Raw genomic sequence first — 112,493 nt, 5'->3', positions numbered from 1 at the left:
GATGAACTGGAATATCAATATACTGAAGGCATGATTGCTATTTGCAAAAGGAAAAAGAACTATGTTCATAAGTATCGAAATTGGGATAAGAAAAAGAAGAAATAACCTTGTTATCAGGGCTAAATAATAGGATAATATTTACAAACACATATAAAGCCTGGCGGGAAAACCGAGGGCACTAATCAAATCAGCATTTGAGCTGTTAAGATTGGTGTCCTCTTTTTTTATTCTGGAAAGGGGGAGGTCCATTTTGAAGACTATACAAGATGAATTGACTAAATGGACTAATAAAAATATGCCCGAAAAGAAGATAATTAAACCTAGACCAAAGACTCAATCGAAGAAGCCAAAGAAGAAAAAGGAAGAGAAAATTGATTGGGCAGATTTAATGGGGATGAGAAGGCCAACTTATAGACGTAATCGCGGTGCCATGAGACAAAAATAAGTTTAAATGGAGGAACCAATTATGGGAAAGCAATTAAATTTTAACTTGCCTGAAATTGACCGGGAAGCCACTAGAGATGCCGTTGAAGGAGCATTAGAGAGATATCGTATGTTTCTATTGATGGAACCTGAAGAAAGATTGCCTAAAGTGACTCAAACGTTCACCCTGGTTCCTCCATCGAACACAAATGGTTTTCACTCGTCTACTGAAGACGCAGCTGTTCATAATGTTGACCAAGAGTTGTCCATGCAAAAACACATTAAACGAATTCAAAAGGCAGTTAATCGTTTAAGTTACCAAGAGAGAGGGATAATACTAAAACGTTATATGCTAGAAGACGATGTGTTTGATTATGAAGTTTACAATGAGTTAGGCATGAGCGAGAGAAAATATTATCGAGTAAAGGGTAAAGCATTTTATAAACTTGCTTTTATGCTCAAGATCGAAGTAATGATTGAAAATGAAAAGGTTTCATAAGTGGCAGAAAAAATGCAGGATTTTGGCAGGATAACGGCAGGGAATTTCCTGTTTAATCGTTTATTATGGTAATAGATAAAATTTTAAGACGTTCGCAAAAGCGAGCGTTTTATATTTCACTCCAAACCTGCTGTAGATCTGGTATTGGTAGAATTACGGATCTCCTTCATAAACCTTGTGACCCTAGCAAGTAAGGTTTGGATCAGGGGCGCTTTCCCTTCGCGTTAGTAAGAGAGGGAGCCATTCCTTGTCTGTGGAGTCTCGTAAGACTTAATAATCCGGGCCATAACAAAGTGCAATACATTTTTCTAAGGTCGTTAGTACTTAATACCGGTAGACGTAAATGGATCCTTGGTGAGCACTGGCTGTAGCAGACGTGCCGATATTATGCAGGGACGCCACAGAGAGGGAATGCAAGAAAAGGAGGTGCAGCTGATGAACTTTGTTCAACCGATTCGTGATCCGGACAAGATTAGTGCGATTAAGCATTTCTTTAAGTCCAGAAGCGAAAGAGATTATATGATGTTTTTAGTTGGCATTAATACCGGACTTCGAATATCGGATATTCTTCAGTTAAAGGTCGGTGATCTAAGAGGGCAGCACATCCGATTGAGAGAAACTAAGACCAGGAAGCAAAAGATGATCAGAATAACTCCTGAGCTTGGCAGAGAGCTAAAAAGATATCTTGGAGATAAAGAAGACCATGAATATATCTTTCAAAGCAGAGTGGGCGAAAACAAGCCGATAGGAAGAAGCAGAGCGTATAAGATACTAAGGGAAGCTGCAGATGCTTACAACCTTGTTGATATAGGTACTCACACGTTAAGAAAAACGTTTGGGTACCATTTTTATTTGCAGACAAAAGATGTAGCTATGCTGCAAGAATTATTCAATCATAGCTCTCCTCATATTACATTAAGATACATTGGAATCAACCAGGATTCTATGGATAAAGCAATGTCTAAATTTAAGATTTAGCTTATAAGTAACCATTATTTTTAGAGTGTCCACTTCATTTTTAGAAGTTAGCTAAGACTAGTGATAGTAATGGGTTCAGAGTTTTATCTAAGTACACAAAATATAAGATATGGTTACTTCATATAGATACTTGCAGGAATATGTCTCCTTTTGTGGAATTATTTGGTGAAAGGAGGCTGAGGTGAATGACACTATCTGCTGAAAAGAAAAAAGAAATCAAAAGTGTTTTGATGGAAAAAGGAGCAAATCTTCCGTGTGGGAGATGTGGTTCTGATTCATTGTTTATTGAAGATTATTATGGTGTAGATGTATTTCAAGATGATCCGAACGCTCTTAACTTAAATGGAGAGAAGGTTCCTACAGTTGTAGTTGTTTGTAAAAAATGCGGGAACTTATATCATCATGCTGCTAAATTTTTATTACCTAACGATTTTTAAAAGAAAGAGAGCATCCTTCGGGGTGCTTTTCATTTTATGAAACAAATATTTCCTCTATTCGTATATAATGGAAACGGAAAGGGGATAGGGATATGAAAAAACTATTGTCATTATTATTGCTTGTTTTTGTTATTGCCGGTTGTTCTAGTGAGCCTGAAACACTCGAAGGTAAGGTTGATAAGTTTATCGAGGATAATACACTCGCATCTTTAAAGAGTGTGAAGGAAATCGATGGAGGCTTGCAGGTTTGGGTTGTAAGAGACATTAAAAAGTATGATGATGTGGATACATACACATTAAACAGTCTGGCAGCACAGGTGATCGAGAAGTACTCAAAGGATTATAATAATGTACAGGTACTTATCGATGATAAATACAATGACACTAAAGGTAATGAGAAAGAGGCTACTGTTATTAAAGCAGGAATGGACAAAGAAACAGCAGCGTCGATTAACTGGGAGAACTTTGATCCTAACAACTTAAGCAAGGTAGGTAACTACTGGAAACATAAAGAGCTATATTAAACTTAGTCACCTTATCAGGTGGCTTTTCTTTTTGGAGTGATCCAGTTGGAATTAAAAAGAATCAAACAGTTAATCAGAGAAGATAAGCTTGTTAAGTTCTATCAATGTAAAGAGTGGAGAAAACTTAGACTCAAGATACTTAAGCGTGATAACTACGAATGCCAGACCTGTAAAAGGAATGGGAAGGTAGGTAAGGCAGAGAACGTTCACCATATCAAAGAGGTTAAGAAGTATCCTGAGCTTGCTCTTGTGGAAGACAACTTAGAATGCATCTGCATTCCTTGTCACAATGAAGAGCACGATCGATTAAAAGAAATACATAAGCCTAAGTTTATGAATGAGGAACGGTGGTGAGGGTATTGTTCGGTATTTTTAGACGAAAGAGAGAGAAGTATCCATTGTTTTGGTGTGCACATTGTAATAAAAAGTCTTTTGAGAGCATGTGTTGTACTCATTGTAACTTGATGCCTAAAGGATACATCGAAGAAGAGCCAGGAAACTTTAGTAAACCTAGTTTAAAAGCGTATATCGATTATCATAGGAGCAAATAACATCCCCCCATCAAAAAAATCGCCAAATTTTTGGGACCTCTTGAAACGGGGGGAGGTTGTCGGAGAAAATATTTTTTGATTTTACGCGCATGAGAGGGGGGAGGGGTAGATGGCAAAGCCAAGTAGAAAAGCTCAAGACGAATTAATTCAAAAAGAAATCGACCGTATCAATTCCATTTTTATAAATCTACCTGAGAATAAAAGAGAAGTGGCAAAAGAATTAATTGAACGGATAGCATTTATGACGATCCAACTTGAGATTTTAGAGGAAACGATTAAAACCAAAGGTCCAACTTATCTGTTTAAACAGGGTAATCAAAAGATGCTCATTGAAAATCCAGCTCAAAAATCCTATAACACAACGATGAATCGATATACGTCTGCTTACGATAAGTTGTTCACTCTTATTGATAAACTGAATGAGAAGAACAGTGATGAAGATGAAACCGAGGACATATAAATACCACCCGTATATCGATGAATACATGTGGATGATTGAGGATGGAACTATTCAGTCTTGCAAAGAACAAAAACTGTTAGTTGAATTCCTAAGATGGAAACTGGATCAGCCTGGCGTTGTAATTGATGCTGAGGCAATCGAAAACTCTGTTGAAAAACCCAGAAAGTATTTCCCGTTCGAGCTGTTTGCCTGGCAAAGGTTCTGTAATGCTTTTATTTATGGAGTAAGGTATGAAGACGGAAGGTTAATGTTCAACAAATTTCTTATAGAGATAGGCCGGGGAGCTGGAAAAAATGGTTATATCTCTTATAACAGTTTCTATATGATGTCTGGCCACCACGGTATTAAAAACTATGACATCGATATTGTGGCCACATCAGAGAAGCAAGCAAAAACCTCATTCGAAGATGTCTATAACGTATTGGATGATCCTAACCATGTTGAGAAAATGAAAAAGGTTTTCTATTATTCCAAAATGTTAATCCAACATCGAGGGACAAAATCCAAAATGGAATACAACACTTCCAATGCCAGGACAAAAGACGGTAAGAGGAGCGGCGTTGTCATCTTTGATGAGATCCATGAATATGAGGATTACAGCAACGTAAAAGTATTTACATCAGGTCTGGGAAAGAAGAAAGATCCCCGGACCTTTTTTATTACAACTGATGGCTATGTTCGTGGAGGAGTCCTGGATGACTTAAAAGAGGAAGCTGAAATGGTACTCAATAAGGAACTTCCACGTTCAACGCTCTTCCCGTTTATCTGTAAACTTGATGATGAAGACGAAGTGAACGATGAAGCGATGTGGGAGAAAGCAAATCCATCTTACCGTTTCAATAAGGATCTACAAATTGAGATGCAACAAGAATTCTACGACATGCAGCGGAACGCTTCGTTACGGATAGAATTCATGACCAAACGGATGAACATGCCGGTTGAAGATACAAGGAGAGAGGTAGCGACTTATGAAGACCGGCTAGCTACTGACCAGGAGATCCCAGACTTTAAAGGTTACGAAGTGGTAGGCGGAGTGGACTATGCTCAGATACGTGACTTTTGTAGTGTTGGGATTCTTGCAAAGGCTAATGGTAAGCGCTATTGGCTGCACCATACCTTTATGCATCACACAGCGCCAAAACTCCAGGATATCAATCCAGAGATTATAGAATTAGCAAAAGAAAAGGGGCTGTTAACCGTTGTGTACGATAAAGCAATTGGTGCAAGCCACGTAGTGGAATGGTTCGTTAAGATGGCCAAAACCTATCACATCAGGAAGGTATGCATGGATTTACACCGTGCAGCAATTTTGAAGCAAGCGTTTGAAGAAGCCGGCTTTGAAGTGGAAATAGTGCGCAGAGGTTTAATCACCCACAGTAAATTGTCCCCGTTAGTAGACGAGATGTTCATCAACCACACATTAGTGTTTGGTGACGATCCATTAATGCGCTGGTATGTGGGGAATGTTTACAAGGAAGAAAAAGATAACGGAAACATTGAATATAAAAAGATTGATAAAGAGAAGCGAAAAACGGATGGTTTTTTCGCTTTTTTACATGCCTTAAATCTTGATTCGGAGCTGAAAGAACATATCCCGATAACAAAAGAAAACGTTGGTCGAATCTTTAAATCATTCAGCTATTGAGGGAGGTGAGAGATTGGGAACACTGGTGGATTGGTTCAATACTTTTTTAAGAGGAAAAGAGTTTGTAAAGTTAGATGAGATTAACTTTTACACACTCAATGCGAAAGCTTTTTACAAGAAACTTGCTATTGAAACCTGTACTGATTTGATAGCAAATGCTTTGATAAGGTGTGAATTCAAAACCTTTGAAAACGGGAAGGAAAAACGGGGAGAAAACCATTATCTTCTTAACGTGCAACCTAACCAAAACCAGAACGCATCACAATTCATTCATAGTTTGGTGACACACCTTATCTCAGATAACGAATGCCTTGTATTAATGCAGGACAATCAGCTTTACATTGCTGAAGAGTTTGAAAGAGTCCCTTTTGCATTCAAAGAAAACATTTATAAAGAAATTAGCGTCAAGGGGCTAAAGCTAAAAAAAGTCTTTAAGGAATCAGAAGTTCTTTACTTTCAGCTTAATGACAAAAATATAATGAATGTCATTAACAGCCTTTATGAGGATTATGGAAAACTGATCGTTTCTGGAATGAACTATTACAAACGAAAGAATAACAAGCGGTACCTCATAAAAGGGGATTTCTTAAGAGCTCAAAACAATGAAGAGCAACAAGCCATTGATCAAATGTTTGAAAGTCAAATGAAGAACTGGTTTGACCCAGACAAAGAAGGCGCGGCCTTCCAGTTGCAAAATTCCTATGAAATGGACGATCTTAGTGATGGAACAAAAAGTTCTTCCGGTAACAATGGGACTAGCCGAGATATTCGGGCCCTCGTCGATGATGTCATCGATTTTGTGGCAACCAGCCTTCATGTTCCCCGGGGGTTAATCAAAGGGGATGTGGCTGATGTTGAAAAGCAGGTGGATAGCTTTCTAATGTTTTGCATTATCCCATTAGTTAAATTGATCACTACTGAATTCAACAGGAAGATGTACAAGAAAGAGGATTACAAGAAACGAACGTATCTAAAGATCGATTACTCTCAAATTAAGATTGTGGACATTGTTCAGCTGGCAAATGCGGTTGATAAGCTGTTCGCAGTTGGAGGGCTGAACATCGATGACATTCAAGTCTTGCTGGGCAAAGAGCCTCTGAATACTGAATGGTCTCAAAAACGATATGTCACAAAGAACTATCAAGAAGCTGATAGCTTGGAAGGGGGTGAATAGAGTTGAAAATCAGACGGTTTAAAAACGAGAAATATAATAAGCTGGCCACCGTGGAGAATGTGTTCAAAGCCGAAAAATCTGATGATGATAGCCATAAGATTACGATCTATGGTGACATAGGTGAATCATGGTGGGGAGAATCCACATCAGCAAAAGACATTGAGGACGTCCTAAATAAAATCACTTCCGGGACCATCAATCTCCATTTGAACAGTCCAGGCGGTGATGTGTTTGATGGCATTGCTATTTACAATCAATTGAAAAACCATGCATCAAAAGTAATCGTTCATGTGGACGGATTAGCTGCATCAGCGGCATCAATCATCGCAATGGCAGCCGACGAACTTATCATGAACACTGGCTCCATGATGATGATCCATGAAGCTTCAACTTTCGCCTGGGGCAATAAAGCAGATTTCCAAAAAGCGTTAAATGCACTTGAGGGAATCGATAAGTCCATTGTTGATATTTACATGACAAGGTTCCAGGGAGAACGGTCTGAAATTGAAACTATGCTGCAGGGGGAAACCTGGTTCACTTCAGATGAAGCTGTAGATGTTGGTCTAGCAGACAGAGTAAATCAAACTGTCGAAGAAGATGACGATGATGACGTGGATCCGGAAGAGTTTAAAAACAGCGTTCTTAATCGAATTAGAGCAAACAAAGGACAGCAGCCAAAGCAACCAGATTCAACACAACAATCAAATACTATTTTAAATCGATTTAAACGCCAGGCAAACTAGGCGTTTTTATTATGACTAATTTCTGGAGGGAATAAAATGAAAGTAGAAAACAAAAAGCCTTACCTGCCATTAAACCTGCAATTTTTCAATGGCATAAAAAACCTTGATGAGCCTGTAATTGTAAATAAGGAAGAACAAGTTAAAGCGATGCAGGAAGCTTTTGAGAGTGGAGATGCAAATGAAGTAGCAAGCAAAATCGTTGCTAACTTTGAAAACAACATGGTTCACATTCAAGACATGATGAACACTGTAATGAAGGAAGCAAAACAAGCAGATGCTGAAAACTGGGATGCTCAGGTGTTAGCTTCTCGTGGTGTTCGTGTACTGACTACAGAAGAAAAGAAATTTTATAATGCTGCAATTGAAGCAAACTCTTTTGATGAAGTTATTAAATTAATGCCACCGACGGTTTTTGAGCGCGTTTTTGAAGACCTGGAAAAAGAGCACCCATTATTATCTGCAGTCAACTTTCAGCAAACTGGAGCCACAACTGCTTGGGTATTAAGAAAACCAGGTGAGCCAGTTGCCTTCTGGGGAGATGTAACTGCTGCCATTCAAGAAATGCTTGATGAAGGATTCCGTACAATTGAGCAAGGAATGTTCAAGCTTAGTGGGTTCTTGGTTGTCTCTAAAGCGATGTTCGAGCTTGGTCCTGAATGGCTTGATAAATACGTCCGTACATTCATGAAGGAAGTTGTGGCGGATGAGCTGGAAAACGTAATTGTAAATGGAGACGGGAACAAAAAACCAATTGGAATGACTCGTGATTTGGAAGGGTCTGTTACAAATGGAGTCTATCCTTTGAAAGCAGCGAAGGCTCTTGCCGATTTCACTCCTAAAACGATTGGTGAGGAAATCCTGGCACCTACTACAAAGAATGGAACTCGTCGCTATACAGGTGTAACGTTAATCGTTAACCCATTTGATTATGCAACAAAATTCTTTGCTATTGGAGCTAAGCAAAAAGATGATGGTACATGGACTTATGATAATTTCTCTGTACCAGGGCTTACGATGATCCAATCACCGGCCGTACCATTAAACCGGATGATTGCCGGAAAAGCGAAGGATTACTTCATGGGCGTTGCAGCGCAACAGAAACTTGAAACAACAGACGTATTGAGAATGATTGAGGACCAGCGTCTGTACCTTGTTCGCCAGCTGGCAAACGGCCGTCCTCTTGATGCCGATTCGTTTACTGTTTTTGATATCTCAGCAGTAGGAGAGCCTACTCCATAAGAGTGGGCTTTTTATTCTGGAAAATAAATAAGGAGGTAGAGAAGTAATGGCATATAAAGTTGTAAATCGATTTGTGGAAACGCAACACAATAGTGAACTTTACGAAGCAGGGGACACTTATCCGAAGGAAGGATATAAAGCGGATCCTGAAAGAGTGGCTTTTCTGCAAACAAGTAATAACAAATACAGTCGGGTATTCCTGGGAGAAGAAGTTGATCAGCAGGATGATGAATCTCCTGAAAATAAAGGTTCGGAAGAAGAAATTGATCTTGCCCAGCTATCAGCTGCTGAACTGAAAAAAGTAACAAACGACGACCTTAGAGCCTATCTTGATAAAAATAAAATTAATTACGATTCTGATGATATTAAGGAAGATCTTATTAAACGTGTAATGAACAATAAGTAGGCGATCTCATGGATGAAACTTTATTAACATCTCTCAGAGACGAATTAAAAGAGCGTCTTAGGATAACATGGCCTGAAGAAGATGGATCTTTAAAAAATATAATCAAAAGATCCGAGGCGTACTTGTCTAATTTAGCTGGTGCGTCTTTTGATTTTTCTACAGAAGAGTGGCCGAAAGATCTTCTCCTAGAAAGATGCCGTTATGCTTATAACAACGCACAAGATGAATTTGAGAAAAACTTTAAACATGAGTTATCTCGGTTTATCTTGAATGCGTCGTTAGGGAAGATCGGAGTCATTGTGGAATCTCCTACAAATGTTACAGCATCAGCCGTAACTGATACAACATTGACATTGAATTGGGATGAAGTCTCTTATCACTGGGGCATCTCAAAATACGAGGTATTCCGTGATGGAGTATCAATAGGTGAAGTAACAGAGACTCGTTATGAGGACACTGGCTTGTCACCTTCCACAGAGTACACATATCAGGTCAAAGCTGTATCAACAAACGGTATTGAGTCTAAACTTTCTAGTGGTTTAACTGTAACCACAAGCGCAGGTGTTTAGATGAAATCCTATCGCGAAACTTTCAATGACGGGTTTCTCCAGTATGGCCACAATTCAGTGCAGCGTTCTGCAAATGGAAAACGGATAGGGGAAAGTTTTCTGGCAGAAGGGAAACTTGCCTTCAAAGAAATGTCTGCCCGGGAAAGTGATTTTGAACTTGCTGGCACCATGGGTTCTAGTTTGGATTTGAAAGTTAAAACGCGCTTCCCACCGTCTTTTCGTAATATTAAAAAGAGCGGGCTTAAAGTTGTTATAGAGAGTGTGGAGTACGATGTGATAAAAGCCGATGTTGATCGTAACAATAATTATCTCTATTTTTATCTGCAAGAAGTAGGTGATATAACTTGAATGAAAAACCTAAAGCGTTGATCAATAAGCAAAATCAAGAGATTTACAACAACCTAAAAGAAACATTTAATCTTCCAGTTTTTCAGGACGATGTGTCAGAGTCAGAACGACCGGATAAATTGAATCTCTTTTTGATTATTTACGGAGATTTAGTTCAAGGTGAAAATACGGGGAACATGGTTCAAGACGTTTATATCACCTATCTTGCAGAAGATAGCGACACGATTGAAACGGACTCACTCGATATCGTATCTTCAATAACAAAAATCCGTGCGATTCAATTTGTCAGAAGTGAACGCGACCGGGTGCAGAAGTTGAATACGGATGAATATGTAGATCGTATAAACTTCATTTTCAGAAGGGGCATTCGTTATGAGTGCCAGGTTTGAAATTGATTATGAAGACGTTAAACAGCTGCAAGAAAAGTTTGCTAAGATCCCCGGTAAAGTGGAGGAGCACATAAATACAATACTCCATAATTTTGGGGTGAAAACAGTTCAGGATACTATCATCACTCGAATTCCTGTCTCGAAGAAAAAAGGGAAAGTTGAAAAGAAACATGCAAAGAATTCACGGCCGTTAAGAAGTATTACATTCAATCTTGGATTTGAAACGAAGCCTAAGAAACCTTACAGGTACCTGGTATTCCCGGATAAGGGGTTAGGAACCTCAGTTCATAATAGTCCGGATGAATTTATGATTGAAGGAATGAATAGCAGTACACCACGTATTATGCAAGAAATTAATAAAAAGGTAGACCAACTAATTAAGGAGGAATTTTAATGGCTACAGTTGTAGAGACATTTGATTCAACAAAGATTACAAATGCAAGCGTTCAATTTTTTGATGAAACAGGAACACAACAGGCAGGGCAGGAATTCAGCTGTATTGGTTCCATCGAGGGCGAAACTACCATGAAAGAATTGATTAAGAAGTGTGAGGGTGTGGAAGTGGCTAAGCGCACTAAACCAGAAAAGCATGATTTAACTGTTTCTGCTCATGTACCAGTTCAAATTGTGCGTGATTTATTCGGTTTATCAAATACTGATCTAAAGCCTGGAATCTATAAATACTCTCAAAACTCAAAAGGTAAGAAGTTCGTATTAACTGCAGATGTGATCGACGAATTTGAAGAAGTGACAAAGCTGATCGCTTTTCCTAACTGTGTATCTTCCACAGGGTTTAAGTTTGCTATCGAAAATGGAGCGGATGAAGTAGCAGAGATGGAAGTGGAGCTTGCAGCATATCCGGACGATAAACAAAACCTTTACTATGAAGCATTTGTCTCTGAGTTGGAAGATACTACGATCAAAGACACCTGGCACACTACGTTTGATTACACTCTAGTTGAATTGGTTGCCACACCTTAAGGCTGACAATATAACGTCAGCCTTTTTATTTTGGAGGGATGAAAATTGGGTATTAAAATTAGCTCGATTGAATTGAAAGACGTGGAAATTATCGAACTGGAAAACGGTGAATTTGAAAAACGATACATCAATCCGAAAAGATATCCTGCATTTTTAACAAACCGAGCCCTAGCAACCGGCAAACGCCTAGGAATCACAAAGTCATCTCTTTTCGCTGAGATTGTTAAATTGAGTGATGTTATTGGTGATGAAGACGAGATCAATTCTGATGATTTAACACCTGAACAAGCAGAAGTGATTGACGCTGATAAATATTTACCTGTGATCTATCTAGCGGTCATCGGTGCCAACAAAACTCTTGAATTATCTTATGAGGAATTCCTTGATAAGTATCAGGGAGATATTGAAGAGATCGTTAATGATTATATGGAACTAGTTCTGCCCTACCTGCAGCAAGATCCGAATGAGTTTAAGAAAGGGCTGGAAAAAAGTACTTCAAAAAAGTAGAGAAAGGCGTAAAGAAGGCCAAACCACCAGAACTAAATATCAAAAGTGTGGAGGATTTGTACACTCTTTACGTCCTTGTATATGGCATTGACCCTGAAACATTTTGGGATTCACCAATCGCTGATGTAGATAGAATCTTTGAAAACAAACAGGCGTGGGATGCCTGGTCTAATAACCCTAATTAAAAGGAGGTGAACTAGTGGCTAAAAACCCTGAAACGAAAGTTAAGTTTAGTGTTTTTAATAAAGAATTCAACGATGGTTTGAAAGAAATGGGCAAGCAATCTTCAAGCCTTCGAAAAGAGTTCAAACTTCAGGAAGAGCAGCTGAAGGAAAACGGAACGCAAACAGAAAAGTATGAAGTAAAGTTGGATCACCTTAAAAAGCAGCATACACTAGCTGAACAAAAAGTGAAGGCGACTGCAGAACAGCTCGCAAAAGCAAAAACAGTTTACGGTGAAAACTCAGACGAAGTAAGAAAATTATCAGATCAACTGCTCGGTTTTCAAACGAATCAACAAAAACTGGCCAATCAAATTAACGCTACTACTAAAGAACAGGACCAATATAAAAAGTCGCTTACAGATCTCGGAAAACTGTTTAACACCACAAACACTAAAGTAGATGATTTTGCAGAAGCGCTTGGTCCTGATTTGGTTTCTAGTATAAAAAAGGGCACAGCCTCAACTAAACAGTTAGAAAAAGCCTTTAACAAAGTATCCCAAGAAGCTCTCGGTTCCAGAACAGATATTCAAAAGGTTAAGAAAGCCCTGTCAGAGTTAGATGATGGACAGTCCATTAAATCTGTCCGTAAAGATTTAGGCAAGCTTGCGAAAAAAGCAGATGACACAAAAGGATCCATTAAAGACTTGGGCTCTGAGATTGGTGGTCTTGCAGGCGGTCTTGCTGCTGGTGGCGGTATTGCAGGAGCTACAGGTTTAGCGCTTGATGCAGACGCATTAAGAACAAGAATCGCTATCACGTTTGATGTATCGGAAGAATCAAAACAAACCGTGTTTGAAACTGTCCGTTCGATCGAAACTTACGGCGTTGATGCAGGTGCTGCATTAGAGGGTGTTAGAAGGCAATGGGCCCTTAACAAAGATGCTACTGAAGAAGCTAATCTTGCTGTTGTTAAAGGTGCTGCAGTGGTAGCAAGTTCTTATGAGGGTTTGGACTTCACAGAATTAATCCAGGAAACAAACGAAATTGGTTCAGCTTTAAACATATCAAATGAAGAAGCAGTAGGCCTAGTTCAATCCCTTCTAAAAACGGGTTTTCCTCCTGATCAGATTGACATCGTTTCCGAATATGGCACCCAGCTAAGTCTTGCCGGGTATTCAGCTGAAGAAATTCAGAATATCTTTGCAGCTGGTGTAGATACGAAATCTTGGAACATCGATAATCTGATGGACGGCCTAAAAGAAGGGCGAGTTAAGCTCGCTGAGTTTGGGAACGAAGTCCCTAAAGCTTTGGCTGAGGTTATCGAGGGAACAGACATCTCTGAACAGAAAATTAAGGGATGGGGACAAGCTGTTGCTGAAGGTGGCCAAAAAGGTAAAACGGCGATGTTTGAAGCGGCTAAGGCGCTTGCCGGAGTAGAGGACAGCACGAAAAGAAACGAAATTGGAGTCCAAATGTTCGGCACCATGTGGGAAGATCAGGGCAGCAAGATAGTTGACACCCTCCTCAATGCAAAGAATGGTACCGCCAACCTGAAGCAAGGTATGGAAGGTGTAAATGAAGCTACAGCCAAATTGGACGCCTCGCCAACTGTTCAACTTAAACAAGCTTTACAGAACCTAAAAACTTCCCTTACTCCTTTATTGGTCACCATTTCTAATTTCATAACAAAAATTGCAACATGGGTGTCTCAAAATCCAAAATTAGCAGCAACTATCACTGCCGTTGTAACAGTCTTGGGAATTTTAGTAGGTTTATGTATGGCGCTTGCTCCCGTCTTAACCATACTTTCAGGACTTGCTGCGGCTTTAGGTATTGGCCTCTTACCTCTGATTGGAATTATAGCAGGGGTAATTGCAGTTATTGCTGGACTGATAGCAGCAGGAATAGCGATATGGAAAAACTGGGATACGATAAAAGCAAAGGCATCTCAACTCGGTTCCTTCCTTTCCTCTAAATTTAACGAGACCAAGGACCGGGTGAGTGGGAAAATATCGGAGATGAAACAAAAGGCCACTCAAAATATTGAGCAAATGAAGTCTTCCATCCAACAAAAAGCAGAGTCCATCCGATCTGGTGTGCAAAATAAAATCCAATCCTTAAAAGACGGCGTCACAAATCGAATCCAGAGCATGAAAGATAGGACACTTGGAGCCGTAGAAAACTTACGTTCAGGTTTTTCGAACAAAGTCCAATCGCTGAAAGACGGGGTTCAAAACCGTATCCAGGGGATGAAGGACCGAACACTTGGAACCATAGAAAATTTACGGTCAGGATTTTCTTCAAAAGTTGAGTCCATACGGTCGACGGTTTCTTCGAAATTTGAGTCAGCGAAAAACGCAATCATCAGTCCTATTGAAACGGCCAAGAGTAGAGTTTTGGGAATGATCGAAACGATAAAAGGTGCTTTCAGTCGAATGCGAATTTCTATCCCTAAATTCAAAATTCCTTCGATTGGTGTACGTGTTGCCTGGGGAGGGCCAGGAGATAAAATACCATATCCAAAATTCAGCGTGAATTGGCATAAGATAGGCGGTGTGTTTAAAAAGCCAGTCGTAGCCGGTAATGCAGGTTTTGGTGATGTGGAAGAAGGTATCGTTCCGTTTGAAGGATCTCATGCAATGAAAATAGCAAAATTAATCGCTGCTGCTCAAACGAAACTAAAGAATGCTTCTGAAGGATTAGTTGACAAAGCAAATGAAAGCATTATCTATGTTAATGTTTCACCGGCAAATGTCGTTATGGATTCTAAGAAAGTAGGAAAGGTCATCTGGAAACCTGTGAAAGCTGAAACGAATAATAACAGAAATCTGGGGAGGAGAGGTTTATGAAGAGTGAGTTAAACTTCCACATAAAATATCAAAACGGCTCCGTTGTGGACATGCACGACGATTTAGGACTGTGGGTCAACTCGTTTCGTATTTCCTCTCCTGACGCCAAAAGAACTTTCAAGGAAGTTCCTGGCATGGATGGTGCATACCTTTCTAACTCAAAGATGGGTGTTCGTAAGGTAACCATATCCTTTGAGGTTGAAACGGACTCTGTTATAGAGCTGGATGACTTGAAGCATACCATTTTTGGTGTCTTTTACTCGAAGGAACCGTATCGAATTATCCGGGATATTAAGCCTGATTGGGAGATATATGCGGTACAAGATGGAGAATACGATTTTGACATCATTACGAGCTCTGACGGAGAGTTTACCATCGAGCTATCGATGCCGGATCCCTACATTTACAGTGTTGAAAAGACTCAGATCATCGATACTGCAGGTGTTAGTTCAGTTACTTTACCTTCCGTGTTCTCAGAACAAATGATGGCAAATGCAACTAACACCGATTCGCCATTCATGGCAGAAATCACTTTTAAAGCTGCAGCAAGTGAATATGTACTTAAGCATGTGCAATCGGGCAAATATATCCGGTTGCTTTTTGATTTTGCTGTTAACGATAAAGTGACGATCTACTCTAATTGGAAGAATGAGAACGGCCAGAAAGTAAGAAAGATTCTATTGAATGGTAACAGAAAAATGACCATGTTAGATATCCCAAACAGTGACTTTTTCTACCTGCAGCCAGGAGAAAACGCCTTTGAAGTTCCGCCAATTGACCAGGTAGAAACAAAATTAATCTTTAGAGAGAGGTGGATTTAATGACTTATAAATTACCTAGTGATGGTAATCTAGTCAGGTTTTTTGGCAAAAAGACACCAGACGGCCAAGAAGCATATATGCCGGCACAGATTGTTGGTCTGGATGGGAAGACTCCTATTAGCTCAAGCAACCCTTTAAACATTACTGGTGATGTCTCGCTAAAGGGGAGTAATGTTAAAGTACCTGTAGATATACAAGCACAACAAACAAAAGTTTTACAGATAGTCACCAATGACGACACTAACATTACCGCCAACCAAACACACACGTACTACGATAAAGACGGGAAACAAACATGGTCTTATGACAGGGGAAATACTTTAGATGTTTCAAATTATAAAGAGTTATTCTTAACGGTTGTAAATAATTATGACGTTGCGGTTAAATTTAATGTCTTTTTAGTAGACTTTTGGGGAAACATCCATTACCTAATTAATGCCCATTCAGTTAATTCGAATAGCAAAGTTTTTCTATCCTCAAAGGACTATCCGATTTTGAATAAGCCAATCTATAACATTATGGTAAGAGTGACAACTGACATTATCCCTACAACTGGAACCATCTCCTTTTCTGTAGAAGGACAGTAAAATGAATATAGCAAAAATCGTAATAACAATCGATGACGGTCACGACAATGTTTATACAAACGCTTTGCCTATAATGGAGAAGTACGGATTGGTCGGAACAGCTTGTATTATTACTTCTTCTGTTGGATCTACAGGGAAGGTTACTACAAATCAATTATCAGAAATGCAGAATAAGGGTTGGGAGATAGCAAGTCATTCAGTCACACACCCTCTAATGACTACCTTATCGGAGGCAGAGCAGAGAATTGAATTGGCTGACTCTAAAACATTCCTTGAACAAAATGGAATAACAGTAAACACTTTTGCCCCGCCTTCAAGAGATTGGAATGATATTTCGTCAGTCTATGCAGAAGAAGAAGGGTACAAGGCTGTTAGAGCATTAGATATTACAAGCACACCAACAGAACCGTATCCTATAAGCAACAAACTATATGTGCGACATGGCTCTACCTCAATAAATAGTGCGGCTCATTCTCCTATAGATGTATTTAATTGGATAGAAACCGCTATAAGCGAGGGTTCGTTGTTAACGTTGCTTTTTCATCATATTCGAGATGTATCGGATAACTACTCAACTAGTTTAAGCGACTTTGAGGCGATTTGCGCATACTTAAAGAAAAGAAGTTTGGACGGTGAGATTTTGGTTGATACGTTCTACAATTCGTTAAATGCAACATTAAAAAAATTAGAAAATGAACCATCCGAAAGAATTTTGCTATCAGATCGAAATATAACTATCTAACAAACGAAGGGCGTTAGCTATACATTAACAAATACAAATAAATAGTAATGTATATAAATATGGGTTGATATTTACATCGAACTAGCCGACAATTATTTCCAAGGGAGGGAATTTTGTTGGCAGTAAAAACCGTGAATATCACAGTTGATCCAGATGATTTAGAAGAGTTCTATCGTCTAGCATCCAAGAAAGGCATCAAGTTTTCCACCTGGGTACAAGTCAAAATGAAAGAGTTTATCGAAGAAGAAAAGATGATCGAAGAATGGAGAAGGGAGCGCTCATAATTTTGAGTGCTTTTTTCTTTCGAAAATTATCTAACTATCGGATATTGGTTACTGTTTGGAAGTAGTCAAAAACCCTTAAAAACGTTGATATATCAAGGTTTATAGCCGATTATGAGAATACAATATGAACGAAGGGCGATAGTTCGATTACGAAAAAGCAATTTCTTCCTGGCTGAATGTTTAATTGTTTTCATGTATAGTGAAAATAAATAACATTTTTTTACTGTAGGGGGAAACGGCTATGTTTGTTGAACACCCAATATTTGTCGAACCAGAAAATCCTAAAAGTAAGGTTTGGCGATACATGGACTTTACCAAATTTGTAAGTCTGTTGGATTCTAGTTCCTTGTTTTTTACGAGGTCTGATAAATTTGAAGATCCGTTTGAAGGATTAAACTCATCAGCTAATGAAAAATTAAGGAATGATGTTTATGGAGAGAAAATTCCTCAAGAAGCATTCTTTAAATTCGATGAAATTAGGAAGAAGGTCAGACCATACACTCATATTAATTGTTGGCACATGAATGAATTTGAATCTGCTGCCATGTGGAAACTGTATCTTAAAAGCAATGAAGGAATAGCTATCCAGACTACTTTTGGAAACTTGTGTAATAGTTTCTCAGAATATAATGATCAAGTGTTTATTGGTAGAGTGAATTATATTGACTATGACAGTGAATGGATGCCAGAGGGGAATATGCTTTATCCTTTTGTCCACAAAAGAAAAAGTTTCGAGTATGAAAATGAAGTTAGAGCTGTCATTCAAAAGTTGCCTTTATCTAAAACCGAGGCAAAAGTTGACTGGAATGTTCCGCCAGAACCTTACGGAGTAAACGTTAAAATAAACCTCGATGTTTTGATTGAAAAAATCTATATAGCACCAACCGCGCCCATTTGGTTTAAAGAGTTGGTTTACTCGGTGACAAAAAAGTATGAATTGGATAAAACGGTTCATCAGTCCACCTTATATGATAATCCTTACTAGGAGGAATAAATATGTACATTCAAAAGCCTGAACAACCCAAGTTAGACGATGTTTGGTACGATAAAGATTCAGGTTATCTATTTAGGTTCAATGGAGAGTATTGGATTAAATTTGTTGAAAATAATCTAACAGGAAACGGTAAATCTTACATTCAATGAGCATCACTTTTTGAGAAGCTAACTTAAAGCTAGAAAGGCGTTAGCCTAAACTAGACATTTACCAGGGTGTTTTTCCTCTTTAAAAATTAGCTTCTCTATCCGATAATAGTAGAGTAAGGAAGTGATGCGACAATGATTAGCATAAAATTACTGTGGCATAAGTTTTTCCTGAAATACAATTTGATCCTTTTTCAAGATTGTTTGGATAGCGATATTAAGAAGAAGTTTTGGAATAAAGTTGAGTATCATGAACAGAAAATCCAGCTTTTGAATAAATGGCCTCAATGAACCCCCTTTCAGTTATGTTATAATTTAACTAATACATAACAAGTGGGGGTTCCATGAACAAGAAGAATAAAAGGAAAACAGGTCCGAGGAGTGGCATTAGTTATCTTACAGCAAAGCAAAGAAAAGCTGTTGAATGGTATAAGGCCAAGAGAGAAGAAATTAAAACATGTGCAAAAAAGACCCAATCTGATTAGTCAGAAGGGTCTTTTTCTAATTCTAATATTTCTCCTGGAGTTACATTTAAGTACTCGCATAGCCGTTCCAATAATTCCTTTGGAAATTTTTTAGTTTCATCATTGTACAACTGTCTAACCGATTCAAATCGGTAGTCAATCTCTCTGGCCACTTCTCTTATAGATAGCCCTCGGCTCTCAAGAATAGGCTTTAAATTACTTTTTATAGTTGCCATAATCCACCTCCTAATACCCTAATTATAAACGACACAAAAAAAGTGTCAATTAGGTATTGACTCAAAATGTGTGTCAATGTAATATAATAATCAAATGACACAAAATTCGAGTCAAAGGGAGAGGATTTTACGTGAATCTATCAGAACTGTGGTCACTATACGAATATGACAAGCGAATTGAAGGTTATTCTAAGCACACTTTAAAGGCTTACCAAATTCAGACGAATCTGTTAGTCAGGCACTTTGGAGAAAAGGATGTTGAAGAAATTACTTTTGTCGATTTAAAACAGTACCTGGCAAAGGATGCTGACAGGTTAAAACCTTCCAGCCTTGGCCATCGGGTGCGCTACATTCGCTCACTGTTTAAATGGGCACACAGCGAGGGATACATTCCTTCTAATCCTTCTCATAAACTTAAGGAACCTAAACAGGGGAAGAGAGTACCCAAATTTATTATGGAAGAGGATTTAGAGGTATTGAGGGAATCCTGTAAGGGTGCCAGGGAGAAAGCTCTAATTTCTTTATTGTATTCCACAGGCTGCCGTATTGGAGAAGTTCATCTTATGGACAAGCAACATATCAATTGGGATAACAAATCTATAATCGTTCTGGGTAAAGGTGACAAAGAGCGAGAAGTATATTTCGACACGAAAACCAATCTTTGGCTGAGAGAATACTTGAATCAAAGAGACGACGAAATACCGTCGCTTTTCATAACAGAACGAAATCCCAAAAAGAGATCTTCCATTGCTCAGCTAAGATATACAGTTAAAAGGATAGCAAAACGATCCAATGTGAATGTAAATATCTATCCTCACCGATTCCGTCACTCTTATTGTACACACCTTATGGATCGGGGAGCTCCACTTGAAGTTATAAGCAATCTTGCCGGTCACGCTAAAATAGAGACCACTCGTATATATGCCCAGTTAAGCGGAGAGAAAAGAAGGGAACTGTACCGAAAATACTTTTAAAGGAGTGGGTCCGGTGTACGATGAAAGTGAAGGAAACATTTTTATCGGTATGTTCTGGGGCACCGCCATAAGTATTCCACTGTGGATTTCATTTTTCGGATGGATAAAACTCATATTGCATTTTGTTTAAGACGGAGGTGAACATATGAAAGAACCTATTTATATATTCGACCCTGCTGACAATCTTTTAGCGGTTACGACAAACTATATAGAAGCGCCTTTTGAAGAGACAGTTAATGAAGCTGTCTCTTTTGAATTTGTTCTGCCTGGTGACGATGAGGATGCAGCGTTTGTTGTGGGTGGTAACCAGGTGGCATTTAGAGATTTAGAAGGCCGTTTTCGCTTATTCGTAATTCGTGAACCAGAGGATGAGGATGGAGAAGGAGGTCCTGTAAAAAGAGCCCTCTGTTTGCCGGCTATGGATGAACTAAACGATTCTCTTGTAGAAGATATCCGTCCACAAGACAAAACAGCTGCCTATACTCTGCCACTGATTTTAGCCGGCACTCGTTATCAAGCTGGGAATATAGCTGATCTTGGTGTTCAGTCCACAAATTTTTATTACATCTCAACAATGGAATCTCTCAGTAAGATGATAAAGGTGTGGGGCGGTGAAGTAGTTGACAGGGTAGAATTCAACGAAAATGGCATTACTGGAAGGTTCATTGACTTCGTTACTCGCCGAGGGATGGATACGGGCAAACGGTGGGAAATTGATAAGGACATCGAAAACATTAGGCGTTCTGTTCGCTATTATCCAAAAACGGCCTTGTATGGTAAAGGAAAATCTTTGGAAACTGAAGCTGGAGGCTACACAAGAAAGATTACTTTTGCTGATGTGCAAAGAAGTATTGCCAATGGTGATCTATTTGACAAACCATTAGGCCAGGAATGGGTTGGTGATCCGGAAGCATTACAAGAACATGGATTACCAGCTGCTGATGGTTCTGTTAATCATCGATTTGGAATGTATGAAGACAGCGAAGAAGAAGACCCTGAAAAATTACTTGACAGTACCTGGGCATCATTACAAGATGCTAAAAATCCGATTGCCGAATATGAAATGAGTGTTAGCACTTTTGAAGGAATATCAGGGCAAGAACACGAGCTCGCTCGAATAGGAGATACTGGTACAGCCATTGATAAGAACCTTAATCCGGCGATTGTAATTGAAGCTCGCGTTATGAAAATGAAGTATGATATCGGAGATCCTTCTGATGGAGAAATCACACTAGGGAATTACATCGATTTGTTTGAAGATGATAAACGGCTTGATTGGGTTGTAAACAAGGTTAACGATCGTGGAGGATTATGGGACCAGGGTGGTGGGCCAATTACCGATAGTGATTTTGAAAACATTACACCAGGTATTCCACAGAAGGTAGATGCGACCGGCGGATTTAAAAACATCATGTTGATGTGGGAATTCATCAGTGCTTCATATATCGCTCATTATGAAGTGTACGGCTCAGAAGTGGCAGGATTTGCTCCTGATCCTTCTAATCTTCTGTGGAGAGGTAAGACCAGTGGGTTTGTTCATGAAGCAGGGAATGCGAAAAAATGGTACTACAGAGTAAGAGCTGTAAACTACCATGGAGTTGCAAGTGATTATAGTCCAGAAGTTAGCGCTCAAACAGCAAGGGTTTTAACGGATGAAATTCTATTCGGAGCTGTTACCGCGGAAAAAATAGCTGATCTAGCCGTGGAAGCAGAGAAATTAGCTGACAGTGCAGTTACTGCTACAAAAATAGCTAATCTGGCAGTAGGAACAGCTGCCATTGCAAACTTAGCTGTAACAAATGCAAAGCTTGGATTGTTAGCTGTTAAGGAAGGAAACATTGAAGATGCAGCAATTACCAGGGCTAAGATTGGCGACCTGGCTGTTGATGATGCAAAGATAGCTAACCTGGATGCTGCAAAATTAAAAGCTCACACAGTTATCGCAAATGACATTACTTTTACAGGGGCGCTTTCTGGTGCCACCGGTACATTTGCAGGGACTGTTTCTGCAAGAGAATTACATGTCGGAAGTGGAAGTAACCAGGATGCAAGCATCGCACTGCAAACCCGGGATCCTTCTGGCTTAGGTTATGCGAAAATCCATAACACAACCGGAACAAACAATGTTGGACAAGTTGTAGCTGGAGATGTAACTATTGGTTACTCAACTGACATATCTTTAAAACCGACAAAAAACCTTTTGAACTTTGACGTGTTAGCTTCTAATGCAAGTTTCAGTGGGAAGCTGGTTGCAAAAGGCGAGTTCCAATCCAAGGGGCCCGCCTTTTTGGACAGTACTACTTATATATCTGGAAACACTACTATCTACCGTGATGGTGAAGCATTAAGAATTCAGGGAGGAAGTACAGGAAATGCTTATGCACGTTTTGCTAAAGGGTCAAAAAATATAGGATACGTTGGATCTCCTACTACTGGCAACGATGATTTATATCTTTATGCTTATAACTCTATAGTTCAGTTAGCAGGCGGTTGTAAAATTGATACTGGTGGTAATGATGCCCGATGGCAAGCAAACCTTTATGACTATATCTATCAACAAGACGCTGACGGTCGTATTTATTTTTATATGGGAGGAAATGTTAAACACTCCTTTAATGCAGATGGTTCGAAGTCTGGGGGATCCATCGAGGTAGAAGGGCAAAGCTATGGTATGTCACCAATTGATTCTCCACAAGTATTGCTTGAGTATATTGAATTTGATATTCCCCTTACACCAGAAGGAACAAAAGTATTCATTGATTCTCTTTGGCTGAAAACGGTAGAAAACTATGCTGTTTTTCCAAATAAGGGAGAAGTGATCGAGGAAGGATCAGATTATTTTATCATTGCCGGAGAAGAAGGGAAGTATGCCGATTGTCGCATTATCGGTGAACGTATTGGCTATGCTGGTGTGTGGTATGACGATATGGATGCCAAAGTTGATAATAAGGAGGCGGCTGCTTGAAAAAGTTGAGCAATCCAAACAAGAATAAGTACGAAAGACATGGTGATCACTTTGAAAGAAGCACTCCTGAAGTAATTGAAATAGTATCAAATGGGAAGAAACAAGTCGTTTTCAAGAGAAAACCAATAAACCCTATAAGGAGGAATGAACATGGAAAACAACCAAGAACAAATGATTGATATTGAACCGCGTTTAAAACAGGCTTTATCGGATCTTCACTATAAAAATATTGTCTTAAGTGCTCAATTGGATTCTTTAACCCAGGAGAATACCGAGCTCAGAAAAAAGATTGATGAACTGTCAGTTGGAAAATCACCAAAAGAAGAGAGCGCCAAAAAGTAGTCCATACCAGGACTGCTTTATTTTATTAAGGGGGAAGAAGATGAACATATCATCTATATTTAATATCAAGCATTTATTTACTGTGGACTTTGGAGTAGCTGCTAGTTTAAGTGGAGTGGCCGGAGTGTTATTTTCAAAACTATACGGAGGTGCTCCATTGAACTTTGCGCTGTTTATCATCCTTGTGTGGGTAACTATTATGGATTGGATTGGCGGTACTTCAGCTGCTAAAAAGGATGAATCATACGGAAGCGAATATGGTAAAGAAGGAATTGCCAGGACTACGGTTGTTTTTATGCTGCCAGCACTAGGTAACATGATTGATATTGCTTTGAATTCACCTGGCGTCACTTATTTTGCGATCACCGGCGCTTTAATTTATCACACGGTTATGAGTATGACCGCGAACTTTGCCAGGGCTGGTTGGGAGAAATGGATCCCTAATAGAATGCTTGAATCTGTTGCCTCTGAAATACAAGCAAAATCACAACGGTCAGCTGACAGAAAAGCAAAAATACAAGGTGAAGAGAAAGACATTAGTTAACAGCTGCCACTAAGGTGGCTGTTTTCATTTTAAGGAGGAATAGCAATGGCCGTGAAATCAAGTGGAAGTGTTTTTTTAATTACACAGGATTATATTAATGTTGATCGTCATGGATCAAGAAGTGGTTTGTCGATTGGCAAGGTTCTTTTTTTAGTTGCGCATGATACCGGCAATCCTGGAAGCACAGCATACGGCAACCGAAAGTATTTTAATGATCATCAACCTTCTGCTGGAGCCCATACTTTTATTGATGATCAGTATATTCTAGAGATCATTCCTTTATGGGAAAAAGCCTGGCATGTGCAGTATCAAAAAACAAAGGATAATGAGCTCTTTGGTGAGGATGCCAATGATGCAGCAATCGGGGTTGAATTGTGTTGGGGTGGTTCCATAGATTTTGATAAAGCGTATGAGCGTTACTGCTGGTACTTCGCTTACTTGTGCCATAAGTTTGGTTTGCACCCTAGAAAGCATATTGTCGCTCATAGTACGCTTGATCCTTCCAGACGTTCAGATCCAGAAAACGCCCTGAAGCGTTACGGCAAGTCATGGGATTCTTTTATTGATAATGTTATGCATTATTATAATGGTAAAGAAAAAGGCTATCTTGAATCAGGAGATAGTGGTAACGAAGTGAAAAGACTGCAGCAAGATTTAATCACAGCAGGCTTCGGAAAGCATTTAGAACCTTACGGTGCAGATGGGGACTATGGAGAATGTACTGAAAACGCAGTAAAAGCTTTCCAAAAAGCTACAGGCTTAGTTGTGGACGGAATTGCTGGCCAGAATACATTAGCAAAGATCAAAGCTATTATAGATAATCTGAACAAAATTAAAGTGAAAATCGCGAAGGAGGAAGAAGAAATGTTAGACAAAGCAATTGTCATTAATGCATTTGCTGACTTTCCGCTTGCTGAACCATTAGCCATGAGAATTAAAGCGCCGATCTACATTAGAGCAGCATTGCCACAGGGGAAAATTGCGAAGAATCTTTATGTTGTTGGTGGTACACAAGAAGGACTGAAAGCGGACAATATTACATTATTAAGTGGTCATGATCGTTTTGATGTTGCAAGAGCAGTGGAAGATTTCTTATCTAAATAAATATTTTCCTTTTTAAGGAAGGGAAAAGTGGATTTAAATGGAATTGTAGTATTGATGGAGGGGATAAACGTTGAAGTTCTTTCTAGAAATACTTTTTTTACCGTTTAAAATCACATTGAAGGCGATGCTCTCTATACTATCCTGGGGAGTCAAAGTTACAAAGAAATAAAAAAAAGATGAAAAGCCCTGCTCCATTAATAGGAGTAGGGCTTTTTTATGTTCCTGGTTTTCCGCCTGGGTCCTTCATTCCCTTCTTCCACCTTTCTATCTGTTCTCTTTGCCTCAAATACTCGTTTCTCTCTTTATTGTGTTCTCCTAATACTGACGGATAACACTTTGGGCAATATTCCCTTGGATACTTATCATCCGGAAGCTTTCTTAGATTCTTCGCTTTTCCAGTCCTTCCACAGTAAGTGCAGGTGCCTAGTTCTTCATTCATGAGAATCTTAATCCTCCTCATATAACTCTTCAATCCTACAACCTATAATTGTACACAATTTGTAAGCTTTATCAATCCGCGGATAAACCCGTCCGTTTGACCAGTCACTGATCAGCTGCTGAGATACTCCCATTTGTTCTGCTACCCATTTTTGTTTTAATCCTTTGGCATCCATTAATTCCTTTATCCGCGGTTTCATCCACAGCTCTCCTTTTGTATTGACGTCACTAATGATTTCACCGCGTCCAGGCATTTTCCTCTATAAGGATTACCATTAAAAAGTACGATATTTTCGGTATTAACTAAGGAGTGACGTCATAGTATTTAACAAAGAAAGGAGGAAATGATTTTATGTACAGACCAACTGTTAGATATGGTGACGTCTACCGAGATTTTGTGAAGGAGCTGCAGCAAGTAACTTCATTAGATGCAAACCAGATAATACGTCTGGCATTATTCGCCGCACCGTTCAATCGTTTGTTCAGAGCACAGGTTAAAGAAAGACTGAAGAGTGACGTCCCTCTCCCCTCCCCTGCCTGGGAGGCTATTGAACATGGATATTGGCTGGAACAGTCCTATAAACCGGAAGAAGAGAAGGGGGATGACGTCAATGTTGAATTGGCACGAAGAGGACCAGGTGAAAGAATTATTGAGATTGTTGAATCCCGATCAGCCCAGGAAGATAAATCTCGATGTGTCGAACAGATCCCGAGACGAGAGTGGAAGGTTCCTTCCGGAGAACAAAATAGAACAGTCCTCAAAAATCAGAACGGAATCAAATTTAACTTCAATTGATTGGGAACCGATAAACCGCAACGTTTATTTCCGGACCAAGAAATTAACAGATGGAGAGAAAGATTCTATGATCCTGATTGGCGTCATGGTTATAATGGCGATTATATTTTAAAACACTTTAGTTAAATAAAGGTCGTCAAAATGTCGTCAAAGGGCTAATGTCGGCAGGTTGTCGGCAAAAGAGAAAATAAAAAGAACCCTTACATATCAAGGGTCCGTGGCTTATTATGTATGGTGACCCGTACTGGGCTCGAACCAGTGACCTCTACCCTGTCAAGGTAGCGCTCTCCCAACTGAGCTAACGGATCATAAGGACAATATTAAATATAGCTAATCAAAAGAGAGATGTCAATCGTTTTCTGTTATAAGGTAAAACCCCTCAAGGAGTGAGGGGTTTAAGATTCATCTGAGAATTCTCCATGTTCTCTCTGGGGATGGCTGACCCTTTTGGCTTTTTCAACAACCTGGCGCGCTTTGTCGGCTTTTTGTTGGTCACGCTTTGCTTTCTCTTCAATTTGCCTGATCTGTTCCGGTGACTTATCCATTTTGAACCACTCCTTAACGAATACTACTTTTAGCTATACCCTTGTTCAGTTCTATAAACTCATAAAATTGGAGAAGTGACGTAAAACCTTACATATGTACCATTTCCAATCATACATTGATAGAAAGGTTGGAAAGGGGCGAATGCAGTGGTCGCGGTTATCATTTCATTAATAGGCTTTTTTCTTTTTATGGCATTGTTCATGGTGGCTGTTCGAAGGGCAATGCATGCCGACAGCATGAAATTGGACCGGGAATATCTCTGGGAGAACTTTGACCAAAATCTCGATTATAATGACCATAACAAATAGTGTGGATTACTGGGAAAAAACACGTGGACGGAGTACCCTTAAAAAGGGTGCTCTTTTTAATTGAAACTGACTTCTTTTTCCATTGTATATTGCTGCTGGTTCGTGATCTGGTACTTTTCAATCAAACGGTCCAATTCCTGGCTGCAGGTTATTGTTTTGGCGGAAGACAATCCATGCTTCTTTCCTAGTTCGATCATTTGTTTTCGTTTTTCTTCAATCATTAACATAAGCATCGAAACTCAACCAACTTTCTATGATAATCACTCTAGTATTATTAAACAAAAATAAAGAATTATAAACGATTTCGATTAAACTTCTAACATTTCGACATGAACATTCACCATTTATAAAAGTTTCCGGCAAATATTTTGAGGGAATTGAAAACAAGAGGAGTGAGTTTATGGGGAAATATAAAAAAAATAACCGAAAGAAAAAGGAAGGCCTTCCTCCCGGGTCCCTGATTTATATTGGAAAAGAACCAGTACAGGAAGTAACCGTTGATGTGTTTGAGTACAACGACCAATTTGTTGAAGAAAGAAGGCTGGATGAAGTACTGGATGTTGGCAAATATTTAGATAAGGAAACGGTAACCTGGATAAATATAAATGGTGTACATAATGTGAATATGGTAGACAGCATCGGACGCCAATTCGGCCTGCATCCGTTAACGATTGAAGATATTTTAAACACTGAGCATCGACCAAAGATCGATTTTTTTGAGGACCATCTGATTGTAATTGTAAAGATGCTGGATTTGCAAAAGACTGACTTTCTTGTTGGGGTAGAACAGGTATCCTTTTTACTGTTTGAAAATGTCGTCCTTACATTTCAGGAAAGGGTAGGAGATCTGTTTGAGCCGATAAGAACCCAACTGAGGGAAAATATCGGAAGGATAAGGAAACAGGGGGCGGACTATTTATTGTATTCCTTGATGGATACCATCTTTGACCAATATTTAATTGTGGCAGATGATATGGATGATAGGCTTGATGCGATGGAGGAAATCATTATTACAGATCCGCCGGATGATGCTTTGCAGGAAATCAACTCCTATAAAAATTCCATAGGAGCGCTAAAAAAAATGGTTTGGCCTGCAAGAGAGGTAATAAATAAATTGTTGAACAGAGATGTTCCTTTAATAAAATCATCAACCTATTTATATTTCCGTGATATTCAAGACCATGTCATCCATACCAATGATATGATCGACACGATGAGAAGCAAGCTTTACGGCATGCTTGAAGTCTATTATTCCAGCTTGAGCAACAAAATGAATGAAATCATGAAACTGTTGACAATGGTCTCTACCGTTTTCATTCCGCTTACTTTCATCGCTGGAGTGTATGGCATGAACTTTACATATATGCCAGAGTTAAATGAGAGGACCGCCTACCCGATCGTATGGATTGTGATGGTAGCCATTTCTATCGTCATGCTTATTTATTTTAAAAAGAAAAAATGGTTTTAAAAGATCGTCTTGAAAGGAGCCTATACATGGATAATGTTAAAAGAGTTGTAATCGTAACGGGCGCGGGACACGGGATAGGGAGAAGCATTGCGATTTTCTATGCAAACAAAGATTACGAAGTTGTACTAGTAGATAAAAACACGGAAACATTAAAAGAGACAAAATCATTTATTGAAAAACAGGGCAAGGAATGCTGGGTATATCATGCTGATGTTCGGAAACCGGACCAGATCGAGAAACTGATGGAAAGTGTGGAAGAAAGGTATGGACGGATTGATGTGGTAGTCAATAATGCGGGTGTATCCGAGTTTAAACCAGTCTATGAACTAACGGTAGAAGACTGGGATGATGTGATCAATACAAATTTAAGAAGTGTTTTCCTCTGTTCAAGGGAGGCGGCGAAGGTAATGAGGAAAAATAACGGCGGGGCAATTGTGAACATGGCTTCGACCAGAGCGTTTATGTCGGAGCCCAACAGTGAAGCTTATGCTGCTTCTAAAGGAGGAATCGTTGCTCTGACACATGCCCTGGCACTATCCCTTTCAGAAGATAGAATAAGGGTCAACTCCATCAGCCCCGGGTGGATAGAAGTCAATCATTATGGAGAATTAAGAGATGTGGACCACGAGCAACATCCTTCCAAACGTGTCGGAAAACCGGAAGACATTGCAAGAGCATGCTTTTTTTTAACAAATGATGAAAATGACTTTATCACTGGAGAAAATTTAGTTATAGATGGAGGAATGACGAGAAAAATGATCTATGAACATTAAATTTTGATGGAACAATTAACGGACAAGAACCATTCATGTTACTATAGTAAAGGAAAGAAAATAAGCATTACACTACCGTTGGGGAAATTCACATGAGAGGAAGTAAATTTTCATGGGAAAGAAACTTGAGACGTATAATTTGTATGAGAAGGGGATAGAAGATCTAATTATTTCTGCGGATAAAGTGGCCCATGTACAGTTGAATAATCCGCTTGAACATGCGATGTTAATCTTAATAAAATCAGGATATTCTTCCATTCCTGTATTAGATAGCGAGTTTAAGCTGCAGGGACTAATAAGCCAGCCGCTGATTCTTGATTCCATACTGGGCATCGAGAGAATCGAGTTCGAGAAGCTCGGCCAATATGTTGTGAAAGATGTTATGAATAGAGAAATTCCTTTTATAAATGAAAATGAAGGCTTTTTTAAAGCATTAAAGCTAGCGATTGATAATCCTTTTTTGTGCGTGGTTGACGACGCCCATACTTTCAAGGGCATTTTAACAAGGCGAACATTACTGAAATTTGTAAACCGTTATCTGCATGAAACGAGTAAAGAATCTGTTGGCCCTTCTTGATAGGCCAGCAGATTTTTCTTTCAGACTATTTATTGCGAGATCATCAGAACTAATATGAATGATAATGGAATTTATTTGATGGAGATGACGGAGTATGAAATCATTAAATGATCAAATTGCGATCAGTATTCGCGAAAAAAAGACCCATCGACCGTTTGTTCTGGCTGCGATTGTAATTGGAATGTTTATGGCAGCAATAGAAGGAACGATTGTTTCCACCGCAATGCCTGGTATTGTTGCGGATCTGGGTGGATTTTCAAAATTCAGCTGGGTTTTCTCTGCTTATTTGCTTATGTCGGCTGTAACAGTACTCATTTATGGAAAGCTCTCTGACCTATTCGGCAGAAAACCGATCTTTGTGTTCGGTGTTTTTGTGTTTTTAATAGGCTCTATCCTTTGCGGTTTTGCAGAGTCGATGGAATTACTGATTGTCTACCGATTGATTCAGGGGTTGGGAGCAGGAGCAGTACAGCCTATTGCCACAACGATTGTGGGAGACATGTATACGATGGAGGAACGGGCTAAAATTCAGGGATACCTTGCAAGTGTCTGGGGGATTTCAGCTGTACTCGGCCCCGCACTTGGCGGTGTCTTTGTTCAGTACCTCGATTGGGCGTGGGTATTCTGGATGAATGTTCCGCTTGGTATATTGTCTGTTATTGGTGTTATCCTGTTTTTGCATGAAGAAATCGAAAAACGTGAACGCCGAATCGATTATGTTGGGGCTGGATTGCTGCTAATTTCAATTTCTTCGCTGATGGTTGTTTTAATAGAGGGCGGTGTAGCATGGGCATGGACATCTCTTCCGGCAATCAGTCTGCTCGGGGTATTTGGAATTGGGCTTGTTTTGTTTATTTTTTATGAATCAAAAGTGGAAGAGCCTGTTATGCCGTTGTCGCTATGGAAAGATCCACTGATTGCCCTGTCCAACAGTGCAACGTTTACAACAGGAATAATACTGATAGGTGTTTCCAGTTTCTTGCCTACATTTGTTCAGGGTGTAATGGAGGAACCGCCGATTGTCGCAGGGTTTACGTTAACGACAATGTCAATCGGGTGGCCGATCGCTTCTACGATTGCCGGACGTTTGATTTTAACGATTGGCTTCAGGGCAACATCACTTATCGGGGGAGTCTCCTTAATACTCGGTGCCATTTTTTATATTTTGATGAACCCATCCCTTGGACCGATATGGGCAGGAGCAGGATCGTTCTTGATAGGTGTTGGAATGGGGCTTACAGCAACGACGTTCATTGTTTCTATACAAAATAGCGTGGATTGGAAGAAAAGGGGAATAGCGACGGCATCCAACATGTTTATGCGAACATTGGGGAGTGCTGTCGGGGCGGCCCTGCTTGGTGGGATCCTAAACACCAGGCTGAAGGATTTTCTTTCATCGAATCAGGAAAAGGCAGGACAGGCACTGTCTATTGATACAGCGAACAGCCTGTTGGATGAAGAAAAAAGGCAGAGTTTGTCTCCGGACGTTTTATCAGTGTTGCAGGATGGCCTTACATTTTCTTTAAAGAGTGTTTATATCGGATTGTTGTTACTCGCAATAGCGAGCTTTATACTGGTCTTTTTCCTGCCAAAGCCTCAAAAAAGTAAAGTGATAAAAAAATAAAGGCAGCATCCTCATATAGAGGTGTTGCCTTTTTCTTTTGATTACGATGCTATCTCGAGAAATTCGATCCTGTTATTGAACGGATCAAAGAAAGAGAAACGCTTCATTCCCGGTACCTGTATTTCTTCTTTAATCTTAATTTGGTTTTGCTGGAGATATTCTCTTACTTCATCTAACTGACTTATTTGAAATGCCGGGTGGCGTTTACTGTTTTCAGTTTCTGGCTCTGTGCCGATATGGAGTTCCACATCACCGACCCTGTACCAGAGACCACCGTTTTTCTTTAACGCATCAGGCTTTTCAATTTCTTCAAAGCCTAAAATGCCGGTATAAAAATCCCTAGCCTCTGATTCCTTTCCTGTAGGTATGCAAACTTGAACATGATGCAGGCGGGTTACATCGATTTTCATTTGATTTCCTCCTTATAATTGGTTGAAGAAGCGATAGGTGAGTTGGATCACGAGTGTAAAGGTGATGATCCTGAGAATCCATTTCACATGTATAGTAGATAGCTTTGCAGCTAATCTAACTCCGATTTGAGCTCCTGTGATTGATCCTAATGCAAGTGGAATTGCTACCGACCAGACCATATGGCCGCTTAGAATATACGTGACCATCGCTCCGATACAGCTTAAGAAAGTATTGAATCTGGTAAGTGCTATGGAACACAAATAATCCATATTATAATGGCGGAACAGATGGAGCTGGAAGGTCGCCTGTCCAGGACCAAACATACCATCGTACCAGCCGATTCCCGTCAGAAAAGGCAGCCCTTTAGCAGGGAACTCGCGTTTGGATAATGAGTGAACAGCTTCCTTCTTAACGAAGGTTATGATAAGGGCTCCGATTAAAAGGAATATCGCTATAATAAGCATCGATTGTTCTTCGATATGAGAGGCGAAAATCCCTCCTCCAATTCCTCCGATTAAGGAAAACGGTCCGGTTTTTAAAGCGAGTCTAAGCGGAATCTTCTTTTGAAGGAACAAGGTGAAGAAACTGGAAAACGAACTCAATGTGTTGGAGAATTTATTCGCTGCGATGGTAGAATGGACTGGAACGCCTAACAATAACATTGCAGGGAAATTGATCAATCCGCCGCTTCCTGCCAGTGTACCTAGCATCGTTGCAAATAACCCTACCAAAAATAAAACTGAAATCATACTTAACACCAGCCTTACTTCCTGATAATTTTATTTTACAGGGTTTTCCATGATAATTAAATTAGATTATAATAATATTAATCCATAAGAAAAACTTATAAAAGGAAGAAGTGAGGGAGGGAAGGCGATGAATTTATCTGAATTTCGTATCTTATCCGTTCTTGCCGAAGAATGTAATATGAGAAGAGCGTCAGAAAAACTATATGTTTCTCAACCAGCTTTGAGCCAGCGCCTCCAAAATATTGAAAAAGCGTGGGGAGTCCAAATTTTCCTTCGTTCCCAAAAAGGGTTAACGGTTACACCTGAAGGCGAAAGAATCATTGAATTTGTTATGGATACTTTAAAGCGGGAGGAAAAAGTGAGGGATGAACTTACATCGTTGAGTTCAGAAGTCCATGGGACATTAAAGCTCGCTGTCGCATCCATTATCGGGCAATACTGGCTTCCAAAAGCACTGAAAAAATTTGTTGATAACTATCCCTATGTAAAGGTTTCGTTGATTACGGGCTGGAGTAGTGAAATATTAAAGCATCTTTATGAAGATGAGATTCATATTGGCATAATCAGGGGAAACCCGGAATGGAAGGGGAAAAAGGAATACCTTTTATCAGATGAACTTTATCTGGTCGATACAACGATTCAATCGATCGAAGAAATCCAAACAACAACGAAGCCATTTATTCAGTTTAAAAGCGATTCGACATATTACCAGGAAATCCAGGAATGGTGGCAAAGCCAATTCCTTGTTCCCCCGAGCAAAACAATTGTTGTAGACCAAATTGAAACTTGTAAACAGATGGCGTTAAACGGAATTGGATTTGCGATTTTGCCTTCCATCAGCTTGACTGACAGCGATACGAACTTTTATAAAATTCCTTTAAAAGACCAGTCCGGCGGTACGATTAAACGAGACACATGGCTGTTGTCGAATGAAACGGCTTCTGAGTTAAAACAGGTAAGCAAGTTTATCGAATTAATTAAAGAAGTATAATACGGATGAATGGACTTCACGAATCGAATTAGATACGATAAAATTATGTTTTGAAGCTTTGTTACACTAAACTAATAAAAACATGGAGGTTGAAAGAAATGAAAATGATGGATGCAAATGAAATTATTAGCTTCATTCAAAATAGTGAAAAATCTACACCTGTAAAAGTACATATCAAAGGTGAACTCGAAGGTATTGACTTTGGCCAAAATACAAAATCCTTTCTAACAGGAAATACAGGAGTCCTTTTCGGTGAATGGAAGGAAATCAAACAAGCTTTAGAAGACAACGAAGGGAAAATTGAAGACTATGTTGTAGAAAACGACCGACGAAATTCTGCTATTCCTTTATTAGATTTAAAAGGAGTACAGGCAAGAATTGAACCGGGTGCGATCATCCGCGACCAGGTGGAAATTGGCAAAAATGCTGTCATTATGATGGGTGCAAGCATCAATATAGGATCTGTAGTCGGCGAAGGAACGATGATCGACATGAACGTTGTACTGGGCGGCCGTGCGACTGTAGGGAAGAACTGCCATATTGGAGCGGGAGCTGTGTTAGCTGGCGTTATTGAACCGCCATCAGCAAAACCAGTAGTGATTGAAGATGATGTAGTCGTTGGTGCGAATGCTGTAATACTGGAAGGCGTGACAGTTGGAAAAGGGTCCGTAGTGGCTGCCGGAGCAATCGTGACAGAGGATGTCGAACCGAATACGGTTGTCGCGGGAACCCCTGCAAGAGTGATCAAGAAAATCGACGATAAAACTCGTTCTAAGACAGAAATCAAACAAGAGCTACGCCAGTTAAAAGAAGATTAATATTAAAGGATACAGACTAAAATGATCGATTTTTCGGAACTAGTAACCGTCCGCAGACATCTACATCAGATTCCTGAGCTGGGGTTTGAAGAATTTAAGACACAGCAATTTTTACTTGATTATATAAGTAAGCTTCCACAGGAGCACTTAGCCATAAAAACCTGGAAAACAGGAATTTTAGTAAAGGTCAATGGAAGCGACCCTGAAAAAACTTTCGGCTATCGGGCAGACATAGATGGCCTTCCGATTGAAGAAGAAACGGGTTATGAGTTTTCTTCAAATCATAAAGGGAAAATGCACGCATGTGGGCATGATTTTCATATGACGATTGCGCTCGGTCTTGTCACACACTTTTCCAAAAATCCCGGTAAAGAAAATGTACTGTTTATTTTCCAGCCTGCTGAAGAAGGACCGGGCGGAGCTCTCCCAATGCTGGAAAGTGAGGAATTTAATGAATGGCGTCCCGATGTTATAGTGGGACTTCACATCGCACCAGAATACCCGGTGGGGACAATAGCGACGAAGGAAGGCTTGCTTTTCGCCAATACTTCTGAGCTTTTTATCGATCTGAAAGGCAGGGGTGGGCATGCAGCGTATCCACATCAGGCGAATGATATGGTCGTTGCTGCCAGCCATTTTGTGACTCAGCTGCAAAGTATCGTATCAAGAAACGTGGATCCGCTTGATTCTGCAGTCATTACCGTCGGAAAAATTGAAGGTGGAACAAAGCAAAATATCATTGCAGAAACGGCGAGGATCGAAGGAACAATCAGGACCCTTTCATCTGTGTCAATGAACAAGGTGAAAAAGAGGCTTGAAGCGATTCTTGATGGTGTCAAGACTGGATTTGAATGTGAAGCTGCCCTCGATTATGGCGCAAACTACTATCAGGTATTTAACGATTCCGCTTTAACAAAGGAATTTATGGAATTTGCTGAAATGCAGCCAGAGGTTTCAATCGTGAATTGCAAAGAGGCGATGACGGGAGAAGACTTTGGCTATTTCCTAAAAGAAATACCGGGCTTCATGTTCTGGTTAGGCGTTCATTCTAAGAGCGGTCTTCATTCATCCAGATTGATGCCGGATGAAAATGCTCTTCAAACTGCTGTAAACTTGCTTAAGAATTATTTCACATGGAAGATAAACGAATGATAAAGAAGACTGTTGCATTTGCAGCAGTCTTTTTAGCTTTAATCGGTTTTTTTATGAAAGAATAAGATTTCGCCTCTTTGGTTACCTTATATTTGAAAAGTTTTATCATGCGAAAAAGACAGAGAAAAAGGAGTGGAACATATGCCGAGAATCGGAGTAGAAGAGTCATTAAGTGATGTGGTACAGGCTCTGCAGGATAAGGGATATGATGTTGTTGCGTTAAGACAGGAACAGGATGCGAATGGCTGTGATTGTTGTGTGATTACGGGTCAAGACCAGGACATCATGGGGATTTCTGATGTAGCGACGAAAGGTCCGGTCATTAGTGCCCAGGGAATGACCGCTGATGAAATTTGCCAGCAAGTAGAAAGCCGTTTAAAATAACCGGATGTGTCCTCAAAGTATTCCTGGGGACAGATAAAAAATTTCCATAATAAAGGGATGGCTCATAAAGGTCTGACTTCCTCCGTTTAGCACAAAGTCCAGAAAAACATTGGAACAAGTTTTTCTAGAAATAGTGTTGGAGGGGTCTGACACCTGTTTTTTGAGCCACCCCTTTTCACATTGTTGAAATTTTTAATAGTGGAGAAAATGGATAAAGCCATTCCAGCTGTTCGCTATTAATCTTCTCCTTCTCGTTTTACCCAATCGCCGTCATCATTCTTAGTATATTCATTTTCTACAGCACTCCAGGCAACTTTAAATGCCGTATCTTCCTGGTCATATTGTTCCTCGGCAGAATTAAACGCCTCCTGGAATATTTCCTGTGCATGATGTGGAAGGTTATCCTTCACTCGATCTGGCAAATCTTCTAATTTTTCGTATGGCATGTTATTCACTCCCTTGTAGCTTTTGTTGAGAGTTTTCCCGTGCTGTTTGGTTTTTAAACAGAATCCTGTTTTTTCTCAATGTATACTTGATGGGGATATGGAATCTCAATGCCGTTTGTATCAAGCGCTTCCTTGATCGCTTTTCTTAACTGCCGTTCGACGCCCCATTGTTCCATGTTTCGGGTTTTACAAAGTACACGGATAACGACATCCGAAGAACCAAGAGATTGCACTCCGAGTACATTTGGGCCATCAACTATGGCGTCGTTTAAACCAGCGATTTGATCACACGTATTCTGGATTACTTCGATGGCTTTGTCAATGTTATCATCATAGGAAATGCCGATATCGACAAGTGCACGCATATTCCCACGGGAATGGTTGCTGATACTGCCCACTTCTCGATTTGGGATATAATTTAAAGTCCCGTCAAATCCTCGAATCTGAGTGGTGCGAAGACCCACTTCTTCCACGATACCATCGTATCCTGCAGCTGTAACGTAATCGCCAACATCCATTTGCTTCTCTAGAAGAATGAAGAAACCCGTTACGATATCGCTCACAAGGCCCTGTGCGCCAAAGCCGATTGCAAGGCCGACAATCCCTGCGCCGGCAATCAATGTACCGATGTTTAATCCGAGCGTACTGAAAATGATGCCAACTACAATAAATATCAATGTATAAGAGAACAAGCTTAATGATAGTTTCATTAATGTGTTTGCTCTTCCAGCCGACATGTTTTCTCTTTGTTCCACTTTTGCAAAAGTTCTTTCAATAAATCGTTTTCCGATCGATTTTACGATTAAATAAACGATCAGAATAGCGATTAACTTCAAAATTATAATTCCGAGGCCAAGAAAAATACCGGCCCAATCCACATTTTCCAACCAATCGTTCAACGGATTTGTCCCCCTTTTTATGTTGATTAACAGTCTATGTACTCCGTTAAAGCACAACTTAAAGTATATCGGAATATTAATTGCCATTTCAAGTTGAGCAGCACATACGATTCTATTTCATACATGCGTTATACTAATAATGCGTTTAGTTTGTTCCCTTAGTGGTTATATTATAAAAGGGCTTTGACGGCCGGTTAAATTAAATTAATTATAATTTAATATTGACTAAAAAGTAGAGGTTGTTTATAATAACAATCGAGGGCGTAAGCCGATGAATTTTCTTAGGAGGGATTTACATATGGTAGAACGTATGGTAGGAAAACAAGCACCAAGATTTGAAATGGACGCAGTAATGCCAAATAAAGAATTTGGAAAAGTAAGTCTCGAAGAAAATATGAAAAATGACAAATGGACAGTTCTTTTCTTCTATCCAATGGACTTCACGTTTGTTTGCCCAACTGAAATCACAGCACTAAGCGACCGTTATGACGAGTTTGACGATTTAGATGCAGAAGTAGTTGGTGTATCTACTGATACAATCCACACTCACCTTGCATGGATCAATACTTCTCGCGATGAAAATGGTCTAGGTGAACTACAATATGCTTTAGCAGCTGATACGAACCATAAAGTTTCAAAAGAGTATGGCGTATTCATTGAAGAAGAGGGAGTTGCCCTTCGCGGTCTGTTCATCATCAATCCAGAAGGTGAACTAATGTATTCTGTTGTAAACCACAATAATATTGGCCGTGATGTGGATGAAACACTACGTGTGCTTCAAGCTCTTCAAACTGGTGGACTTTGCCCGGCAAACTGGAAGCCAGGACAAGAAACACTAAACGTATAATACGTTGGTTAACGAAAGTAAAGGGAGCCTGTCCAACCTGGACAGGCTCCCTTTTATGTTTCAGTAGGAATTTGGAACAGGGTGGTTTTCTGAGTAAAAAAGTCCGAATTATGCGTTTTTTCAGAGAATATTCCATTAATAAAAAGTTTCAAAAAATTAGGCCGAATCTCTGGTCATTTATTTCGTAATCCGATATATTATGTATATTGTCACTAAAAATACAAAAAATTGAGTCAGAAAAAGGTGGTGGAGAAGTGGATACGTTTAAACGGTTAAAACAGTTTTATTGGCCTTATAAAAACTACTTTTTGTGGTCGGTGTTTTCTCTTATATTCGTTTCCGGAATCACAGTAATATACCCGATGGTACTTCAGTTCACGATTGACGATGTTATATTGAAACAAGATTACCAGTGGGTACCATACTTAGCGATCGGCTTTATTATCGTAATGGCAGTAAAAGGGACTGCAACGTTTTTTCATCAATACCTGGGTGATTTATTTGGTGTAACAGCAGTTTATAAGTTAAGAGAAGCCCTTTATGAAAAGCTGCAGTTTCTTCCCTTTCGTTATTATGATAATGCGAAGACCGGGGATTTGATGTCAAGATTAACAGCTGACGTAGAGGGCTTTCGTTTCTTTTTATCCTTTGGGTTTGCCCAGATCATTAACTTTTTGCTTTTAGTTTCATTCAGTCTTGCTGTTATGTTTTACTATTCAGTACCACTTGCATTCGTAACGCTCGGTATGCTGCCGTTTCTTGCAGTAGCCGTTTATCGGTTTGACAAAAGGGTTCACCCTGCTTTTAGGGGAATCCGAAAGTCAATGGGAAGATTAAATACAAAAGTACAGGAAAATATAAGCGGTATCAATACGGTTAAGTCACTTTCCAGAGAGGATTTTGAAATTGGAAAGTTCGTAAACAACAATAAAGATTATCGCGATAACTATTTGACTACTTCGGATATCTGGGCAAGATACTTTCCTTTAATGGAATTGATCGGAAACATTTGTGTTGTTCTGCTGCTTTCATACGGTGGGTTCCTCGTACTTAACGGGAATTTGAATCCGGGAGAGCTTGTAGCTTTCTTCAGTCTTGTCTGGTATATTATCTGGCCGATTATGAACCTTGGTTTCGTAATAAACACATTCTCCCAATCAAAAGCTTCTGGTGAACGCCTTCTGGAGATACTTGATGAACCGGAAGATATTCAAAATGTGGGAAATCCATTAGAGGTAGAAAGAATCAAAGGACACGTTACCTTTAAGAATGTGACACACAAGTATGCAAGCGAAGACGATCTCGCTCTTAAAAATGTCTCGTTCGACGCACCGCAGGGAACGACGATCGGTTTACTGGGTGCCACTGGTTCAGGGAAAACGACTATCACCCAGTTGATTTCGAGGTTCTATGAGCCGCAGAAGGGCGAAATTTTAGTTGATGGAAGAGATATTAAAGACTACTCAATAAAGTCATTGAGGAAAAATGTCGGTGTAGTATTACAGGAAACTTTTTTATTCTCCTCATCGATCAGAGATAATATCGCTTACGGAGATCCAGATGTGGAATTTGACAAAATTGTTGAGGCGGCGAAAAGAGCGCAGGCCCATGACTTTATCATGGAGCTACCTGATGGATACGAAACGGTTCTAGGGGAAAGAGGAATGGGCCTCTCTGGGGGGCAAAAACAGCGTATCGCAATTGCGAGAGCCATTTTAACAGATCCGAGCATCTTGATATTGGATGATGCAACGAGCGCGGTAGATATGGAAACCGAGTTTAAGATCCAAAAGGCGTTCAACGAGGTTATGAAAGGCAGAACGACTTTTATCATTGCACATCGTATTTCTTCTTTAAAACATGCCGATGAGATCCTTGTTCTCGAAGATGGTGAAATTGCAGAGCGAGGAACCCATGAAGAATTGATTAACAAAAATGAAGGTCTGTATAGAAGAGTGTACGATATCCAGTATCAAGATAAAGAAAAAATTTTACAAAGGCAAACAGGATAAGTGAGGTGAAACAATGAGTAAAAGATCACAACAAAGATTTCATTATTCACAGGATCAAGCGATTGAAAAACAGTTCAACTGGAAACAAATGCTCCGCCTGTTGGGATATATGAAACCTTATAGTAAAACATTGCTGCCAAAAGCGATCATCACAATGCTTGTGTCGACCGCAGTACGCCTTGTCGTTCCAATATTTATTGGGGTTCTATTATTTGACCATGCCATTAAGCAGCGTGACGAGTCACTTTTAATCCAATTAATAATCGGAATAGCCAGTTTATATATCCTTTCTTGGATCGCTAACACATTCCGCATTAAATGGACTAACCAGCTGGGACAATACATCATTTATGATATTCGGCAGGGATTATTCAAACACATCCAGAGGCTTTCACACCGTTTCTTTGATAATCGTTCTGCAGGTTCTATCCTTGTTCGAATTATTAATGATGTCAACTCACTGCAGGAGCTGTTTACAAACGGGGTAATAAATCTTTTGATGGACGTTCTCCTCCTGTTAGGAATCCTGGTAGTCATGTTCGTACTCAGCCCTCCGCTGACACTTGCCATAATGGTTATTTTGCCTATTATGTTCTTTATTTCAACGAAGTTAAGAAGGAAGATAAGGCGTTCTTGGCAAATGGTACGGATTAAACAGGCTAAGCTTAACTCCCACTTGAATGAAAGTATTCAGGGAATTCGTGTTACTCAGTCTTACACACAGGAAAAAGAAAATATGGGCTTTTTTGAAGGTGTAAACGGGGAAACGTTTGAAAGCTGGAGAGATGCAACCCAGAAGAGTGCTATTTTCCGTCCTTTTGTTGAAATGTCAAATGCGATCGGGACTGCTATCTTGATCTGGTTTGGTGTATATCTTATCCAGAATGGAATGGATTATGGAGTTTTCGTTACATTCGCTTTTTACCTTGGCATGTTCTGGGAACCGATCTCAAGAATGGGTCAGGTATACAACCAGCTGCTTGTTGCGATGGCATCTTCTGAGAGGATTTTTGAATTCTTAGATGAAAAGCCAAATGTATCAGAAAAGAGCAACGCAATTGAACTGGAAGAGATGGATGGTAAAGTTGAATTTGAAAATGTTGATTTTGCATATGACAGCAAGCGCAAGGCCCTTGATAACATAAGCTTGACGATGGAAGCGGGCCAAACAGTCGCACTTGTTGGCCACACGGGATCTGGTAAGTCTACGATCGCCAACTTGATCAGCAGATTCTATGATCCAACCGATGGTTCTGTAAAAATTGATGGTATCGACTTGAAAGATATTAAACTAGACAGCCTTCGCCAAAAGGTTAGTGTTGTGTTGCAGGATACATTTATTTTTTCCGGAACGATCATGGAAAACATCCGTTTTGGAAGGCCGGGAGCAAGTGATGAAGAAGTAAAAGAAGCTGCAGAAGCAGTCGGGGCAGACCTGTTTATTAAAAGGCTAAAAAATGGGTATGAAACAGAAGTAGAAGAAAGAGGGAATGTCCTGTCAGTCGGCGAAAGGCAACTTCTTTCCTTTGCAAGGGCGCTTCTGGCTGATCCGAGAATCTTAATTCTTGATGAAGCTACTGCAAGTATCGACACGGAAACAGAAGTCAAGATTCAAAAAGCGTTGCAGATTGTACTGAAAGGCCGAACTGCAGTTATGATTGCCCATCGATTATCCACGATCCGGGAGGCTGATAAGATTATCGTTCTTGATCATGGTAAAATTATTGAGCAGGGGACTCATGACCAGCTTATGGCCAAAGGAGATACCTACTATGAATTGGTTAAGTCACAATTTAATATGCTAGATGCAGTTTAAATCAAAAGTCTCCACAATTGTGGAGGCTTTTATTATTTTACTTTATTTATGCAGAAAGTGAGATTTTTATTGGAGTGTCAGTTATAATAGTCTTAAGGTTATTTGTGATATAATTCACAAAGTTTATAGGGGTTATTATTGGTAAGAAAAACATTCCTTAGGACTGTGTTGTTTTTTGTAGGAGCAATAAGGGTATGAAACGACTGATATACTCAATTTTAGTAGTAAATTTTTCCAAGGGGGTTAATGTAGATGGAACTGGATTCTGCTATGCTCAGCAGGCTGCTGACAAGTCTTACCCTGGGATTCCATATCATTTTTGCGACCCTGGGCGTCGGGATTCCTTTAATGGTAAGCATTGCTGAATGGATTGGAATAAAGAGAAACGATCCTCACTATTTATTGCTGGCGAGGCGATGGACAAGAGGCTTTGTCGTAACAGTGGCAATAGGGGTTGTTACCGGTACAGCGATAGGGCTGCAATTGTCATTACTATGGCCGGGATTTATGCAACTGGCAGGGCAGGTTATCGGCTTACCGCTGTTCATGGAAACATTTGCGTTTTTCTTTGAAGCTATATTTCTTGGAATCTACTTATATACATGGGATCGGTTTAAAAAGCCTATTTATCACTGGATTCTTTCCATTCCAGTTGTGATCGGTTCCTCGGCCTCAGCGTTTTTTATATCGACGGTAAATGCTTTTATGAATGCACCTCAAGGGTTTACGCTTAAAGAAGGTGTTATTACTGATATTCAGCCGCTTGCAGCTATGTTTAATCCGGCTACACCAACAAAAGCATCCCATGTTTTGTCATCAGCTTATTTAACTTCTGCATTTGTACTTGCAGCAATTACTGCTTTTTCGATTCTCAAAGGAAAAGACAGTATCTATTATAAGAAAGCTTTGAGGTTTACCATGGTAGCAAGCTTTGTTTTTGCTGTTTCGACAGCTGTGATCGGAGATTTTTCTGGTAAGTTTTTAGCTGAGTACCAGCCTGAAAAACTGGCGGCGGCCGAATGGCACTTTGAAACATCCGAAGGGGCAGATTTAATACTTGGTGGAACGCTTAGTGAGAATAACGAAGTTAAATATGGCCTTCGATTGCCTAATTTCTTGAGTATTCTTGCTCATGGAAACCCTGCTGCAGAGGTGATGGGCCTTGATCAAGTTCCTGAAGATGAGATTCCGCCGTTATTTATTCATTATCTTTTCGATTTAATGGTTGGGATTGGTATGTTCCTTGCTGGTATCTCTTTTTTATATGTGTTGATGGCAAGGTTTAAAAATTTTAACGAGAATAATAATATGATTCTCCGGCTTATTGTTATCGGTGGTCCGCTATCTGTCTTTGCGATTGAGTTCGGATGGATTTTTTCAGAAGTGGGAAGACAACCATGGATTCTTTGGGATATTATGAGAACAGGACACGCAGCCACTACTGCGGATAATGTCGGTCTGATGTTTATCCTATTTACGCTTCTGTATTTATTGCTTGGCACAATTTGTATTGTTGTCTTGAAGAAGATGTTCAAAAACAATCCTGCAGAAAATGAACTAGAACAGCTTAGCGAATAGTGTTAAGGAAAGGAGCGCAACGATGGACGTACAATTAATCGGAATTACAGTATTATGGGTTTTTCTATACGGATATTTAGTAACTGCATCGATCGATTTTGGTGCTGGTTTCTTTGCTTATTATGGAAAATTGACAAAAAAAGAACATATTACTAGTAAAATAATCAGTCGTTATTTGTCACCCGTTTGGGAAGTCACAAACGTATTCTTCGTATTCTTTTTTGTTGGTTTGGTCGGCTTTTTTCCTGATACTGCTTACTATTATGGCACGGCATTGCTAGTCCCGGGCAGCATCGCGATCATTTTGCTTGCGATCAGGGGTTCTTTCTATGCTTTTGCGAACTACGGTGCAAGAAAAAGCCATTTTTATTCGTTTTTGTATGGGGTAACTGGCCTATTGATACCCGCCTCTCTTTCAACGGCCCTAACAATATCTGAAGGTGGATTTATAGAGGAGCAGGGAGGAGAGATCGTATTACTAACGCAAAATCTATTCACATCCTTTTATTCATGGTCCGTTGTCTTTTTGGCGCTCGTTTCTGTTCTTTTTATCAGCGCTTCTTTTCTAACATTTTATGCCAGTCGTGCAGAAGACCAGCCAGCATTAGAATTGCTCAGAAAATATGCCCTTTTTTGGAGCTTTCCGACAATTGCGGCCAGTCTGCTTGTTTTTATCTCTCTTCAGCAGCATAATCCGGAACATTTTTATAAAACGCTTGATTATGCCTGGATGTTTATTGGTTCGTTGTTTTGCTTTTTAATCGCGATCTATTTGATTTTTTATGGAAAACGGTACGGAGTTGCGTTTATTTTTGTAATGCTCCAATTTTTCTTTGCATTTTTTGGGTACGGCGCATCGCATTTACCGTGGATCCTATATGACCATGTCACCATTTATTCCGCATACACAAATGAAACGATGGGGATAGCGTTGATTGTAGCTTTTATGGCAGGACTCAGCTTATTAATACCTTCATTGGTTTTGTTAATGCGGTTGTTTTTATTTGATGCAGAATATGTTAAAGGAGAAAGAAAAGAATAAAGAATAATTGACAGTGTGCCCTTTCGTGATACCATAAAAACAGGTAGAATCGGATTGTACATTACATGCAGGCCAACTTCGAACGGGTATACAGATTACATAAATAATAATATTCCAGAAAATATATTGGGGGAATAGACGTGAAAAAGCAGTTCGCAGTAATTGGCCTCGGGCGTTTTGGAGGCAGTATTTGCAGAGCTTTAAGCCAGCAGGGAATGGAAGTTCTGGCGATCGATCTTGATGAGGATCGTGTGAATGAATTTGCTTCGATCGCAACACATGCAGTTATAGCAGACACCACAGATGAAACCGTGTTAAAGAATCTAGGGATTAGAAATTTTGACCATGTTATTGTTGCGATCGGCGATAACCTTCAGGCAAGCATTCTTACAACCCTTATGCTAAAAGAACTAGGTGTAAAGCATATTACCGTTAAAGCTCAAAACGATTATCATGAAAAAGTGCTGAATAAGATTGGAGCTGACAAAGTCGTCCATCCAGAGCGGGACATGGGCTTGCGGATTGCACATAATATCGTCTCTAACAGTGTACTGGACTATCTTGAACTGTCGGATGAACACAGCATCGTGGAATTGATGGCTAATTCTAAAATGGGTGGAAAAACACTTGCAGAGCTCGATGTCCGTGCGAAATACGGAGCAAATATCGTAGCGATTAAGCAAGGGGAGGACATTATCGTTTCCCCGATGGCCAGTCAACAAATTAACAAAGGGGACATTCTTATCGTGATCGGTTCCGATAAAGACATTAATCGGCTTGAACGCCATATATTGGATACAGAATAAGCGAGTTTTCCGGCTTGAAAATAAACAATGTCAATTTATTTTATTAATATATGAAAAGGCGACCTATCCTGATGGAAGGTCGCCTTTTCGATATAAATTTTTATATTTCCATGATGATCGGAAGGATCATTGGACGGCGTTTTGTTTTATCATATAAGAACGGAGCAAGAGTATCTGTGATCTCATTCTTGATTTCAGACCATTGTGATGTTCTTTTTTCCATTACGCCACTTAAATGCTTGTTTAGTAAATCCTGGGCATCATTGATCAGGTCGCCGGATTCTCTCATATAAACAAAGCCTCTGGAAATGATGTCAGGACCGGAAAGTATTTTAAATTCTTTCATGTTGATTGCAACTACAACGATAACAAGTCCTTCTTCAGAAAGGATTTTTCGGTCTCTAAGTACAATGTTTCCAATATCGCCGATTCCGCTTCCATCAACATAAACAGAGCCGGAAGGGATTTTTCCGCTTACAGATGCGTCATCCTCACTTAAAGCAAGTACTTCGCCATTATCCATAATAAATGAATTTTCCAGTGGTATGTCACAATCCTGTGCTAACTTCGTGTGCATTTTCAACATACGGTATTCACCGTGAATAGGCATAAAGAACTTTGGTTTGATCAGTCGCAGCATAAGCTTTTGTTCTTCCTGTCCTCCGTGACCAGAAGTGTGAATATCACTTAGTTTATGATGGATCACATCAGCGCCGGCACGAGAAAGCTGGTTGATGATTCGGCTTACGCTAACCTGGTTTCCTGGAATAGGGGACGAAGAAAAGACAACCGTATCTCCCGGGATTACCTGAATTTGCCGGTGGGTTCCGTTTGCGATTCTTGATAGTGCCGCCATCGGTTCCCCCTGGCTTCCTGTACAAAGTATCGTTACTTTGTTGTCAGGTAGGCGATTAATCTGGTTTGCATCCACGAAAGTGTTTTTTGGAGCGCGAATATAACCCAGTTCTTGTCCAATGGTTATAGCCGATTCCATGCTTCGTCCAAATACTGCGATTTTACGTTCATTTGCTACTGCGGCTTCAACTACCTGCTGCAGGCGATGGATGTTGGAAGCAAACGTTGCGAAAACAAGTCGGCCCGATACTTTTTGAAAGATATCATGGATATTTTCGCCGACGCGGCTTTCAGACATTGTAAAACCAGGGACTTCACTGTTAGTACTGTCAGATAACAGGCATAATACGCCTTCTTTACCTATTTCAGCCATTTTGGTTAAGTTTGCAGGTTCTCCAACCGGAGTAAAATCAAACTTGAAATCACCTGTGTGTACGATGTTTCCTGGTGGTGTCTTCACAACAATCCCATATGAATCCGGAATACTGTGAGTTGTTCTAAAGAAATTAACAGATGTCTTTCTGAATTTGATTACATCTTCTTCCTGGATTTCATTAAGTTTAGCTCTTCTTAACAAACCGTGCTCTTCCAGTTTATTTCGAATCAGGCCGATTGCGAGCCTTCCTCCGTAAATTGGAACGTTGATTTCACGAAGGAGATAAGGGACTCCCCCGATATGGTCTTCATGTCCATGAGTAATGAATAGTCCCTTTATCTTGTCTTCGTTTTTAATAAGATAACTGTAGTCAGGAATCACATAGTCGATACCGAGCAATTCCTCTTCTGGGAATTTAATTCCGGCATCGACCAAGATGATTTCATCCTGAAATTGTATCCCGTACATGTTTTTTCCTATTTCTCCTAGTCCTCCGAGTGCAAAAACAGCTGTTTGATGATTTTTTACAAATTTCATAGTCTACACATTCTCCAATTCAAATTGTTCAGAATTTCTTTCATATTCCAGGAAATCTCCATCGATTTCTTGAATGAACTCGATATTATAATTTCTTTCGGCAAGTTTAAGCCGAACTTCCCGTTCAGAGTTTGCCTCGACATATAGGCTCTGAGTCCGTTCTCTTACAGGAATTTCTTTTTTCGTTTCCTGGTAGAATACCTTGAATATCATTTTGTAACCTCTCCTTAACCAAGACAATTTAAAATGCACCTTAGTTCATTATAAATGAAATTGGTTTCTTTTTCATGTTTGAAGTTAATTTTCCATTTTAATAAATAAAATAGATATATGTATACCCTTCTTTCAGGTAAGAAAGAAGGGCTTTAATTAGATTGCGGAGGATGATAAGGAAAGAGAAAATCACGCCACTTTTTCAATATTTTTTTCTTCACTTTTCTAAGCATGAATACTTCCTCCTTTCCTATTCTAACGTTATTTTTATTATTTGGGAAATGTACATAAACTTACGCGGAAATTTGTGGCAGTTTAAAATAAGTTTCATAAACAGACAGGGAGAAATGATTCATGTAGAATAAAGGATAGTTAAAAAATGAAATGTTCCAGGGGTGGTAGGGTGAAATTATATGCTGCACTCATAACGTTAAGTTTGATCTGGGGAATGTCTTTTATGTTTATCAAATTGCTTCTGCCTGCTCTTGGACCATGGGGAGTGGTCTTTTGGCGTTGCTTTTTTGGTGCTGTAACACTGCTTGTCACCATTACAGCAAGAAAGCAATTTTATTATATTAAGAAACTTCCGTGGAAGTCCCTGATGCTGGTCGGGATATTTAATGCCCTTATTCCCTGGGGGCTTATCGCAGTAAGCGAATTGAGGATCTCAAGCAGTATGGCCGCGACGATGAATGCTACAACACCAATATGGACCAGTCTGATCGGCTTTTTATTTTTTTCTGTTTCTTTAAAAGCGAAGCATTGGACCGGCATTTTTGTAGGTTTCATCGGTATTTTGTTTTTGCTTAACTTTAATGTACAGAGTATATTTACAGAAGACTTCATCGGTATAGGCACGATGCTTGGAGCAACGATTTGTTATGGATTTGCATCTCAGTATACCCGCAGATACCTCAAAGATGTACCCGTTTCGATTATTGCTTTCTTTACGCTCCTTTTCGGCATGGCAGGAGGATTCACACTAATGTTAGTGACCGATGGTTTTTCTGCAGAGGTATTTTTCTCCCCTAAAAGTTTTTTGTCGATGATTGGTCTGGGAGTTTTAGGCTCTGGCATCGCTTATTTACTGTTCTATTACATGATTAAAGAAGGAAGCGCTGAATTTGCATCATTTGTTACGTATCTTGTTCCTGTGACGGCGCTATTATGGGGCAGCATGTTATTGAACGAAGAATTATCATCGAACTTAATTGTGGGGCTTGTCCTTATTTTCTCAGGCGTCTATTTATCGACAAGGAGAACGCCGAAGGTAAGGGAAAGAGAGAGCGTGCAATCTTTGTAGGTGAATTATATAATGGACAAATAAAAGAAAAAGGATTGAATACAAACGAAAGAACAGCGAGGGATATACATGAGTGAAAAAATCGTTTTCTTTGACATTGATGGTACATTGCTCGATGAACAAAAGAGGATTCCGATTTCTACAAGAGAAGCGATTAAGGAACTATTAGAACAGGATATATTAATAGCCATTGCAACAGGCAGAGCGCCTTTCATGTTTGAAGATATTCGCAAAGAGCTTGAAATTGAGACATTTATCAGTTTTAACGGCCAATATGTAGTCTCTGCAGGGGAAGTCGCATATAAAAATCCGCTCAAGAAGGAAAGGATTCAGGAGCTGGAAGAAGTGGCTTCCAACAATAAACATCCGATGGTTTTTCTTGATCATATGGGGATGAGAACGAACCATCATCAACATCCCCATATTATAAAAAGTATGGATGATTTGAAGATGTTCCATCCTGATTATGACCCATCTTATTATCACGACAGAGAAATCTTCCAGGCGCTGCTGTTTTGTGAAAATCAGCATGAACTCTCCTATAGAGAGAGTTACCACGATTTAGATTTCATAAGGTGGCACGATTATTCAATGGACGTGCTTCCGTCTGGAGGCTCAAAGGCAAAAGGGATTGAACAATTGATTAAGCAGTTGGGAATTTTGCCTGAAAATACTTATGCTTTTGGAGATGCCTTAAACGATATAGAAATGCTTAAATTTGCTGGAACCGGAATTGCGATGGGAAACGGTATGGATGAAGTGAAACAAGTGGCGGATTTTGTAACGAAGGATGTATCCGAGAACGGAATTAAGAAAGGCTTGATGGAAGTCGGTCTTCTGAAAGGAAGTTAAACTAATTATCAAAAGACTGGTTACAAGGTTATCACTTCCTTTGGTTCTTTGCCATAAAATAAAAAAAGTTCATGCCATGTAGGCATGAACTTTTTTTATTTCTTGAAAATAATTAGACAAACCGTTCTCCAAATTTTTATGATGTAGGTAAAACCATGTCATCTTCCAAACCGTCTTCCTTGATGCGGTCATAAAACATAATTCCGTCAAGGTGGTCGATTTCATGCTGGAAAACAATGGAGGGGAGGCCTCTGAGCCTTAATTTCACCTCAGTACCATCTATATCTGTTCCTTTTACGGTTATACGGGAGTACCGCGGGACGAGTCCGGGAACATCCCGATCGACAGAAAGACAACCTTCACCGCCCTCCAGGTGAGTTGTTTCAACAGAATGACTGGCAATCTTAGGGTTGAACAGACCATAGCTATAAAGATTTCCTTTTTCATCATAAACATGGACTGCGATCATTCGCTTACTGATACCGATTTGCGGAGCAGCGAGGCCGATGCCGGAACGAAGCTGATATTTTTCTGCAATTTCTGGGTCCTGGCTGTTTTTTAAGAATTGAAGCATATCTTTTAATGTTTCTTTTTCATCCTCAGATGGCGGCATTTCGATTTCTTCAGCTACTTTTCTGAGCAATGGATTTCCTTCTTTTATAATATCTTTCATTGTTAACATTTTTTTATCACTCCTAATCGTACATAAAACATATGTAATTATAGTTTAGCATATGCATGCTGCAGTTCGCATACACTAAGGTTTCCCTTCTACTAAAATCCTTTGTGAACTAGTTTAATTCCCTCAAAAACAAAGAGGAAAACGGCAACCCGTTTTCCTCTTGGCCTTTTTTAATATACGTAAGCAGCACCTACGATAATTAGAAGAATAAACAGTACAACGATTAACGCGAAACCGCGTCCATATCCAAATCCGCCATATGCTGACATAAATTCTACCTCCTTGTAATTTTCCAGCGTTGTTTTCACTGGTCTGATATACATTATGTTTTGGAAGCGATAGAAGTTTGGATACTTGCCCAGTTGGGAAAGGAATTTATACATTCACTAAATGGACTATTCTAAAGCATGTTTTAATATGTTATATTAAACGAGTTAAAATAGTTGTCAGTGGTGTTAGGGGGATAAGATGATTAAGATGAGAAGAAGTGTAGCATTGTTTTCATTACTATTACTTGTATTGTCAGGATGTAGTTTTGGAGAAAAGCCCACAGAGAAAATTTATAACCACCTAGAAGAAGCAGTGAAACTCGAACAACCATTCAGGGAGCAGCAAGATCCAATCGTAGATGCGGAGAAAAAGGAACAGGAGCTTTATAACAAAATCGTCGGTTTAAGCATGAAAGAGTACGACCAAATTCAAAAGCTTTCTCAAGAAGCAGAACAATTAGCAGAAAAAAGAATGGAATTGATAAAGAAGGAAAAAGAAAGCATCGATAAGGCTTATGAAGAATTTGAAAACGTAAAACCGATCGTCGATGAATTGGAAGATGAGGAAGTAAAGAGCAAAGCCGAAACAATGGTTGATAAAATGGATGCTCGATACAAAGCGTATCAGGATCTCTACAACCAATATTCTGAAGCTGTAAAACTGGATCAGGAATTATACAAAAAACTACAAGATAAAAAACTAACACTGGAAGATTTGCAGGCGCATATCGAAAAGATAAATAAGAGTTACAGCGATGTGATGGCAAGTAAAGAAGATTTCAATAAATATACGAAAGAATTTAATGAAGCCAAGAAAGCTTTCTATAAAGCTGCTGACTTAAATGTAACCTATGAGAAACAGGAGAATAAAGAATAGTTAGAAAACATCTCGTTTGCCGGGATGTTTTTTATTTATCACATTAATCATAGTGTATACTAGTACAGTTTTACAATTTGTATTATAACAGTAAAGTTGAACGAGTTGTTACTTTAATGATAAATCAATTTATTGACTAATTTATTCATGGTATTGTACACTTGTAACAGCCTTGGTTTATTGTAACAGTGATTGATCACAGCCGACTAATACAGGGTTTAAAGTTGTTGGTGTTTCCGTAAAGGCAATGGTTAATCCTGCAGAAGAAAGGGTACATAGTTGAGTGGTAGTAGACATAGATAATTTTCATTATAAGTCTGTCATTGATTTAAAAAAGTTGGACAACCTAGATATGTAATGAATGTGCCGGTGTTTAATGCTGCTCAATAAATTGCATTCAGCAATTCAATTAACTATAAATTTGCTTTATGAAAGAAAGGATGAGGTGAAAGGTATGGGTAAAACCCTTGAACAAATCGAAAACCAGTTCGATATGGTCCAGATTCTTAACGAAAATGGCGAAATTGTAAACGAAGAAGCTATGCCTGAGCTATCAGATGATGAGCTGAAAGAACTTATGCACAGAATGGTATACACAAGAGTGCTAGACCAGCGTTCCATTTCTCTAAACCGCCAGGGACGTCTTGGATTCTATGCGCCTACAGCTGGACAAGAAGCTTCCCAGCTTGCAAGTCACTTTGCACTGGATAAAGAAGATTGGATTCTTCCTGGATACCGGGATGTTCCTCAGTTAATCTGGCACGGCCTTCCTCTTTACAAGGCATTCTTGTTTTCAAGAGGACATTTTGTTGGGAACCAGATGGAAGGAGTTAATGCATTAAGCCCGCAAATTATCATCGGTGCTCAAATTACCCAGACAGCCGGGGTTGCGCTTGGACTTAAGAAAAAAGGTAAAAATAACGTAGCGATTACTTATACAGGCGATGGCGGAGCTTCACAAGGGGACTTTTATGAAGGAATGAACTTTGCAGGGGCATATAAGGCACCGGCTATCTTTGTCGTTCAAAATAACCGTTTTGCTATTTCTGTTCCGGTGGAAAAGCAATCTGCTGCAAAAACGATCGCTCAAAAAGCAGTCGCTGCAGGAATCCATGGGGTTCGTGTTGACGGAATGGATGTATTTGCAGTATACGCTGCAGTGAAAGAAGCTCGCGACCGTGCTATAAACGGTGAAGGTCCGACTTTGATCGAAACGATGACATATCGCTATGGGCCACACACAATGGCAGGAGACGATCCGACTCGTTACCGTACGGAAGATCTGGATAACGAATGGGAAAAGAAAGACCCGATTGTCCGTTTCCGTAAATATTTAGAATCAAAAGGACTGTGGTCTGAAGAAGAAGAGAACAAAGTAGTTGACCAGGCGAAGGAAGAAATCAAGGCAGCGATCAAAAAAGCTGATGAAGCACCTAAACAAAAAGTTACCGATTTAATAGATATTATGTACGAAGAACTTCCGAACAATCTTCGTGAACAAAGAGAAGAATACAGTGCAAAGGAGTCGAAGTAAGCTATGGCGCAAATGACAATGATTCAAGCAATCACTGATGCGATGCGTACGGAATTAAAAAACGATGAAAATGTACTCGTTTTTGGTGAAGATGTCGGCCAAAACGGCGGCGTATTCCGTGCAACAGAAGGATTACAAAAAGAGTTTGGAGAAGACCGAGTGTTTGATACTCCTCTTGCTGAATCTGGGATCGGCGGGCTTGCAGTCGGGCTTGCGTTAACTGGATTCCGTCCAGTGCCTGAAATTCAATTTTTCGGATTTGTTTATGAGGTAATGGATGCTATCTCTGGCCAAATGGCTCGTTTGCGTTACCGTTCTGGTGGCACCTATAATGCACCGATCACTGTCCGCTCACCGTTTGGAGGAGGGGTTAAGACTCCTGAGCTCCATGCGGACAGCCTTGAAGGCTTAATGGCCCAGCAACCCGGTTTGAAAGTTGTTATTCCTTCAACTCCTTATGATGCAAAAGGACTTTTAATTTCAGCAATCCGTGATAACGACCCAGTTATTTTCCTTGAACACATGAAGCTTTACCGTTCATTCCGTGAAGAGGTTCCAGAGGAAGAATACACCGTTGAAATCGGTAAAGCTGATGTGAAACGTGAAGGAAGTGATATTACCATTATCACTTATGGAGCGATGGTTCATTCTTCACTAAAAGCAGCGGAAGAGCTTGAAAAGGAAGGAATCAGTGCAGAGGTAATCGACCTTCGAACAGTAAGCCCGCTCGACATCGATACGATTATTGCTTCTGTTGAAAAAACAAATCGTGCTATCGTTGTACAGGAAGCGCAAAAACAGGCAGGGGTAGCTTCTAACGTAGTTGCGGAAATTAATGACCGTGCTATTTTAAGCCTGGAAGCTCCTGTACTGCGCGTGACAGCTCCAGATACTGTTTTTCCATTCTCGGCGGCAGAAGACGTATGGCTTCCAGACTATAAAGATATCGTTGAGAAAGCAAAAACAGTAGTTAATTTCTAGTGAACTTGAAAAGAAATCGGTCATGGCTGATTTCTTTTCGCTAGTTTCTACAATTTCGGGCATAGATACGACAGTTTATGTGAGAAGTCGATCGTGTTCGATTTTTCTTGCGACCAATGTTGAGAAAATTATGGTAAACTTACTTAGGAGGCGAAAACCGTGGCATACGAATTTAAAATGCCGGATATCGGTGAAGGTATCCATGAAGGCGAGATCGTAAAATGGTTTGTTAAACCAGGAGATGAGGTAAAAGAAGATGACGTACTGGCCGAAGTGCAAAACGATAAGGCAGTTGTCGAAATTCCTTGTCCGGTTGACGGAACAGTAAAATCAATTAATGCTGAAGAAGGCGCTACTGTAACGGTTGGAGAAGTTATCGTTGTGTTTGATGCAGAAGGTTATGAAGATAACGCAGCTGCTGAAGAAGAAACAACTGATGACCAGCCAAAAGCCGACGAACAGCAAAAACCAGAAGCAGACAAAGCAAAAGAAGCAAACGATGATGCGAAAGAGCCTGAAACAGAAGAAGATTCGGACAAGCGCGTTATCGCTATGCCTGCTGTTCGCAAATATGCCCGTGAAAAGGGCATCGACATAAAGAAGGTGCAGGGTTCTGGTAAGAACGGACGCATCTTAAAAGAAGATATCGATAACTATCAAGAAGGTGGAGCTCCGCAGCAGGCCGAAGCGCAAGAAGAAGCAAAAGCACAACCAGCCGATGAAGAGAAGGCTGCTGCTCAACCGGCGGCTGCTGCCGTTTCACAGCAAGGCCAGGAAACACGTGAGAAGTTCAAAGGTATGCGTAAAGCAATTGCAAAAGCCATGGTTAACTCCAAGCATACTGCACCTCATGTCACTCACCTGGATGAAGTTGTCGTAACAGATCTAGTTGCACACCGTAAAAAATTCAAAGCTATGGCTGCTGACAAAGGCATTAAGCTGACATACTTGCCGTATGTTGTAAAAGCGCTGGTATCGGCTCTTCGAGAGTACCCGATCTTAAATTCTTCTATTGATGATGCGAATGAGGAAATTGTGCATAAGCATTATTACAATGTTGGTATTGCGGCAGATACCGAAGCTGGCTTAGTGGTACCTGTTGTAAAGGATGCTGATCGCAAATCGATCCTAACTATCTCAAATGAGATCAATGAGTTAGCTAAGAAGGCACGTGATGGTAAACTGTCAGGCGATGAAATGAAAGGAAGCACTTGCACGATTTCCAATCTCGGCTCTGCCGGAGGAGCATGGTTTACACCGATCATTAACCATCCGGATGCTGCGATCCTTGGCATCGGACGTATTGAAGAGAAACCTGTTGTCCAGGATGGAGAAGTTGTTGTAGCTCAAGTTCTTGCTCTATCGATCAGCTATGATCATCGCTTGATCGACGGTGTAACAGCTCAGAACGCACTTAATCACATTAAACGACTATTGAACGATCCACAACTCTTAATAATGGAGGCGTAAAAAAATGGTAGTAGGCGATTTTCCGATTGAATTAGACACACTTGTCATTGGATCAGGTCCTGGAGGATATGTAGCAGCTATTCGCGCTGCTCAGTTGGGACAAAAGGTAGCGATTGCAGACAAAGGAACGCTTGGCGGTGTATGTTTGAACGTTGGATGTATTCCTTCCAAAGCACTGATCTCAGCAGCACATAAGTATGAAACTGCAAAACATTCCGACGATATCGGTATTACTTCTGAAAACGTAAAAGTTGATATGTCAAAGGTCCAGGAATGGAAACAGTCTGTTGTAAACAAATTGACTGGCGGCGTTTCTGGCCTGATGAAAGCAAACAAGATCGATGTAATCCAGGGTGAAGTATATTTTGTTGATAAGAACACTGTACGTATCATGGATGAAAAGAATTCTCAAACTTATACGTTTAACAATTGCATCATCGCTACAGGGTCTCGCCCGATTGAACTTCCAAACTTTAAGTGGAGCGACCGTGTGATTTCATCCACTGGAGCACTTGCTCTGAAAGAAATTCCAAAGAAAATGGTCGTTATTGGTGGAGGTTATATCGGAATTGAACTTGGCACGGCTTATGCGAACTTTGGAACGGAAGTAACGATTCTTGAAGGAACTAAGCAAATTCTTTCAGGCTTTGAAAAACAGATGAGCCAGATTGTCTCTCGACGCTTGAAAAAGAAAGGCAATGTTGAAATTGTTACAGAAGCGATGGCCAAAAGCGTGGAAGAAACAAAAGACGGCGTAAAAGTAACAGCAGAGGTAAAAGGTGAAACTAAAACCTACGATGCTGACTATCTTCTTGTAACAGTTGGCCGTAAGCCAAATACAGATGAAATCGGTCTTGAGCAGGTTGGAATCGAGCTTTCAGACAGAGGGCTGATCAACATTGATAAACAATGCAGAACCAATATAGAAAATATTTATGCCATTGGTGATGTTGTGGCGGGTCCAGCGCTTGCCCACAAGGCATCATACGAAGGTAAAGTAGCTGCTGAAGCTATTGCAGGAGAACCATCCGAGATCGACTATCTAGGAATTCCTGCTGTCGTATTCTCCGATCCTGAACTTGCTTCTGTTGGCTATAATGAAACAGAAGCAAAAGAAGCTGGTTATGATGTAAAAGCATCGAAGTTTCCGTTTGCAGCGAACGGAAGAGCTCTGTCTCTAAATGATGCAGATGGATTCATGAAGCTTATTACTCGTAAAGAGGATGGACTTGTTATTGGAGCACAAATCGCAGGGCCAAATGCTTCTGATATGATTGCTGAGTTAGGTCTTGCAATCGAGGCTGGCATGACAGCTGAAGACATTGCGTTAACAATTCATGCTCATCCGACACTTGGAGAAATCACAATGGAAGCAGCTGAGGTTGCTCTTGGTTCTCCTATCCATATTGCTAAATAAAAAGATAAAAAAAGAAACGCTCTAAACAGCGTTTCTTTTTTTGTTTGTTCTAAATAGTAAAGAGAAAGGGATATAATAGGCATGAAAAGCTATTTGCCATATGAAGAGCGGTACTATTAATGGTTTTCGGATTAGAGCGAAGCATTGTAGTATAAGGAAAAGGAGCAAGGAACATGAAAAGAGTATTGATTACCTTTTTATTGCAAGCAATAACCTGGTATGGCTTCTCACTGGTGCTCCATTTGTCCACGAGAGATAAGATGACATTTAAAATCATTATGTTTCTAATATTTCTTTACCTTGTAACGATTATTAGCATTTACGTTATGAAACATAGAAAAATAACTTTTTTTATAACGTTTTTCAGTACAAGCAGTTACATCATAACGGAATTGATTGTCCAGTGAAAAAGTTTCGCCCTTGTCGATTCCTCTAGATATGAAAGATACCCATGGAGTGTTCCTTGTTTGAAAAATAGAATATAAAAAAGGCTTAACGAAAATGTTAAGCCTTTTTGCGCTCTTACTATTTCTTTTTCACTTCAGCCTGAAGCGCTTTTAGCAGGGAAATAATCATTCCGATGATGATTATTGCAAATGGGAAAGCTGCAATGATGGAAGCTGTTTGCAGGGCTTGGAGTCCTCCTGACAAAATAAGAACCGCAGCAGCTGCAGACTGGATGATTCCCCATGTGAATTTAATGGAGTTATTAGGATTTAAGCTTCCGTTTGTCGTTAACATTCCTAACACAAACGTTGCCGAGTCAGCTGATGTAATAAAGAACGTACTGATCAGCAATATAGCAATAACCGACATTGCCGTTCCAAATGGAAACTGTTCAAGAACAGAGAACAATGCAACTTCCATCCCCTGATCATTAATAATATCCATGATACCTTTACCTGCCATATCAAGCGAAATAGCAGATCCGCCGAACACTGAGAACCACAGTGCTCCAAAAATCGTTGGTACAGCAAGTACTCCTATTACAAACTCACGAATTGTCCGGCCGCGGGAAACACGAGCAATGAATGTTCCAACGAAAGGAGCCCATGCTATCCACCAGGCCCAATAGAAAATTGTCCAGCTTTGAATCCATGGAGAATGCTCGAAAGGGCTCATACGTAAACTCATACTCGGAAGGTTTTGAATGTAACTGCCGAGTGTAGTTGTGAATAGATCCATAATAAAGTTTGTAGGTCCTGCAAAAAGCAAGAAAAGCATTAAGCCGATCGCCAGAACAATATTGGTATTACTAAGGTACTTAATTCCTTTAGAAAGGCCAGTGCTGGCAGATAACATATATAGCACTGTTACGATAGCAATAATAATAAGTTGTGTTACTATATTGTTCTCGATATTAGTTAAATAGGAGATACCTCCACTGATCTGGGATGCTCCAAATCCAAGGGATGTTGCAACACCGATAACAGTAGCAAATACCGCGATAACATCGATGACATATCCGATCGGGCCTTTGGCTCTTTCGCCAAGGATAGGATAGAATACGGCACTCACGATTCCGGGTGCCCCTTTTCGGAACTTAAAATAGGCAAGCGCAAGTGCTACAACCGTATAAATACCCCAGGGGTGCAAGCCCCAGTGGAAGAAAGCGTATCGGAATGCAAGACGTGCAGATTCTGTTGTTTCAGCAGGCGCGCCGGCGGGTGGCCCGTAAAAATGATACATCGGTTCTGCGACTCCCCAGAACACAAGCCCAATACCCATTCCTGCGGAGAAAAGCATAGCGAACCATGTGAGTGTACTGTACTCTGGTTCATCAGTATCCTTTCCCAGCTTGATTTTCCCGAACCGGGAAAAAATCAAATAAATTGCAAAAATAAGAAACCCTGTAGCAGACAAAAGATAGAACCAGCCAAATTTAATTTGAATAAAGTTTTGAATGGCCGCTGTCGAGTCAGCAAGACCATCAGGAGACAATACGCCCCAGATAATAAAGATTAAGGTCAGTATTACCGAGAATATAAATACTTTGGTTAAATTTCGCATAATATACCACCTTTCCTTTATATTATTTTTCACAACATTACGAATGAGAGCCTTTTAAGTATTTGTGTGTTCAAGCAGGAATATTCTATCACCGGCGCAATAACTTTTCGGGCTTAGTACTTTTTTACCTATACCCCATCTTTTAGTTAGTTAATCAGGTTAGTCAGGCTGAAAAAAACACGTTTTTCAGTATAATTCTTTTAGCGAACGTTGTAAAGGGATAAGCTTTATAATGGTTAATACAGTAAATAAGAACAATTTTTTCTAGAATTTGCTTTAACCTCTTTATTGTTCGGGTATGTTCCATTATGATTGATTTACAAATCTAAAACTCGGGGGAGAGGACACCATGATGAAGAAAGGAAAAGTTATTTTAAATGCTGTTCTATTGGGGTTGTTGGTAACGGGATGTTCCAGCCAATCAGCAACAAATGAACAGGCTGATGACACCGGAAAGAAAAAAGAGGTCGTTGAAACAGATGAACAGGTAAAATCCGGCGAGACCGATAATAAGAATGCGGCTGAAGAAAAGAATACTGGCGTAAAAGATGCTCAAGCTGAAGAAAAAAGTGATGATGCTGAAGGGAAAAATAACGAGGAACAAGTGCAGATAGAGCCGCAGTATAAACTCAATCCTTCCTACTGGGGGTTTGAACCTATTGCTGATGCTTCAGAAAAAGTTGTTTTATTAACGATTGATGATGCGCCTGATCAACATGCGGTTGAGATGGCCAATAAATTGAAGAGATTAAAAGTGCCTGCAATCTTTTTTATAAACGGGCACTTTATCGATACGGATGAAGAAAAAGAGAGGTTAAAGCAAATTCACGATATGGGTTTTGAAATTGGAAACCATACGATGACACATGCAAGCTTAAGAGATTTAAGCGAGGAAAAACAAAGGGAAGAAATTGTCACATTAAACGACATAATTGAAGAAACGATAGGGGAACGTCCTAAATTCTTTAGAGCCCCGTTTGGACAGAATACAGACTACTCAAAACAATTGGTGGCTGAAGAAAATATGCTTCTCATGAACTGGACATATGGCTATGACTGGGAAAAGCAATATCAAAATAAAGAGGGAATTTCCGATATAATGGTAAACACGCCGTTATTGTCTAATGGAGCTAACCTTTTAATGCATGATAGAGAATGGACGAACGAAGGTCTTGAAGACATCGTGAAAGGCCTGCAGGAAAAAGGGTATGGGTTTATAGATCCTGATACTATCCAAACACCAGGAAATAAAAAATAACAGCCGTGCGGCTGTTATTTTTTATAGTAAAACATTTTTCGCCCGTTAAATAGGGTTAGTTCACCCTGAAGCTTTGAAGCGATGTATTTGCAAAACTCAATGGCTTTGCCCTTATCCCCATGGGTAGACTTTTCAGGGAGGGCTATTTGTATGACTGGACCGGCATTATTTTCATTCTGTTTATCGAGCCCCACAACAATATAATAGTAACCGGATGTATTACCTTTTAAATAGAACCATTTGTTTCTCCCTTCTGAGGTTTCTTCTATTTGATAAGGGAACGCAGCTTGCATGTAAGACCAGTTAAGCTGTTCACCGGTTTTGTATGTATGGTCTATATAAGATTTTAATAAAGCCTTGATTTCCTCGATTGTTATTTCTTGTTTCAAAGAGTCTGTGACCAGCTTGACGAAGGCGCTTTTACCCAAATGTAATCCCTCCATATATAGTAGTTTCTTCTATACATTATATTATCAGTTTTTTAATAATTCTGGCATAATGATCGATATTTAAATAGGTTATAATTTTTTCTAGTACGCTATCTATAATTATATGTTTAGCTGGGTTAAAAATGTGCTATATAAATTAATGTGTTATACAATTTAATGTTGACTTTTTAAATGTGACATATTATTATGAAATTACACCAAAAAGAAACCGTTTACAAAAAACTCGTAAGGAGATGGATACAATGGGAATCATCATTTGTCAATCTTGCGATAACACAATCAGCCATGTGGAGCACGAAAAGGTAACAACGCTGTATGGTAAATGTCCGGATTGTAACAGCAAACACGATAAAAACCAAAAGTAAATATTAATAAAAAGAGGTGCCTCGGGCACCTCTTTATTTGATTGCGCGATGTTCCTTGATTACACGCAGATAGTTAAGGTCATCGTCTTCTGGCCCTTGGACAGGCAGTCCTGCTTCCAGATTTTCTTGAATGTAGCGCAGGTTTTCTTCCGTAATTATTTCGCCCGGTATAAAGATTGGTATACCTGGTGGATATACCATCACAAATTCTGCAATGATTCTCCCGGCTGATTCCTGGAACGGAACAACTTCGGTTTCAGAGTAAAAGGCATCTCGGGGTGACAATGCCAGAAGTGGAATGTTTGGCACATGCACCGGGATTTTTTTGGCCTCTTTTATATTTTCACTGAACGTATCGGATAACTCTTGCAAAGCTTTTACAAGGATAGAGGTGTTTTCTTCGGTATCACCCGGTGTAATAATGCAAAGGATGTTATAAAGGTCTGAAAGCTCAACTTCGATGTTATAGTTTTCTCTTAGCCATACTTCCACATCATATCCGGTAATCCCAAGTTCTTTAACTGAAATAATTAACTTTGTAGGATCCATATCGTAAGTAGCCTGTGTCCCCAGTATTTCTCTTCCAACACAATAGATTTGCGGGATCTCATTAATTTGCTTCCTTGTTGTCTCTGCAAGTGCGATCGCTTTCTCAGCTAAATCATGGCCTTCTGTTGCAAGCCTTTTTCTTGCTACATCAAGGGAGGCTAAAAGCAGATAAGAAGTTGATGTTGTCGTCAGCATGCTGATGATAGCCTGGACACGGCTAGGACTAACAAGCCCTTCTCTAACATTTAAAACAGAGCTCTGTGTCATTGAACCCCCTAACTTATGGACACTTGTTGCAGCCATGTCAGCTCCTGCTTGCATAGCCGACATCGGAAGGTCATCATGAAAATGGATGTGAACGCCATGAGCTTCATCCACTAAAACGGGCACCTGATAAGAATGGGCGACATTTACGATTTCTTCAAGGTTTGCCGAGATACCAAAGTAGGTTGGATTGATCACTAATACCCCTTTTGCATCAGGATTTTGTTCCAGTGCTTTTTCAACGGACTCAGTGGTGATCCCGTGTGAAATACCAAGGTTTTGATCTACTTCAGGATGAATGAATACAGGTGTTGCACCTGAAAAAATTATCGCTGACATAACCGATTTGTGAACGTTTCGCGGGACAATGATTTTATCTCCAGGTGAACATACTGCCATCACCATTGTCATTATCGCTCCGCTTGTTCCTTGAACCGAGAAGAAGGTAGCATCTGCTCCAAAAGCTTCGGCTGCAAGCTGTTGAGCTTCTTTTATAATGCCGTGTGGATGGTGAAGATCATCGAGCGGGCCGATGTTGATCAAATCGATTGATAACGCATTTTCGCCAATAAATTCCCTGAAATGGGGATCCATCCCTGAACCTTTTTTATGGCCTGGAATGTGAAATTGTATCGGGTCTTTCTTTATATGATTTAAAAGCCCGGTGTACAATGGAGTATCAAATTGGGACAACTTTAAGCACCTCAATTTCTAAACTTAAAATAAATTGTTACATAATAAGAAATCATTATTGTATATTCCACTTGAAAACTAGAAAGCAAACTTTACATTCTAATGAAAAATATAAAACAAAGATGAGTATATCAAACGTAGAAGGTTTTGCAAGAAATTTTTTGAAAGGAATCTGAACAATTGATGGAGAACTGAACAAAGGGAGGCGATTTCAATTGAAGTGGAACACAAGAGTGACAGAAATGCTAAGAATAAAATACCCTGTCGTCCAGGGAGGTTTAGCATACCTGGCTTATTCAGACCTGGCTGCGGCAGTCAGTAATGCAGGCGGGCTCGGCCAAATAACAGCTATGTCTATGTCCTCAGCTGAAGCGTTAAGAAACGAGATAAAAAGGGTAAAAACACTAACATCAAAACCATTCGGGGTCAATTATGCAATCGGCCAGCATGGTCGGCCGTATGAAGATATGCTTGAAGTAGCGATAGATGAAAAGGTGCCGGTAATATCTGTTACAGGAGGAAATCCTGCTCCTGTTTTTCAAAAGTTAGAAGGAACGGAGATCAAAAAACTAGTCCTGGTTTCCGGAACAAGACAGGCGGTAAAAGCGGAACAGCTAGGGGCGGATGCTGTAATGGCAGTAGGACAGGAAGGCGGAGGCCATCTTGGGAAACATGATATCGGAACAATGGTTTTAATTCCGCAAGTTGTAGACGCGGTTGACATACCTGTCTTAGCTTCAGGAGGAATCGGTGACGGAAGAAGTTTGATGGCAGGTTTCGCACTTGGAGCAGAGGGGGTAGAAATGGGAACCCGCTTCATTGCAACGCAAGAATGCATACATGCTCATAATACATACAAGGAAAGGATTATTTCGAGTAAAGAAACAGATACTGTAGTAATAAAAAGAGCAATACAGGCTCCTGCAAGAGCACTCAAGAATGAATGGACAGATAAGATTTTGAAGGTTGAAGATTCTGACCCGTCTTATGAAGCGTTAAAGGACTTTATAAGCGGTGAAGCAAATAAAAGATACATTTACGAAGGAAAAGAACAGGAAGGGTTTGGATGGGCAGGCCAGGTAGTTGGGAGAATAAATGATATTCCAACAGTGAAAGAACTTTTTGACCGGATCTTTTCAGAAGCCGCTGAAGTTCGAAAAAGATGGGGAAATACTAACTTCGAGGTGAAATCATGAATGTTAACTACCCGATTTCAATGGAATGGAGTAAAGAAGAAGTAATTGCAGTTGTCAACTTTTTTCAATCGGTAGAAAAAGCAAATAACGAAGGCATAAAAGCGAATGTTTTAAAAGAAAACTACCAGATATTCAAGCAAATTGTGCCAAGTAAAAGTGAAGAAAAACAGCTATGCCGAGAATTTGATAAAGAAACAGGTTATTCTTGCTACCATACCGTAAAAGAAGCGATGACAACAGATCAGCAAAAAGTTAAAATCAAATAAATGAAGGAAGAGGCCTCGCCTCTTCCTTTTTTAAATGCGATTGTAACCAGGCAGGAAATGCAAAATTGATGATGGGTATTCTAGGAGCTTGCTTGCTGAGCCAACCTGTACAGGGGCATTAAGGTTTCAAACGTTTCGCTCACTGTTTCGATAAATAGGTTTCCGTCAGAAACTCGTTTATTATCTCTTGGTAAGTGAATGCCGCAGAGGAGTTCTGCTTTTTTTACATTTGCCAGTCTATCAGTCATGTTGTCGAATTCGTTGAAAGTGATTTCTTTAAAAGGAGTAGCTTCCGGCCTGGTATGATCAATTGACCAGACATAGTGGGCAGGAATCTGTTTTCTAATATTCTCGACATGCGAATCAAGCAGTGCTGCATAAGATGCCTTAATAGGTGATTCATATATAACTGCAAACCAGACGAATACATGGGATTCCCAGAGACCGATTTGAAAATGTGGAAGCTTTTTATAGCCCCTTTTGCTATTTGCGAATGCAACCCATGTATCATTAGGGGGATTTTTAGTTCTTCTAGCATGCTTTGCTACATGATAAAACATTTCGTCTCCCACTAGGGATGAAAGGGTGGGGGCAAAATGCTCTCCCAGTGCTTCAAGTTTTGGACGTACTGTTGTTTTTAATACATCCATCCGCTCATCTAAACCTTCGATTCGGAACGTATTAAAATCAGCATCAGTAAAACCTTTAAACGTCATAAGTTTCCTCCTCATTAACAAGTCTTTCATTAGTATGTACCCAGGTGAAGTTTACCATAATTCTTGATCGGACATAAATAATTTGGGCTCACTAGGAGGTTTTAAATAAATTGGCGAGTGGAAAAATATAAACAAATAAATCGGTTGCATACTTCCGCCAAAGGGCATAAGATATAATAACAATATAACCAGAAAAATCAGAAAATTCAGTTTACGTCCTCCGTCGCTTGTCGTAAAGTCAGAAAGATTATTAGAAAAGGGGTGTGAGAGACCAATGAAGCAAGTCATCCAGTCTTTAAAAAGGACCGAGGCAGAAAAAAGAATCCCAGTTTTAAAGCTTGAAATCGATTATGAGCTTGCAACACTCCATGATGCAATGCTTGCAAAAAACAAAAGTGAGATGGACATCAGTAAAAAGAAATTAGAAAAGCTTCGCCAGGAAATGCTTCAGTTAGAAGCATGATAAGGGACAGGACCCAGGACCCGTTAGAAATTTAAAGAATATAGATTAGAGCAACTTTACTTCTGTTTAGACTTTAAGCTCGTCAATCGGCGGGTTTTCTTTATGCCTTCACATTTTCGGGGTGGCTTTTCACTTGGTTTGTTATAGGGATTCCTGTCATAATAAAGGGAAGGAAATATGAAAAAAGGAGAAATGCAAATTGAACGAAGCAAATTGGGAAGAAATTTATCAAATCTCGAAAAAGTGGGTAAACGAAGCCGGTGATTATATAAAGGAAACATTCAATACTTCTATTTCTGTTGAATATAAAAGCAATCCTAGTGATTTAGTGACAGATATCGATCGTCATGTGGAACAACTTTTTATTGAGAAGATACATACGGCCTATCCAGAACACCGTATTGTAGGAGAAGAAGGTTTTGGTGATAAAGTGAAAGATACGAGCGGTATTATCTGGTTTGTTGACCCGATCGATGGAACGACCAATTTTGTTCACCAGCAAAGCAATTTTGCGATTTCAATCGGCATATATGAAGAGGGAATCGGGAAAGTGGCTATCATTCTGGATGTAGCACGCGGAGAAATGTTTCACTGCTTGAAAGGGCAGGGGGCGTTTATGAACGACATACCTTTAAAAAATCTGTCTGACGTGGAATTGCATGAATCGGTATTGGCTATAAATGCTACCTGGCTGACGGAGAACAAGAGAGTGGACTCGCGTATGTTAGCACCTCTAGTAAAAGAATTAAGGGGGACAAGGTCATTAGGATCCGCAGCGATCGAAATGGCATATATTGCTGCCGGCAGGCTCGATGGATATATTTCCTTAAGGCTTTCTCCGTGGGATTTTGCAGCAGGGGCTATCCTCGTGGAGGAGGTTGGAGGGAAGTGCACGACTCTGGATGGGCGTGAACTTAACATGTTAAAGCAAAACACTGTGTTTGCAGGAAAATCAAATGTCCACCAAATGATTCATAGTAATTTTATCAAGAAAGGGCTAGAAAATAATTATTTTCTCCATTCCCCATCTTAAGGAGGAAAATGTGGATTACAGACCGTTTGATGAAGATAAAGATATCTTTTTACTGTATAACTGGACGGCAAAAGACAAAGAATGGCTTGATGAAGAGTTGATTCCTGAAGAAAGTTCAGCAGAGGATTTTGAGAGGTTGATCGAGAAATATAGAAGCGAAAAAGGAGAATGGCTTGTATGGCAACAGGAAGGGATGGATGTAGGTATTACTTTTTTTCTTCCATCTGCTGAATCTAACGGACAGCCGTGGATCGGTACTGTGATCGTTAACCCTGAATACAGGAGAGCGGGGTACGGAAAGGAAATTATCCGGCATATTACCCACCTAGTCAAGCAAAACAAAGTGATCTTTGCAGCTAATCCTTTTGCTTTTGATGATTGGCATAGATTCCTGGGAACAGCTGGATTTGAACAGTATAAGATCGAGAAAGATGAAAGCGGAAGAGAATACCTTTTGTTCGTTTTGCCTATAGATACATAAAAAAGAGGGAACCAGCCCCTCTTTTTTATGTTGAAGAAAAAGTTAATAGTTAATTTTTTTATCAAGCAATTTAAGAAACAGTCTCTCTGTGTTTTCTTTTTAAATAAAAACCTGTTCCCATAAAGATAATCACACCAGCAAATGAAGCGATGCCGCCTAACACACTTGATTCAGCGATCGAGATACCGATCGCACACATGCTGAACACAGCAAGGCATGCTAGAACAAAAAAGAGAAGATTTGCATATTTCATTTTATATCCTCCTAAAAATGAAAAGAATAAATATTGAATAACCTTAATACTTGTTACACCCATACAATATAGTTTATCGTAATAAACGTTCGTAGAAAAGTGATAGTTGTTATTTGCCATTTCAGAAATTATGTTATAATGTCTTAGTTATTAGTTTTTACGACCGGATTTTGGTCAGTAAATGAGGAGAGAATTTCATGAAAACAAGAAACGATTTACGTAATATTGCAATAATTGCTCACGTAGACCACGGTAAAACAACACTTGTTGACCAGTTGTTGCATCAGTCAGGAACTTTTAGAGAAAATGAACAGATTGATGAAAGAGCAATGGATTCCAATGATCTTGAAAGAGAAAGAGGAATCACGATTCTTGCAAAAAACACGGCCATCAACTATGGGGATGTCCGGATTAATATAATGGATACACCGGGACACGCGGATTTCGGTGGAGAAGTAGAACGGATCATGAAAATGGTCGATGGTGTTTTACTTGTTGTTGACGCTTATGAAGGCACAATGCCTCAAACACGATTTGTACTAAAAAAAGCACTTGAGCAAAAGTTGACGCCTATCGTTGTTGTTAACAAAATTGACCGTCCAAATGCTCGCCCTGATGAAGTAATAGATGAAGTGATCGATCTATTTATAGATCTTGGTGCAGACGAAGACCAGCTCGATTTCCCGGTTGTATTTGCATCTGCCCTGAATGGTACTTCTAGCCTAGAACCCGAAACTCAGGAAAATAATATGGATTCATTATTCAATACGATCATCGAACATATCCCTGCACCTATTGATAACAGTGAGGAGCCTCTACAATTCCAGGTAACATTGTTGGATTATAACGATTATATAGGCCGTATAGGTATCGGTCGGGTGTTCAGAGGTATGATCAAAGTAGGCCAGCAAGTTGCACTAATGAAACTTGATGGAACTGTCAAACAGTTCAGGGTAACGAAACTGTTCGGTTTTATCGGTTTAAAAAGAATCGAGATTCAAGAAGCTAAAGCTGGCGATCTAGTTGCTGTAGCAGGTATGGAAGAGATCAACGTTGGAGAAACTGTTTGTCCTATCGATAACCAGGAAGCACTCCCTATTCTTAGAATCGATGAGCCGACATTGCAAATGACTTTTCTTGTGAACAATAGTCCTTTCGCCGGGCGGGAAGGTAAATATGTAACGAGCAGAAAAATTGAAGAACGCCTTCGCTCTCAGCTTGAAACAGATGTTAGCTTGCGAGTGGAGAATACAGATTCACCGGATGCATGGGTTGTGTCAGGACGCGGAGAGCTTCATCTGTCCATCCTGATTGAAAACATGCGCCGTGAAGGATATGAGCTGCAAGTATCCAAGCCTGAAGTCATCGTCCGCGAAATCGATGGCGTACAATCTGAGCCGGTTGAACGTGTTCAAATTGATGTGCCGGAGGAATACACCGGCTCTGTCATGGAATCCCTTGGAGAGCGCAAAGGTGAGATGATCAATATGATCAACAACGGCACAGGACAGGTCCGCCTTGAATTTATGGTACCTGCACGCGGATTGATCGGATATGCCACCGAGTTTATGACCCAAACGAGGGGATATGGCATCTTGAATCACTCCTTCGACGGATATCAGCCTCTGATCGGCGGAAGAGTAGGCGGAAGAAGACAGGGAGTTCTTGTTTCAATGGAAAAAGGAAAAGCTTCTGAGTATGGGATCATGCAGGTGGAAGACCGCGGAACTATCTTTGTAGAACCGGGTACAGAAATCTATGAGGGCATGATCGTCGGAGAACACACCCGTGACAACGACCTGTCAGTAAACATTACAAAAATGAAACAAATGACAAACGTTCGTTCAGCAACAAAAGACCAAACAGTAAACATGAAACGTCCTCGTATTTTAACATTGGAGGAAGCGCTTGAGTATTTGAATGATGATGAATATTGCGAAATCACTCCTGAAACAATCCGTTTGCGCAAAAAAATTCTGGATAAAAACGAACGTGAAAAAGCAGCTAAAAAGAAAAAGCTTTCTCAACAATAAAATTAAGTTTGGAAAAGGGGAAGAAACTCATCTTCCTCTTTTTATACATAGAGGCTTAAACGGGGGTAAGTAAAAATGAATAAGCAAACAGAAATATCACCTGGTGACCTGTCAACATTTGCCCAGCTTGTCGGAATATACGAAAACCCGACTATGGGGTTTTTGCTTTTGTATCTGATTATCGTGGCACTTTCTGTTGTAGTGTATAAATTGGGGTTTGCACGAAAGCTTCCTGTATTAAAATCAGCAGTTATCTACATCGTTCTGGCGATCGGCTGCCTTCCCCTTACTTTTTTCGGAATCGGTTTACCAGTAGCTGAAGGACTTTTGGCTGCCGCTGTCGTATTAATAATATATAAGGTCAGACTGCACCAGTCCAAAAAGGACCAATAAACGAATAAGAAAGGTTGGTCTTATGAACCTGCAGGATACGCTTTATAATTGGCTCAGTATAAAAAAAGTAGCGGAAAAGAGAACGACTGATAAAGCAGCAAAGGATACGTGTGCCTTTTTCGAGCAAATTTTAAGAGATGATCATCAAGCGGATATTGTTAAGGTAGATAAGAATAACCAGCATTACTGTGTCACTTATTCAGTGAAAGGGAAGCATGGGCAACAAACCTTTCCTGTGGAGCTGATCGACGCACTATTTCTTTCCATTGAATCAGAGCCAAAATACAACAGTTAAATTCCTCACCGATCGAAAATTCCCTAACATTAAAAAGACGTGCTAGAATTTAGTGCACGTCTTTCACTTATCAGTCCTTTTCAGAAGAATAGCTTCAGTTCCCGCTAATCCAACGGCATATAGGAAGTGGCCGGCTGACCACCATAAAAAAGCATTACTGTCTGTGACGGGGGGTGTTCGTTTTTCTGAAAGCAGGGTTAACGGAAAGTATAGGAGCACTGCCGGAAAAGTAAAAGCTGCCGAAAGGATTAGAAGGCTACAGGAACGATGTGATTTATAGTGATGCGCCAAAAAAGAAACGGCAATTCCTAGACCCCACGATATGACGATATGAAAAAGAAATTCAATCTCCTCTGGCCATTTTACAGTACCGATCAAAGGAATAAAATCGATGTTTAACAAAAGGGTGTATACCAGACTTCCATCTCTGGCTTCCACCCATTTAAGAAACAGTCCCAGGATTAAACCGGCTACCGTTCCGGCAATTAGTCCATCATTTATTATCTTACCAGCTCTCATTTGCTTCATCTTTTTTATATAAGCGGAAATTGCCGGTATCGATCCTTTCTTTTGTTCGATTTTCGATGCGTTCATAACATTCTTTGCACATGTATGTGTGAATCGGCCGATTTCTAAGCTTTTTAGCAAGCGGACTCTGATTATCAATTTTTTCAATTTTATCGCAAATAACGCACTTCACTCTCATATCAATACACCTCTCAATTCTTACAAGTAGTATAACATGAAAAAGTTTGTTTGTTCTTCAATTTAATGGGAAATGCACTATACTCAAGTCTTTGCTTAGCGAATAAATAACAAAGTGGAGGGGTAGACATGCCTAATAAGATCAATCCGATTTTAACAGCGGAGTTATGGACGTTGCTTCAAAAAGAGCAATATGTAACGCTATGTACAATTGATAACGAAACTTATGGTCCGTATGTAAGTGCGATTTCCTGGCTATATGCTCCTGATGAAACAACCATCTTATTTGCAGTGGACAACCGTTCCAGGATCATTAAGAACATTAAAGAAAACCCGCTCGTTTCTTTTACATTAATCGCCAATGAAAGTACTTACTCCATTAATGGCTCTGCAAGTATTGCTATGGAAAAGATTGAGGGTGTTCCTTTAAAGCTCGCTTTAATAAATGTGAAGGTCAATGAAGTGAGAGATGTGATGTTTTATGGTGCCAGGATGTCTGTTGAACCTGCCTATGAAAAGGTATACGACCTTGAAGCGGCTGCAAAGCTGGACCTGGCAGTTATGGAAGCGATGAAAAGAAGCTTAGTTTAGCGACTAAGCTTCTTTTCATTAGGGGATCTGTTTGGAACTTGCATCAAATTTGTCATTTAACGTTGCAGATCTTGTTTTTCCTGCTGTTGTTTCATTTCTCTCTCTTCTTTTTTATTTAGTTGCTTATTATTTGACTCCGTTGGTTCAGGTTTAGTATCCATGATCTCATTAGGAACTTCAGGCATGATACGGCCGATAATCGCTGCAAGCTCTTCCACGATTCCTCCAACAGGCCGTCCCTGTCTTATTTCTTTTCCCATTTCACGGAGCCGCTGGACGGTATCAGCATCTGCTGTTACGATCGCAGTAGCACCGTAAGGATCATTTTTTAATGCTTCTGCAACGGAATATTTAATGGTTCCAACACGAGAGCGGTCTAACTTTTTATTAACATCGATCCCCACAATGGCATACTTGCCGGCTACAACAGCCGTTGCGTCATTAACATCCGGTACTTGTCTTGCAAGGTTTGTAAGGTGCTTTGCGATTTCATTCGATGACATCCGTTTTTCTTTTGGGGATTCTACCGATTGTTTGACATTTTGCACTTTATTCGTCTGTTTCTCATCAGCCGCATTATTGTTAGCACAAGCCGTTATGAAACAAATGCAACTGAATAGGATCAAGATTCTCTTCATTGCCAATCCCTCCAACCGTTTCCTTTAGGTAGAACGTTTGCTTAATTTCTATAATTATTTTTTGTATAACCGTCTAACTTTATTCAGTCCCTCATAGATTATACAAAGGTATTGTCCATTATTGCCTATGCCAAACAGTAGAGTAGTCTATGATTTCTAGATGTCAGGAGGCGAAATGTTGGATAAGATCTATGTTATAGATACAAATGTTTTGCTTCAGGATCCAAAAGCAATATACTCCTTTCAACATAATGAAGTGATCATTCCTGCAGTGGTATTAGAAGAGGTGGATTCTAAAAAAAGATATATGGATGAGGTTGGAAGGAATGCGAGGCATGTAAGTAAATTGATCGATAGCATGAGAGGAAAAGGAAAGCTCCATGAGGGAGTTGCATTAGAAAATGGAGGAATGCTAAGAGTTGAGCTGAACCATCGTTCATTTCAATATTTGCAAGATAAGTTTGTTGAAAAGACAAATGATAACCGCATCATCGCAGTAGCTTTAAATTTATTGCTGGAAGAACAGACAAAAGAAAACGGGCGGCAGGTTATTCTAGTCAGTAAAGATGCTCTTGTTAGGGTTAAAGCGGATGCGCTCGGCATTCCCGCTGAGGATTTTTTAAGTGACAGGGTTGTTGAATTCAATCAGATTTATACAGGATACCAGGAGAGGTTTGTATCGAGTGAAGTTCTCACAGGGTTTTACAAGAACAACGGTATTCCAATTGAGACATTGCAGTGCGGTATTTTGTATCCGAATCAATATGTCATATTAAAAGACACGTTAAGAAAATCCGTTTCAGCAGTCGGAAAGGTTGATCGGTCAAGAAGCTTTTTGAAAAAATGCGCTTTTGATAATGAACATGTATGGGGAATAACGGCAAGAAACGTTCAACAGCGGATGGCGTTGGACCTTCTTCTCCGACGGGATATCTCGCTTGTTACCATGGTAGGAAAAGCTGGAACTGGAAAAACACTGCTTGCGATGGCTGCAGGTCTAATGCAAACGGAAGATTTAAATAATTATAAAAAGCTATTAATCGCTCGCCCGATAGTGCCAGTTGGAAAAGATATCGGTTACTTGCCAGGTGAAAAAGATGAAAAACTAAAGCCCTGGATGCAGCCTATCTATGATAATCTGGAGTACTTATTCAATGTTAAGAAATCGGCTGAGCTGGATAAAATCCTGGCTGGAATAAGTTCGATTCAGGTTGAGGCATTGACTTATATACGGGGAAGAAGTCTTCCTGAGCAATACATCGTCATCGATGAGGCTCAAAATTTAACCAAGCATGAAGTGAAAACAATTCTTACAAGGGTAGGAGAGGGGAGTAAGATCGTGATGCTCGGTGACCCGAAGCAAATCGACCATCCTTATCTTGATGAGTATAACAACGGATTGACCTATGTGGTGGAAAAATTTAAAGACCAGCAGGTCAGCGGCCATGTCAAACTGGAAAAAGGAGAACGGTCACAGCTTGCTCAGTTAGCCGCAGACATCCTATAGCTGGATAAATGGTTTTATTTCACGATCAACCGCTTGATGTTTTTGATCGGTTCAGATTGGTTTGAACCGTCGCCATAATAAAAATGAATGGGGCCATCTTCTTTTAGTGGCTTGCCGTTAACAGAAAAACCAAGCAAGCTGCCATACGCCTGTTCCAGGGGGATAGAGATGGTCTCTTCCTGGCTTCGTTCGATAAGAAGTAACGCTGCATCCTCACCAGGCTCGGCATTTTTTAAAAAGGGTTCCAGTAAAATGCCGAAAGTACCGGTTAATGCTTTTTCTTTTTCAAATCGATTAATGCTTTTATTCACCGGCGGAAGTATTGCTCCCTGTTTCCGCGTACGGTCCCAGTTTTCAGAAGCAGATTTAACATAGTCTTCAAGCTCATCTTTTTTCTCTGTTTCTTTAGAGAAAAACTCCTTGATTTCTACTTTCCGGTCATCGAATATCCAAACTCCTGGATCCAGTGTTAACTGGAACTTTACATTTCCGGTGATAGGAATAATATCGTTCATGGTTTTCACCCCGTAGTCAAGATTTTTAATTGAACCATCCCCAAGTATAAAGCTTGTGCTTGGTTTTGTCACTTTTAGGGAATAGTAGCAGTGACTATCTTTATGATGGGGTGAAAGATTTGGTAAGATGTACTTCGAATGAAGAACTATTAGAAATGGTAAGCCGAGCTAAACCTCTCGCAAATGAAGGAAAAGTAGCTGACTATATTCCTGGCCTTGCAAATGCCAATCCGGAAGCGCTTTCCATCGCCATTTTTCAGGAAGATGAGAAATGCCTTTCCGCTGGTGATGTAGAGGAAAAGTTCACATTGCAGAGTATCTCAAAAATAATTACCCTTGCCCTTGCAATTATGGATGCTGGCGAAGAGAAGGTATTTTCCAGAGTTGGGATGGAACCGACAGGAGATCCGTTTAATTCGATTGCAAAACTTGAATCAATGGTTCCCTCTAAACCGTTAAATCCCATGATCAATGCAGGAGCGCTTGTCGTAACGAGCTTGATTTCCGGAGAAACAGTTGATGAAAAAGTAGGCAGGATCCTCACACTTGTCCATGATATGACAAACAATCCTACAATCGGGATTTCTCATGAGATCGCACGCTCTGAATACGAAACATCGCACCTTAACCGGGCCCTTTCCCATTTCATGAAACAGCATGGTGTGATCGAAGGAGATGTAGAACAAAATTTAGAAACTTATACAAAGCAATGCTCGATCGAGGTTGATTGTAAGGACCTTGCCAGAATTGGGATGGTACTGGCAAAAGGAGGGAAAGATCCTGATACAGGGAGGGAGATTATTCCTTCATATATTGCCAGAATAGTGAAAACGTTCATGGTTACTTGCGGAATGTATAATGCTTCAGGAGAATTTGCGATTAAGGTAGCGATTCCAGCGAAAAGCGGGGTCTCGGGTGGGATACTTTCCCTTGTACCAAATGAAATGGGAATCGGTGTGTTCAGTCCTCCGCTCGATCAAAAGGGAAACAGCATTGCCGGAGTCAAACTGCTGGAAATTTTGTCTTCCCACTTTAAATTAAGTATTTTTTGAATCACAAAGCCGGAGTCAGCCCTTATAAAATGAGCTCTGTTTACAAGGAATTGTCTTGCAATTTTAATTGGAAAAAGATATGATGTTAAAAGGAATGGCAATTGGGAACGGAGGGATCATTTTGTCAGCTGGGATGGCAACAGGACACAGTGAAAAAGCATATGCTCTGTTAAAAGCAGATGCGAATAAGATCCTTAAATTAATTGAAGTGCAAATGGAAAATTTAACAATGCCTCAATGTCCTCTTTATGAAGAGGTTTTAGATACGCAGATGTTTGGTCTGTCACGGGAAATTGACTTTGCTGTTCGACTTGGATTAGTCGAAGAAGAAGACGGCAAAAAGCTGCTTGAATCTTTGGAAAAACAATTGTCTGCCCTGCATGAAGCCAGCGTTCAAAAGTAACGATAACTCAAACTATCCCTCAGGTAGTTTGAGTTTTTTATTTATTTTACACATATTACGAGATTACTAAATTAGAAAACATGTGATTTATGGTAAAATGAAGATACCTTAATAGAAGGTCGCTGGAGGTTAGGTATGTTTTTGGAAGCAATCTGGTTCATGTTGTTTGTTGTCCCGGCGACGATATTTCTGCATGAAACAGGACATCTCATCGTTGCGAAGGTTTTAAAAATAAAAGGCCTGCGGATGGTCCTCGGTACAGGCCCTTTATTAATAGAGAAAAACACCCTCGATGTTGCGGTAGAAATCCGATTGTTGTATTTTGCTGGAGGCTATTCAACAACCCATTCAAAAGGTTCGATCCACAAATGGAAACAGGGCCTTATTTCCATTGGGGGTCCACTGATAAATCTTTTCTTTTGTTATGGTTTAATGCAGTGGTTGGACAGCAGGGCCACCAATAGTTTTTTGCAGCTGTTATTCTTGTTTAATCTTTGGGTCGGTATAATTAACTTGATCCCCTTCCGTATTAAAGGGAAGGAATCAGATGGATGGAACTTTATCAAAAATGTCTTAAAACCATCTTTATAAATATAAATGTATCTGAATTTATACATACGAGCTTTTGGCCCAATTATCAAGAATACAGGCAGGTTTTCCAGACTTGCTGACGAATTCTATCAATATCAGATGAATTAATAGGTAGGATGAAAATTATGATAAAAAAAATGTTTAAACATTATGATTATACGCTTATCGTTTCGATATTATTATTATGCGCATTTGGCCTTGTTATGGTTTACAGTTCTAGCATGGTCTGGGCTGTTATGCGTTTTGGATATCCAAGCGATTTTTTCTTTAAGAAGCAAGCGGTGTGGCTGGCTGTTTCGGTGCTTGCTTTCTTTGTAACGATGCTTTTTCCCTATAAAGCATATAAAAAATTCATGGTAATTTTTTTGCTGGGATCTATTTTTTCTTTATTAGTAGTGCTTATTCTCGGTAAAACGTCAAATAATGCAACAAGTTGGATCGAAATTGCAGGATTTACGTTCCAACCTGCCGAATTTGTAAAACTGGGGCTAATCATTTATCTTGCAGCTATTTACTCCAAGAAACAAAGCTATATATCACATTTTACTCGTGGAGCTTTACCTCCCCTATTGATAATAGGTTTTATTTTCGGACTTGTTGTCATCCAGCCTGACCTTGGAACAGCGATGATCATCGCTGCCACATCAGGAGTGGTGATTCTTTGCTCCGGTATGAAATGGCAGCATATTCTAATGCTCCTCTTAATCGGGGGAACGGTAATATCTGTTGTGTTCTTTAATCTGAGTGACGAGCAGTTGTCGCGTTTTACTGGTGCATATAACCCGTTTTCAGACCCGGAGAACAGTGGATACCACTTGATTAATTCCTATCTTGCCATTGCTTCGGGCGGGTTGACAGGGCAGGGGCTGGGTCAAAGTATCCAGAAGTATGGGTTCTTGCCTGAACCGCATACCGACTTTATCATGGCGGTGATTGCAGAAGAGCTTGGATTTTTTGGGGTTGTATTTGTTATTGGATTGCTAGGCTACATTGTTTTCAAAGGCTTTGTTACAGGAATTCGCTGTAAAGAAACTTTTGGGAGTTTGCTTGCGATCGGCATTTCTGGAATGGTAGGGATTCAAACCGTGATCAATCTAGGTGCTGTTACAGGAATGCTGCCGATAACAGGAGTAACGCTCCCGTTTATTAGCTATGGTGGTTCTTCGCTTTTATTGCTTATGATTTCAATGGGCATACTAGTTAATATATCCACTTTTGTGAACATGAGGAGAAAGCAGCAAAAGACAGCCGAGAAACAAACATCAGCTGAAGAAGTCCCGTTTATCTCTAATAGGTTTTCTAGAAATTAAGTTCAGCATAGGAGGAATAACAGAATGACAAAGAAGATTGAAAAAATTCTTGTAGCCAATAGAGGTGAAATTGCCATTCGGATTTTCCGGGCCTGTACAGAGCTTAATATCCGTACAGTGGCTATCTATTCAAAAGAAGATAGTGGTTCTTACCATCGATATAAGGCAGATGAAGCCTACCTTGTAGGAGAAGGCAAGAAGCCGATCGATGCATATCTGGATATTGAGGGAATCATTGAAATTGCAAAAGCAAACGATGTTGATGCTATCCATCCTGGTTACGGGTTTTTATCAGAAAACACCCTGTTCGCATCCAGGTGTAGGGAAGAAGGAATTGTTTTTATCGGACCGGATGTTCAGCACCTGCAAATGTTCGGAGACAAAGTCGATGCCCGTGAGCAGGCAGTGAAAGCAGGCTTGCCGGTCATTCCTGGTACTGATGGCCCCGTAAAGAGCCTGGAGGAAGTTCAACAGTTCGGCGAACAGAACGGCTATCCGATCATTATAAAAGCGTCTCTTGGCGGTGGGGGCCGTGGAATGAGGATTGTTCGAAGCGAGGAGGCAGTTTCCGAGGCTTATGACCGTGCTAAATCAGAAGCTAAGGCAGCTTTCGGCCAGGATGATGTGTATGTAGAAAAATTTATTGAAAATCCAAAACACATTGAAGTTCAGATCCTTGCAGATAAACACGGCAACATCGTTCATTTATACGAGAGAGACTGTTCTGTGCAGAGAAGGCACCAGAAAGTAGTAGAAGTTGCACCAAGCGTTTCCCTTAAGGAAGAAACAAGAGTCGCAATTTGTGACGCGGCTGTCCAGCTAGCGGAGAACGTTGAATATATTAATGCGGGAACAGTAGAATTTCTGGTTACGCCGGATGAAGAGTTTTTCTTTATCGAAGTAAATCCCCGGGTGCAGGTTGAACATACGATCACAGAGATGATAACAGGAATCGATATCGTTCAGTCCCAGATTAAAATTGCAGAGGGAGAACAACTCCATGGCCCTTCACTGGCTATCCCGATGCAAGAAGATATCCATTGCCATGGATATGCGATCCAGTCCAGGGTAACCACAGAGGACCCTGAGAACAACTTTATGCCCGATACAGGGAAAATTATGGCTTATCGGACGGGTGGAGGATTTGGAGTCAGGCTGGATGCAGGAAATGGATTCCAGGGAGCTGTGATAACACCGTATTATGATTCTTTGCTGGTGAAAGTTTCAACATGGGCGCTTAGTTTTGAACAGGCTGCAGCCAAAATGCTTCGAAATTTAAAGGAATTCAGGATAAGGGGAATAAAAACAAACACCGAGTTCCTGGAAAATGTTGTTACACATGAAAACTTCCTTTCAGGAAACTATGACACTTCTTTCATTGATACATCACCTGAACTTTTTGTGTTCCCAAAACGAAAAGACCGCGGGACTAAAATGCTTTCCTATATTGGAACGATAACCATTAATGGCTTTCCGGGACTGGACCAAAAGAAAAAACCGCTCTTTGACAAACCGAGGATGCCTAAGATCAAGTATTCTGAGCCGGTACCTTCCGGGACAAAGCAGATTCTTGATGAGCGGGGAGCAGACGGACTTGTAGACTGGGTGAAAGAACAAAAAGAAGTGCTGTTGACAGATACGACTTTCAGGGATAGCCATCAGTCTCTTTTGGCGACGAGGGTTCGTACGAATGACCTTGTCCGTATTGCGGAACCTACTGCACGGATGCTTCCAGACTTGTTTTCCCTTGAGATGTGGGGTGGTGCGACCTTTGATGTTGCATTAAGGTTTTTAAAAGAAGATCCGTGGGACCGTCTATTAAAGCTAAGGGAAAAGGCTCCAAATCTTTTATTCCAGATGCTGCTCAGATCTTCCAATGCGGTCGGCTATAAAAACTATCCTGATAATCTAATAAAAGAATTCGTTGATAAATCAGCAGAAGCAGGAATTGATGTTTTCAGGATATTTGACAGTTTAAACTGGGTGGAAGGCATGAGGCTTGCGATCGACTCGGTACGGTCTACAGGCAAAATCGCTGAAGCTTCCATTTGCTATACAGGAGATATCTCTGATCCTGCTCGAACTAAGTATAATTTAAATTATTACAAAGACATGGCAAGAGAGCTTGAGCAATCCGGTGCCCATATTCTTGGTATAAAAGATATGGCAGGGCTATTGAAGCCGCAGTCTGCATATGAACTGGTCTCGACATTAAAAGAAACGATATCGATACCTATTCATTTGCATACACATGATACCAGCGGGAACGGCCTCTATACCTATGCCAGGGCAGTAGAAGCTGGAGTGGATATCGTTGATGTGGCGATTAGCTCGATGGCAGGAATGACATCCCAGCCAAGTGCAAACAGCCTTTATTATTCACTCGAGGGGACGGAAAGACAGCCGAATGTCGATATAAGCGCGATGGAAAAACTTTCGCATTATTGGGAAGATACCCGTAAATATTATCAAGGGTTCGAAAGCGGCATGAATTCTCCGCATACTGAAATATACGAACACGAGATGCCGGGAGGCCAGTACAGCAACCTGCAGCAGCAGGCCAAAGCGGTTGGACTGGGAGACCGCTGGGATGAAGTGAAACGGATGTATCGCCGTGTAAATGAAATGTTTGGAGATATTGTTAAAGTTACCCCATCCTCTAAAGTAGTTGGGGATATGGCCCTATACATGGTCCAGAATGACCTTACAGAAGATTCGATCTATGAAAAAGGAGACAAGTTAGATTTTCCTGATTCTGTTGTCGAATTTTTCCAGGGGTATCTCGGACAGCCATATGGCGGATTTCCGAAAGAACTTCAACAAATCATTCTTAAAGGTAGAGAAGCGGTTCAATCAAGGCCAGGTGAATTATTGGAACCAGTTGATTTCACTGACATGAGAGAGACGCTTTACCATAAGCTGAACCGCCAGATTACAAGCCATGACCTTATCTCATATGCCCTTTACCCGAAAGTGTATATGGAATACGAACAGGTGAAAGACTTGTTCGGCGATGTTTCCGTACTGGACACTCCGACTTTCCTATACGGGATGAGATTAGGAGAGGAAATTGAAGTTGAGATAGAGCAGGGTAAGACATTAATCGTAAAACTTGTTTCGATAGGCGAACCGAATTTAGAAGGAAAGCGAACGCTTTACTTTGAACTAAACGGGCAGCCGCGAGAAGTTATGATCAAGGATGAGAACGTTAAGTCAGCAGTTACAGCAAAACCGAAGGCTGATAGAAATAATCCCAATCATATTGGTGCCACAATGCCTGGAACGGTAATTAAGAACCTTGTTGAAAAAGGGGAAAAGATTAATAAAGGCGACCACATCATGATAACGGAAGCGATGAAAATGGAAACAACAGTACAGGCGCCTTTTGCGGGCACGGTAAAAGAAGTTTATGTAACCAGTGGAGAAGCGATACAGCCCGGTGACTTATTGGTCGAACTAGTGTAAGCAATAGAAAAAGAGACTGCCTTAGACACGAGGCGGTCTCTTTTTTTCTAGTTATAGCGTAATGCCTTTAAAAAATGGTTTGTTACTTATTCCGAAGGGAGAGCATGATTAAGTACGTCAAAACGGTAAACAATCCAGCGATAAAAAGTCCGTGCGCTAAAGCGATAAACATATTTAATTCCGTTATAATAATTAACGCACCTGTTGTCACTTGCGATAAAATAAGCAAAAAGCTAATAATAAAACTCCAATAAACCACTTTTTCTTCTTTAAAAATTTTTAAAGCCTGGATCACTAAGCTAAGAAGCCATAAGAATGCAATCGCAGCTGCTACTCTGTGGAAAAATTGAACTGCAACCTGTCCTGATAGCGGAGGAATCAAGTACCCATTACATAGCGGCCATGTCGAACACGCCATACTTGATCCTGTATGCCGAACGAGCGCACCCGTGTAAACAACCACATAAACATAAGTTGTTAAAAGATATATCTGCACCCTGATCCGCTTTGGTATAGAAGGAACATACCCTTCTGGCATTCTAGAATGTTCAAAAACTAGAACTGTCAGTAAGACAACACTCGCGAAGCTAGCAAGCGAAATACCGAAGTGGGCTGCAAGAACGGTGTCAGATTGTCCCCAAACTACTGCTGCTGCTCCGAGCAATCCCTGGAAAACGATCAAGAAGACTGACATGAAAGCTAGAAATTTCGTCTCCCTTACACGACCTATTTTTTTCCATGTCCAGATTGCCAGGATAATGACCATGAATCCGAGTGCAGCAGAAACGACACGATGGCTGTATTCGATGATCGTTTCTAACTCGGGGGCAGTAGGCAGAACCTGCCCATAACATAATGGCCATGAATTCCCGCAACCTTCTCCTGACCCCGTTTTGGTAACTATAGCCCCCATCAAAAGAACCAGTAGCATTCCAAATGATGTCAAGACTGAGTAAATTTTCAACAATTTATTCACAATTACACCTTCTTTACAAAATTGCTTTGAAAAATAGTACAATAAATCATGATGATTGCTTTGTTCTTGTGACTTGAATCACAACTTTTTAAAACTGAAAAGGTTCGCCATTATGATTGTCTGATGAAGTATACAAAACTAGTAGATTCGTTTATAATGTAAAAGGATTATAAACTGCTAAATATCTTATCATAATTTAGCGATTCATATAATAATAAGTTGTGAATAAACAAGAACACTTCCAATTTTACCGTTATTTTTATATAGTTGGGTATAGACAAATGCCCGGGGAGGGGTTACATTGAATAAGTCTTTTCCTTGTTATCAGAACAGCCATGCAAATGGCTTGTTTCAAATGATAAATTGCCTCCATACAACTTATGGAGACCTCTTTTTTAGAAGCAACCGACCAATTAAAGGAGGTGGAGAAAGTGAGTAAAACAAGAACTGCTTATGAAGCAGCAAACAAAGTAATGGAACCTGGTCCCTTATCAGAAGCAAATCCTACCGGAACGTGGAAAGATTTTTTAACGCTTACAAAAGTCGGAATCGTCCTTAATAATCTGATCACAACGTTTACTGGAATCTGGATTGCCTCTGTGGTAACGGATTTTAACCTTTTTGCAAATTTACATGTGCTCATCCTTGCCATTTTAGGAACAGCATTTGTTGTTGCAGGGGGAACTTCACTTAACAATTTCATTGACCGGGATATTGACCAACTGATGGCAAGAACAAATACACGCCCTTCTGTTACTGGTAAAATTCCAGCCAACCAGGTTTTATGGGTAGGTTTGTCTTTATCAGCATTGGGCACAGTATTATTATATATAACTGAACCCATGGCAGCCTTGCTTGGACTGCTTGGCTTGATTATATATGTTGTTTTGTATACGATGTGGACTAAAAGGACCACCTCTTTAAACACCGTTATTGGTTCCTTCTCAGGAGCGATGCCTCCAATGATCGGCTGGGCTGCAGTAGACCCGAACCTTCATCCGATCGCATGGGGAATGTTTTTGATTATGTTCCTATGGCAGCCGCCTCATTTCCTGGCATTAGCCATGAAGAGAGTTGACGACTATCGAGATGCGGGAATCCCGATGCTGCCGGTAGTTGCTGGCTTCGAAATGACAAAGCGCCAGATGGTAATTTATATAGCTGCATTGATCCCAGTGTCATTGCTCCTTTATTCTTTCGGAACTGTTTATATCATAGCAGCATCCGTTTTGGGAGCAGGCTGGTTAGCAATAGGAATTGCCGGCTTCTTTATGAAAGATGACTTGAAGTGGGCAAGGATCATGTTTGTTTATTCTTTAAACTATTTAACGATACTGTTCATCTTAATGATTGCAGTAAATGTAAATCCTTAATCGGAATTTACTGGCTCTGGTTAGATTTAAAGTGATGTGCAAAGCGGCTTCATTCTGCTTTGCATCACTTTGTCTTAATATATTTTTTTAAAATGATTTTACTGAGAAAGTGAGGGTTATTAAAGAATGAGACGTTGGAAGAATGTTTGGCGTTTTTTACCACTTCTTGCGGTAATGGCGTTAACACTTACAGGTTGCGGTAATGAGCAACTGTCAGCTCTGCTTCCACAGGGTGAAGGGGCTAGAATGCAATTTAACTTGATGATGTTAAGCTTGTACATCATGATTGGAGTCTTCATTGTAGTAGCTATTATTTATACTGTCGTCTTGCTTAAGTTTAGAAGGCGCAAAGGTGACAATGAAATTCCAGAACAAACAGAAGGAAATGTAACGCTAGAGATTCTATGGACTACTATTCCGATTATTTTACTCCTTATCCTGGCTGTTCCTACTGTTATGACGACATTCGCTCTTGATCCTGATGAGGAGAAAATTCCGAAAGATGCTATTCGTGTTAATGTCACTGCGCACCAATACTGGTGGGAATTCGAGTATCCGGATTTAGAAGTGAAAACATCACAGGACCTTTATATGCCTGCAGGTGAAAAAGTATACTTTAACCTTAAATCCAAGGATGTTATCCATTCGTTCTGGGTTCCGGCTATCGGAGGAAAAATGGATACGAACACTGCAACTGAAAACTTAATGTGGTTAAAAGCAGACGAGGCAGGTACATATTTTGGAAAATGTGCTGAGCTTTGCGGACCTTCACATGCATTGATGGACTTTAAAGTTATCGTAAAAGACAAAAAGGATTTCATGGCATGGGCTGATAAGATGAAAGCAGCAAAAGGCGAGCCTGAAGGTGATTTAGCGGCACAAGGGCAAGAAATCTTCCAGGCTAACTGTATTGGATGTCACGCGATTGGCAACGAGGGAAGCAATGTTGGTCCTAACCTTACAAGCTTTGGTGACCGAACAACGATTGCTGGTATCCTGGAGCACAATGAAGAGAACCTTAAAAAGTGGATTAAAAACCCTCAGGATATCAAAACAGGAAACAACATGCCTCAATTCGGCAAACAGTTAAGTGATGACGAATTGGATGCTTTAGCTGAATACTTAATGGGTCTAAAAGTTGATGGAGAATAACAACCGTTGAAAAAAGGAGGTTAATATAAGTGTCTGCACATGCACAAAAAAAGAAAAACCCGATCTGGGATTGGTTAACTACAGTCGACCATAAGAAAATCGGGATTCTTTATCTCGCTACTGGAGCATTCTTTTTCTTGCTCGGTGGATTAGAAGCAATTTTGATTCGTATACAATTGTTGTATCCGGAAAATAACTTCGTTGGCGCACAAACGTTTAACGAACTCTTGACAATGCACGGTACAACAATGATCTTCCTGGCAGCGATGCCGCTCGTTTTTGGATTTTTTAACGCGATTGTTCCATTGCAAATCGGTGCGCGTGATGTAGCGTTTCCATTTGTAAACTCACTTGGATACTGGCTGTTCACTGCCGGAGGTATCATGCTTAACCTTGGCTGGTTCCTTGGCGGTTCGCCGGATGCAGGTTGGACAGGATATGCACCATTATCCACAACAAGTCCTGGTAACGGAGTAGACTTTTATGTATTAGGTCTGCAAATTTCCGGTATCGGTACACTTATCGGGGGGATAAATTTCCTCGTGACGATTGTTAACATGAGGGCACCTGGTATGACGTTTATGAGAATGCCTCTATTCACATGGACAACGTTTATTACTTCAGGATTGATCCTTTTCGCTTTCCCGGCGTTAACAATAGGATTAGCGCTGTTAATGTTAGATCGTCTATTCGGCACGCAATTCTTCGCGGCTGAAGCAGGCGGTAACCCAATTATTTATGAGCACTTATTCTGGATCTTTGGTCATCCGGAGGTTTATATCTTAATTCTTCCGGCATTCGGAATCTTTTCTGAGGTCATTCCTGTAATGGCTAAAAAGAGACTATTCGGTTACTCTGCAATGGTTTTTGCGACAGCATTGATCGGGTTCTTAGGCTTCATGGTATGGGTTCACCATATGTTTACAGTTGGTCTGGGCCCTATCGCTAACTCTATTTTCGCGGTTGCTACAATGTTGATCGCAGTACCGACTGGTGTTAAGATCTTTAACTGGCTGTTCACCATGTGGGGAGGAAAAGTTGTTTTCACGACAGCTAACCTCTGGGCTGTAGGATTTATCCCATCATTTGTTCTTGGTGGTATGACAGGGGTTATGCTGAGTGTTCCACCCGCTGACTATCAGTATCATGACAGCTACTTCGTAGTTGCACACTTTCACTACGTTATCGTAGGTGGGGTAGTGTTTGGTCTATTTGCAGGAATGTACTACTGGTGGCCAAAAATTTTCGGTCGCATGCTGAACGAAACACTTGGTAAAATCCATTTCTGGTTATTCTTTATCGGATTCCATTTGACGTTCTTCCCGCAGCATTTCCTTGGACTGATGGGTATGCCTCGTCGTGTATACACATACCTTTCCGGACAGGAATTGGAGACAGCAAACTTTGTAAGTTCTATCGGAGCTTTCTTAATGGGAGTAGCAACAATTGTGATGCTCTGGAATATCATCCAAACGTCTGTTGCTGGCAAAAAAGCTTCAAACGACCCATGGGATGCACGTACACTTGAATGGGCAATTTCTTCTCCGCCGCCGGAGTATAACTTTGCACAAACTCCATTGGTTCGCGGACTAGACGCATTCTGGCTTGAAAAACGTGCAGGTAACAAAACGATGACTCCAGCGGAGCCGCTAGATGACATCCATATGCCAGATTCATCAATTCTGCCATTCATGATGGCGGTCGGTTTGTTTATCGCAGCACTTTCAGCGATCTATAGCAGCTGGGCAATTGCAATCGGCGGACTTGTGCTGACATTTGCTATGATGTTCCTGCGTTCTGTCATCGATTATCATGGTTATCATATTCATAAAGAAGACTTGCCTAGTGAGGGGGTTGACGGCAAATGAGAGCAGAAGAAACAATGAACAAGCTGCCTGCCAATCCGGAACGGGCAACACTTGAAGGTAAAAACAAGTTTCTTGGATTCTGGTTCTTCCTTGGTGGAGAGACTGTACTCTTCGCCTCCCTTTTCGGGGTATACCTGGGATTGCGGAAAGCTACAAACGGCGGGGTAACATCTCAAGAACTTTTTGAGCTGCCATTGGTGTTTATTGCGACCATGTTGCTTTTAACAAGTAGTTTGACTGCTGTATTTGCAACGATGTCTTTAAAATCACAAAATTTCAAGGCAATGATCGGCTGGTTAGTGATCACCGTAATTCTCGGCTTTTCCTTCCTCGGACTGGAAATTTACGAGTTCAATCATTATGTGCATGAATATGAGCATACTATTCGTAGCAGCGCATGGGGTTCCGCTTTCTATACATTAGTTGGAACACACGGTGCCCACGTATTGTTCGGGGTTTCCTGGATCACACTGTTGATTGTACGTAACTTCGGACGCGGGTTGAACCTGTACAACGCACCTAAATTTTACGTTGCTGCTTTATACTGGCATTTTGTTGACGTTGTTTGGGTATTCATCTTTACAGTAGTTTATCTAATGGGAAAGGTGGGCTAAAAGAATGGGAAGTCATCAAAACGACTCAGTTTCGAAGCATGATCAAAGTCATTTAGACATCCACCATAAAATTGCTCATCAAAAAGAATTGAAGCAACACATTGTTTCTTTTGCAATGATGATTTTCTTAACAATGCTTTCATTCATTGCAGTTGCAAGTGAAGCTATCTCGACTCGATTTGCAATTTTATTTATCCTGGTTCTTGCAGGGATTCAAGCTGCATTCCAGTTATATATCTGGATGCATTTGAGCCACAAAGGACACCAATATCCTACCTGGGGAATTTTCTTCGGGATCGGCGTTGCTGCTACATGTGTAGCTGCAGGTGCAGCGATGATCTGGTAATTATTTTAGCTGTGATTGATTTCATCAATCACAGCTTTTTTCTTTTCTGACAGTCATTGGGATTATTTTTAAGAATTCGTATAAGAATCAAACATGTTTATAAGCATATAGATACTATAAGACAAGCCAAAACACAGAAATGGTTGTTCAGGCTAAATGTATATACGGGGGAGTAGCATGATAATAAGAGAAGCAATTCCAGATGACGCCAGGGCGTTTTTAAAGCTTTTAAAGAAGTTAGATAGGGAAACCAAATTTATGCTCTTTGAGCCAGATGAACGCAAAACGACGGAAGTGGAGCAAAGAAAACAATTGGAAACATTCATAGGAAAGGATAACAAGCGTGTTTTTGTTGTGGAAAACGAAGAAGATATCGTGGGCTTTTTATTGGCGAACGGCGGGAACTGCAACCGTAATAAACATGCATGCTATCTGGTTTGTGGCATATTGCAGAAATATACCGGCCAGGGAATAGGTACCAGTCTTTTTGAAAAAATGGAAGAATGGGCGATAAAAAATGGTATCAAACGGCTTGAACTTACTGTTATGAAACATAACCGTGCCGCTTTATACTTGTATGGAAAAGCAGGTTTTTACGTGGAGGGGTTAAAACGAAATTCTCTTATTGTTGATGGAGAGTTTGTAGACGAATTTTATATGGCTAAGTTGCTATAATAAGATTGCTCAATATATTAAAAACCGCTTCCGATCTGGAAGCGGTTTGCTGTTAGATTTTAAAATTCAACTTGATCAAGCCTGCTTCTCTTGCTGAATTAAAAGCGATGATTAGCAAAGGGCCTATAATGAATCCTATGATCCCCAATAATTTTAACCCGATATACATAGAAATTAATGTAGAGAGCGGAGAGAGTCCTATTTGCTGGCCCATTACTTTTGGCTCGACCGTTCGCCGTATCACTAACAGGATAACTGCCAGTACAGCAAGTTTTGTACCGGTACCAAGGTCCCCGGCGATGAGATGGTAAAGGGACCAGGGCCCAAGGATGACAATCGAGCCTATGATTGGAATAAAGTCAATGATCCAAATGATAAAGGACATCAACAGAGCAACTTTCGGCTGAATAATAAACAAACCGATCAAGGAAACAAAGAAAATAACGATACTGACCAGGAACTGGGCCTTGAAAAATCCTAAGATGACATAGGAAAGGCGGGATGCCATGAACTGTACCTTCTCAGCTGTTTTCTCTGTTAAAAAAGAATAAAGTCGCATCTTTAATGCAGGAAGTTCGAGCAAAAATAAGAACAGGGCAATTAAATATACAAGAAAGCTGACGAGATAGTTGGGTATATCTGTAACGATTTTTGTTATGGTCTCGATATACTCAAACTCGCTGATACGCGTTTTTGAGTTGGCAAAAAAACGGTCTACCTGCACGGTTACTTCTGATACGAACTCAGGAGGAAAATCCTTAGATACAGCGACCATATCCTGTTCCAGGTCATCCCACATATTGTTGATTTCATTTATGTAAGCAGGTGAATTTTCAACTAAATTGATTCCTTCGGTTACAACTTTGGTTATGGTAAAGTACCCCAGTATACCGATGAATACTACAAAAAGGGTAAAAACAATAATAACAGCAAAATATCGTTTCAGCCTTGTGTTAGTCTGGATCATTCTAACAGCAGGCTCTAAAAGCAGTGCTGAAATAAATGCCAGGATAAGAGGAATAGAAACAGGTAAAATCCAAAAAGCAATAAATCCGATCAAAATAATAGAGAATAATATAAGAAAAAAACGCCTGGTAAAAAGCTTAGACAACTTGGTACTCCTTTCTAAGTGGAACGCCTTTAGCCTTATTATAATATGTCAGGGAAATAATGAATAGTATAATGCAATAAGTTCTAAAAGTGACGTCCTTTCTCATATTTATAAATAGGAATAGCTGAATAGAAAGGGAGCGATTAACAGAATGGAAAAGCAACTTGGCGAGGGTACCCTTTCAATTTCTCAGGATGTTATAGATTTCATAATTGAAGTAGTGGTTGATGAAATAGAAGGAGTCCAAATGGTGGTTCAGAATGTCAAAGATAAACTGGTCGGAATTGTAAACAGAAAGAAGACGGTTTATTCGACGGAGGAGGAGAGTCAAAAGCTTACGGTAAATGTTAAAGTGGGAATAACCTACGGAGAGAATATACCGTTTGTTTGCTACCAGGTTCAAAATCGCCTCAAGGAAGAGATTGAAAATCTGACCGGATTCGAAGTTGAAGAAATAAACCTCTCAGTAGAACGTCTGGAATATAAAGATTAAAAAAAAGAACGCATGGGACTATGTCATGCGTTCTTTTCCTTTAGCAATAAACTACTTTAAAGCGGTTTCTAACTGTTCTTTAAGATTCTGAAGCCTTTTGTTACATGAATTTACAACACCTTTAGGAAATTCTTCATCATATTCAACCCCATGTGGATAATAATGCTTTCCTAAGTATGGCTGTCCCAGTTTCACAACTGCATATGGAGATTCCACTTCCCCTTCAATTGCAAGTCCCGGAATTCTTAAATAATAAACGTCACCATTCGTCATATCTTCAAATTTATGGTCATATGTAACTCTTTCATAGTCCCATTGGCCAGCAAGTGTGAAGCCGTTTTCATGCATAATATGATCTAAGATTGAGAATTGAACGATTGTTCCATCGATTCCTGTTGATTCGAACTTCATTGTATAACCTCCTTAATATTCATCACGTACCCTTTCTATTTTAGTATAAACAGCCATTTATACACAATGTGAAGTTTATTCAAAAGCACTGAAAAGGTCAAGGGACTTTTTTTAAGACAACTACTACTATTGTAAAAAAAAAAGAGGCAAAAGTCATTATTAAGTTGATCAAATTGATGAACTTTTTGTTATTTATCGAGTTATTTTTGAAAAATTGGTCACAATAACCAGTGAAAGGAGATGAAAAAGTGAAAAAACTAGCAACCATCTTATTAACTTTGGTATTGGGAATCACACTTCTGGTTCCGGGACAGGCCAGCGCAGCCACTACATATACTGTAAAACCCGGTGATACTTTGTGGAAGATTTCCAAGCGTTATCAGGTTGGGTTGAGTGAGATTATTAACGCTAACCCACAATTCAGTAATCCAGACCTTATTTATCCGGGTGACAGAGTTACAATTCCTTACAGCCGTTCCAGAAGCCAATCAAAGGATTTTGGACAGCAGGTAATGGACCTTACTAACCAGCAGAGGGCTAAATATGGCCTTTCCCCTTTAAAATGGGACTGGCAGCTTGCAAGGGTCGCAAGGTATAAGTCGGCTGATATGAGGGATAAAGGATACTTCTCTCATCAATCACCAACTTACGGCTCCCCGTTCCAGATGATGAAAAACTTTAATATTAACTATAGGAGCGCTGGAGAAAACATCGCGGCAGGACAACGAACACCTCAAGAAGTTGTGAATGCATGGATGAACAGTAAAGGGCATCGTGAAAACATTCTGAAGTCTGGGTACACTCACATTGGAGTGGGATATGTTAAGGGAGGCTCTTACGGCCATTACTGGACGCAAATGTTCATTTCAAAGTAAAATTTGGAGGGATCGTATTGACTGCACTTTCTGATATCATGTCGAAACAAGTTCAATATTGTACTCCTGTTGATAATGTGTATGAAGTCGCTGTGAAAATGAAAAAATGGAACGTAGGGGCGATTCCGATCTGTGAAGATGGGAATCTTATTGGGATGATAACCGATAGGGACCTTGTTATTCGAGGGATAGCTGAAAAGCATCCCGGGTCAACGAAAGTGACTGATGTGATGAGCGATAAACTTATTACTGCCAGTCCTGAAATGTCAGCAGAGGAAGCTGCCGAAATAATGGCAGAGCATCAAATTAGAAGGCTGCCCATTGTGGAGGAATCCAAATTGGTTGGTATTATTTCCCTGGGAGACCTTTCTCTTGCGCGGAATACGAAAGATGATGCCGGAATTGCCTTAACGGAGATCTCGGAAAAACCTGAACTTCATCATTGAGGCTTGGACATAAGTAACCGCTCAAATGGAACAACAAAGCTTACGAAAAAGGTCCAAAAGAAAAATCCGAACTAATTCGAATTCTGAGTGAAGAATTTTGAATCATAGTTCGGATTTTCCTTTGGCTTTATTTTTTATCCGGATTGGAAGTAATCGTCAAGTAAACCTCGGTTAGTTTTCTTTACCGTATAGGTACATGTTACCTTTCTACACTGTTATAATAAAAGGAACAATAGGTGTTATAAGGGGGCGGGACAATCTGAGAGGATACTTTTCATTTATTTTACTCATCTTTTTTCTAGTTGTTGGTTTTTACACAATCCAGTTGTTGGACTTCTCTTTTTTTAAGGAGGAAAGAACGTCAGCCCCGCAAAGTGAACAAGTAGAGAGTGGTAAAGAACAAAGGGTGAATATGCCAGAAGATGGCCTGCATTCCTGGATTGGAAAAGAAAAAGATAGGATCACCGAAGCCTTTGGACAGCCTGAACGAATAGATCCTACCGGTTATGGATACGAGTGGTGGATTTATTCAGAGAACAAGGAAAAGTATATGCAAATAGGCATTGCACATGGAAAGGCAGTAACACTTTTAGCTATTGGAGAAAATTTGCCGACAACCCCTTTTGTAGTGGGGAAAATTTCCACTGAAGTATTTAAACACTTTCCGATCGAAAGCAATATTCCTTTTACGGTCGATGGAAACTATTACCGTTTTGAGATCGGTGAAGGTGAGCTTCAAATAAGACCACTTATAAAAGTTAGCGAAGAATTAGCAATACAGCTATATTTCGATAGATATACCCAACAGCTGGCCGGCGTCCGGTATCTGACACCTGAAGTTCTTGTACAACAGCGCCCCTATTCTATCGTATACCGAGGGGAATTAGAGGATAGCTCGCTGACGAGGGAGGAGTGGGAAAATGTTGAAGCAGGAGAAGAACAGCAAATTTTTGATATTACAAATATCCTGCGTTCAAGATTTGGCCTCGATCCGTTAGTATGGAACATAAATGTTGCAGATGTAGCTTTCGAGCATAGCAAGGATATGTCGGTTAACAGTTATTTTTCCCATTCATCGCCGACAGCAGGAGAGCTTGCCGACAGGCTGAAACAGGGTAAGGTTTCATATGTTCAGGCAGGAGAAAATATTGCAGCCAAGTATCCCGACGCTGCTGCGGCAGTGATGGGGTGGTTAAACAGTATTGGACACCGGGAAGCGATGCTAAACGATGCCTATACAGATATTGGTGTTGGAGTTTACCAAAAATATTATACTCAGAACTTTATTAAACCATAACAGCAATTGAGGATACGGTACCAGTTTCGTATCCTCTCTTTAATAGGGATAATTTGCACAATGTTTTAGGTACGGTCAACAACAAAGAAGTTTCCGGTTGCGGTCGCGATTAATTTTTCGTCGTTACGGTATACGTCTGCTCTTGTTACCCATCTGCTCTCTTCTTTATGAACAATCTCAGCATTGCACCGAATGAAAGTTCCGATACCTTTAGATAAAAAGTTTATTTTCATATCCAGCGTAACGGCTGCTTTGTTAACCGGAAGATGTTGATTCACCAGTGAACCCATCGCAGTGTCGATCAGTGTTGATGTGATGCCTCCGTGTATAATATTCAATGTGTTTTGGGCAATCGGCTTAATAGGAATAATGCTTTCATAGGTGCCATCATCAAGAAGACGGCTCTTAATTCCAAGCATAGATGCAATATATGTACGGTGTAACCCGTTTTGTTTTCGCTGAAGGCTTTTTAATAAATCTTCAAGGACCTCCATTTCTTCTTCGTTTGCTTGCATAATTGTTTTCTTAAATAAACTCTCCAAAGCTTCTCTCTTGTTAGCCATATACTCCATTCCTTTGATCATTAGTCTTGTTAACATTTTATCAATGTGGATAGAGACCCTCAATAAAAATAGGCGAACACTTTGGCATGTCATCAGGTAAAATGTAGTAGGCAAAAGAGCAATGTACGTTCAGGAGGTATGCAAGATGCCTGAAAATAAAACACTTTCTAGAGAAAAGGTTAACGAGTTTAAAAGTTTTGTTAAAAGCCATCCAGGATTGATAAAGCTGGTTCGCGAAGACAAAAAAACATGGAAAGAAATATTCGAAGAATGGTTATTGCTTGGAGAAGAAGATGAAGTATGGGAAAAGTACAGGAGCAAGCGTGTCATGGATGAAGATGAACCAGAACCAGAAACGAACAAGGCTGGTTTAGGCAGCTTTTTAAGCATGCTGCAAAGTATTAATTTCAAAGAAATCCAAAGCCAGATTGACCAGTTCAGTGGAACTGTAAGTTCGATCAAACAGATTCTATCTGAAATTCAGCCTGTTCGAAAGCCTCAAAACTTGCCTGATCAAAATATGAGGCAGTTCGGATACCAGCAAGATTTCCAGCAATTCCCGCCACAGGAGTCTCCGTTTCCATTCAGAAGAGATTAGGTGATGTTGTATGAGAGCAGAGTTACAGCAATATTTGCAATTTAGAAGAGACCTGGTTTTGTTTTTGAGAAATAATCCGATCTGGTATCGGAAACTTAGCCGTAACCCATATTTATTATCTGAACTTGAACAAGAATCAAGAGTTTATTACGGTCAAACGTTTCCTCAAAAAATAGATAAAATAAACAATCAAATGAACATGGTTAACATGTTGCTGCAGATGCTCACAGCTGTGAAAGAATAAGGGATAGTTTTAAAACCATCAGTGCAAACTAATGTTAAAGGAGGTTGCACTGATGAAGCTTTTTTGGGCGGCAACTGCCGGCGTGCTTTTGTTGCTTTCTGGTTGTGTAGTCCAGAAAGAACCGGCTCTTGATAAATCGATTACCAGTGAACAAAGGCAGGATGAAGTACCGGTATCAAAACAAGCAAGTATCTCAGCTGTGGAAAGTCATCAAAAAATGACTGTCAACCATTCGGTTAGAGGAAACAGTGTTTTTATAGAATGCATTATTCCTAACTTTTCCTTTTCATCTAAACACGACCGGAGTTATCTAACGCTATATGTTGATGGGAAAAAGGTAAAACAAACGAACAGGGCAGCGTTTATTTTAAAGAATATGCCGATAGGAAAACATGCACTTTCATTGGAACTATTTCACCAAAATGGAAAATCATACGGAATCAAGAGGGACTTTTCAGTTACAATTAAATAAATGGGTATGTTTGAGTATTTTTAAATGAAACAATAGCCTGGCTTAGTAAGCCAGGCCTTGTTTCATTTAGGAGATCTTAGATCCGCCGAATACCGGTGTTGTAGGAAATTTAGGCGTATGCTGTCTTAATAAATATTCGTATATTACTTTTTCTACCGACAGTTTTTGTTGTATCAACGCCTGGTTTCCGAATAAACTATTAAACTCCAAAAAGTAAAAACGATCGTTTGCAAATACCACGTCGAAGCCGGCATGGTTTATTCCAAGGAGAGAGGCGGTGTCTTCAACAAGTTTTAATGCTTCCTGAGGAATGTTGTGGAAAGCAATTTTTCCTCCCCTGGCAACATTGTTATGAAAGTTATCCTCGCCGATTCTCCAATAAGCAGAAAGAACTGAATCTCCCACATAACAAATTCGTAAATCGCGGTCGATCGGTAAATATTCTTGTATATATAAGACATCATTGCGTTCTGCATAAGCAATGAACTCTTCTTTTGATTTAATCAAGAAAACCCCGTTCCCCATGGAATTCCTAATTTCTTTGGCTACAAACGGAAAAGGGAACAACTCAAGAATTTTTTGTATTGATTCTCTGGATTTCCCGGCAATCTCAGTTTGAGGCACATGATCTGAAGCAACACTCCACAGAGCTCTTGTCATCTCAACTTTATCAAAGCCCAGCTGAATGGTTTGAATAGATGGAAATACTTCCTTATGCAATCCATAAACAAGTGAATTCACCATCCATTTTTCAGGGAACAACAAAAAGTCTGCCTCCCGAATTTTATCTATGTCTTTAAACATATTATCTGGCTTTACATACTGTACGCCCGGAATTCCTATAGTGCGAAAAGGATTGAATGTTACAAGTTTCACCCAACCGTCTTCCTTTCCTAAAATATCAAATCCAGAAAATTATAGAGCCATTTACAGGACAAGTCAATTCTTTTTATTTTTTATAAACAGTTTATGACGGCTTTTCAGAATCTTCTCGCTCCCATAATTCTATTAGAAAAGTGGTGTTACATCTGAAATTTTTAAGGGAATGATGGATTAAAAACAAATAATTTTAGATTGTTAAAGAGAGAGAAGTGGGCAAACTGGATAATAGATGGTAATATGGGATATGGAGGTGTTGATATGCTTGCAACGCTTGATAGTGTTCTTTTAACAGATGAAGCAGAAGAGCTAGGCAAAATGATTTCAGAATCTGAGATCGCTTTTCAATATAGACAAGCTAAATCCAAGCTTAAAAACGATCGGGAAGCCCAGCGACTGATCGGTGAATTTATAAAACTGAAAGACCTGTACGAGGAAGTACAACGATTTGGGAGATATCATCCTGATTTCTTGTCGATTACAACCAGGGTAAGAGAAGCAAAACGGGATATGGATATGCATCAAACGGTGGCTGAGTATCGGCAGGCTGAAAGGGAGATGGAGGACCTTTTAAATGAGGTTAGTAAGTTAATAGCCGGGGAAGTGTCTCCTATGATTAAAGTTCCTACAGGTAATCCTTTCTTTGATAAGCAGGGCTGTGGAGGCGGCTGCGGATCAGGAGGCAGCTGCGGCTGCAGTTAACACAGCAATTTTTTAGTAAAGCAATTCCTTTCAAGGGCCTTATCCGTGTCCTTGAAAGGTTTTTTTACAGTATAGGATAGCAACTCTTTTGTGGAGGAGAAAGACCGACGCCGGTAAAAAATTTCCTTTATACATTCAACTGTTTCGAAAACGAATGCAGTCCTGGCAAAGGTTTCCACAGCAAAACATTTTCTCATTAGGAACAAGGAATCTAAAGCGATAGACGTTTGTCTTGTTCTGAACTCTTACATGGTGAATTTCAAAGTTTAGCCTTTTTCCCCTCATACAGGAGGCGGCTGACTTTTTTATCATGCTTTCAATTTTTTCCCGAGTGCTTTCCACACCTGTTTCAACATAAAGAAAATAAGAACCTGCCAGCATTTTTGTGTCAAATTCAAATTCGGCCTGATTTTTTAACGTTATACAAAATTGTTCAGTCAGTTTGTTTATATCCATATTCACACCTTCTTTAATGACGGATTAAAAAGGAATAATAACAGATAAGCCTTAGTTCTAAGGTATCACAACCAATAGCATCATGGTAAAGGTATTGTAAAATCGATTGAATCATGCTAGGTTTTAATAAAGAAAACTAAAGGGGAACCGATATGTTTGTTCTAAGAAGAGGCCTTGCTGTCTATATTCATTCTTTAAAATATGCAAAGCAGTTGCGAAGATATGGGAATGTCCACTATGTTTCAACAAGAAAGAAATATGTCATCTTATATGTTAACGATGACTCGATTGAACAAACGATTCAAAAGCTGGAATCCTTGCATTTTGTTAAACGGATTGAAAAGTCTATGCGACCGGATGTTAAAACAGAGTACCAAAATGCAAAACCAGATAAAGCAAAAGAATATGATTATAAAATGGGACTTTAAAAGAACCTTTCTGAGGAGAAGGTTCTTTTTTTGCATCTTGTGCTTTTATTTCCACTTCCTAAAAAAATTAAGCAGTTCCCTTGAATATTTCGGAATTCGAAGTATAATGGGGTACGTTAGTTAAAGGAAGTGAAAATATGTCATCGTGGAAACGAAATGTATGGATATTGTTTGTTTGTCAATTTTTAGTGCTCGGTGCAATGACAATGATCATGCCATTTCTTCCGCTGTATCTTCAAGAGTTAGGGGTAGCGGGGAAAGAAGTAAGTATATGGGCCGGTTTTATATTTGGCGCCAATTTTTTTACCGCTTTTTTATTTTCTCCTTTCTGGGGTAGAATGGCGGACAGGCATGGAAGAAAGCTTATGATATTGCGGTCTGGATTCGGGATGGCAGTCGTTATCATACTGACCGGATTCGCTACAGGACCTGTTTCTCTTTTGCTGCTACGATTATTAAACGGGGTAATTTCAGGGTTTATCCCTGCTTCGATCGCACTTGTAGCTACGAACACACCCAAAAAACATGTAGGCTATGCCCTTGGAACGCTGAATTCGGGTGCCGTTGCAGGTGCAATTTGCGGCCCTCTGTTCGGTGGGATCATGGCGGAATCATTTGGCTTTCGAATGATTTTTAACATTACAGGAGTATGTATTTTGATTGCGGCTATCGTCGTTTTAATGTTTGTCAAAGAGGAATCTATCCCTACGTCACAAAAAGAAAAGACCAACGCGGTACAGGATTTCAAGCGAGTAACAGGGAATTCCCCAATTTTATCCCTTTTTGTTGTTGGCTTTTTAATTCAGTTTGCACTGCTTGGGATGAACCCGTTGATTCCATTGTTTGTCCAAAAGTTAACGGATGGGCAGAATGTTGCGCTGTTTGCCGGGATAGCCCCGTCAGTCATGGGATTTGCAAACATGATCGTGTCTCCAAAGCTTGGAAAACTTGGTGATCAAAAAGGTTCCCAGAACGTGTTGTACTATACGTTGATAGGAGCTGCGGCATTTTCTATTCCTCAGGCGTTTGTGGTAGATCTCTGGCAGTTGATCGCACTGAGATTCATGCTGGGATTATGTATAGGCGGATTGCTTCCTTCGGTAAATTCACTTATTAAAAAACTTGCTCCAGAAGGGATGGAAAGCAGGACTTACGGTTTTTCTAACAGTGCTGTATATTTAGGGAACATGCTTGGCCCTGTAATAGGAGGGTGGCTGGCCTCGATGGCAGGCACAAGAGCGCTGTTTCTTTTTGGGGGAGCAATACTCCTCATAAACGTCGTTTTTGTTAAATGGAAGGTTCTACCGGAGCTGGGACGGCAGAACAAACCTTATTATCAGGCAAAAGAAGCTTTTCATTAATAATGTACAACAAAACCTCTCATTATCGAGAGGTTTTGTTGTATTTGATAAAATAGTTTATGATAAAGGAGAGATAAGGTTGTTTAAACGGAGTATTCCGATTAAATGATTGTAATAGAGTTCTTTATCCTTAAACATCGAAGAAGGTTTCACTTCTAACGAGATTATTGGAAGGTTTACCGTTTCGCTTAATTCTTCAAACAATTGCACCCGTTTGTTTTTGTTTTCCGCATCATAAGGAATTCCTTCTCTGCATGTATAAAGCGGCTGGAAATTCCCTGTTCTTGATGGTTGTAGCACAACTACGAACGAAACGACAGGATGATTGTTTTTTTCTGTATGTAAAAGAAGTAGTTGCTGAATCCTATGTTCATTGGTTCTTGCAATTTCTAAAAGCTCATAAACATCATTATAACCTTCACCTAACTCAATAAATCGCTGAATCATTCGGGCAGGCTCCTCTCAAATAAAAAAACTTCATATCTTTTCCAATAGTTGATAGAAATCCTTTGTGCTCCTTTCATACTGTAGCATGTAACAGTTAGAATGAAAAGGGGAAAGCGGTTTCATTAAAAAATAAGGGAGGCAATGTTTATGGTTTCTGTTCTTGTTTTATTCCTTATGATCGGATTGTTGTTGTTCCTCTATTGGCAGGGGAGAAATGTATCGCAAAAAGAAACGGTTGATAAAAACCTCCTTAAAGGAACCATTATTACAGATATCCTCATTGTGCTTGTGGTTCATCGCATAATATCCGAACAAGAAGCAGAGCTTTTAAAAGACAGTTCTCTTGAAGAAGTAGAGGATTATATTTTAAACCATACAGACCTGAGCGTTAACGACTGGGACGCCTGGATCAACAATCAGTGGGACGGTATTCAGGTGGATTCATTTGATGGAGACCTGGATCTTGGATAAATGATTAAACGGCAAAAAAATGCCCGCAGGAATCATCCTGCGGGTGCCTTTATGAAAAGGCAAATGGGAGAGGAGAAACCGGAGAAGAACTTATGGGGAAACGTAAGCCTTCTCCGCGGTTGGCAACACCATCAACAGTGATGTTGTTAGCTTTATTATCACCACGTACGGTATTATTATACGTTGAATTTCGACTAAATTTGATAAGAAGTTTTAGCTTTCAGATTTTTTATGGTAGGATAATGAAGAATAATGGAAAAAGATAAGGTTGGGATAAAAATGCGAATTATTGCAGGCGAGTGCAAAGGCAGACATCTCAAGCCAGTGCCAGGCCAAACAACCAGGCCGACTACTGACAAGGTAAGAGAATCGATTTTCAACATGATCGGCCCATTTTTTGAAAGCGGAACAGTGCTTGACCTGTACGGTGGGAGCGGTGCACTCGGTATAGAAGCATTAAGCAGAGGGATGGACCATCTGGTTACGGTTGATCGTGACAGCAAAGCGATTGAAGTCATTAAGTGGAATCTTGCCCAATGCGGATATCTAGAAAGAACAGAAGTGTATCGTAATGATTCCAACAGGGCGTTGAAAGCATTAAAAAAACGAGACGATGTTAAATTTTCGTTAGTCCTTCTGGATCCGCCCTATCATAAACAGCGGATACTTTCAGATCTAGAGAAAATTACTTCCTTTGATTTATTATTGCCTGAAGCTCAAATTGTTGTGGAACATTTAACAGATGTAGAGCTTCCTGAAAACTTGAATGGGTTAAATAAAATAAAGTTTGAAACCTATAGCGGTAAAACAGGAATTACCATCTATAGATACGAGTTAGAGATGAACAGTTAGATAGAAGGCTCATAGATATTATGAGGCAAACCAAAACATAGAAGGACAAGGGGGGAAGGTTATGACTTCAATCGCAGTTTGCCCTGGAAGTTTTGATCCTGTTACATACGGACATTTAGATATTATTAAAAGAGGGACCAGGGTTTTCGATCATATTAACATTGTTGTGTTAAATAATCAGGGGAAAAATCCGTTGTTTTCTGTAGAAGAACGGGTGGAATTACTAAATGAGGTCACGAAAGATATTAATAACGTAAAGGTTGATACGTACAACGGACTATTGATTGATTACGCAAAGTCAATTAATGCTAACGCTATCCTCAGAGGTTTGAGAGCAGTATCAGACTTTGAATATGAAATGAAAATCGCATCGATCAATAGAAAGCTTGATGAAGAAATTGAAACTTTCTTCATGATGACGAATAATCAGTATTCATTCTTGAGCTCTAGCATAGTCAAAGAAATTGCTAAATATCATGCACCGGTATCCGATTTAGTCCCGGAAATCGTGCAGGAAGCGCTCAGGAAAAAATACTCAGGATCCCCGTTAGAATAAACGGGGCCTTTTCTTTACAGTATAGGATGTTTATCTATAAGCTGAAGAAAATGGTGGTCGAGTTTTCTATATTGGTATTTTTAAACCAACTTCCCTCTCAGTTTATTGATGGAGAGAATGATAAAAAGAAGAAGAGCGAAGCATGTTACAAAAGGGCTGTACATAGTAAACATATCCCAATAAGCTTGCAAAGTATCCGTTTTGGACAATTGCCCGAACATGGCAAATACATGTTTTGCCCCCTGGTCGTTTTGCTGGCTTGCGTAAAGCGGCTGCCATAAAATAAGAGTAATGGCAGCGGCGAAGCATCCATGAAGAATCCGCGCCACAAAAAAAGGTTGGAATCGTATATCGGTTTCAGCGAGAATGCTTGCTACTTGAGCTTGAACAGAGAAACCGTTGAACGCAAGAATGAAACTTGTCATAATTGCCTGCTGAAGCAATGTAGCATGTTCGGTTTCACTCGTTAACCTGCTCCCGAGCGTTATTTCGAATAAACCTGAAAGAAGCGGCATGCTTAGGTCTGCAGGAAAATGAAAAGCAGAAAGCAGGATGGTGAAGATAACTGACAATAGCTGTGACACCTGAACTACGCTAAGTAGCTCGTTTAATACAGAGAAAAGGATAATGAATCCACCAACCATCAGAAGTGTTTGGATAGAAGAATGGACTGCATCGCCAATAATTTTACCGATTGGCCGATCATCCTTTTTTCTCGTTTCGTGAAGTGCTATTACTGCTGATGCTAACCTGTTAGATTCAAGGTTATCTTTTTCCGTTCTCTCGTTGGAGGAAAGTCCATGAAATCTCATTAATATCCCTACACAAATGTTCCCGCCATAGTGGGCTGCTGCAAGAAGCAGGCCCAGGGATGCATTATGGAAGAAACCGACTGCCACAGCGCCAAATATAAACAGCGGGTTCGAACAGTTGGTAAAGGAAACGAGTCTTTCGGCTTCTATGCTGGTAAGCTGCCTTTCCTGGCGGAGGCGTGCAGTAAATTTGGCTCCTGCAGGAAAACCTGATGCAAGGCCCATTGCCCACACAAAACCACCGACACCGGGGACGCGAAAGACAGGGCGCATTAGCGGCTCAAGCAATATTCCAATGAATCGGACCACTCCGATTCCGATCAAGATCTCAGAGACAATAAAAAACGGCAGAAGAGATGGGAACACAACTTCCCACCACATGTTAAGTCCTTCGATGGAGGCATCTAATGAGTGTTTGGGATAAATAATTAATATACAGGCTAAAAAAGTAAAGGATGCTGACATAAAAATCGTTTTCCAAAGCGATCGGTCCAACTTTTAGGCCCCCTCTTGCAGCATAGACTGGTTCGATCTTCACGCTCAACAAAACAGAGCTAGAATGTTTAGCAATTTATAAAATAGGGATAAAGTGTAACGTGTGATATCAGGTAAACATGTCCGATAATAAAATATACGTATGTTGTCCGATTTTAGACCATATAAACAAGTAAACAGCCTCATTTAAAGGGGGAATAACGGTGACAGAGCCTAAAATAGGTCTGGCGCTTGGATCAGGTGGTGCAAGGGGCTTTGCTCACGTAGGAGTGATCAAAGCTTTGACCGAAGCAGGCATCCCCATAGATTATATTGCAGGAAGCAGTATGGGGGCATTAGTAGGGGCCATCTATGGTGCAGGACATGATATAAAGACAATGGAGAAGATGGCAAGCCTTTTTAAGAGGAAGTATTATCTTGATTTTACCGTACCTAAAATGGGTTTCATTGCAGGGAACAAGGTAAAGAATCTGATAAATACCTTGACACATGGAAAAAGAATCGAGGACCTCTCTCCTCCTCTGTCAGTTGTTGCTACCGATTTATTAAAGGGAGAGAAGGTTATCTATAGATCAGGTTCTATCGCTGATGCTGTACGCGCAAGCATTTCTATTCCCGGCATTCTTGTACCGGAAAAAATAGATGACCGGCTATTAGTAGATGGCGGAGTAATCGATCGGGTTCCCGTTTCTGTCGTTAAGGACATGGGGTCTGACTTTGTAATCGCCGTAGACGTATCGAATGTAAAGCCTGTAGCCGAGGTAACATCGATTATAGACGTTATCCTTCAAAGCATTGATATTATGCAAAAAGAAATGGTTAGAATTCATGAAGTTACAGCAGATATTATGTTGAAACCTGCGCTTGAATCCTATAATTCCAAAGCATTTACAAACATAGAAGAAATGATTCAAATAGGTGAAGAGGAAACGATAAGAAACATGGAAACCATCACAGCTTCTATCGCCGAATGGAAGGAGAAAATGGAATGAGCGGATCAACGAAAAGAACAGTGAAAATATCTTACTTGTGGGTCATAATCATTGTATTGGCCGCACTGATCACTTTTGTGCGCCTGCCGTATTATGTTACCACGCCCGGAGAAGCAAAAGCACTCGATAATGTGATTGAGGTAGATGGAGGGAACCAGGACAGGGGGGAGTTTATGTTGACCACGGTCCGGATCGGAGAAGCGAACATCGTACAGTATTTGTGGGCGATGTTCAACGAGTACCATCATATTTATCCGAAAGAGGATATTCGCCGTGAAGGTGAAACGGATGAAGAATACCATCAGCGCCAGCTTGAGGTAATGTCAAGCTCACAGAAAAATGCAACGATTGTCGCATATAGGAATGCGGGAAAAGAAGTTGAAGTCATCAATAATGGAGTGCTTGTGACAGATATCATCGAAGGCATGCCTGCTGAAGGAAAACTGAAACTCGGAGATATGATCGTCGAAGTCGACGGAACAACAGTCGATACAACGGAACAATTGCTTAAGATACTTGGCGGTAAGGAAAAAGGGGACAGTGTAACTATAACATTAAGGCGCGATGGGAAAACCGTGGAGGTACAGGTTTCAATGGCTTCTTTTCCCGAGAAGTTTAACGCTCCGGAAGATAAGGCCGGTATTGGGATTACAGGTCCGATTACAGCAACAGAGGTTAAAACGGAACCAGATATCAAAATTGATACAAACCAGATTGGCGGACCATCTGCCGGCCTAATGTTCACGCTAGAAATTTATAACCAGTTAACGGAAACGGATTATACGAAAGGATACCAGATCGCTGGAACTGGAACGATCAACCAGGATGGAGAAGTGGGACCTATAGGTGGCATCAAACAAAAAATAGTTGCTGCAGATAAAGCGAAAGCCGAGGTTTTCTTTGCTCCGGTAGCTCATAATAACTATGATGACGCAGTGGAAGCTGCAAAAGATATAGAAACTGAAATGAAGATCGTTCCTGTAGAAACATTTAAAGATGCACTGGACTATTTGAAAAAGCTAAACAGCAGCAAAGGATGAGGGAGCCCCCTCATCCTTTGCTATTTCATTTGTTATTGAAACTTTCTGTTGATTTCATCATACCGAATCGGGGAGGTAGTATATTCTTTCTGCAGCCATTCTTTCCTGAAATGTTCTGGAAAGCCAAGAGCATAACAATCAGCAGCTTTACGGTCTAGCTGTATAAACGGATCCTCATATTGGTTTTGGTTTGATATGATCGGTAGTCGTGATCGCTTCTTTATGGTGCCTAAGTATTCCTGTCCTGATTTACTCATTCCTAAAAGCTTTATGTAGCTTGCTTTTCCTGTTTCTAACGCAGGGGACATATCGCTTTTCCTTGCGTTTGTCAGAACATGGACGCATAGCCTTTGCAGGCGTGTCCATGTGTAACGTTTCGTTTTTACATGTTCCATGAATTCTTCAAAAGAAGCGGCGGTTCGAACACATTCGACCAGACGGTTCTCAAGACCTTCCTCTGCTTCGTAAACAGCGGAAAGTTCTTGCCTGCCAGCTGTTAAGAGTCTGTATTTCAAGTATGGAAACAACCGGTTCCAGCCATGAAGAAACTGATATTGTTTTATAAAATGCTTTAAGTGGATAAATGATCTTTCCGGCAGATAACTTTCAACTGAACCAATAGGCTCCTTTTCAAAAAGGAGCTTTTTCCGAATACTTGTCGCACTTGCGATGGACGCATCACTAAATTCGGCATCATGATAACCGGCTTTGGTACGCAGGACGGTTTCTGGCTTAATAGAAGAGTTTTGATCATGGATCGCTTTTACGTAATGGTAGCCGAGAATATTATTTGGCTGCGAAAGGTCAGCACAATGATTGGTCCCTTTTAGCTCCTGGAATGCGAGCGAGGTGGACTTAGGATAGCTGTGGCCCTTATGTATATATTCCTTCACAAGAGAATCATATTCCGCACGTTGGTCATCCAACAGTGTAACGGTATTCAGGAATGGATCGATTTTCCCCTCTTCACTGCCAAAAACAAGCTCTGAAACGAAGAGGGAATCTAGTATAGACACAGCTCCTCCTGCAAATATTTCAGCTTTTTGCGTTGCGAATGCGTAGGGCAATTCCACAACGATGTCTGCCCCGTTTTGGAGCGCCATTTTTGTTCTAGTCCATTTGTCGACTAGCGCAGGCTCTCCCCTCTGAAGAAAATAACCGCTCATCACCGCAACGATGACTTCTGCGTTTGAATGTTTCTTCGTTTCTTGCAAATGATAAAAATGCCCATTGTGAAAAGGATTATATTCCACTATAATACCTGCAGCCTTCATAATAAGAAGTCTCCTTTCTCTTAGAGTAGAACGGTTTAATTAAGGGAATAGACTAGAAAGTTGATAAGGCTAGATTACCTTTGATATGATAACCATTATATCATGTTGTGTCGTGTTCCAAACGGTGTAAAGAAAAAATATTGACAATTGTATTTAAAATAGCTATAATTACATTTGTTGCCTTGAGGTGATACAGATGAAATGGTCAGTTGAGCAATTAAAAGCTCTGAAACACAAAGGATTGTCTATCGATGAAACGATCGATGTGAGCGATCTTAAGAAAAGGGACAGTGATATTCGTGGAATTTCGCCGGTTCATGTAAAGGGACACGCGTCTTTTCATGGAGATAACGTCTCGTTTCACCTTAATATTGAGGGGGAAATGATTCTTCCGTGTGCAAATACTCTGGAAGATGTGGAGTTTCCTTTTGACATTGATACGATTGAGACATTTATTCTGGATCCGATCAATGACTTCTCGGAAGATGATGAAGAAGAGAATGAAGAAATTCATCAAATTCGAGGAAATACTGTTGACTTACTCCCTTATATTAAGGAAAATATATTATTGGAAATTCCGATTCGGGTTGTGAAAGAGGATGTTAATCCAAATCAATCTGGAAAAGGATGGGAAGTTGTTGATAAAGAAGAGGACAACAAAGAGAAAGTTGACCCTCGGTTAGCCGGTCTAGCTGACTTTTTTAATAAGAAAGATAACTAGCATGACCTTATGAAACATCTTCCGTTTCTCTTTTGAACTTTGTTAAGGAGGTGGAAATGATGGCAGTACCTGCTAGAAGAACTTCAAAGACCCGTAAAAGAAAGCGTCGTACTCATTTCAAACTACAAGTACCTGGAATGGTAGCTTGCCCTAACTGTGGCGAATACAAACTTGCTCACCGTGTTTGTAAAGAATGCGGACACTACAAAGGTGAAGAAGTTGTAGAAAAATAATAAACCAGAAACAGAGAGAAACCGGTTCTCTCTGTTTTTTTTTATACAATTTTACATAATAGATAAAACAAAAAGGGAGACGACACCTGATGGGTAAGATTAAGTATGAGGTATACAAGGAAGTGGCATGGGTGACGATTAATCGTCCTGATAAAAGAAATGCGATCGACTATGAAGTGATGGATAGGCTGGAGGAGATTCTTGCAGAGATCGAGGAATGCCAGAATAGCAAAATAGTCGTTATAACTGGAAGCGGAAGTCAGGCTTTTTGTTCAGGAGGAGATCTGTCAGCTTTTCATAGTCTTGTTACCCAGAAAGAAGCGTATAAAATGCTTTCCAGAATGGGGAAAATACTTCAAAAAATATTTCTTTTTCCAAAACCAACTGTTGCACTCTTGAATGGGACTGCAGTCGGCGGCGGGTGTGAAATTGCGGTTTCATGTGACTTCAGAGTGGCAAAGAAACGGGCCAAGTTTGGATTTATCCAGGGTAAACTCGGGATTACGACTGGTTGGGGGGGAGCAGCGATGCTCTATGAAAGGATCTCTCAATCAGAGGCGATGAGGCTGTTGATGAGTGCGAAGGCTGTTACTGCTGAAAAGGGTAAGGAACTGGGGTTTATTAATCATACTGTAGAGCCAGAAAATCTTAAGGAGGAATGTCTTGACTGGTTGCAGCCGTTCCTCGAACAGCCCCTGTCTGTCTTGAAGGCATATAAATCTTACTGGCTTTCCAAATGCAACGAAAATAAAATCATCGAACGGATGGATGAAGAGATTTACCATTGTTCCGTACTCTGGGAATCGGATGAACACCATCAGGCTGTACGAACGTTTCTTAATAAAAATAAATAATGCTTCTTTTAGATAAAGCTTCTTTTCTAAAGTTTGTTACTAAAAGATTGTCGTTTATGCACAAGATTTATAAACTGCGACATAACGGATGGATGACCGCTGCGGAAATACACTACGTTTTCCGCGGGCTCGCGCTGAGCCTCCTCACTCGCACAAAACGCCTGTCTGGTTACGGCTCACAGAGACTAGTGGATTTCCCTCACCTCCTTGCGATAAGGCAACATCGACTCTCTTTTGTTCGTCGTGTTTTCTTTATCTCCATACGACTCAGTCCAATCCATACGTCCCTGGGCGTTCGCCTCCACCTTGCTACACTGCGGGGTCTCAACGTCTTCGCTGTCCCGCAGGATAAGGAAGGCTACGGCAGCAAGACATCGCACGAAGAAAATGTGATGTTCATTTTCGAGGAGTCTACGTGTATTTCCTTCCTAAGATTTGCTTTGTAGTTTTCATTAAAGGATTAACTATCAAACACTTCAGTTGATTGGAGCAGAGGGCAGTCGACTCCAGCGGGAAAAGCAACAGCTGAAGATCCCGCAGGAGGCGGTTTTTGCTGACGAGGAAGCTAAAGCGTTGCCCGCGGAAAGCGAACTGCCCGGAGCGTAAATCAATGTTGCAATTGCGTCGCAGTTCCTCTCAACTGTGCATCTTTTAAAGCAACAAAGTATGGGAGAAGAACTTTTCTACAAGATTATTGTTATGATATTTTTTTGAAGAACTCCTGCTATTAAGTTGATTGAAGCAGAAATCAAACCCTCCGTTGCAAAACTAGAACATGGCAAACTAATAGTCCAAATCGAATAATATTTTTTATTAAGCTAGAACAAAAGTCTATCTTTTCTACCATTTGCATAAAGATTAATAAAAAAAACGATTGGAGGGATTGGTTTGTCTTCAATTCGCCAGGATGCCTGGACAAATGATGAAGATGTTTTATTGGCTGAAGTTATCCTAAGGCATATACGGGAGGGGAGCACGCAGCTAGCAGCGTTTGAAGAAGTAGGAGAAAGACTTTCTAGAACTTCTGCAGCCTGCGGGTTCAGGTGGAATTCACTCGTTAGAAAACAATACGAAAGTGCAATTTCTCTAGCCAAAAAGCAAAGAAAGGAAGCAAAGAACAACAAAGAAGAAAAGAAAACAAATGAAATGAAAAATGCTCAAGAAAGACCAAAGAATGTTTCTGTGTATAGGTCTCTTACGATTGACAGTATCATTGAATTTCTTCGTGCGTTACAGAATAGTGATGAAGAAAGAGAAGGCCTTAAGAATGAAATCAATACATTGAAAACGGATAATCAAAAGCTTCAGAGGGAATTGAAGAAGATGGAAAACAATTATCAATCGATTCAGGAAGACTACAAATCGCTTATTGAAATTATGGATCGTGCCCGAAAAATGGTTGTATTGAAAGACGATGATTCATCAAACTTGCAATTTCAAATGGATTATAACGGAAATCTTGAAAAGGTAAAGAAATAATTTTATTAACACAGGTTGCTGGAACATAGAGGATACGTTCAAGTCTGAAAACGGATAAAATCGGCAGAACACTTTGCTTTCCGCGCGATCTTTAGCTGTTGCTTTTCCTAGGGGAGTTTACGTATTCTGCCTCCGATGGAAGTGATTTTCTTCTAGATGAACTTTGTTGCGTCTACCCTATGGAAGTTATTTCGTAGCGGGCTTAGACACCCGGGTATTGTTTTAAAGGTATGCAATAATTTTTATAACTAAAAGGAAAATCCGAACTGAATTCGAATTCTGTTTAAAGAATTTGAATCACAGTTCGGATTTTCTTTTGGCTAAATACTTTTGTCGCATCCTCCTGGAATTATAAAAAAGCGATTAAGCTTACAGTTCTTGTTCCTTAACTCCTTTTGGATACCATACGTAAGGGTTTTCCCCTCTGTCTCTCTCCGGATTATAGGTGACAGACTCGAACCCCATCATTTCCCAGAATGAGCTTGACCCTTGTCTGCCGTTTGTTTTAATCGGCAGATTAAAACTTTTTGCATAGTCCACCAGAGCTTTTCCATAACCTTTATTTCGATATTGCGGAAGCACTTCCAGTTTCCAAAGTTCGAGGTAATCCTGGGCTGGTTCGAAGTACCGGTCATATTTTCCGTCGATCCGATAGAGGCTCATTCTGGCTATAAGTTTATCGCCAAAATAGATGCCGTAGAACGGAGATTCACTGTCGTTTTCAATGATATTCTCCTGCAGGTCTTCCATCATCGAAAGCTCTTGTATTCCATACTCTTTAAACTTTTTAAATTCTTCCAGGGTTTTATAGTTAATAAGTAAACGTCTAACAGTCAAATCTACCATCGTTTGCCCCTCCAACTCTCTTCTTTCTGTTTGGCTCTGTTAAATAGAATGTTGTTTTTAGCAAAACTGATTCAATAAATAAAAATTTTATTCTTAACTCGCGCCACCTTTTGTGAATGATCCAGGCGAGTCAATAAGGGTTATATTCATAACCAGTGCATCCTATTTAAATCGCTACTATAATAATAAGATAAAAATTTAATTATTTCAAAAAACAAATTATTAAGGGAATTATTTGAATTTTATTGAACAAAACCCGGTGATTAATGCTATGATTATTGTAAGGGTTTTCAACAAAAAGGTAAATGAACAAACAGGGAGGTACTGCATTGAAGAAAATTCTGATATCTAATCGTGGTGAGATTGCTGATAGAATCTTAAGAACCAGTTCAAAACTTGGAATTGAAACCGTTTTGGTTTATTCAGAAGCAGACAAAGACTTGCCTTACATAAAGAAGGCTGATACAGCTTACTCAATTGGTGAACCGCCAGTTGTAAAATCCTATTTGAATCAAGAAAAAATCCTTGAAATCGCCAAAAATGAAAATGTTGATGGAATCCATCCCGGGTATGGATTTCTTTCAGAAAACAGCGCATTCGTCCAAAAGGTTGAAGAAAACGGCATTACTTTTATCGGACCTCGTGCTGGAGTTGTCGAGGCGATGGGAGATAAAATTCGAGCGAGAAAAACGATGATCGAGGCAGGAGTACCGGTAGTGCCTGGCAGCGACGGGCCAGTAAAAGATGTGGATGAAGCAGCCATCATCGCAGAAGAGATCGGCTATCCCGTCATGATCAAAGCTACTGCAGGGGGCGGCGGTATCGGAATGCAGAGATGCAACGGCGAAGAAGAGCTTCGAAAAGCGTTCGCATCCAGCCAGAACCGGGCAAAAGCTTATTTTGGGAACGGGGAAATGTTCGTCGAGAAATTTATCGCTAACGCCCGCCATATTGAAGTTCAGATATTTGGAGACGAGCATGGGAATGTTGTCCACCTTTTCGAACGAGACTGTTCTGTCCAACGCAGGAACCAGAAGGTTATCGAGGAGACACCTTCTCCATTTTTGTCAAGCAGGACAAGGGAAAAGATTGCGGATGCAGCCGTAAGGGCAGCGAAACATGTTCATTATACTAATGCCGGAACAGTGGAATTTGTAGTGGACGAAGATGAAAACTTTTATTTCCTGGAGATGAATACAAGATTACAAGTTGAACATCCGATTACAGAAGAAACAACAGGTATCGACCTTGTAGAATGGCAGATCCAAATTGCGGACGGCGGAAGAATACCGATGGATCAGACAGAAATTCATCAGAATGGCCATAGTATGGAATTCAGGTTGTATGCAGAAGATCCTGTAAAATTCATGCCTTCACCAGGAAAAATAGAAGAATTGGTCTTCCCGGAAATGGAAGGTGTCAGAATTGATTCTGGCTTTGAATCCGGATCTACCGTTACCCCTTTTTATGATCCGATGATCGCAAAAATCGTTGTCAGTGGAGAAAACCGCCAGGAAGTTCTTGAAAAAGCAAAGAAGTTCTTTGAGGAATTCAAGCTGACGGGAATTAAACATAATGGACCTTTATTTAAACAGATCCTTGAGGAAGAAGCTTTTATTAATGGAGACTATACGACAGGTTACCTTGCAAAGCAAAGGTTAAACAAGTAAACATAAGGAGTGGAAGAAAATGAAAGAAGTAACAGCATCTATGGCAGGGACAGTATTGAATGTGATGGTATCGGAAGGAGAAGGCGTAACAGCCGGGCAGGAACTCGTTATGCTTGAATCCATGAAAATGGAGATCCCGGTAGAAAGTACAGAAGAAGGGGAAGTTGCCGAAGTGAAAGTTAATATCGGGGACTTTGTCAACGAGGGAGACGTACTTGTAACGATTAAATAGTTTCTCTTTTAGTTGAACGAGCGCTCAATCTACTACATGGAGGAGGAAACATAGGATGACAACAAACGTTGAAGAAAAATTTAAAGGTATCTCCGAACAGATCGAAGCTGGAGGCGCACAAAAGTACCATGAAAAGCTTAAAGAGAACAATAAGCTTTTTGTTAGGGATCGATTAAAAAAGCTTTTCGATAATGGAGAATTTAAGTTGGAGGATGGGAAGTTTGCCAATAACCAGGCAGGAGACCTGCCAGCGGACGGTGTCGTAACAGCGATCGGCAAAGTAAATGGCCAGACTGTCTGTGTGATGGCAAATGACTCTACAGTTAAAGCTGGTTCATGGGGAGCCAGAACAGTGGAAAAAATTATCCGCATTCAGGAAACAGCGATGAAGCTGAAGGTGCCGATTTTTTATCTGGTTGATTCTGCGGGCGCAAGAATTACGGACCAGCTTCAAATGTTTCCGAATCGAAGAGGGGCAGGACGAATCTTTTATAACCAGGTCAAGATGTCAGGGATGGTTCCACAGGTTTGCTTGCTATTTGGACCCTCTGCAGCAGGAGGAGCATATATCCCGGCATTCTGTGATATCGTTATCATGGTTGATAAAAACGCTTCGATGTATCTCGGCTCCCCTCGGATGGCTGAGAAGGTCATAGGCGAGAAGGTGTCCCTTGAAGAAATGGGAGGAGCGCGCATGCACTGCACCATTAGCGGTGTAGGGGATGTGCTTGCAGAGAATGAAGAAGAAGCCATTGAGCAGGGAAGAAATTATTTGAGCTATTTTCCTGAAAACTTTAAGCAAAAACCCGCTAAAGTAAATCCGGTGAAGCCGAAACAGGGGAGAACGGTTACGGAAATTGTGCCGGAAAACCAGAATGCTCCGTTCGATATGTATGAACTGGTACATGCTTTGATCGATGAGAATAGCTTTTTTGAAATTAAAAAGTTATTCGCACCTGAATTGATCACAGGGTTTGCGCGGATGGATGGAAAGGTCGTCGGTATCATCGCTAACCAGCCGAAAGCAAAAGGCGGCGTTTTGTTCGTCGATTCGGCTGACAAAGGTGCAAAATTTATCCAGCTGTGTGATGCCTATGGAATCCCATTGCTATTCCTCGCTGATGTTCCCGGATTCATGATAGGTACAAAGGTAGAACGAGCTGGTATTATCAGGCACGGAGCAAAGCTGATCGCAGCGATGAGCTCAGCCACCGTACCTAAGATTTCAGTGGTTGTCCGCAAGGCTTATGGAGCAGGTTTGTATGCGATGGCTGGCCCTGCGTTTGAACCGGATTGCTGTATTGCACTGCCGACAGCACAAATCGCGGTTATGGGGCCGGAAGCAGCAGTAAATGCGGTTTATGCAAATAAAATCGCTGCCATTGAAGATCCGAAAGAACGCGTGGAGTATGTAAAAGAAAAGCATCAAGAATATAAAGAGCATATCGACATTTACAAACTGGCTTCCGAGATGATAGTAGATGATATTGTCCAGGGAGAGGATTTACGGGATGTATTGATTGACCGTTTTGAAGTCTATGAGTCAAAAGAAATGATATTCAGCGAAAGAAAGCATCCTGTTTATCCAGTGTAAATCATAATAATTTAAGAGGCTGGGACATAAATAAGATGTTCAAGTTAAAAAACGAATGATTCAGAATCAACAAGTATAGAATGTTAATTTTCAATAGATTTATCTTCCTTTGTAGCTAGTAGGAGTAATGCAAACCGCTTCGGCAGAATACTTCG

The 112,493-nt window shown here is 40.2% G+C and carries 132 protein-coding genes, 1 tRNA gene and 1 pseudogene (1 of these 134 running past the window's edge); 102 read left to right on the top strand and 32 right to left on the bottom strand.

What is annotated here, in order from left to right:
* From FCL54_RS08000 to FCL54_RS23885, 26 genes are all read left to right on the top strand, one after another.
* Window positions 1-105: the 3' portion of a hypothetical protein gene (locus FCL54_RS08000; protein WP_171016737.1), read on the top strand. It extends 102 nt beyond the left edge of the window; 105 of the gene's 207 nt are visible here — the last part of the coding sequence; the start codon falls outside the window, past its left edge; its stop codon occupies window positions 103-105.
* Window positions 106-250: 145 nt separating this feature from the next.
* Window positions 251-445 (top strand): hypothetical protein, encoded by a 195-nt coding sequence (locus FCL54_RS07995; RefSeq protein WP_138125133.1) that lies wholly within the window; start codon window positions 251-253, stop codon window positions 443-445.
* 21 nt (window positions 446-466) lie between these two features.
* On the top strand, window positions 467-922 hold the full coding sequence (locus FCL54_RS07990; RefSeq protein ID WP_138125131.1) for an ArpU family phage packaging/lysis transcriptional regulator: 456 nt from the start codon (window positions 467-469) through the stop codon (window positions 920-922).
* 435 nt (window positions 923-1,357) lie between these two features.
* Window positions 1,358-1,900, top strand: coding sequence for a site-specific integrase (locus FCL54_RS07985; protein WP_138125129.1), 543 nt, complete (start codon window positions 1,358-1,360; stop codon window positions 1,898-1,900).
* A 185-nt stretch (window positions 1,901-2,085) separates the two neighbouring features.
* Window positions 2,086-2,337, top strand: a complete 252-nt coding sequence (locus tag FCL54_RS07980) for a hypothetical protein (protein ID WP_138125128.1) — start codon at window positions 2,086-2,088, stop codon at window positions 2,335-2,337.
* A 92-nt stretch (window positions 2,338-2,429) separates the two neighbouring features.
* On the top strand, window positions 2,430-2,861 hold the full coding sequence (locus FCL54_RS07975) for a hypothetical protein (protein ID WP_138125126.1): 432 nt from the start codon (window positions 2,430-2,432) through the stop codon (window positions 2,859-2,861).
* 45 nt (window positions 2,862-2,906) lie between these two features.
* Window positions 2,907-3,215, top strand: a complete 309-nt coding sequence (locus tag FCL54_RS07970) for an HNH endonuclease (protein ID WP_138125124.1) — start codon at window positions 2,907-2,909, stop codon at window positions 3,213-3,215.
* A 306-nt stretch (window positions 3,216-3,521) separates the two neighbouring features.
* Complete coding sequence (locus tag FCL54_RS07965; RefSeq protein ID WP_138125122.1) at window positions 3,522-3,872, top strand: hypothetical protein; 351 nt, start codon at window positions 3,522-3,524, stop codon at window positions 3,870-3,872.
* A complete protein-coding gene (locus FCL54_RS07960) occupies window positions 3,847-5,517 on the top strand; it encodes a terminase TerL endonuclease subunit (RefSeq protein WP_246055176.1) in 1,671 nt (556 codons plus the stop codon). Before FCL54_RS07965 ends, FCL54_RS07960 begins: the two co-directional genes overlap by 26 nt.
* 13 nt (window positions 5,518-5,530) lie before the next feature.
* On the top strand, window positions 5,531-6,691 hold the full coding sequence (locus FCL54_RS07955) for a phage portal protein (protein ID WP_425467114.1): 1,161 nt from the start codon (window positions 5,531-5,533) through the stop codon (window positions 6,689-6,691).
* Window positions 6,692-6,693: 2 nt separating this feature from the next.
* Window positions 6,694-7,434, top strand: coding sequence for a head maturation protease, ClpP-related (locus FCL54_RS07950; protein WP_246055175.1), 741 nt, complete (start codon window positions 6,694-6,696; stop codon window positions 7,432-7,434).
* Window positions 7,435-7,470: 36 nt separating this feature from the next.
* The gene (locus FCL54_RS07945) at window positions 7,471-8,673 is read left to right on the top strand and encodes a phage major capsid protein (protein WP_138125120.1); all 1,203 of its coding nucleotides are present in this window, start codon (window positions 7,471-7,473) and stop codon (window positions 8,671-8,673) included.
* 46 nt (window positions 8,674-8,719) lie between these two features.
* The gene (locus FCL54_RS07940; RefSeq protein WP_138125118.1) at window positions 8,720-9,079 is read left to right on the top strand and encodes a hypothetical protein; all 360 of its coding nucleotides are present in this window, start codon (window positions 8,720-8,722) and stop codon (window positions 9,077-9,079) included.
* A gap of 8 nt (window positions 9,080-9,087) precedes the next feature.
* Window positions 9,088-9,648: a fibronectin type III domain-containing protein gene (locus tag FCL54_RS24750; protein ID WP_138125116.1), complete on the top strand. Its 561-nt coding sequence runs from the start codon at window positions 9,088-9,090 to the stop codon at window positions 9,646-9,648.
* Window positions 9,649-9,996 (top strand): phage head closure protein, encoded by a 348-nt coding sequence (locus FCL54_RS07930; protein ID WP_138125114.1) that lies wholly within the window; start codon window positions 9,649-9,651, stop codon window positions 9,994-9,996. It begins immediately after the preceding gene.
* A complete protein-coding gene (locus tag FCL54_RS07925) occupies window positions 9,993-10,385 on the top strand; it encodes a hypothetical protein (protein ID WP_138125112.1) in 393 nt (130 codons plus the stop codon). Before FCL54_RS07930 ends, FCL54_RS07925 begins: the two co-directional genes overlap by 4 nt.
* Entirely contained in the window at window positions 10,369-10,779 is a 411-nt protein-coding gene (locus tag FCL54_RS07920; protein WP_138125110.1) for a hypothetical protein, read from the top strand. The genes FCL54_RS07925 and FCL54_RS07920 overlap by 17 nt, the downstream gene beginning before the upstream one ends.
* Entirely contained in the window at window positions 10,779-11,366 is a 588-nt protein-coding gene (locus FCL54_RS07915; protein ID WP_138125108.1) for a phage tail protein, read from the top strand. The genes FCL54_RS07920 and FCL54_RS07915 overlap by 1 nt, the downstream gene beginning before the upstream one ends.
* A 45-nt stretch (window positions 11,367-11,411) precedes the next feature.
* Window positions 11,412-11,873 (top strand): hypothetical protein, encoded by a 462-nt coding sequence (locus tag FCL54_RS07910; RefSeq protein ID WP_138125106.1) that lies wholly within the window; start codon window positions 11,412-11,414, stop codon window positions 11,871-11,873.
* Between the two features lie 199 nt (window positions 11,874-12,072).
* Entirely contained in the window at window positions 12,073-14,886 is a 2,814-nt protein-coding gene (locus tag FCL54_RS07905) for a replication protein (RefSeq protein ID WP_138125104.1), read from the top strand.
* On the top strand, window positions 14,883-15,707 hold the full coding sequence (locus FCL54_RS07900) for a distal tail protein Dit (RefSeq protein ID WP_138125102.1): 825 nt from the start codon (window positions 14,883-14,885) through the stop codon (window positions 15,705-15,707). The genes FCL54_RS07905 and FCL54_RS07900 overlap by 4 nt, the downstream gene beginning before the upstream one ends.
* Entirely contained in the window at window positions 15,707-16,294 is a 588-nt protein-coding gene (locus FCL54_RS07895) for a hypothetical protein (protein WP_138125100.1), read from the top strand. The genes FCL54_RS07900 and FCL54_RS07895 overlap by 1 nt, the downstream gene beginning before the upstream one ends.
* Before the next feature lies 1 nt (window position 16,295).
* Complete coding sequence (locus FCL54_RS07890; RefSeq protein WP_138125098.1) at window positions 16,296-17,036, top strand: polysaccharide deacetylase family protein; 741 nt, start codon at window positions 16,296-16,298, stop codon at window positions 17,034-17,036.
* 116 nt (window positions 17,037-17,152) lie between these two features.
* On the top strand, window positions 17,153-17,320 hold the full coding sequence (locus FCL54_RS23890) for a hypothetical protein (protein WP_171016736.1): 168 nt from the start codon (window positions 17,153-17,155) through the stop codon (window positions 17,318-17,320).
* 241 nt (window positions 17,321-17,561) lie between these two features.
* The gene (locus FCL54_RS07885) at window positions 17,562-18,305 is read left to right on the top strand and encodes a hypothetical protein (RefSeq protein WP_138125096.1); all 744 of its coding nucleotides are present in this window, start codon (window positions 17,562-17,564) and stop codon (window positions 18,303-18,305) included.
* 11 nt (window positions 18,306-18,316) lie between these two features.
* Entirely contained in the window at window positions 18,317-18,463 is a 147-nt protein-coding gene (locus FCL54_RS23885; RefSeq protein ID WP_171016735.1) for a hypothetical protein, read from the top strand.
* A gap of 478 nt (window positions 18,464-18,941) precedes the next feature.
* Here FCL54_RS23885 and FCL54_RS07880 read toward each other — a convergent pair whose 3' ends face one another.
* The gene (locus FCL54_RS07880) at window positions 18,942-19,160 is read right to left on the bottom strand and encodes a helix-turn-helix domain-containing protein (protein ID WP_138125094.1); all 219 of its coding nucleotides are present in this window, start codon (window positions 19,158-19,160) and stop codon (window positions 18,942-18,944) included.
* A gap of 131 nt (window positions 19,161-19,291) precedes the next feature.
* Between FCL54_RS07880 and FCL54_RS07875 the strand changes: the two genes are divergently transcribed.
* The 7 genes and pseudogenes from FCL54_RS07875 (at window position 19,292) to FCL54_RS24370 (ending at window position 25,089) form a co-directional block, all read left to right on the top strand.
* Complete coding sequence (locus FCL54_RS07875; RefSeq protein WP_138125092.1) at window positions 19,292-20,134, top strand: tyrosine-type recombinase/integrase; 843 nt, start codon at window positions 19,292-19,294, stop codon at window positions 20,132-20,134.
* Between the two features lie 145 nt (window positions 20,135-20,279).
* Complete coding sequence (locus FCL54_RS07870) at window positions 20,280-23,099, top strand: phage tail protein (protein ID WP_138125090.1); 2,820 nt, start codon at window positions 20,280-20,282, stop codon at window positions 23,097-23,099.
* Window positions 23,096-23,278 carry a hypothetical protein gene (locus FCL54_RS07865; protein ID WP_138125088.1) on the top strand — a complete coding sequence of 61 codons (183 nt, stop codon included), beginning with the start codon at window positions 23,096-23,098 and terminating at the stop codon, window positions 23,276-23,278. Before FCL54_RS07870 ends, FCL54_RS07865 begins: the two co-directional genes overlap by 4 nt.
* A complete protein-coding gene (locus FCL54_RS07860) occupies window positions 23,250-23,441 on the top strand; it encodes a hypothetical protein (RefSeq protein ID WP_138125086.1) in 192 nt (63 codons plus the stop codon). The genes FCL54_RS07865 and FCL54_RS07860 overlap by 29 nt, the downstream gene beginning before the upstream one ends.
* A 40-nt stretch (window positions 23,442-23,481) precedes the next feature.
* Window positions 23,482-23,985, top strand: a complete 504-nt coding sequence (locus tag FCL54_RS07855) for a phage holin family protein (protein WP_246055174.1) — start codon at window positions 23,482-23,484, stop codon at window positions 23,983-23,985.
* A 45-nt stretch (window positions 23,986-24,030) separates the two neighbouring features.
* Window positions 24,031-24,570 (top strand): annotated as a pseudogene (locus FCL54_RS24375) (peptidoglycan recognition protein family protein); the annotation flags it as partial.
* Entirely contained in the window at window positions 24,559-25,089 is a 531-nt protein-coding gene (locus FCL54_RS24370; RefSeq protein ID WP_246055187.1) for a peptidoglycan-binding domain-containing protein, read from the top strand. The pseudogene FCL54_RS24375 and the gene FCL54_RS24370, both read left to right, overlap by 12 nt.
* A gap of 214 nt (window positions 25,090-25,303) precedes the next feature.
* On the opposite strand, the gene FCL54_RS07845 is transcribed toward FCL54_RS24370, so the two are convergent.
* Window positions 25,304-25,528, bottom strand: coding sequence for a hypothetical protein (locus FCL54_RS07845; RefSeq protein ID WP_138125080.1), 225 nt, complete (start codon window positions 25,526-25,528; stop codon window positions 25,304-25,306).
* 7 nt (window positions 25,529-25,535) lie between these two features.
* The gene (locus FCL54_RS07840; RefSeq protein WP_246055173.1) at window positions 25,536-25,727 is read right to left on the bottom strand and encodes a helix-turn-helix transcriptional regulator; all 192 of its coding nucleotides are present in this window, start codon (window positions 25,725-25,727) and stop codon (window positions 25,536-25,538) included.
* Window positions 25,728-25,879: 152 nt separating this feature from the next.
* On the opposite strand from FCL54_RS07840, the gene FCL54_RS07835 reads away from it, so the two are divergent.
* Window positions 25,880-26,323: a hypothetical protein gene (locus FCL54_RS07835; protein WP_138125078.1), complete on the top strand. Its 444-nt coding sequence runs from the start codon at window positions 25,880-25,882 to the stop codon at window positions 26,321-26,323.
* A gap of 232 nt (window positions 26,324-26,555) precedes the next feature.
* Here FCL54_RS07835 and FCL54_RS07830 read toward each other — a convergent pair.
* A tRNA-Val gene (locus tag FCL54_RS07830) sits at window positions 26,556-26,631 on the bottom strand.
* Window positions 26,632-26,718: 87 nt separating this feature from the next.
* Window positions 26,719-26,868, bottom strand: coding sequence for a hypothetical protein (locus FCL54_RS23880; protein WP_171016734.1), 150 nt, complete (start codon window positions 26,866-26,868; stop codon window positions 26,719-26,721).
* A 147-nt stretch (window positions 26,869-27,015) separates the two neighbouring features.
* On the opposite strand from FCL54_RS23880, the gene FCL54_RS23875 reads away from it, so the two are divergent.
* The gene (locus tag FCL54_RS23875) at window positions 27,016-27,177 is read left to right on the top strand and encodes a hypothetical protein (protein ID WP_171016733.1); all 162 of its coding nucleotides are present in this window, start codon (window positions 27,016-27,018) and stop codon (window positions 27,175-27,177) included.
* 56 nt (window positions 27,178-27,233) lie between these two features.
* On the opposite strand, the gene FCL54_RS07825 is transcribed toward FCL54_RS23875, so the two are convergent.
* The gene (locus FCL54_RS07825; protein ID WP_138125076.1) at window positions 27,234-27,410 is read right to left on the bottom strand and encodes an aspartyl-phosphate phosphatase Spo0E family protein; all 177 of its coding nucleotides are present in this window, start codon (window positions 27,408-27,410) and stop codon (window positions 27,234-27,236) included.
* A 167-nt stretch (window positions 27,411-27,577) separates the two neighbouring features.
* Between FCL54_RS07825 and corA the strand changes: the two genes are divergently transcribed.
* From corA to FCL54_RS07805, 4 genes are all read left to right on the top strand, one after another.
* Window positions 27,578-28,645 (top strand): magnesium/cobalt transporter CorA, encoded by a 1,068-nt coding sequence (gene corA / locus FCL54_RS07820; protein WP_138125075.1) that lies wholly within the window; start codon window positions 27,578-27,580, stop codon window positions 28,643-28,645.
* A gap of 26 nt (window positions 28,646-28,671) precedes the next feature.
* A complete protein-coding gene (locus tag FCL54_RS07815; RefSeq protein ID WP_138125073.1) occupies window positions 28,672-29,418 on the top strand; it encodes an SDR family NAD(P)-dependent oxidoreductase in 747 nt (248 codons plus the stop codon).
* Between the two features lie 112 nt (window positions 29,419-29,530).
* Window positions 29,531-29,995: a cyclic-di-AMP-binding protein CbpB gene (gene cbpB / locus FCL54_RS07810; RefSeq protein ID WP_138125071.1), complete on the top strand. Its 465-nt coding sequence runs from the start codon at window positions 29,531-29,533 to the stop codon at window positions 29,993-29,995.
* 94 nt (window positions 29,996-30,089) lie between these two features.
* Complete coding sequence (locus FCL54_RS07805; RefSeq protein WP_138125069.1) at window positions 30,090-31,619, top strand: MDR family MFS transporter; 1,530 nt, start codon at window positions 30,090-30,092, stop codon at window positions 31,617-31,619.
* A gap of 41 nt (window positions 31,620-31,660) precedes the next feature.
* On the opposite strand, the gene FCL54_RS07800 is transcribed toward FCL54_RS07805, so the two are convergent.
* Together FCL54_RS07800 and FCL54_RS07795 are read right to left on the bottom strand one after the other, a co-directional pair.
* The gene (locus FCL54_RS07800) at window positions 31,661-32,029 is read right to left on the bottom strand and encodes a VOC family protein (RefSeq protein ID WP_138125067.1); all 369 of its coding nucleotides are present in this window, start codon (window positions 32,027-32,029) and stop codon (window positions 31,661-31,663) included.
* Window positions 32,030-32,041: 12 nt separating this feature from the next.
* Complete coding sequence (locus FCL54_RS07795) at window positions 32,042-32,779, bottom strand: sulfite exporter TauE/SafE family protein (protein WP_138125584.1); 738 nt, start codon at window positions 32,777-32,779, stop codon at window positions 32,042-32,044.
* 127 nt (window positions 32,780-32,906) lie between these two features.
* Between FCL54_RS07795 and FCL54_RS07790 the strand changes: the two genes are divergently transcribed.
* From FCL54_RS07790 to FCL54_RS07775, 4 genes are all read left to right on the top strand, one after another.
* On the top strand, window positions 32,907-33,770 hold the full coding sequence (locus FCL54_RS07790) for a transcriptional regulator CcpC (protein WP_138125065.1): 864 nt from the start codon (window positions 32,907-32,909) through the stop codon (window positions 33,768-33,770).
* A 98-nt stretch (window positions 33,771-33,868) separates the two neighbouring features.
* Entirely contained in the window at window positions 33,869-34,588 is a 720-nt protein-coding gene (gene dapD / locus FCL54_RS07785) for a 2,3,4,5-tetrahydropyridine-2,6-dicarboxylate N-acetyltransferase (protein WP_138125063.1), read from the top strand.
* Between the two features lie 21 nt (window positions 34,589-34,609).
* A complete protein-coding gene (locus FCL54_RS07780; RefSeq protein ID WP_138125061.1) occupies window positions 34,610-35,740 on the top strand; it encodes an N-acetyldiaminopimelate deacetylase in 1,131 nt (376 codons plus the stop codon).
* A 141-nt stretch (window positions 35,741-35,881) separates the two neighbouring features.
* Window positions 35,882-36,124 carry a YkuS family protein gene (locus tag FCL54_RS07775; protein ID WP_138125059.1) on the top strand — a complete coding sequence of 81 codons (243 nt, stop codon included), beginning with the start codon at window positions 35,882-35,884 and terminating at the stop codon, window positions 36,122-36,124.
* Window positions 36,125-36,360: 236 nt separating this feature from the next.
* Here the strand turns inward: FCL54_RS07775 and FCL54_RS07770 are convergent, their stop codons facing one another.
* Complete coding sequence (locus FCL54_RS07770; RefSeq protein ID WP_138125057.1) at window positions 36,361-36,570, bottom strand: ChaB family protein; 210 nt, start codon at window positions 36,568-36,570, stop codon at window positions 36,361-36,363.
* Between the two features lie 53 nt (window positions 36,571-36,623).
* Complete coding sequence (locus tag FCL54_RS07765; RefSeq protein ID WP_246055172.1) at window positions 36,624-37,469, bottom strand: mechanosensitive ion channel family protein; 846 nt, start codon at window positions 37,467-37,469, stop codon at window positions 36,624-36,626.
* 298 nt (window positions 37,470-37,767) lie between these two features.
* Here FCL54_RS07765 and FCL54_RS07760 point away from each other — a divergent pair, with 298 nt between their 5' ends.
* The 6 genes from FCL54_RS07760 (at window position 37,768) to FCL54_RS07735 (ending at window position 45,570) form a co-directional block, all read left to right on the top strand.
* A complete protein-coding gene (locus tag FCL54_RS07760; RefSeq protein ID WP_138125053.1) occupies window positions 37,768-38,316 on the top strand; it encodes a peroxiredoxin in 549 nt (182 codons plus the stop codon).
* Between the two features lie 254 nt (window positions 38,317-38,570).
* A complete protein-coding gene (locus FCL54_RS07755) occupies window positions 38,571-40,328 on the top strand; it encodes an ABC transporter ATP-binding protein (RefSeq protein ID WP_138125051.1) in 1,758 nt (585 codons plus the stop codon).
* A gap of 13 nt (window positions 40,329-40,341) precedes the next feature.
* Entirely contained in the window at window positions 40,342-42,144 is a 1,803-nt protein-coding gene (locus FCL54_RS07750; RefSeq protein WP_138125049.1) for an ABC transporter ATP-binding protein, read from the top strand.
* 252 nt (window positions 42,145-42,396) lie between these two features.
* Complete coding sequence (locus FCL54_RS07745; RefSeq protein WP_138125047.1) at window positions 42,397-43,722, top strand: cytochrome ubiquinol oxidase subunit I; 1,326 nt, start codon at window positions 42,397-42,399, stop codon at window positions 43,720-43,722.
* A 22-nt stretch (window positions 43,723-43,744) separates the two neighbouring features.
* On the top strand, window positions 43,745-44,764 hold the full coding sequence (locus FCL54_RS07740; protein ID WP_138125045.1) for a cytochrome d ubiquinol oxidase subunit II: 1,020 nt from the start codon (window positions 43,745-43,747) through the stop codon (window positions 44,762-44,764).
* A 140-nt stretch (window positions 44,765-44,904) separates the two neighbouring features.
* A complete protein-coding gene (locus tag FCL54_RS07735) occupies window positions 44,905-45,570 on the top strand; it encodes a potassium channel family protein (RefSeq protein ID WP_138125043.1) in 666 nt (221 codons plus the stop codon).
* 100 nt (window positions 45,571-45,670) lie between these two features.
* On the opposite strand, the gene rnjA is transcribed toward FCL54_RS07735, so the two are convergent.
* A complete protein-coding gene (gene rnjA, locus FCL54_RS07730) occupies window positions 45,671-47,338 on the bottom strand; it encodes a ribonuclease J1 (protein ID WP_138125041.1) in 1,668 nt (555 codons plus the stop codon).
* 3 nt (window positions 47,339-47,341) lie between these two features.
* The gene (locus FCL54_RS07725; RefSeq protein ID WP_138125039.1) at window positions 47,342-47,551 is read right to left on the bottom strand and encodes a DNA-dependent RNA polymerase subunit epsilon; all 210 of its coding nucleotides are present in this window, start codon (window positions 47,549-47,551) and stop codon (window positions 47,342-47,344) included.
* Between the two features lie 403 nt (window positions 47,552-47,954).
* On the opposite strand from FCL54_RS07725, the gene FCL54_RS07720 reads away from it, so the two are divergent.
* Window positions 47,955-48,854: a DMT family transporter gene (locus tag FCL54_RS07720; protein WP_138125037.1), complete on the top strand. Its 900-nt coding sequence runs from the start codon at window positions 47,955-47,957 to the stop codon at window positions 48,852-48,854.
* 69 nt (window positions 48,855-48,923) lie between these two features.
* A complete protein-coding gene (locus tag FCL54_RS07715; protein ID WP_138125035.1) occupies window positions 48,924-49,706 on the top strand; it encodes a Cof-type HAD-IIB family hydrolase in 783 nt (260 codons plus the stop codon).
* 136 nt (window positions 49,707-49,842) lie between these two features.
* Here the strand turns inward: FCL54_RS07715 and def are convergent, their stop codons facing one another.
* Window positions 49,843-50,388 (bottom strand): peptide deformylase, encoded by a 546-nt coding sequence (def, locus tag FCL54_RS07710; protein WP_138125033.1) that lies wholly within the window; start codon window positions 50,386-50,388, stop codon window positions 49,843-49,845.
* A 170-nt stretch (window positions 50,389-50,558) separates the two neighbouring features.
* Complete coding sequence (locus FCL54_RS07705) at window positions 50,559-50,657, bottom strand: YjcZ family sporulation protein (protein ID WP_138125031.1); 99 nt, start codon at window positions 50,655-50,657, stop codon at window positions 50,559-50,561.
* 199 nt (window positions 50,658-50,856) lie between these two features.
* Between FCL54_RS07705 and FCL54_RS07700 the strand changes: the two genes are divergently transcribed.
* The 6 genes from FCL54_RS07700 to FCL54_RS07675 all read left to right on the top strand — a co-directional run bounded on the left by FCL54_RS07700 (window position 50,857) and on the right by FCL54_RS07675 (window position 57,343).
* Window positions 50,857-51,534 carry a YkyA family protein gene (locus FCL54_RS07700; RefSeq protein WP_138125029.1) on the top strand — a complete coding sequence of 226 codons (678 nt, stop codon included), beginning with the start codon at window positions 50,857-50,859 and terminating at the stop codon, window positions 51,532-51,534.
* A gap of 454 nt (window positions 51,535-51,988) precedes the next feature.
* Window positions 51,989-53,068, top strand: coding sequence for a pyruvate dehydrogenase (acetyl-transferring) E1 component subunit alpha (gene pdhA, locus FCL54_RS07695; RefSeq protein WP_138125027.1), 1,080 nt, complete (start codon window positions 51,989-51,991; stop codon window positions 53,066-53,068).
* A 3-nt stretch (window positions 53,069-53,071) separates the two neighbouring features.
* On the top strand, window positions 53,072-54,049 hold the full coding sequence (locus FCL54_RS07690) for an alpha-ketoacid dehydrogenase subunit beta (RefSeq protein WP_138125025.1): 978 nt from the start codon (window positions 53,072-53,074) through the stop codon (window positions 54,047-54,049).
* 159 nt (window positions 54,050-54,208) lie between these two features.
* Window positions 54,209-55,519: a dihydrolipoamide acetyltransferase family protein gene (locus FCL54_RS07685; protein WP_138125023.1), complete on the top strand. Its 1,311-nt coding sequence runs from the start codon at window positions 54,209-54,211 to the stop codon at window positions 55,517-55,519.
* Between the two features lie 4 nt (window positions 55,520-55,523).
* Entirely contained in the window at window positions 55,524-56,936 is a 1,413-nt protein-coding gene (gene lpdA, locus FCL54_RS07680; protein WP_138125021.1) for a dihydrolipoyl dehydrogenase, read from the top strand.
* A gap of 173 nt (window positions 56,937-57,109) precedes the next feature.
* Complete coding sequence (locus FCL54_RS07675) at window positions 57,110-57,343, top strand: hypothetical protein (protein WP_138125019.1); 234 nt, start codon at window positions 57,110-57,112, stop codon at window positions 57,341-57,343.
* 118 nt (window positions 57,344-57,461) lie between these two features.
* Here the strand turns inward: FCL54_RS07675 and FCL54_RS07670 are convergent, their stop codons facing one another.
* Window positions 57,462-58,946 carry a glycine betaine uptake BCCT transporter gene (locus FCL54_RS07670; RefSeq protein WP_138125017.1) on the bottom strand — a complete coding sequence of 495 codons (1,485 nt, stop codon included), beginning with the start codon at window positions 58,944-58,946 and terminating at the stop codon, window positions 57,462-57,464.
* Between the two features lie 349 nt (window positions 58,947-59,295).
* Between FCL54_RS07670 and FCL54_RS07665 the strand changes: the two genes are divergently transcribed.
* Window positions 59,296-60,204, top strand: coding sequence for a polysaccharide deacetylase family protein (locus tag FCL54_RS07665; RefSeq protein ID WP_246055171.1), 909 nt, complete (start codon window positions 59,296-59,298; stop codon window positions 60,202-60,204).
* A 14-nt stretch (window positions 60,205-60,218) separates the two neighbouring features.
* On the opposite strand, the gene FCL54_RS07660 is transcribed toward FCL54_RS07665, so the two are convergent.
* Window positions 60,219-60,632 (bottom strand): DUF1885 family protein, encoded by a 414-nt coding sequence (locus FCL54_RS07660; RefSeq protein WP_138125015.1) that lies wholly within the window; start codon window positions 60,630-60,632, stop codon window positions 60,219-60,221.
* 254 nt (window positions 60,633-60,886) lie between these two features.
* On the opposite strand from FCL54_RS07660, the gene FCL54_RS07655 reads away from it, so the two are divergent.
* Window positions 60,887-61,018: a GapA-binding peptide SR1P gene (locus tag FCL54_RS07655; RefSeq protein ID WP_425467113.1), complete on the top strand. Its 132-nt coding sequence runs from the start codon at window positions 60,887-60,889 to the stop codon at window positions 61,016-61,018.
* A 33-nt stretch (window positions 61,019-61,051) separates the two neighbouring features.
* Here the strand turns inward: FCL54_RS07655 and FCL54_RS07650 are convergent, their stop codons facing one another.
* Window positions 61,052-62,524, bottom strand: coding sequence for an aminotransferase class I/II-fold pyridoxal phosphate-dependent enzyme (locus tag FCL54_RS07650; protein WP_138125011.1), 1,473 nt, complete (start codon window positions 62,522-62,524; stop codon window positions 61,052-61,054).
* 215 nt (window positions 62,525-62,739) lie between these two features.
* On the opposite strand from FCL54_RS07650, the gene FCL54_RS07645 reads away from it, so the two are divergent.
* Window positions 62,740-63,720, top strand: a complete 981-nt coding sequence (locus FCL54_RS07645; protein ID WP_138125009.1) for an NAD(P)H-dependent flavin oxidoreductase — start codon at window positions 62,740-62,742, stop codon at window positions 63,718-63,720.
* Window positions 63,717-63,986 carry a UPF0223 family protein gene (locus FCL54_RS07640; protein WP_138125007.1) on the top strand — a complete coding sequence of 90 codons (270 nt, stop codon included), beginning with the start codon at window positions 63,717-63,719 and terminating at the stop codon, window positions 63,984-63,986. The genes FCL54_RS07645 and FCL54_RS07640 overlap by 4 nt, the downstream gene beginning before the upstream one ends.
* Window positions 63,987-64,066: 80 nt before the next feature.
* Here the strand turns inward: FCL54_RS07640 and FCL54_RS07635 are convergent, their stop codons facing one another.
* Entirely contained in the window at window positions 64,067-64,702 is a 636-nt protein-coding gene (locus FCL54_RS07635) for a YktB family protein (protein WP_138125005.1), read from the bottom strand.
* A gap of 274 nt (window positions 64,703-64,976) precedes the next feature.
* On the opposite strand from FCL54_RS07635, the gene FCL54_RS07630 reads away from it, so the two are divergent.
* The 3 genes from FCL54_RS07630 (at window position 64,977) to FCL54_RS07620 (ending at window position 66,679) form a co-directional block, all read left to right on the top strand.
* Entirely contained in the window at window positions 64,977-65,165 is a 189-nt protein-coding gene (locus FCL54_RS07630; RefSeq protein WP_138125003.1) for a hypothetical protein, read from the top strand.
* 199 nt (window positions 65,166-65,364) lie between these two features.
* The gene (locus tag FCL54_RS07625) at window positions 65,365-66,198 is read left to right on the top strand and encodes an inositol monophosphatase family protein (protein WP_138125001.1); all 834 of its coding nucleotides are present in this window, start codon (window positions 65,365-65,367) and stop codon (window positions 66,196-66,198) included.
* 10 nt (window positions 66,199-66,208) lie between these two features.
* Entirely contained in the window at window positions 66,209-66,679 is a 471-nt protein-coding gene (locus tag FCL54_RS07620) for a GNAT family N-acetyltransferase (RefSeq protein WP_171016732.1), read from the top strand.
* A gap of 70 nt (window positions 66,680-66,749) precedes the next feature.
* On the opposite strand, the gene FCL54_RS07615 is transcribed toward FCL54_RS07620, so the two are convergent.
* Complete coding sequence (locus tag FCL54_RS07615) at window positions 66,750-66,932, bottom strand: DUF5325 family protein (RefSeq protein WP_138124997.1); 183 nt, start codon at window positions 66,930-66,932, stop codon at window positions 66,750-66,752.
* Between the two features lie 197 nt (window positions 66,933-67,129).
* Between FCL54_RS07615 and typA the strand changes: the two genes are divergently transcribed.
* The 3 genes from typA (at window position 67,130) to FCL54_RS07600 (ending at window position 69,653) form a co-directional block, all read left to right on the top strand.
* On the top strand, window positions 67,130-68,965 hold the full coding sequence (gene typA / locus FCL54_RS07610; protein ID WP_138124995.1) for a translational GTPase TypA: 1,836 nt from the start codon (window positions 67,130-67,132) through the stop codon (window positions 68,963-68,965).
* A gap of 75 nt (window positions 68,966-69,040) precedes the next feature.
* Window positions 69,041-69,358: a YlaH-like family protein gene (locus FCL54_RS07605; protein ID WP_138124993.1), complete on the top strand. Its 318-nt coding sequence runs from the start codon at window positions 69,041-69,043 to the stop codon at window positions 69,356-69,358.
* 22 nt (window positions 69,359-69,380) lie between these two features.
* The gene (locus FCL54_RS07600) at window positions 69,381-69,653 is read left to right on the top strand and encodes a hypothetical protein (protein ID WP_138124991.1); all 273 of its coding nucleotides are present in this window, start codon (window positions 69,381-69,383) and stop codon (window positions 69,651-69,653) included.
* A gap of 63 nt (window positions 69,654-69,716) precedes the next feature.
* On the opposite strand, the gene FCL54_RS07595 is transcribed toward FCL54_RS07600, so the two are convergent.
* Complete coding sequence (locus FCL54_RS07595; RefSeq protein WP_138125580.1) at window positions 69,717-70,172, bottom strand: hypothetical protein; 456 nt, start codon at window positions 70,170-70,172, stop codon at window positions 69,717-69,719.
* Window positions 70,159-70,359, bottom strand: coding sequence for a YlaI family protein (locus FCL54_RS07590; RefSeq protein ID WP_138124989.1), 201 nt, complete (start codon window positions 70,357-70,359; stop codon window positions 70,159-70,161). Before FCL54_RS07590 ends, FCL54_RS07595 begins: the two co-directional genes overlap by 14 nt.
* Before the next feature lie 128 nt (window positions 70,360-70,487).
* Between FCL54_RS07590 and FCL54_RS07585 the strand changes: the two genes are divergently transcribed.
* A complete protein-coding gene (locus FCL54_RS07585) occupies window positions 70,488-70,949 on the top strand; it encodes a pyridoxamine 5'-phosphate oxidase family protein (protein ID WP_138124987.1) in 462 nt (153 codons plus the stop codon).
* 56 nt (window positions 70,950-71,005) lie between these two features.
* Here FCL54_RS07585 and FCL54_RS07580 read toward each other — a convergent pair whose 3' ends face one another.
* Complete coding sequence (locus FCL54_RS07580; protein WP_138124985.1) at window positions 71,006-71,587, bottom strand: YhcN/YlaJ family sporulation lipoprotein; 582 nt, start codon at window positions 71,585-71,587, stop codon at window positions 71,006-71,008.
* Window positions 71,588-71,762: 175 nt separating this feature from the next.
* Here FCL54_RS07580 and FCL54_RS07575 point away from each other — a divergent pair, with 175 nt between their 5' ends.
* On the top strand, window positions 71,763-73,094 hold the full coding sequence (locus tag FCL54_RS07575) for a PhoH family protein (protein WP_138124983.1): 1,332 nt from the start codon (window positions 71,763-71,765) through the stop codon (window positions 73,092-73,094).
* 14 nt (window positions 73,095-73,108) lie between these two features.
* Here the strand turns inward: FCL54_RS07575 and FCL54_RS07570 are convergent, their stop codons facing one another.
* Window positions 73,109-73,609 (bottom strand): peptidyl-prolyl cis-trans isomerase, encoded by a 501-nt coding sequence (locus FCL54_RS07570; protein ID WP_138125578.1) that lies wholly within the window; start codon window positions 73,607-73,609, stop codon window positions 73,109-73,111.
* 155 nt (window positions 73,610-73,764) lie between these two features.
* Between FCL54_RS07570 and glsA the strand changes: the two genes are divergently transcribed.
* The 5 genes from glsA (at window position 73,765) to pyc (ending at window position 80,430) form a co-directional block, all read left to right on the top strand.
* Entirely contained in the window at window positions 73,765-74,661 is an 897-nt protein-coding gene (gene glsA, locus FCL54_RS07565) for a glutaminase A (RefSeq protein ID WP_138125576.1), read from the top strand.
* Window positions 74,662-74,782: 121 nt separating this feature from the next.
* The gene (locus tag FCL54_RS07560; protein ID WP_138125574.1) at window positions 74,783-75,064 is read left to right on the top strand and encodes an Fpa/YlaN family protein; all 282 of its coding nucleotides are present in this window, start codon (window positions 74,783-74,785) and stop codon (window positions 75,062-75,064) included.
* A 135-nt stretch (window positions 75,065-75,199) separates the two neighbouring features.
* Window positions 75,200-75,655 (top strand): site-2 protease family protein, encoded by a 456-nt coding sequence (locus FCL54_RS07555; RefSeq protein ID WP_138124981.1) that lies wholly within the window; start codon window positions 75,200-75,202, stop codon window positions 75,653-75,655.
* 125 nt (window positions 75,656-75,780) lie between these two features.
* Complete coding sequence (ftsW, locus tag FCL54_RS07550) at window positions 75,781-76,965, top strand: putative lipid II flippase FtsW (protein WP_138124979.1); 1,185 nt, start codon at window positions 75,781-75,783, stop codon at window positions 76,963-76,965.
* Between the two features lie 24 nt (window positions 76,966-76,989).
* Window positions 76,990-80,430 carry a pyruvate carboxylase gene (pyc, locus tag FCL54_RS07545; RefSeq protein WP_138124977.1) on the top strand — a complete coding sequence of 1,147 codons (3,441 nt, stop codon included), beginning with the start codon at window positions 76,990-76,992 and terminating at the stop codon, window positions 80,428-80,430.
* 82 nt (window positions 80,431-80,512) lie between these two features.
* Here the strand turns inward: pyc and FCL54_RS07540 are convergent, their stop codons facing one another.
* Window positions 80,513-81,406 (bottom strand): COX15/CtaA family protein, encoded by an 894-nt coding sequence (locus tag FCL54_RS07540; RefSeq protein ID WP_138124975.1) that lies wholly within the window; start codon window positions 81,404-81,406, stop codon window positions 80,513-80,515.
* Between the two features lie 431 nt (window positions 81,407-81,837).
* Here FCL54_RS07540 and cyoE point away from each other — a divergent pair, with 431 nt between their 5' ends.
* The 6 genes from cyoE to FCL54_RS07510 all read left to right on the top strand — a co-directional run bounded on the left by cyoE (window position 81,838) and on the right by FCL54_RS07510 (window position 87,434).
* Complete coding sequence (gene cyoE, locus FCL54_RS07535) at window positions 81,838-82,779, top strand: heme o synthase (protein WP_246055170.1); 942 nt, start codon at window positions 81,838-81,840, stop codon at window positions 82,777-82,779.
* A gap of 126 nt (window positions 82,780-82,905) precedes the next feature.
* Complete coding sequence (coxB, locus tag FCL54_RS07530) at window positions 82,906-83,931, top strand: cytochrome c oxidase subunit II (RefSeq protein WP_138124973.1); 1,026 nt, start codon at window positions 82,906-82,908, stop codon at window positions 83,929-83,931.
* A gap of 29 nt (window positions 83,932-83,960) precedes the next feature.
* Window positions 83,961-85,799, top strand: a complete 1,839-nt coding sequence (ctaD, locus tag FCL54_RS07525; RefSeq protein ID WP_138124971.1) for a cytochrome c oxidase subunit I — start codon at window positions 83,961-83,963, stop codon at window positions 85,797-85,799.
* A complete protein-coding gene (locus FCL54_RS07520) occupies window positions 85,796-86,413 on the top strand; it encodes a cytochrome (ubi)quinol oxidase subunit III (RefSeq protein ID WP_138124969.1) in 618 nt (205 codons plus the stop codon). The genes ctaD and FCL54_RS07520 overlap by 4 nt, the downstream gene beginning before the upstream one ends.
* A gap of 4 nt (window positions 86,414-86,417) precedes the next feature.
* Entirely contained in the window at window positions 86,418-86,759 is a 342-nt protein-coding gene (locus tag FCL54_RS07515; RefSeq protein ID WP_138124967.1) for a cytochrome C oxidase subunit IV family protein, read from the top strand.
* A gap of 177 nt (window positions 86,760-86,936) precedes the next feature.
* Window positions 86,937-87,434, top strand: a complete 498-nt coding sequence (locus FCL54_RS07510; RefSeq protein ID WP_171016731.1) for a GNAT family N-acetyltransferase — start codon at window positions 86,937-86,939, stop codon at window positions 87,432-87,434.
* 52 nt (window positions 87,435-87,486) lie between these two features.
* Here the strand turns inward: FCL54_RS07510 and ytvI are convergent, their stop codons facing one another.
* Window positions 87,487-88,545, bottom strand: a complete 1,059-nt coding sequence (ytvI, locus tag FCL54_RS07505) for a sporulation integral membrane protein YtvI (protein WP_138124965.1) — start codon at window positions 88,543-88,545, stop codon at window positions 87,487-87,489.
* Between the two features lie 151 nt (window positions 88,546-88,696).
* Between ytvI and FCL54_RS07500 the strand changes: the two genes are divergently transcribed.
* On the top strand, window positions 88,697-89,038 hold the full coding sequence (locus tag FCL54_RS07500; protein ID WP_138124963.1) for an Asp23/Gls24 family envelope stress response protein: 342 nt from the start codon (window positions 88,697-88,699) through the stop codon (window positions 89,036-89,038).
* A 51-nt stretch (window positions 89,039-89,089) separates the two neighbouring features.
* Here the strand turns inward: FCL54_RS07500 and FCL54_RS07495 are convergent, their stop codons facing one another.
* On the bottom strand, window positions 89,090-89,449 hold the full coding sequence (locus tag FCL54_RS07495) for a YugN family protein (RefSeq protein WP_138124961.1): 360 nt from the start codon (window positions 89,447-89,449) through the stop codon (window positions 89,090-89,092).
* Between the two features lie 248 nt (window positions 89,450-89,697).
* Here FCL54_RS07495 and safA point away from each other — a divergent pair, with 248 nt between their 5' ends.
* From safA to FCL54_RS07480, 3 genes are all read left to right on the top strand, one after another.
* Window positions 89,698-90,324 carry a SafA/ExsA family spore coat assembly protein gene (safA, locus tag FCL54_RS07490; RefSeq protein WP_138124959.1) on the top strand — a complete coding sequence of 209 codons (627 nt, stop codon included), beginning with the start codon at window positions 89,698-89,700 and terminating at the stop codon, window positions 90,322-90,324.
* A gap of 17 nt (window positions 90,325-90,341) precedes the next feature.
* Window positions 90,342-90,770 carry a CBS domain-containing protein gene (locus FCL54_RS07485; protein WP_138124957.1) on the top strand — a complete coding sequence of 143 codons (429 nt, stop codon included), beginning with the start codon at window positions 90,342-90,344 and terminating at the stop codon, window positions 90,768-90,770.
* A 412-nt stretch (window positions 90,771-91,182) separates the two neighbouring features.
* On the top strand, window positions 91,183-92,067 hold the full coding sequence (locus FCL54_RS07480) for a CAP domain-containing protein (RefSeq protein WP_171016730.1): 885 nt from the start codon (window positions 91,183-91,185) through the stop codon (window positions 92,065-92,067).
* Window positions 92,068-92,132: 65 nt separating this feature from the next.
* On the opposite strand, the gene FCL54_RS07475 is transcribed toward FCL54_RS07480, so the two are convergent.
* A complete protein-coding gene (locus FCL54_RS07475) occupies window positions 92,133-92,630 on the bottom strand; it encodes a PaaI family thioesterase (protein WP_171016729.1) in 498 nt (165 codons plus the stop codon).
* A 145-nt stretch (window positions 92,631-92,775) separates the two neighbouring features.
* On the opposite strand from FCL54_RS07475, the gene ylbD reads away from it, so the two are divergent.
* From ylbD to FCL54_RS07460, 3 genes are read left to right on the top strand one after another with little or no spacing between them, the layout of a single operon-like run.
* Window positions 92,776-93,228, top strand: a complete 453-nt coding sequence (gene ylbD, locus FCL54_RS07470; RefSeq protein WP_171016728.1) for a spore coat protein YlbD — start codon at window positions 92,776-92,778, stop codon at window positions 93,226-93,228.
* Window positions 93,229-93,238: 10 nt separating this feature from the next.
* A complete protein-coding gene (locus tag FCL54_RS07465; RefSeq protein WP_138124950.1) occupies window positions 93,239-93,472 on the top strand; it encodes a YlbE-like family protein in 234 nt (77 codons plus the stop codon).
* Between the two features lie 52 nt (window positions 93,473-93,524).
* A complete protein-coding gene (locus FCL54_RS07460) occupies window positions 93,525-93,944 on the top strand; it encodes a hypothetical protein (RefSeq protein ID WP_138124949.1) in 420 nt (139 codons plus the stop codon).
* Between the two features lie 66 nt (window positions 93,945-94,010).
* On the opposite strand, the gene FCL54_RS07455 is transcribed toward FCL54_RS07460, so the two are convergent.
* On the bottom strand, window positions 94,011-94,820 hold the full coding sequence (locus FCL54_RS07455; protein WP_138124948.1) for an ATP-grasp domain-containing protein: 810 nt from the start codon (window positions 94,818-94,820) through the stop codon (window positions 94,011-94,013).
* A gap of 264 nt (window positions 94,821-95,084) precedes the next feature.
* On the opposite strand from FCL54_RS07455, the gene FCL54_RS07450 reads away from it, so the two are divergent.
* The 3 genes from FCL54_RS07450 to FCL54_RS07440 all read left to right on the top strand — a co-directional run bounded on the left by FCL54_RS07450 (window position 95,085) and on the right by FCL54_RS07440 (window position 97,770).
* On the top strand, window positions 95,085-95,525 hold the full coding sequence (locus FCL54_RS07450) for a YlbF/YmcA family competence regulator (RefSeq protein ID WP_138125568.1): 441 nt from the start codon (window positions 95,085-95,087) through the stop codon (window positions 95,523-95,525).
* 608 nt (window positions 95,526-96,133) lie between these two features.
* The gene (locus FCL54_RS07445; protein WP_138124947.1) at window positions 96,134-96,409 is read left to right on the top strand and encodes a YlbG family protein; all 276 of its coding nucleotides are present in this window, start codon (window positions 96,134-96,136) and stop codon (window positions 96,407-96,409) included.
* A 137-nt stretch (window positions 96,410-96,546) separates the two neighbouring features.
* Window positions 96,547-97,770, top strand: a complete 1,224-nt coding sequence (locus tag FCL54_RS07440) for an MFS transporter (protein WP_138124946.1) — start codon at window positions 96,547-96,549, stop codon at window positions 97,768-97,770.
* Window positions 97,771-97,827: 57 nt separating this feature from the next.
* Here the strand turns inward: FCL54_RS07440 and FCL54_RS07435 are convergent, their stop codons facing one another.
* Window positions 97,828-98,217: a DUF7147 family protein gene (locus FCL54_RS07435; RefSeq protein WP_138124945.1), complete on the bottom strand. Its 390-nt coding sequence runs from the start codon at window positions 98,215-98,217 to the stop codon at window positions 97,828-97,830.
* A 147-nt stretch (window positions 98,218-98,364) separates the two neighbouring features.
* Between FCL54_RS07435 and FCL54_RS07430 the strand changes: the two genes are divergently transcribed.
* The 3 genes from FCL54_RS07430 to coaD all read left to right on the top strand — a co-directional run bounded on the left by FCL54_RS07430 (window position 98,365) and on the right by coaD (window position 100,096).
* Window positions 98,365-98,688, top strand: coding sequence for a hypothetical protein (locus FCL54_RS07430; protein ID WP_138124944.1), 324 nt, complete (start codon window positions 98,365-98,367; stop codon window positions 98,686-98,688).
* A 279-nt stretch (window positions 98,689-98,967) separates the two neighbouring features.
* A complete protein-coding gene (rsmD, locus tag FCL54_RS07425) occupies window positions 98,968-99,540 on the top strand; it encodes a 16S rRNA (guanine(966)-N(2))-methyltransferase RsmD (RefSeq protein ID WP_138125566.1) in 573 nt (190 codons plus the stop codon).
* 61 nt (window positions 99,541-99,601) lie between these two features.
* Window positions 99,602-100,096, top strand: a complete 495-nt coding sequence (coaD, locus tag FCL54_RS07420; RefSeq protein ID WP_138124943.1) for a pantetheine-phosphate adenylyltransferase — start codon at window positions 99,602-99,604, stop codon at window positions 100,094-100,096.
* An 80-nt stretch (window positions 100,097-100,176) separates the two neighbouring features.
* Here the strand turns inward: coaD and ylbJ are convergent, their stop codons facing one another.
* Window positions 100,177-101,403 carry a sporulation integral membrane protein YlbJ gene (gene ylbJ / locus FCL54_RS07415; RefSeq protein WP_281281354.1) on the bottom strand — a complete coding sequence of 409 codons (1,227 nt, stop codon included), beginning with the start codon at window positions 101,401-101,403 and terminating at the stop codon, window positions 100,177-100,179.
* A gap of 203 nt (window positions 101,404-101,606) precedes the next feature.
* On the opposite strand from ylbJ, the gene FCL54_RS07410 reads away from it, so the two are divergent.
* Window positions 101,607-102,395, top strand: coding sequence for a patatin-like phospholipase family protein (locus tag FCL54_RS07410; RefSeq protein ID WP_138124941.1), 789 nt, complete (start codon window positions 101,607-101,609; stop codon window positions 102,393-102,395).
* Window positions 102,392-103,435, top strand: coding sequence for a SepM family pheromone-processing serine protease (locus FCL54_RS07405; protein WP_138124939.1), 1,044 nt, complete (start codon window positions 102,392-102,394; stop codon window positions 103,433-103,435). Before FCL54_RS07410 ends, FCL54_RS07405 begins: the two co-directional genes overlap by 4 nt.
* Before the next feature lie 32 nt (window positions 103,436-103,467).
* Here FCL54_RS07405 and FCL54_RS07400 read toward each other — a convergent pair whose 3' ends face one another.
* Window positions 103,468-104,709 carry a nucleotidyltransferase gene (locus tag FCL54_RS07400; RefSeq protein ID WP_138124937.1) on the bottom strand — a complete coding sequence of 414 codons (1,242 nt, stop codon included), beginning with the start codon at window positions 104,707-104,709 and terminating at the stop codon, window positions 103,468-103,470.
* A 196-nt stretch (window positions 104,710-104,905) separates the two neighbouring features.
* Between FCL54_RS07400 and FCL54_RS07395 the strand changes: the two genes are divergently transcribed.
* From FCL54_RS07395 to FCL54_RS07375, 4 genes are all read left to right on the top strand, one after another.
* On the top strand, window positions 104,906-105,430 hold the full coding sequence (locus FCL54_RS07395; RefSeq protein WP_138124935.1) for a YceD family protein: 525 nt from the start codon (window positions 104,906-104,908) through the stop codon (window positions 105,428-105,430).
* 59 nt (window positions 105,431-105,489) lie between these two features.
* Window positions 105,490-105,663, top strand: coding sequence for a 50S ribosomal protein L32 (rpmF, locus tag FCL54_RS07390; protein WP_138124933.1), 174 nt, complete (start codon window positions 105,490-105,492; stop codon window positions 105,661-105,663).
* Between the two features lie 89 nt (window positions 105,664-105,752).
* Window positions 105,753-106,517: an enoyl-CoA hydratase/isomerase family protein gene (locus FCL54_RS07385; protein WP_138124931.1), complete on the top strand. Its 765-nt coding sequence runs from the start codon at window positions 105,753-105,755 to the stop codon at window positions 106,515-106,517.
* Window positions 106,518-107,405: 888 nt separating this feature from the next.
* The gene (locus tag FCL54_RS07375; protein ID WP_138124929.1) at window positions 107,406-107,996 is read left to right on the top strand and encodes an RsfA family transcriptional regulator; all 591 of its coding nucleotides are present in this window, start codon (window positions 107,406-107,408) and stop codon (window positions 107,994-107,996) included.
* A gap of 369 nt (window positions 107,997-108,365) precedes the next feature.
* Here the strand turns inward: FCL54_RS07375 and FCL54_RS07370 are convergent, their stop codons facing one another.
* Window positions 108,366-108,842 carry an N-acetyltransferase gene (locus FCL54_RS07370; RefSeq protein WP_138124927.1) on the bottom strand — a complete coding sequence of 159 codons (477 nt, stop codon included), beginning with the start codon at window positions 108,840-108,842 and terminating at the stop codon, window positions 108,366-108,368.
* Between the two features lie 329 nt (window positions 108,843-109,171).
* On the opposite strand from FCL54_RS07370, the gene FCL54_RS07365 reads away from it, so the two are divergent.
* Genes FCL54_RS07365 through FCL54_RS07355 form a run of 3 tightly spaced genes read left to right on the top strand, consistent with a single transcriptional unit; the run spans window position 109,172 to window position 112,338 of the window.
* Window positions 109,172-110,512, top strand: coding sequence for an acetyl-CoA carboxylase biotin carboxylase subunit (locus FCL54_RS07365; RefSeq protein WP_138124925.1), 1,341 nt, complete (start codon window positions 109,172-109,174; stop codon window positions 110,510-110,512).
* A 19-nt stretch (window positions 110,513-110,531) separates the two neighbouring features.
* Window positions 110,532-110,744, top strand: coding sequence for a biotin/lipoyl-binding carrier protein (locus FCL54_RS07360; RefSeq protein ID WP_138124923.1), 213 nt, complete (start codon window positions 110,532-110,534; stop codon window positions 110,742-110,744).
* Window positions 110,745-110,799: 55 nt separating this feature from the next.
* Window positions 110,800-112,338, top strand: a complete 1,539-nt coding sequence (locus FCL54_RS07355) for an acyl-CoA carboxylase subunit beta (protein ID WP_138124922.1) — start codon at window positions 110,800-110,802, stop codon at window positions 112,336-112,338.
* Window positions 112,339-112,493: the final 155 nt, after the last annotated feature.

The organism is Exobacillus caeni (assembly GCF_005747095.1).
GTDB lineage: Bacteria > Bacillota > Bacilli > Bacillales > Guptibacillaceae > Exobacillus > Exobacillus caeni.
This window is presented reverse-complemented; position numbering and strand designations above follow the sequence as displayed.

Excerpts from the sequence above, each read along its gene's own strand:
- FCL54_RS07800 (WP_138125067.1), bottom strand. The coding sequence starts at position 32,029 with ATGAAAATCGATGTAACCCGCCTGCATCATGTTCAAGTTTGCATACCT.
- FCL54_RS07880 (WP_138125094.1), bottom strand. The coding sequence starts at position 19,160 with ATGGCAACTATAAAAAGTAATTTAAAGCCTATTCTTGAGAGCCGAGGG.
- FCL54_RS07450 (WP_138125568.1), top strand. The coding sequence starts at position 95,085 with ATGCTTGCAACGCTTGATAGTGTTCTTTTAACAGATGAAGCAGAAGAG.
- FCL54_RS07435 (WP_138124945.1), bottom strand. The coding sequence starts at position 98,217 with ATGATTCAGCGATTTATTGAGTTAGGTGAAGGTTATAATGATGTTTAT.
- FCL54_RS07665 (WP_246055171.1), top strand. The coding sequence starts at position 59,296 with ATGATGAAGAAAGGAAAAGTTATTTTAAATGCTGTTCTATTGGGGTTG.
- FCL54_RS07870 (WP_138125090.1), top strand. The coding sequence starts at position 20,280 with ATGAAAGAACCTATTTATATATTCGACCCTGCTGACAATCTTTTAGCG.
- FCL54_RS07745 (WP_138125047.1), top strand. The coding sequence starts at position 42,397 with ATGGAACTGGATTCTGCTATGCTCAGCAGGCTGCTGACAAGTCTTACC.
- FCL54_RS24370 (WP_246055187.1), top strand. The coding sequence starts at position 24,559 with ATGCATTATTATAATGGTAAAGAAAAAGGCTATCTTGAATCAGGAGAT.
- corA (WP_138125075.1), top strand. The coding sequence starts at position 27,578 with ATGGGGAAATATAAAAAAAATAACCGAAAGAAAAAGGAAGGCCTTCCT.
- pyc (WP_138124977.1), top strand. The coding sequence starts at position 76,990 with ATGACAAAGAAGATTGAAAAAATTCTTGTAGCCAATAGAGGTGAAATT.
- rnjA (WP_138125041.1), bottom strand. The coding sequence starts at position 47,338 with ATGAAATTTGTAAAAAATCATCAAACAGCTGTTTTTGCACTCGGAGGA.
- FCL54_RS07705 (WP_138125031.1), bottom strand. The coding sequence starts at position 50,657 with ATGTCAGCATATGGCGGATTTGGATATGGACGCGGTTTCGCGTTAATC.
- FCL54_RS07670 (WP_138125017.1), bottom strand. The coding sequence starts at position 58,946 with ATGCGAAATTTAACCAAAGTATTTATATTCTCGGTAATACTGACCTTA.
- FCL54_RS07655 (WP_425467113.1), top strand. The coding sequence starts at position 60,887 with ATGGATACAATGGGAATCATCATTTGTCAATCTTGCGATAACACAATC.
- FCL54_RS07370 (WP_138124927.1), bottom strand. The coding sequence starts at position 108,842 with ATGGTAGATTTGACTGTTAGACGTTTACTTATTAACTATAAAACCCTG.
- FCL54_RS23885 (WP_171016735.1), top strand. The coding sequence starts at position 18,317 with ATGTACATTCAAAAGCCTGAACAACCCAAGTTAGACGATGTTTGGTAC.
- FCL54_RS07555 (WP_138124981.1), top strand. The coding sequence starts at position 75,200 with ATGTTTTTGGAAGCAATCTGGTTCATGTTGTTTGTTGTCCCGGCGACG.
- FCL54_RS07700 (WP_138125029.1), top strand. The coding sequence starts at position 50,857 with ATGATTAAGATGAGAAGAAGTGTAGCATTGTTTTCATTACTATTACTT.
- FCL54_RS07770 (WP_138125057.1), bottom strand. The coding sequence starts at position 36,570 with ATGCCATACGAAAAATTAGAAGATTTGCCAGATCGAGTGAAGGATAAC.
- FCL54_RS07385 (WP_138124931.1), top strand. The coding sequence starts at position 105,753 with ATGGGTAAGATTAAGTATGAGGTATACAAGGAAGTGGCATGGGTGACG.
- FCL54_RS07395 (WP_138124935.1), top strand. The coding sequence starts at position 104,906 with ATGAAATGGTCAGTTGAGCAATTAAAAGCTCTGAAACACAAAGGATTG.
- FCL54_RS07815 (WP_138125073.1), top strand. The coding sequence starts at position 28,672 with ATGGATAATGTTAAAAGAGTTGTAATCGTAACGGGCGCGGGACACGGG.
- FCL54_RS07580 (WP_138124985.1), bottom strand. The coding sequence starts at position 71,587 with ATGAAGAGAATCTTGATCCTATTCAGTTGCATTTGTTTCATAACGGCT.
- FCL54_RS07890 (WP_138125098.1), top strand. The coding sequence starts at position 16,296 with ATGAATATAGCAAAAATCGTAATAACAATCGATGACGGTCACGACAAT.
- FCL54_RS07615 (WP_138124997.1), bottom strand. The coding sequence starts at position 66,932 with ATGAAATATGCAAATCTTCTCTTTTTTGTTCTAGCATGCCTTGCTGTG.
- FCL54_RS07725 (WP_138125039.1), bottom strand. The coding sequence starts at position 47,551 with ATGATATTCAAGGTATTCTACCAGGAAACGAAAAAAGAAATTCCTGTA.
- FCL54_RS07780 (WP_138125061.1), top strand. The coding sequence starts at position 34,610 with ATGATCGATTTTTCGGAACTAGTAACCGTCCGCAGACATCTACATCAG.
- ftsW (WP_138124979.1), top strand. The coding sequence starts at position 75,781 with ATGATAAAAAAAATGTTTAAACATTATGATTATACGCTTATCGTTTCG.
- FCL54_RS07520 (WP_138124969.1), top strand. The coding sequence starts at position 85,796 with ATGAGAGCAGAAGAAACAATGAACAAGCTGCCTGCCAATCCGGAACGG.
- FCL54_RS07715 (WP_138125035.1), top strand. The coding sequence starts at position 48,924 with ATGAGTGAAAAAATCGTTTTCTTTGACATTGATGGTACATTGCTCGAT.
- FCL54_RS07795 (WP_138125584.1), bottom strand. The coding sequence starts at position 32,779 with ATGATTTCAGTTTTATTTTTGGTAGGGTTATTTGCAACGATGCTAGGT.
- FCL54_RS07855 (WP_246055174.1), top strand. The coding sequence starts at position 23,482 with ATGAACATATCATCTATATTTAATATCAAGCATTTATTTACTGTGGAC.
- rpmF (WP_138124933.1), top strand. The coding sequence starts at position 105,490 with ATGGCAGTACCTGCTAGAAGAACTTCAAAGACCCGTAAAAGAAAGCGT.
- FCL54_RS07940 (WP_138125118.1), top strand. The coding sequence starts at position 8,720 with ATGGCATATAAAGTTGTAAATCGATTTGTGGAAACGCAACACAATAGT.
- FCL54_RS07570 (WP_138125578.1), bottom strand. The coding sequence starts at position 73,609 with ATGAACGATATTATTCCTATCACCGGAAATGTAAAGTTCCAGTTAACA.
- FCL54_RS07575 (WP_138124983.1), top strand. The coding sequence starts at position 71,763 with ATGTTGGATAAGATCTATGTTATAGATACAAATGTTTTGCTTCAGGAT.
- FCL54_RS07440 (WP_138124946.1), top strand. The coding sequence starts at position 96,547 with ATGTCATCGTGGAAACGAAATGTATGGATATTGTTTGTTTGTCAATTT.
- FCL54_RS07475 (WP_171016729.1), bottom strand. The coding sequence starts at position 92,630 with ATGGCTAACAAGAGAGAAGCTTTGGAGAGTTTATTTAAGAAAACAATT.
- FCL54_RS07600 (WP_138124991.1), top strand. The coding sequence starts at position 69,381 with ATGAACCTGCAGGATACGCTTTATAATTGGCTCAGTATAAAAAAAGTA.
- FCL54_RS07585 (WP_138124987.1), top strand. The coding sequence starts at position 70,488 with ATGCCTAATAAGATCAATCCGATTTTAACAGCGGAGTTATGGACGTTG.
- FCL54_RS07675 (WP_138125019.1), top strand. The coding sequence starts at position 57,110 with ATGAAAAGAGTATTGATTACCTTTTTATTGCAAGCAATAACCTGGTAT.
- FCL54_RS07985 (WP_138125129.1), top strand. The coding sequence starts at position 1,358 with ATGAACTTTGTTCAACCGATTCGTGATCCGGACAAGATTAGTGCGATT.
- FCL54_RS07885 (WP_138125096.1), top strand. The coding sequence starts at position 17,562 with ATGTTTGTTGAACACCCAATATTTGTCGAACCAGAAAATCCTAAAAGT.
- FCL54_RS07400 (WP_138124937.1), bottom strand. The coding sequence starts at position 104,709 with ATGAAGGCTGCAGGTATTATAGTGGAATATAATCCTTTTCACAATGGG.
- FCL54_RS07630 (WP_138125003.1), top strand. The coding sequence starts at position 64,977 with ATGAAGCAAGTCATCCAGTCTTTAAAAAGGACCGAGGCAGAAAAAAGA.
- coxB (WP_138124973.1), top strand. The coding sequence starts at position 82,906 with ATGAGACGTTGGAAGAATGTTTGGCGTTTTTTACCACTTCTTGCGGTA.
- FCL54_RS07445 (WP_138124947.1), top strand. The coding sequence starts at position 96,134 with ATGTTTGTTCTAAGAAGAGGCCTTGCTGTCTATATTCATTCTTTAAAA.
- FCL54_RS07835 (WP_138125078.1), top strand. The coding sequence starts at position 25,880 with ATGTACAGACCAACTGTTAGATATGGTGACGTCTACCGAGATTTTGTG.
- FCL54_RS07840 (WP_246055173.1), bottom strand. The coding sequence starts at position 25,727 with ATGAAACCGCGGATAAAGGAATTAATGGATGCCAAAGGATTAAAACAA.
- rsmD (WP_138125566.1), top strand. The coding sequence starts at position 98,968 with ATGCGAATTATTGCAGGCGAGTGCAAAGGCAGACATCTCAAGCCAGTG.
- pdhA (WP_138125027.1), top strand. The coding sequence starts at position 51,989 with ATGGGTAAAACCCTTGAACAAATCGAAAACCAGTTCGATATGGTCCAG.
- FCL54_RS07500 (WP_138124963.1), top strand. The coding sequence starts at position 88,697 with ATGGAAAAGCAACTTGGCGAGGGTACCCTTTCAATTTCTCAGGATGTT.
- FCL54_RS07930 (WP_138125114.1), top strand. The coding sequence starts at position 9,649 with ATGAAATCCTATCGCGAAACTTTCAATGACGGGTTTCTCCAGTATGGC.
- FCL54_RS07760 (WP_138125053.1), top strand. The coding sequence starts at position 37,768 with ATGGTAGAACGTATGGTAGGAAAACAAGCACCAAGATTTGAAATGGAC.
- FCL54_RS07495 (WP_138124961.1), bottom strand. The coding sequence starts at position 89,449 with ATGAAGTTCGAATCAACAGGAATCGATGGAACAATCGTTCAATTCTCA.
- FCL54_RS07895 (WP_138125100.1), top strand. The coding sequence starts at position 15,707 with ATGACTTATAAATTACCTAGTGATGGTAATCTAGTCAGGTTTTTTGGC.
- FCL54_RS07590 (WP_138124989.1), bottom strand. The coding sequence starts at position 70,359 with ATGAGAGTGAAGTGCGTTATTTGCGATAAAATTGAAAAAATTGATAAT.
- FCL54_RS07805 (WP_138125069.1), top strand. The coding sequence starts at position 30,090 with ATGAAATCATTAAATGATCAAATTGCGATCAGTATTCGCGAAAAAAAG.
- FCL54_RS07980 (WP_138125128.1), top strand. The coding sequence starts at position 2,086 with ATGACACTATCTGCTGAAAAGAAAAAAGAAATCAAAAGTGTTTTGATG.
- FCL54_RS07465 (WP_138124950.1), top strand. The coding sequence starts at position 93,239 with ATGAGAGCAGAGTTACAGCAATATTTGCAATTTAGAAGAGACCTGGTT.
- FCL54_RS07430 (WP_138124944.1), top strand. The coding sequence starts at position 98,365 with ATGGTTTCTGTTCTTGTTTTATTCCTTATGATCGGATTGTTGTTGTTC.
- FCL54_RS07355 (WP_138124922.1), top strand. The coding sequence starts at position 110,800 with ATGACAACAAACGTTGAAGAAAAATTTAAAGGTATCTCCGAACAGATC.
- ylbD (WP_171016728.1), top strand. The coding sequence starts at position 92,776 with ATGCCTGAAAATAAAACACTTTCTAGAGAAAAGGTTAACGAGTTTAAA.
- FCL54_RS07405 (WP_138124939.1), top strand. The coding sequence starts at position 102,392 with ATGAGCGGATCAACGAAAAGAACAGTGAAAATATCTTACTTGTGGGTC.
- FCL54_RS07690 (WP_138125025.1), top strand. The coding sequence starts at position 53,072 with ATGGCGCAAATGACAATGATTCAAGCAATCACTGATGCGATGCGTACG.
- FCL54_RS07510 (WP_171016731.1), top strand. The coding sequence starts at position 86,937 with ATGATAATAAGAGAAGCAATTCCAGATGACGCCAGGGCGTTTTTAAAG.
- FCL54_RS07640 (WP_138125007.1), top strand. The coding sequence starts at position 63,717 with ATGAATGTTAACTACCCGATTTCAATGGAATGGAGTAAAGAAGAAGTA.
- FCL54_RS07515 (WP_138124967.1), top strand. The coding sequence starts at position 86,418 with ATGGGAAGTCATCAAAACGACTCAGTTTCGAAGCATGATCAAAGTCAT.
- cbpB (WP_138125071.1), top strand. The coding sequence starts at position 29,531 with ATGGGAAAGAAACTTGAGACGTATAATTTGTATGAGAAGGGGATAGAA.
- FCL54_RS24750 (WP_138125116.1), top strand. The coding sequence starts at position 9,088 with ATGGATGAAACTTTATTAACATCTCTCAGAGACGAATTAAAAGAGCGT.
- FCL54_RS07900 (WP_138125102.1), top strand. The coding sequence starts at position 14,883 with ATGAAGAGTGAGTTAAACTTCCACATAAAATATCAAAACGGCTCCGTT.
- FCL54_RS07915 (WP_138125108.1), top strand. The coding sequence starts at position 10,779 with ATGGCTACAGTTGTAGAGACATTTGATTCAACAAAGATTACAAATGCA.
- FCL54_RS07845 (WP_138125080.1), bottom strand. The coding sequence starts at position 25,528 with ATGAATGAAGAACTAGGCACCTGCACTTACTGTGGAAGGACTGGAAAA.
- FCL54_RS07775 (WP_138125059.1), top strand. The coding sequence starts at position 35,882 with ATGCCGAGAATCGGAGTAGAAGAGTCATTAAGTGATGTGGTACAGGCT.
- FCL54_RS07790 (WP_138125065.1), top strand. The coding sequence starts at position 32,907 with ATGAATTTATCTGAATTTCGTATCTTATCCGTTCTTGCCGAAGAATGT.
- typA (WP_138124995.1), top strand. The coding sequence starts at position 67,130 with ATGAAAACAAGAAACGATTTACGTAATATTGCAATAATTGCTCACGTA.
- FCL54_RS07965 (WP_138125122.1), top strand. The coding sequence starts at position 3,522 with ATGGCAAAGCCAAGTAGAAAAGCTCAAGACGAATTAATTCAAAAAGAA.
- FCL54_RS07605 (WP_138124993.1), top strand. The coding sequence starts at position 69,041 with ATGAATAAGCAAACAGAAATATCACCTGGTGACCTGTCAACATTTGCC.
- FCL54_RS07740 (WP_138125045.1), top strand. The coding sequence starts at position 43,745 with ATGGACGTACAATTAATCGGAATTACAGTATTATGGGTTTTTCTATAC.
- FCL54_RS07975 (WP_138125126.1), top strand. The coding sequence starts at position 2,430 with ATGAAAAAACTATTGTCATTATTATTGCTTGTTTTTGTTATTGCCGGT.
- dapD (WP_138125063.1), top strand. The coding sequence starts at position 33,869 with ATGAAAATGATGGATGCAAATGAAATTATTAGCTTCATTCAAAATAGT.
- glsA (WP_138125576.1), top strand. The coding sequence starts at position 73,765 with ATGGTAAGCCGAGCTAAACCTCTCGCAAATGAAGGAAAAGTAGCTGAC.
- FCL54_RS07945 (WP_138125120.1), top strand. The coding sequence starts at position 7,471 with ATGAAAGTAGAAAACAAAAAGCCTTACCTGCCATTAAACCTGCAATTT.
- FCL54_RS07860 (WP_138125086.1), top strand. The coding sequence starts at position 23,250 with ATGGAAAACAACCAAGAACAAATGATTGATATTGAACCGCGTTTAAAA.
- FCL54_RS07460 (WP_138124949.1), top strand. The coding sequence starts at position 93,525 with ATGAAGCTTTTTTGGGCGGCAACTGCCGGCGTGCTTTTGTTGCTTTCT.
- FCL54_RS07990 (WP_138125131.1), top strand. The coding sequence starts at position 467 with ATGGGAAAGCAATTAAATTTTAACTTGCCTGAAATTGACCGGGAAGCC.
- FCL54_RS23880 (WP_171016734.1), bottom strand. The coding sequence starts at position 26,868 with ATGGATAAGTCACCGGAACAGATCAGGCAAATTGAAGAGAAAGCAAAG.
- FCL54_RS07825 (WP_138125076.1), bottom strand. The coding sequence starts at position 27,410 with ATGCTTATGTTAATGATTGAAGAAAAACGAAAACAAATGATCGAACTA.
- FCL54_RS07960 (WP_246055176.1), top strand. The coding sequence starts at position 3,847 with ATGAAGATGAAACCGAGGACATATAAATACCACCCGTATATCGATGAA.
- FCL54_RS07635 (WP_138125005.1), bottom strand. The coding sequence starts at position 64,702 with ATGACGTTTAAAGGTTTTACTGATGCTGATTTTAATACGTTCCGAATC.
- FCL54_RS07360 (WP_138124923.1), top strand. The coding sequence starts at position 110,532 with ATGAAAGAAGTAACAGCATCTATGGCAGGGACAGTATTGAATGTGATG.
- FCL54_RS07480 (WP_171016730.1), top strand. The coding sequence starts at position 91,183 with ATGCCAGAAGATGGCCTGCATTCCTGGATTGGAAAAGAAAAAGATAGG.
- def (WP_138125033.1), bottom strand. The coding sequence starts at position 50,388 with ATGTTAACAATGAAAGATATTATAAAAGAAGGAAATCCATTGCTCAGA.
- coaD (WP_138124943.1), top strand. The coding sequence starts at position 99,602 with ATGACTTCAATCGCAGTTTGCCCTGGAAGTTTTGATCCTGTTACATAC.
- lpdA (WP_138125021.1), top strand. The coding sequence starts at position 55,524 with ATGGTAGTAGGCGATTTTCCGATTGAATTAGACACACTTGTCATTGGA.
- FCL54_RS07750 (WP_138125049.1), top strand. The coding sequence starts at position 40,342 with ATGAGTAAAAGATCACAACAAAGATTTCATTATTCACAGGATCAAGCG.
- FCL54_RS07595 (WP_138125580.1), bottom strand. The coding sequence starts at position 70,172 with ATGAGAGCTGGTAAGATAATAAATGATGGACTAATTGCCGGAACGGTA.
- FCL54_RS07920 (WP_138125110.1), top strand. The coding sequence starts at position 10,369 with ATGAGTGCCAGGTTTGAAATTGATTATGAAGACGTTAAACAGCTGCAA.